The organism is Enterococcus sp. 125944 (assembly GCF_051909435.1).
In the GTDB taxonomy this organism is placed as follows: domain Bacteria; phylum Bacillota; class Bacilli; order Lactobacillales; family Enterococcaceae; genus Enterococcus_D; species Enterococcus_D gallinarum.
Map to the genome: position 1 here is coordinate 115343 of NZ_JBQASY010000005.1, position 93635 is coordinate 208977.

106 protein-coding genes and 2 pseudogenes (1 of these 108 cut by a window edge) are annotated in these 93635 nt (G+C 41.3%); 23 read left to right on the top strand and 85 right to left on the bottom strand.

What is annotated here, in order from left to right; translation table 11 throughout:
• Positions 1-209: the final stretch of a YfhO family protein gene (locus tag ACTFWY_RS06345; RefSeq protein WP_003128044.1), read on the top strand. It extends 2422 nt beyond the left edge of the window; only the last 209 of its 2631 coding nucleotides appear in the window; its start codon lies off the left edge, out of view; it ends in the stop codon at positions 207-209.
• Between the two features lie 116 nt (positions 210-325).
• On the opposite strand, the gene truA is transcribed toward ACTFWY_RS06345, so the two are convergent.
• The 35 genes from truA to thiD form a co-directional block, all read right to left on the bottom strand.
• Entirely contained in the window at positions 326-1069 is a 744-nt protein-coding gene (gene truA / locus ACTFWY_RS06350; RefSeq protein WP_003128043.1) for a tRNA pseudouridine(38-40) synthase TruA, read from the bottom strand.
• A gap of 67 nt (positions 1070-1136) precedes the next feature.
• Positions 1137-1934, bottom strand: coding sequence for an energy-coupling factor transporter transmembrane component T family protein (locus tag ACTFWY_RS06355; protein ID WP_003128042.1), 798 nt, complete (start codon positions 1932-1934; stop codon positions 1137-1139).
• Complete coding sequence (locus ACTFWY_RS06360; protein ID WP_005470033.1) at positions 1924-2790, bottom strand: energy-coupling factor ABC transporter ATP-binding protein; 867 nt, start codon at positions 2788-2790, stop codon at positions 1924-1926. The genes ACTFWY_RS06355 and ACTFWY_RS06360 overlap by 11 nt, the downstream gene beginning before the upstream one ends.
• A complete protein-coding gene (locus ACTFWY_RS06365; RefSeq protein WP_003128039.1) occupies positions 2766-3602 on the bottom strand; it encodes an energy-coupling factor ABC transporter ATP-binding protein in 837 nt (278 codons plus the stop codon). The genes ACTFWY_RS06360 and ACTFWY_RS06365 overlap by 25 nt, the downstream gene beginning before the upstream one ends.
• A 271-nt stretch (positions 3603-3873) precedes the next feature.
• Positions 3874-4254 (bottom strand): 50S ribosomal protein L17, encoded by a 381-nt coding sequence (rplQ, locus tag ACTFWY_RS06370; RefSeq protein WP_003128038.1) that lies wholly within the window; start codon positions 4252-4254, stop codon positions 3874-3876.
• Between the two features lie 71 nt (positions 4255-4325).
• Complete coding sequence (locus ACTFWY_RS06375; RefSeq protein ID WP_003128037.1) at positions 4326-5264, bottom strand: DNA-directed RNA polymerase subunit alpha; 939 nt, start codon at positions 5262-5264, stop codon at positions 4326-4328.
• A 79-nt stretch (positions 5265-5343) separates the two neighbouring features.
• Positions 5344-5733, bottom strand: a complete 390-nt coding sequence (gene rpsK, locus ACTFWY_RS06380) for a 30S ribosomal protein S11 (protein WP_003128036.1) — start codon at positions 5731-5733, stop codon at positions 5344-5346.
• A gap of 27 nt (positions 5734-5760) precedes the next feature.
• Complete coding sequence (gene rpsM / locus ACTFWY_RS06385; RefSeq protein ID WP_003128035.1) at positions 5761-6126, bottom strand: 30S ribosomal protein S13; 366 nt, start codon at positions 6124-6126, stop codon at positions 5761-5763.
• A 17-nt stretch (positions 6127-6143) separates the two neighbouring features.
• Complete coding sequence (gene rpmJ, locus ACTFWY_RS06390) at positions 6144-6260, bottom strand: 50S ribosomal protein L36 (protein ID WP_002288710.1); 117 nt, start codon at positions 6258-6260, stop codon at positions 6144-6146.
• Between the two features lie 32 nt (positions 6261-6292).
• Entirely contained in the window at positions 6293-6511 is a 219-nt protein-coding gene (infA, locus tag ACTFWY_RS06395) for a translation initiation factor IF-1 (protein WP_002288695.1), read from the bottom strand.
• Positions 6512-6699: 188 nt separating this feature from the next.
• The gene (locus ACTFWY_RS06400; RefSeq protein ID WP_003128018.1) at positions 6700-7344 is read right to left on the bottom strand and encodes an adenylate kinase; all 645 of its coding nucleotides are present in this window, start codon (positions 7342-7344) and stop codon (positions 6700-6702) included.
• Between the two features lie 60 nt (positions 7345-7404).
• Positions 7405-8700 carry a preprotein translocase subunit SecY gene (gene secY / locus ACTFWY_RS06405; RefSeq protein WP_003128017.1) on the bottom strand — a complete coding sequence of 432 codons (1296 nt, stop codon included), beginning with the start codon at positions 8698-8700 and terminating at the stop codon, positions 7405-7407.
• Entirely contained in the window at positions 8700-9140 is a 441-nt protein-coding gene (rplO, locus tag ACTFWY_RS06410) for a 50S ribosomal protein L15 (RefSeq protein WP_003128016.1), read from the bottom strand. Before rplO ends, secY begins: the two co-directional genes overlap by 1 nt.
• 40 nt (positions 9141-9180) lie before the next feature.
• Complete coding sequence (gene rpmD / locus ACTFWY_RS06415; protein ID WP_003128015.1) at positions 9181-9360, bottom strand: 50S ribosomal protein L30; 180 nt, start codon at positions 9358-9360, stop codon at positions 9181-9183.
• Positions 9361-9373: 13 nt separating this feature from the next.
• Positions 9374-9874, bottom strand: coding sequence for a 30S ribosomal protein S5 (gene rpsE, locus ACTFWY_RS06420; RefSeq protein ID WP_003128014.1), 501 nt, complete (start codon positions 9872-9874; stop codon positions 9374-9376).
• 20 nt (positions 9875-9894) lie between these two features.
• Complete coding sequence (gene rplR, locus ACTFWY_RS06425) at positions 9895-10251, bottom strand: 50S ribosomal protein L18 (RefSeq protein WP_003128013.1); 357 nt, start codon at positions 10249-10251, stop codon at positions 9895-9897.
• 55 nt (positions 10252-10306) lie between these two features.
• Positions 10307-10843 carry a 50S ribosomal protein L6 gene (rplF, locus tag ACTFWY_RS06430; RefSeq protein WP_003128012.1) on the bottom strand — a complete coding sequence of 179 codons (537 nt, stop codon included), beginning with the start codon at positions 10841-10843 and terminating at the stop codon, positions 10307-10309.
• A 31-nt stretch (positions 10844-10874) separates the two neighbouring features.
• Complete coding sequence (gene rpsH / locus ACTFWY_RS06435) at positions 10875-11273, bottom strand: 30S ribosomal protein S8 (protein WP_003128011.1); 399 nt, start codon at positions 11271-11273, stop codon at positions 10875-10877.
• A gap of 32 nt (positions 11274-11305) precedes the next feature.
• Positions 11306-11491 (bottom strand): type Z 30S ribosomal protein S14, encoded by a 186-nt coding sequence (locus tag ACTFWY_RS06440; RefSeq protein WP_003128010.1) that lies wholly within the window; start codon positions 11489-11491, stop codon positions 11306-11308.
• 18 nt (positions 11492-11509) lie between these two features.
• Positions 11510-12049: a 50S ribosomal protein L5 gene (gene rplE / locus ACTFWY_RS06445; RefSeq protein ID WP_003128008.1), complete on the bottom strand. Its 540-nt coding sequence runs from the start codon at positions 12047-12049 to the stop codon at positions 11510-11512.
• A 27-nt stretch (positions 12050-12076) separates the two neighbouring features.
• Positions 12077-12388 (bottom strand): 50S ribosomal protein L24, encoded by a 312-nt coding sequence (gene rplX, locus ACTFWY_RS06450; RefSeq protein ID WP_003128007.1) that lies wholly within the window; start codon positions 12386-12388, stop codon positions 12077-12079.
• A 35-nt stretch (positions 12389-12423) separates the two neighbouring features.
• The gene (gene rplN, locus ACTFWY_RS06455) at positions 12424-12792 is read right to left on the bottom strand and encodes a 50S ribosomal protein L14 (RefSeq protein ID WP_003128006.1); all 369 of its coding nucleotides are present in this window, start codon (positions 12790-12792) and stop codon (positions 12424-12426) included.
• 60 nt (positions 12793-12852) lie between these two features.
• Positions 12853-13119 (bottom strand): 30S ribosomal protein S17, encoded by a 267-nt coding sequence (rpsQ, locus tag ACTFWY_RS06460; RefSeq protein ID WP_003128005.1) that lies wholly within the window; start codon positions 13117-13119, stop codon positions 12853-12855.
• Positions 13120-13143: 24 nt separating this feature from the next.
• A complete protein-coding gene (gene rpmC, locus ACTFWY_RS06465) occupies positions 13144-13332 on the bottom strand; it encodes a 50S ribosomal protein L29 (RefSeq protein WP_002288664.1) in 189 nt (62 codons plus the stop codon).
• On the bottom strand, positions 13322-13756 hold the full coding sequence (rplP, locus tag ACTFWY_RS06470; protein ID WP_003127975.1) for a 50S ribosomal protein L16: 435 nt from the start codon (positions 13754-13756) through the stop codon (positions 13322-13324). The genes rpmC and rplP overlap by 11 nt, the downstream gene beginning before the upstream one ends.
• Positions 13757-13758: 2 nt before the next feature.
• A complete protein-coding gene (rpsC, locus tag ACTFWY_RS06475) occupies positions 13759-14415 on the bottom strand; it encodes a 30S ribosomal protein S3 (RefSeq protein ID WP_003127974.1) in 657 nt (218 codons plus the stop codon).
• Positions 14416-14428: 13 nt separating this feature from the next.
• Positions 14429-14776, bottom strand: a complete 348-nt coding sequence (gene rplV, locus ACTFWY_RS06480) for a 50S ribosomal protein L22 (protein WP_003127973.1) — start codon at positions 14774-14776, stop codon at positions 14429-14431.
• Positions 14777-14799: 23 nt separating this feature from the next.
• Positions 14800-15078 (bottom strand): 30S ribosomal protein S19, encoded by a 279-nt coding sequence (gene rpsS / locus ACTFWY_RS06485; protein ID WP_003127971.1) that lies wholly within the window; start codon positions 15076-15078, stop codon positions 14800-14802.
• A gap of 42 nt (positions 15079-15120) precedes the next feature.
• Entirely contained in the window at positions 15121-15954 is an 834-nt protein-coding gene (rplB, locus tag ACTFWY_RS06490) for a 50S ribosomal protein L2 (protein ID WP_003127970.1), read from the bottom strand.
• 39 nt (positions 15955-15993) lie between these two features.
• The gene (locus ACTFWY_RS06495) at positions 15994-16287 is read right to left on the bottom strand and encodes a 50S ribosomal protein L23 (RefSeq protein ID WP_003127969.1); all 294 of its coding nucleotides are present in this window, start codon (positions 16285-16287) and stop codon (positions 15994-15996) included.
• On the bottom strand, positions 16287-16910 hold the full coding sequence (rplD, locus tag ACTFWY_RS06500) for a 50S ribosomal protein L4 (protein WP_003127968.1): 624 nt from the start codon (positions 16908-16910) through the stop codon (positions 16287-16289). Before rplD ends, ACTFWY_RS06495 begins: the two co-directional genes overlap by 1 nt.
• Positions 16911-16939: 29 nt before the next feature.
• Positions 16940-17569: a 50S ribosomal protein L3 gene (gene rplC / locus ACTFWY_RS06505; protein WP_003127967.1), complete on the bottom strand. Its 630-nt coding sequence runs from the start codon at positions 17567-17569 to the stop codon at positions 16940-16942.
• Between the two features lie 22 nt (positions 17570-17591).
• Positions 17592-17900, bottom strand: a complete 309-nt coding sequence (gene rpsJ / locus ACTFWY_RS06510) for a 30S ribosomal protein S10 (RefSeq protein WP_003127966.1) — start codon at positions 17898-17900, stop codon at positions 17592-17594.
• 402 nt (positions 17901-18302) lie between these two features.
• Positions 18303-18848 (bottom strand): ECF transporter S component, encoded by a 546-nt coding sequence (locus ACTFWY_RS06515; RefSeq protein ID WP_003127965.1) that lies wholly within the window; start codon positions 18846-18848, stop codon positions 18303-18305.
• The gene (thiD, locus tag ACTFWY_RS06520; protein ID WP_439926648.1) at positions 18841-19665 is read right to left on the bottom strand and encodes a bifunctional hydroxymethylpyrimidine kinase/phosphomethylpyrimidine kinase; all 825 of its coding nucleotides are present in this window, start codon (positions 19663-19665) and stop codon (positions 18841-18843) included. The genes ACTFWY_RS06515 and thiD overlap by 8 nt, the downstream gene beginning before the upstream one ends.
• Positions 19666-19765: 100 nt before the next feature.
• Here thiD and ACTFWY_RS06525 point away from each other — a divergent pair, with 100 nt between their 5' ends.
• Together ACTFWY_RS06525 and ACTFWY_RS06530 are read left to right on the top strand one after the other, a co-directional pair.
• A complete protein-coding gene (locus tag ACTFWY_RS06525) occupies positions 19766-21202 on the top strand; it encodes an aminotransferase-like domain-containing protein (RefSeq protein WP_096710879.1) in 1437 nt (478 codons plus the stop codon).
• Positions 21195-21920, top strand: coding sequence for a nitroreductase family protein (locus ACTFWY_RS06530; RefSeq protein WP_005470027.1), 726 nt, complete (start codon positions 21195-21197; stop codon positions 21918-21920). The genes ACTFWY_RS06525 and ACTFWY_RS06530 overlap by 8 nt, the downstream gene beginning before the upstream one ends.
• Positions 21921-21983: 63 nt before the next feature.
• On the opposite strand, the gene tuf is transcribed toward ACTFWY_RS06530, so the two are convergent.
• The 4 genes from tuf to rpsL all read right to left on the bottom strand — a co-directional run bounded on the left by tuf (position 21984) and on the right by rpsL (position 26436).
• Positions 21984-23171 carry an elongation factor Tu gene (tuf, locus tag ACTFWY_RS06535; RefSeq protein WP_003127959.1) on the bottom strand — a complete coding sequence of 396 codons (1188 nt, stop codon included), beginning with the start codon at positions 23169-23171 and terminating at the stop codon, positions 21984-21986.
• A gap of 149 nt (positions 23172-23320) precedes the next feature.
• Positions 23321-25405, bottom strand: a complete 2085-nt coding sequence (fusA, locus tag ACTFWY_RS06540) for an elongation factor G (RefSeq protein ID WP_003127958.1) — start codon at positions 25403-25405, stop codon at positions 23321-23323.
• Between the two features lie 81 nt (positions 25406-25486).
• Positions 25487-25957: a 30S ribosomal protein S7 gene (gene rpsG, locus ACTFWY_RS06545; protein WP_003127957.1), complete on the bottom strand. Its 471-nt coding sequence runs from the start codon at positions 25955-25957 to the stop codon at positions 25487-25489.
• Between the two features lie 65 nt (positions 25958-26022).
• Positions 26023-26436 carry a 30S ribosomal protein S12 gene (gene rpsL / locus ACTFWY_RS06550; RefSeq protein WP_003127956.1) on the bottom strand — a complete coding sequence of 138 codons (414 nt, stop codon included), beginning with the start codon at positions 26434-26436 and terminating at the stop codon, positions 26023-26025.
• Positions 26437-26764: 328 nt separating this feature from the next.
• Here rpsL and rpiA point away from each other — a divergent pair, with 328 nt between their 5' ends.
• From rpiA to ACTFWY_RS06570, 4 genes are all read left to right on the top strand, one after another.
• Positions 26765-27439 (top strand): ribose-5-phosphate isomerase RpiA, encoded by a 675-nt coding sequence (gene rpiA, locus ACTFWY_RS06555; RefSeq protein ID WP_021150630.1) that lies wholly within the window; start codon positions 26765-26767, stop codon positions 27437-27439.
• 159 nt (positions 27440-27598) lie between these two features.
• On the top strand, positions 27599-28183 hold the full coding sequence (locus tag ACTFWY_RS06560) for a recombinase family protein (protein WP_003127951.1): 585 nt from the start codon (positions 27599-27601) through the stop codon (positions 28181-28183).
• A gap of 232 nt (positions 28184-28415) precedes the next feature.
• Positions 28416-29102 carry a 2,3-diphosphoglycerate-dependent phosphoglycerate mutase gene (gene gpmA / locus ACTFWY_RS06565; protein ID WP_003127950.1) on the top strand — a complete coding sequence of 229 codons (687 nt, stop codon included), beginning with the start codon at positions 28416-28418 and terminating at the stop codon, positions 29100-29102.
• Positions 29103-29236: 134 nt separating this feature from the next.
• Positions 29237-29881 carry an SGNH/GDSL hydrolase family protein gene (locus ACTFWY_RS06570; protein ID WP_096710878.1) on the top strand — a complete coding sequence of 215 codons (645 nt, stop codon included), beginning with the start codon at positions 29237-29239 and terminating at the stop codon, positions 29879-29881.
• An 87-nt stretch (positions 29882-29968) separates the two neighbouring features.
• Here ACTFWY_RS06570 and ACTFWY_RS06575 read toward each other — a convergent pair whose 3' ends face one another.
• The 13 genes from ACTFWY_RS06575 to ACTFWY_RS06635 form a co-directional block, all read right to left on the bottom strand.
• The gene (locus ACTFWY_RS06575) at positions 29969-31156 is read right to left on the bottom strand and encodes an iron-containing alcohol dehydrogenase (RefSeq protein ID WP_003127948.1); all 1188 of its coding nucleotides are present in this window, start codon (positions 31154-31156) and stop codon (positions 29969-29971) included.
• Positions 31157-31345: 189 nt separating this feature from the next.
• On the bottom strand, positions 31346-32050 hold the full coding sequence (gene deoD, locus ACTFWY_RS06580; protein ID WP_003127946.1) for a purine-nucleoside phosphorylase: 705 nt from the start codon (positions 32048-32050) through the stop codon (positions 31346-31348).
• A gap of 55 nt (positions 32051-32105) precedes the next feature.
• Positions 32106-32924 (bottom strand): purine-nucleoside phosphorylase, encoded by an 819-nt coding sequence (locus ACTFWY_RS06585; protein ID WP_003127945.1) that lies wholly within the window; start codon positions 32922-32924, stop codon positions 32106-32108.
• A 10-nt stretch (positions 32925-32934) separates the two neighbouring features.
• The gene (gene deoB, locus ACTFWY_RS06590) at positions 32935-34101 is read right to left on the bottom strand and encodes a phosphopentomutase (RefSeq protein WP_005470022.1); all 1167 of its coding nucleotides are present in this window, start codon (positions 34099-34101) and stop codon (positions 32935-32937) included.
• 171 nt (positions 34102-34272) lie between these two features.
• On the bottom strand, positions 34273-35226 hold the full coding sequence (locus ACTFWY_RS06595; protein WP_003127943.1) for an ABC transporter permease: 954 nt from the start codon (positions 35224-35226) through the stop codon (positions 34273-34275).
• Positions 35226-36377: an ABC transporter permease gene (locus ACTFWY_RS06600; RefSeq protein ID WP_156247658.1), complete on the bottom strand. Its 1152-nt coding sequence runs from the start codon at positions 36375-36377 to the stop codon at positions 35226-35228. The genes ACTFWY_RS06595 and ACTFWY_RS06600 overlap by 1 nt, the downstream gene beginning before the upstream one ends.
• Positions 36370-37911 carry an ABC transporter ATP-binding protein gene (locus ACTFWY_RS06605; protein ID WP_369915288.1) on the bottom strand — a complete coding sequence of 514 codons (1542 nt, stop codon included), beginning with the start codon at positions 37909-37911 and terminating at the stop codon, positions 36370-36372. The genes ACTFWY_RS06600 and ACTFWY_RS06605 overlap by 8 nt, the downstream gene beginning before the upstream one ends.
• A 268-nt stretch (positions 37912-38179) precedes the next feature.
• The gene (locus ACTFWY_RS06610) at positions 38180-39301 is read right to left on the bottom strand and encodes a BMP family lipoprotein (protein ID WP_003127940.1); all 1122 of its coding nucleotides are present in this window, start codon (positions 39299-39301) and stop codon (positions 38180-38182) included.
• 66 nt (positions 39302-39367) lie between these two features.
• A complete protein-coding gene (locus ACTFWY_RS06615) occupies positions 39368-39766 on the bottom strand; it encodes a cytidine deaminase (RefSeq protein ID WP_003127939.1) in 399 nt (132 codons plus the stop codon).
• Positions 39767-39787: 21 nt separating this feature from the next.
• Positions 39788-40450: a deoxyribose-phosphate aldolase gene (gene deoC / locus ACTFWY_RS06620; RefSeq protein WP_005470021.1), complete on the bottom strand. Its 663-nt coding sequence runs from the start codon at positions 40448-40450 to the stop codon at positions 39788-39790.
• Positions 40451-40462: 12 nt separating this feature from the next.
• Entirely contained in the window at positions 40463-41764 is a 1302-nt protein-coding gene (locus ACTFWY_RS06625) for a pyrimidine-nucleoside phosphorylase (RefSeq protein WP_439926666.1), read from the bottom strand.
• Positions 41765-41887: 123 nt separating this feature from the next.
• Entirely contained in the window at positions 41888-42907 is a 1020-nt protein-coding gene (locus ACTFWY_RS06630; RefSeq protein WP_003127935.1) for a LacI family DNA-binding transcriptional regulator, read from the bottom strand.
• 244 nt (positions 42908-43151) lie between these two features.
• Positions 43152-43754, bottom strand: coding sequence for a class I SAM-dependent methyltransferase (locus ACTFWY_RS06635; RefSeq protein ID WP_096710875.1), 603 nt, complete (start codon positions 43752-43754; stop codon positions 43152-43154).
• A gap of 316 nt (positions 43755-44070) precedes the next feature.
• Here ACTFWY_RS06635 and coaA point away from each other — a divergent pair, with 316 nt between their 5' ends.
• Together coaA and guaA are read left to right on the top strand one after the other, a co-directional pair.
• Complete coding sequence (coaA, locus tag ACTFWY_RS06640) at positions 44071-44994, top strand: type I pantothenate kinase (protein WP_003127932.1); 924 nt, start codon at positions 44071-44073, stop codon at positions 44992-44994.
• An 81-nt stretch (positions 44995-45075) separates the two neighbouring features.
• Positions 45076-46641, top strand: a complete 1566-nt coding sequence (guaA, locus tag ACTFWY_RS06645) for a glutamine-hydrolyzing GMP synthase (RefSeq protein ID WP_096710874.1) — start codon at positions 45076-45078, stop codon at positions 46639-46641.
• A 419-nt stretch (positions 46642-47060) separates the two neighbouring features.
• Here the strand turns inward: guaA and ACTFWY_RS06650 are convergent, their stop codons facing one another.
• The 7 genes from ACTFWY_RS06650 to ACTFWY_RS06680 form a co-directional block, all read right to left on the bottom strand.
• Positions 47061-47930 (bottom strand): ROK family protein, encoded by an 870-nt coding sequence (locus tag ACTFWY_RS06650; protein WP_010729372.1) that lies wholly within the window; start codon positions 47928-47930, stop codon positions 47061-47063.
• A gap of 51 nt (positions 47931-47981) precedes the next feature.
• Positions 47982-48974 carry a LacI family DNA-binding transcriptional regulator gene (locus ACTFWY_RS06655; RefSeq protein ID WP_010729373.1) on the bottom strand — a complete coding sequence of 331 codons (993 nt, stop codon included), beginning with the start codon at positions 48972-48974 and terminating at the stop codon, positions 47982-47984.
• A gap of 176 nt (positions 48975-49150) precedes the next feature.
• On the bottom strand, positions 49151-50635 hold the full coding sequence (locus ACTFWY_RS06660) for a glycoside hydrolase family 32 protein (protein ID WP_010729374.1): 1485 nt from the start codon (positions 50633-50635) through the stop codon (positions 49151-49153).
• On the bottom strand, positions 50636-52243 hold the full coding sequence (locus tag ACTFWY_RS06665) for an ABC transporter substrate-binding protein (protein WP_010729375.1): 1608 nt from the start codon (positions 52241-52243) through the stop codon (positions 50636-50638). It abuts the gene before it with no gap.
• 48 nt (positions 52244-52291) lie between these two features.
• The gene (locus tag ACTFWY_RS06670) at positions 52292-53176 is read right to left on the bottom strand and encodes a carbohydrate ABC transporter permease (protein ID WP_005230433.1); all 885 of its coding nucleotides are present in this window, start codon (positions 53174-53176) and stop codon (positions 52292-52294) included.
• 15 nt (positions 53177-53191) lie between these two features.
• Positions 53192-54184 (bottom strand): ABC transporter permease, encoded by a 993-nt coding sequence (locus ACTFWY_RS06675; RefSeq protein WP_005233042.1) that lies wholly within the window; start codon positions 54182-54184, stop codon positions 53192-53194.
• A gap of 623 nt (positions 54185-54807) precedes the next feature.
• Positions 54808-55671 carry a helix-turn-helix domain-containing protein gene (locus ACTFWY_RS06680; RefSeq protein ID WP_010729376.1) on the bottom strand — a complete coding sequence of 288 codons (864 nt, stop codon included), beginning with the start codon at positions 55669-55671 and terminating at the stop codon, positions 54808-54810.
• 177 nt (positions 55672-55848) lie between these two features.
• On the opposite strand from ACTFWY_RS06680, the gene ACTFWY_RS06685 reads away from it, so the two are divergent.
• The 4 genes from ACTFWY_RS06685 (at position 55849) to ACTFWY_RS06700 (ending at position 58698) form a co-directional block, all read left to right on the top strand.
• On the top strand, positions 55849-56199 hold the full coding sequence (locus ACTFWY_RS06685) for a hypothetical protein (RefSeq protein WP_010729377.1): 351 nt from the start codon (positions 55849-55851) through the stop codon (positions 56197-56199).
• A gap of 204 nt (positions 56200-56403) precedes the next feature.
• A complete protein-coding gene (locus ACTFWY_RS06690; RefSeq protein WP_010729378.1) occupies positions 56404-57252 on the top strand; it encodes a rolling circle replication-associated protein in 849 nt (282 codons plus the stop codon).
• A 46-nt stretch (positions 57253-57298) separates the two neighbouring features.
• A complete protein-coding gene (locus ACTFWY_RS06695) occupies positions 57299-57493 on the top strand; it encodes a DUF3173 domain-containing protein (protein WP_002351139.1) in 195 nt (64 codons plus the stop codon).
• 2 nt (positions 57494-57495) lie between these two features.
• On the top strand, positions 57496-58698 hold the full coding sequence (locus ACTFWY_RS06700; protein ID WP_010729379.1) for a tyrosine-type recombinase/integrase: 1203 nt from the start codon (positions 57496-57498) through the stop codon (positions 58696-58698).
• 347 nt (positions 58699-59045) lie between these two features.
• On the opposite strand, the pseudogene ACTFWY_RS06705 reads toward ACTFWY_RS06700, so the two are convergent.
• From ACTFWY_RS06705 to ACTFWY_RS06715, 3 genes and pseudogenes are all read right to left on the bottom strand, one after another.
• Positions 59046-59837: pseudogene (locus ACTFWY_RS06705) on the bottom strand (DUF2264 domain-containing protein); the annotation flags it as partial.
• Between the two features lie 448 nt (positions 59838-60285).
• On the bottom strand, positions 60286-61488 hold the full coding sequence (locus ACTFWY_RS06710) for an acyltransferase family protein (protein WP_021150649.1): 1203 nt from the start codon (positions 61486-61488) through the stop codon (positions 60286-60288).
• Between the two features lie 180 nt (positions 61489-61668).
• Positions 61669-62151 carry a hypothetical protein gene (locus ACTFWY_RS06715; RefSeq protein WP_003127927.1) on the bottom strand — a complete coding sequence of 161 codons (483 nt, stop codon included), beginning with the start codon at positions 62149-62151 and terminating at the stop codon, positions 61669-61671.
• 495 nt (positions 62152-62646) lie between these two features.
• On the opposite strand from ACTFWY_RS06715, the gene ACTFWY_RS06720 reads away from it, so the two are divergent.
• Entirely contained in the window at positions 62647-63297 is a 651-nt protein-coding gene (locus tag ACTFWY_RS06720) for an SDR family oxidoreductase (RefSeq protein WP_003127925.1), read from the top strand.
• Between the two features lie 129 nt (positions 63298-63426).
• Here ACTFWY_RS06720 and ACTFWY_RS06725 read toward each other — a convergent pair.
• The 10 genes and pseudogenes from ACTFWY_RS06725 to alsS form a co-directional block, all read right to left on the bottom strand.
• Positions 63427-64265 (bottom strand): annotated as a pseudogene (locus ACTFWY_RS06725) (Cof-type HAD-IIB family hydrolase).
• Between the two features lie 434 nt (positions 64266-64699).
• Complete coding sequence (locus tag ACTFWY_RS06730; protein WP_231455760.1) at positions 64700-65005, bottom strand: GNAT family N-acetyltransferase; 306 nt, start codon at positions 65003-65005, stop codon at positions 64700-64702.
• Between the two features lie 333 nt (positions 65006-65338).
• Positions 65339-65938 (bottom strand): alpha/beta hydrolase, encoded by a 600-nt coding sequence (locus ACTFWY_RS06735; protein WP_041120036.1) that lies wholly within the window; start codon positions 65936-65938, stop codon positions 65339-65341.
• Entirely contained in the window at positions 65935-66579 is a 645-nt protein-coding gene (locus ACTFWY_RS06740; RefSeq protein WP_003127920.1) for a flavin reductase family protein, read from the bottom strand. Before ACTFWY_RS06740 ends, ACTFWY_RS06735 begins: the two co-directional genes overlap by 4 nt.
• A gap of 52 nt (positions 66580-66631) precedes the next feature.
• Positions 66632-67522 carry a ring-cleaving dioxygenase gene (locus ACTFWY_RS06745; protein ID WP_021150654.1) on the bottom strand — a complete coding sequence of 297 codons (891 nt, stop codon included), beginning with the start codon at positions 67520-67522 and terminating at the stop codon, positions 66632-66634.
• 13 nt (positions 67523-67535) lie between these two features.
• A complete protein-coding gene (locus tag ACTFWY_RS06750) occupies positions 67536-68504 on the bottom strand; it encodes a ring-cleaving dioxygenase (protein ID WP_096710872.1) in 969 nt (322 codons plus the stop codon).
• Positions 68505-68514: 10 nt separating this feature from the next.
• Positions 68515-68943 (bottom strand): MarR family winged helix-turn-helix transcriptional regulator, encoded by a 429-nt coding sequence (locus ACTFWY_RS06755; RefSeq protein ID WP_005469975.1) that lies wholly within the window; start codon positions 68941-68943, stop codon positions 68515-68517.
• A 255-nt stretch (positions 68944-69198) separates the two neighbouring features.
• A complete protein-coding gene (locus ACTFWY_RS06760; RefSeq protein WP_003127916.1) occupies positions 69199-69924 on the bottom strand; it encodes a glucosamine-6-phosphate deaminase in 726 nt (241 codons plus the stop codon).
• A 395-nt stretch (positions 69925-70319) separates the two neighbouring features.
• Positions 70320-71036 carry an acetolactate decarboxylase gene (gene budA / locus ACTFWY_RS06765; RefSeq protein ID WP_041120038.1) on the bottom strand — a complete coding sequence of 239 codons (717 nt, stop codon included), beginning with the start codon at positions 71034-71036 and terminating at the stop codon, positions 70320-70322.
• 34 nt (positions 71037-71070) lie between these two features.
• The gene (alsS, locus tag ACTFWY_RS06770; RefSeq protein WP_005469970.1) at positions 71071-72723 is read right to left on the bottom strand and encodes an acetolactate synthase AlsS; all 1653 of its coding nucleotides are present in this window, start codon (positions 72721-72723) and stop codon (positions 71071-71073) included.
• Positions 72724-72999: 276 nt separating this feature from the next.
• On the opposite strand from alsS, the gene ACTFWY_RS06775 reads away from it, so the two are divergent.
• Complete coding sequence (locus ACTFWY_RS06775; protein WP_005469968.1) at positions 73000-74145, top strand: hypothetical protein; 1146 nt, start codon at positions 73000-73002, stop codon at positions 74143-74145.
• Between the two features lie 247 nt (positions 74146-74392).
• Here the strand turns inward: ACTFWY_RS06775 and ACTFWY_RS06780 are convergent, their stop codons facing one another.
• The 8 genes from ACTFWY_RS06780 to ACTFWY_RS06815 form a co-directional block, all read right to left on the bottom strand.
• Complete coding sequence (locus tag ACTFWY_RS06780; protein ID WP_096710871.1) at positions 74393-74851, bottom strand: GNAT family N-acetyltransferase; 459 nt, start codon at positions 74849-74851, stop codon at positions 74393-74395.
• Between the two features lie 156 nt (positions 74852-75007).
• Positions 75008-75523, bottom strand: a complete 516-nt coding sequence (locus ACTFWY_RS06785) for a YjbQ family protein (RefSeq protein ID WP_005469964.1) — start codon at positions 75521-75523, stop codon at positions 75008-75010.
• Complete coding sequence (locus ACTFWY_RS06790) at positions 75520-76221, bottom strand: triose-phosphate isomerase (RefSeq protein WP_003127909.1); 702 nt, start codon at positions 76219-76221, stop codon at positions 75520-75522. Before ACTFWY_RS06790 ends, ACTFWY_RS06785 begins: the two co-directional genes overlap by 4 nt.
• 10 nt (positions 76222-76231) lie before the next feature.
• The gene (locus tag ACTFWY_RS06795) at positions 76232-77065 is read right to left on the bottom strand and encodes a class II fructose-bisphosphate aldolase (RefSeq protein ID WP_003127908.1); all 834 of its coding nucleotides are present in this window, start codon (positions 77063-77065) and stop codon (positions 76232-76234) included.
• A 14-nt stretch (positions 77066-77079) separates the two neighbouring features.
• On the bottom strand, positions 77080-77364 hold the full coding sequence (locus ACTFWY_RS06800; RefSeq protein WP_029486244.1) for a PTS sugar transporter subunit IIB: 285 nt from the start codon (positions 77362-77364) through the stop codon (positions 77080-77082).
• 11 nt (positions 77365-77375) lie between these two features.
• Positions 77376-78713 (bottom strand): PTS galactitol transporter subunit IIC, encoded by a 1338-nt coding sequence (locus ACTFWY_RS06805; protein WP_003127905.1) that lies wholly within the window; start codon positions 78711-78713, stop codon positions 77376-77378.
• 12 nt (positions 78714-78725) lie between these two features.
• Entirely contained in the window at positions 78726-79181 is a 456-nt protein-coding gene (locus ACTFWY_RS06810; protein WP_003127904.1) for a PTS sugar transporter subunit IIA, read from the bottom strand.
• Entirely contained in the window at positions 79171-81126 is a 1956-nt protein-coding gene (locus ACTFWY_RS06815) for a BglG family transcription antiterminator (RefSeq protein ID WP_096710870.1), read from the bottom strand. The genes ACTFWY_RS06810 and ACTFWY_RS06815 overlap by 11 nt, the downstream gene beginning before the upstream one ends.
• Positions 81127-81322: 196 nt before the next feature.
• Here ACTFWY_RS06815 and arr point away from each other — a divergent pair, with 196 nt between their 5' ends.
• The 5 genes from arr (at position 81323) to ACTFWY_RS06840 (ending at position 86620) form a co-directional block, all read left to right on the top strand.
• Positions 81323-81742, top strand: a complete 420-nt coding sequence (arr, locus tag ACTFWY_RS06820; RefSeq protein ID WP_003127902.1) for an NAD(+)--rifampin ADP-ribosyltransferase — start codon at positions 81323-81325, stop codon at positions 81740-81742.
• A gap of 121 nt (positions 81743-81863) precedes the next feature.
• Positions 81864-82790 (top strand): ROK family protein, encoded by a 927-nt coding sequence (locus tag ACTFWY_RS06825; RefSeq protein ID WP_003127901.1) that lies wholly within the window; start codon positions 81864-81866, stop codon positions 82788-82790.
• 48 nt (positions 82791-82838) lie between these two features.
• Positions 82839-83597 (top strand): MurR/RpiR family transcriptional regulator, encoded by a 759-nt coding sequence (locus ACTFWY_RS06830; RefSeq protein ID WP_003127900.1) that lies wholly within the window; start codon positions 82839-82841, stop codon positions 83595-83597.
• Between the two features lie 251 nt (positions 83598-83848).
• The gene (locus ACTFWY_RS06835; RefSeq protein WP_003127899.1) at positions 83849-85159 is read left to right on the top strand and encodes a PTS sugar transporter subunit IIC; all 1311 of its coding nucleotides are present in this window, start codon (positions 83849-83851) and stop codon (positions 85157-85159) included.
• 21 nt (positions 85160-85180) lie between these two features.
• Positions 85181-86620 (top strand): 6-phospho-beta-glucosidase, encoded by a 1440-nt coding sequence (locus tag ACTFWY_RS06840; protein ID WP_003127898.1) that lies wholly within the window; start codon positions 85181-85183, stop codon positions 86618-86620.
• An 81-nt stretch (positions 86621-86701) separates the two neighbouring features.
• Here ACTFWY_RS06840 and ACTFWY_RS06845 read toward each other — a convergent pair whose 3' ends face one another.
• Complete coding sequence (locus ACTFWY_RS06845) at positions 86702-87157, bottom strand: hypothetical protein (protein WP_021150666.1); 456 nt, start codon at positions 87155-87157, stop codon at positions 86702-86704.
• A gap of 201 nt (positions 87158-87358) precedes the next feature.
• On the opposite strand from ACTFWY_RS06845, the gene ACTFWY_RS06850 reads away from it, so the two are divergent.
• Positions 87359-87982 carry a helix-turn-helix domain-containing protein gene (locus ACTFWY_RS06850; protein ID WP_003127896.1) on the top strand — a complete coding sequence of 208 codons (624 nt, stop codon included), beginning with the start codon at positions 87359-87361 and terminating at the stop codon, positions 87980-87982.
• A gap of 201 nt (positions 87983-88183) precedes the next feature.
• Here the strand turns inward: ACTFWY_RS06850 and ACTFWY_RS06855 are convergent, their stop codons facing one another.
• Positions 88184-89200, bottom strand: a complete 1017-nt coding sequence (locus tag ACTFWY_RS06855) for a YeiH family protein (RefSeq protein ID WP_005469953.1) — start codon at positions 89198-89200, stop codon at positions 88184-88186.
• 91 nt (positions 89201-89291) lie between these two features.
• Between ACTFWY_RS06855 and ACTFWY_RS06860 the strand changes: the two genes are divergently transcribed.
• Complete coding sequence (locus ACTFWY_RS06860) at positions 89292-90119, top strand: LysR family transcriptional regulator (RefSeq protein WP_003127893.1); 828 nt, start codon at positions 89292-89294, stop codon at positions 90117-90119.
• Between the two features lie 178 nt (positions 90120-90297).
• Entirely contained in the window at positions 90298-92088 is a 1791-nt protein-coding gene (gene uvrC, locus ACTFWY_RS06865) for an excinuclease ABC subunit UvrC (protein WP_003127892.1), read from the top strand.
• Between the two features lie 170 nt (positions 92089-92258).
• On the opposite strand, the gene ACTFWY_RS06870 is transcribed toward uvrC, so the two are convergent.
• From ACTFWY_RS06870 to ACTFWY_RS06880, 3 genes are all read right to left on the bottom strand, one after another.
• Positions 92259-93035: a DeoR/GlpR family DNA-binding transcription regulator gene (locus ACTFWY_RS06870; RefSeq protein ID WP_021150671.1), complete on the bottom strand. Its 777-nt coding sequence runs from the start codon at positions 93033-93035 to the stop codon at positions 92259-92261.
• 62 nt (positions 93036-93097) lie between these two features.
• Positions 93098-93322 (bottom strand): hypothetical protein, encoded by a 225-nt coding sequence (locus ACTFWY_RS06875; protein ID WP_231455762.1) that lies wholly within the window; start codon positions 93320-93322, stop codon positions 93098-93100.
• Positions 93323-93328: 6 nt separating this feature from the next.
• Positions 93329-93508: a hypothetical protein gene (locus ACTFWY_RS06880; RefSeq protein WP_257007634.1), complete on the bottom strand. Its 180-nt coding sequence runs from the start codon at positions 93506-93508 to the stop codon at positions 93329-93331.
• Between the last annotated feature and the right edge of the window lie 127 nt (positions 93509-93635).

Consider the following 93635-nt stretch of genomic DNA (forward strand, 5'->3'; position numbering starts at 1 on the left):
CTATTGACGCTTTCCAAGATGCGTTTATCAGTGTGAAGATCCCAAGCGGTACCCACCATCTTGAACTGACTTATTTACCGCAAGGTTTTGTGATCGGAGTCATTTTATTCTTTAGCTGCCTACTGCTCTTTATTTTGTTCCGCTATTTCTATCAAAGAAAAGTAGCAGCTGAGATAGAACACACACCCACAGACAAGCCAGGCAGATGAGAGCAATCGATACCTTCTTTATCTGCCACAATAGCAGTCAGCTGCGAAAAGAAGCGCCCCCCAACGGATCGATACGAATCGAACCTTAGGAGGCGCTTCTTTCTTTTAGTTCTCTTTTATTCATAGGCTACGCGAACCAAATACAACCCTTCCGGATGAGCAGTAGGTCCAGCGGCATTGCGGTCTTTTTGGGCAATAATGGCGGGAATGCTATCTGCTGGTAAGCGTCCATTACCGATCTTCAACAGGGTTCCGACCATGATGCGGATCATTTTATATAAGAAGCCATCGCCTCGAAAGGTAAAGAGTAGTTCGTCTCCGGCCTCATTCACTTCCATACTAGCTTGGTGAATCGTCCGGACTTTATCTTCTACGGAGCTGCCAGTGGCACAAAAACTGGTAAAATCATGCGTACCTAATAAATCGGGTAAAGCTTGCTGGATTTTCATTAGGTCCAACGGATACGGGTAATAGCTTGCGTAATATCTACGAAAAGGGCTTCGTGGTTTGCCGATATCTACGCGAAATTGATAGGTCTTCTCCCGCACAAGATAGCGGGCGTGAAAGTGTTCATCGACGATTTCCACCTGTTTCACAGCAATATCTTCCGGTGTTTGTGTATCAAGTCCAAAGCGCATTTTTTCTAATGGACGTTCGTCAAAGTCAAAATGAATCACTTGACCTAAAGCATGGACACCCGCATCGGTCCGTCCTGAACCGTGGATTTGGACTGCTTGTCCATTGTTCATGCGAGTCAATGTTTTTTCGATTTCTTCTTGTACTGTGCGTCCATTGGGTTGGCGCTGAAATCCTTGGAAATTGGTGCCATCGTAAGCAATCGTTGCTTTATAACGTACCATCTTCTCACCTGCTTTCATTTTCTCAAAAAAATCTGAGGAGCCGATTGCACTCCCCAGACATTTACTTTTATCCTCTTAATAATACTAAACCTACTGTAAAGAGCACAAAGACCAACACTACGAGTGTGTCGCGGTTGTGCCAGTGAAGAATCCGATACTTGGTCCGCCCTTCACCGCCTTGATAGCCTCTAGCCTCCATGGCTGTAGCTAGGTCCTCTGCCCGGTTAAAACTGCTGACAAACAAAGGGATCAGCAATGGGACGATAGCTTTCATCTTTTGCAACAACCCGCCTTCTCCGAAATCGACTCCGCGGGCACGCTGGGCATTCATAATTTTCTCAGTCTCATCCATTAATGTCGGCACAAAGCGAAGTGCGATCGACAGCATCAAAGAAATTTCATGCACGGGAAATCGGATGGCTTTTAATGGGCGTAATATATATTCGATTGCATCTGACAACTCCAAAGGTGGTGTCGTCAACGTCAGCAATGTCGACATAAAAATAATCAAAACAAAACGGCAAAAAATGAACGCACCATTCTGCAAACCAAATTCGGTAATATTGAAGATCCACCAGGACCAATAGACTTCTCCACCCGTCGTAAAGAGAATCTGCAATGCTACAGTGAATAAAATCAGCCAGATCAACGGGCGAACACCACGAACGAAAAAACCCAAATCAATTTTGGAAAGAAAAATGCTAAATAGCGTAAAAACAGCTGCCAAAAGATAGCTCTGCCAATTGTTTGCCAAAAAAATGATTCCAATAAAATAAAAACTGGCAAGTAATTTCACCCGTGGATCGAGTTTATGGATAAAGGAATCTCCTGGAATAAAGCGGCCAAAGATTAGTTTATTCATCATTTGCGGTCGCCTCCTTTGCTACCAGTTGATCCGCAAGTTCTTCTGCTGTCAATGGCAAGTGTTCGAAATGCAACCCTTTCGCTTGCAACAACGCTGCAAAAGCAGTTGCTGTTGGTACGCCTAATTGTTTTTCTTGTAGCCATTCGATATCTTGAAAAACATTCTTCGGTGCACCCTCTTTAACGATTCTTCCTTTTTCTAATACATAGACATAATCTGCAAAATTAGCCACATCATCCATCAAATGGGTCACTAAGATGATGGTCATATTTTTCTCTTGATGGAGTCGCTGGAACATCTCCATCATTTCTTTGCGTCCTTGTGGATCTAAACCCGCTGTCGGCTCATCTAATACCAATACTTCCGGTTCCATTGCTAAGACCCCGGCAATGGCTACTCGGCGCATCTGTCCTCCTGAGAGATCAAATGGGGAACGTTCAAGAAAGCTTTCATCTAAACCAACGAGTTTAATGTACTCTTTCGCTAATTCAGCTGCCGCTTCTTCACTCACACCAAAATTTTGGGGACCAAAAGCGATATCTCGAGCCACAGTTTCTTCAAACAATTGCGATTCAGGAAATTGAAAGACGATTCCTACTTTTTTACGCAATGGTTTTAAATTCTTATTATCAGTTTCAGGAGTGATCACGCGATCACCAATCGTCACTTTGCCCGCTGTTGGCTTTAATAATGCATTCAAGTGTTGTAGTAATGTTGATTTGCCACTACCAGTGTGACCCACCAATGCTGTATACGAGCCTTCTTTGATTTCGAGATCAATATCGAATAACACGCGTTGCTCAAATGGGGAATGCGGTTGATAAGTAAATGCTACTTTTTCAAAACGGATGTCCATAGCCAATCCACCATTCCTTCCTCTGTCAAGTACGCTGCAGGCACAGAGATGCCGCGCTGCTTCAAAGCTGCCTTCAATTTTTCTGGAAAAGGCAAATCTAGACCCAATTCGATCAATTCTGGGCCAGCCGAAAAGATTTCTGCCGGCGTCCCTTCACGAACCAGTTCTCCTTGGCGCATGACCATGACCCGATTGGCATTGGCTGCCTCATCAATATCATGGGTGATTGACAGAACAGTTAAATTATTTTCTTCCTTGATTTTCTTGATCGTTGAAATAACTTCTTCTCTTCCTTCAGGATCAAGCATACTAGTTGCCTCATCTAAAATGATGATATCGGGACGTAATGCCACAACACCAGCGATGGCTACTCGCTGTTTTTGTCCCCCAGAAAGTCTGGCTGGTTCTCGTGTTGCAAATTCTTCCATCCGGACTTGTTCTAGAGCATTTTTGACTCTGATCACCATTTCGTCACGAGGAATCCCTTGGTTCTCTAGACCAAATGCCACATCATCTTCTACAGTTGAACCGACAAATTGATTGTCGGGATTTTGAAAAACCATTCCGACCATTTTACGGATATTCCAAATATTTTCTTCATTAAGCAGCATGTCTCCCACTGCAACGCTTCCTTCTTGCGGTAAAATCAAACCGTTGATCGTTTTGGCCAAGGTCGATTTTCCTGAACCGTTATGACCGATAAGCGCAACCCATTCTCCTTGCTCAATGGACAAAGAGACATTCTTCAACGCCGGACGATCTTCTTCGGTATAACGAACGGTGATAGCATTCAATTCAATGATCGGCTTCATGATATACTCCTTCATTCCAGTTAATTCTTACTTACACTACCAAAAAAGTAAGTTATTTTCAATCATTCCGATGAGATTTCCAAACAGAACTTTGTTTTCACTTGCCATGACCTGTCAAGACAGATCATCGAAAGTAAAAAAAAAGCACTTTATGATGAGTGCGTACACCTCGAAATACATCGAGGTGTAGGCGCTGAGCTAGACTCGGAAAGTTTCTTCCAACATCATAACACTCTTAATAAACATCTATAAAGTGATGATAAGTGTGATTTTAAACAAGTTCTAGGATAACCATTGGTGCAGCATCTCCGCGTCTTGGTTCTGTTTTCAAGATGCGAGTGTAGCCACCTTGGCGATCTGTGTAACGAGGAGCGATGTCATTGAATAATTTTTGCAAAGCTGATTCAATAACTACTTCTTCGTTTTCTTCACGAACGCTAGCAACTTCATTACGAACAAATGCGGCAGCTTGGCGACGTGCATGCAAATCACCACGTTTACCTAAAGTGATCATTTTTTCTGCAGTTGAACGAACTTCTTTCGCACGAGCTTCAGTCGTAACGATGCGTTCGTTAATGAATAAATCAGTTGTTAAATCACGCAACATCGCTTTACGTTGGCTAGATGTGCGTCCTAGTTTACGATAACTCACGTGGTTTCCCTCCTTCACTTTCGTATGTCGTCTCGATCAGACGAGCCGAAACTAACGTAATCGAAGACGTATTAATCGTCTTTACGTAGTCCTAAACCAAGATCGTGTAATTTCACTTTGACCTCTTCAAGAGATTTACGGCCTAAGTTCCGTACTTTAATCATTTCTGGTTCAGATTTATTAGTCAATTCTTGTACAGTATTGATTCCTGCACGTTTTAGACAGTTGTATGAACGAACAGACAAGTCTAATTCTTCAATCGTCATTTCCAACATTTTTTCTTTTTGTGTTTCTTCTTTTTCCACCATGATCTCAGCGTTTTTCGCTTCGTCCGTTAGGTTTACAAAGATGTCTAAATGTTCGGTCATGATTTTTGCAGCTAAACTCATTGCTTCCAATGGTTCAATTGAGCCATCAGTCCATATTTCCATCGTTAATTTGTCAAAATCATCACGACGACCAACACGAGTATTTTCTACTTGGTAGTTCACACGACGTACTGGTGTATAGATTGAATCGACTGGAAGAACACCGATTGGCATGTCTTCTTTTTTATTTTCATCTGCTTGAACGTAGCCGCGTCCAGGTTTCACAGTTAAGCGAGCATGGAATGAAGCTCCTTCAGAAACGTTGCAGATATACATATCTTTGTTAAGGATTTCTACATCACTGTCTACGATGATATCGCCAGCAGTTACTGTAGCAGGTCCTGTAATATCGATTTCCAGGGTTTTTTCTTCATCCCCGTACATTTTTAATGCAAGACCTTTGATATTCAAGATGATTTGAGCAACGTCTTCCCGAACGCCCTTAACAGTTGAGAATTCGTGTAAAACTCCATCGATTTGAATATTGGTGATTGCTGCACCAGGTAAAGAAGATAATAAAATACGACGTAAGGAATTTCCTAAAGTAGTTCCGTATCCTCTTTCAAGAGGCTCAACGATGAACTTGCCATAATCTTTTTCTTCATCAATCTTTGCGATTCTTGGTTTTTCGAATTCAATCATTCTTATCTTTTACCCCTTTCAAAACGAAAAGTGTCTTGTTCAATGACGTAATTGTTACACTCAAAATGAGCAGCACTCATTAAACACGACGGCGTTTTGGAGGGCGGCATCCATTATGAGGGACTGGAGTCACGTCACGGATTGCAGTCACTTCCAAACCTGCTGCTTGTAATGAACGAATTGCTGCTTCACGTCCAGAACCAGGTCCTTTAACTGTTACTTCTACAGTTCTTAATCCGTGTTCCATTGCTGCTTTGGTAGCTGTTTCTGCTGCCATTTGAGCGGCAAAAGGAGTAGATTTTTTGCTTCCTTTGAAACCTAATGAACCAGCTGATGACCATGCTAATGCATTCCCATGAGTATCAGTGATCATAATGATTGTATTATTGAATGTTGAGTGAATATGTGCAATACCCGCTTCAATATTCTTTTTCACACGGCGTTTACGACTCACTTTTTTTGCTGCCATGAAGTTTTAACCTCCTTCACTTAGGAATTATTTTTTCTTGCCTGCGACTGTTTTAGACGGGCCTTTACGAGTACGTGCATTGTTTTTCGTGTTTTGTCCACGAACTGGCAATCCACGGCGATGACGGATACCACGGTATGAACCGATTTCCATCAAACGTTTGATGTTCAAGTTCACTTCACGACGAAGGTCACCTTCAACTTTTAATTTATCAACTTCAGCACGGATAGCATCTGTTTGTTCATTCGTTAGATCACGAACACGAACTTCTTCAGAAACGCCAGCGTTTGCTAAAATTTGTTTTGCAGTCGTGTTACCAATACCATAGATATAAGTAAGTGAAACGACCACACGTTTATCACGAGGAATATCTACTCCTGCAATACGAGCCATATTTGTTACACCTCCGATTATCCTTGACGTTGTTTATGTTTTGGATTTGCTGGGCAAATCACCATAACGCGTCCTTTACGACGAATTACTTTACAATGTTCGCACATTGGTTTTACTGATGGTCTTACTTTCATGATAATACCTCCTGTGGTTTTACGGAGTACAATTATTTAAAGCGATAAGTAATGCGGCCACGGTTCAGGTCATACGGTGATAATTCAACCGTCACTTTGTCTCCAGGTAATATACGAATGTAGTGCATCCGGATCTTACCAGAAACGGTCGCTAGAACTTGGTGTCCGTTTTCCAATTCGACTTTAAACATTGCATTCGGCAAAGTTTCGACGACTGTACCTTCGACTTCAATCATATCTTCTTTTGCCACGCACAGTACCTCCTTGTACTTGTGATTTTCACACGATAAAATGGCGGAAACGGGGTTCCCACCTGATATTCTCAAACTATGCTTCTACTTAATAACAGTAGAAGTCGGACTGACATATTTTATCATACTCTGTCAAAGGTTTCAAGAGAAAGTTTTGTAGCTGCAAGTCGGTGACGGGCAATCTATGATTAGTCAATGATGTTTTTAACATCTTTAAATACAGCATCGATGTCGCGATCACCATCAATCGACTGCAATAAACCTTTTTCTTTGTAATAAGCTAAGATTGGTTCACTGCTTTTGATATTGACAGCTAGACGATTTTTGACCGTCTCAGGCTTATCATCTTCACGTTGGTAGAAGTCATGACTTCCACAACGATCACATGTTCCTTCCACTTTTGGCGGATTGAACAATTTATGATAAGTTGCCCCACAATTGCGGCACATGAAGCGGCCGGCTAAACGTTCTACGAGAACTTCTTCAGGAACATGAATATCAATGACAGCATCTAGTTTTTTGTTTAGGTCTTTCAACATTTCGTCCAATGCTTCAGCTTGTTCCAAAGTCCGCGGAAAGCCATCCAATAAGAAGCCTTTCTCTGTGTCTGGTTCAGCTAAACGCTCTTTGACGATACCGTTGGTGACCTCATCTGGAACCAAAGCGCCTTGATCCATGTAAGATTTTGCTTTCAGGCCTAATTCTGTTTCGTTCGCCATTGCAGCCCGAAACATATCGCCTGTTGAAATATGAGGAAGACCGTATTCAGCAACGATACGTTCTGCCTGAGTACCTTTACCGGCACCAGGTAGTCCCATTAAAATGAGGTTCATTCTAATTCCTCCTGTAAGTTTTTGAATAGTGTTGAGGAAGACCTCAACACTTCAATAACTTTAATTGATAAAACCAGTATATTTCCGTTTCAGCATAAGTCCTTCTAGCTGCTTCGCAGTATCCAGAGCTACCCCGATAACGATCAATAAACTTGTTCCACCTAAACCGATTGATTGCGGCAAGTTCCAAACCATCTGAGCGATGATCGGCAACAGCGCAACTAGTCCTAAGAAGACCGATCCTACTGTACTTAATCGCATAAGCAGACGTGAGACGTATTCTTCTGTTCCTTTACCAGGGCGCACACTTGGAATGTAGCTTCCTTGTTTTTGTAGGTTTTCCGCTAATTTCTCAGGGTTAACTTGTACAAATGCATAGAAGAACGTAAACGCCACGATCAAAACAGTATAGATGATCGCACCAGGTACGGTGTTATAACTAAAAATCGTTTGTACTACTTCATACCAAGTTTCGCCTTTGTACGAACTACCTAATGCTTGAATGATCGCATTTGGTGTTGTAATAAACGAACTAGCAAAGATAACTGGGATTACACCGGCAGCGTTGACCTTCAATGGAAGATAACTACTTGTTGGCGCACCAGCTACTCGCTTCGTATATTGGATTGGAATCTTTCGTTCTGCTTGTTGTACATACGTCACAAATGTGATGATGACCAAAACAGCAACGACAAGCAAGACCATAAACAATGCATTCATCCAAATATCTGATGGATCCACGTTGATGAAATAATCTTCTACCAATTCCTTGATACTAGCGGGTAAGCGTGAAATGATCCCTGCAAAGATAATCATTGACACACCATTTCCAATTCCGCGTTCTGTGATTTGTTCTCCTAACCAAGTAACGAGCATCGTACCTGCTGTTAAGATCAAACCAATCACCACAAACGTCGAGATATTTGGATTGTTGACAAAGCCAAGTTGTGTATAATAGTTGAACCCTGCAGTTAACGTCATCGACTGAACAAAGGCCAAAACCAATGTTAGGTAACGAGTTGCTTGATTCAATTTCTTACGACCAACTTCCCCTTGCTTCGACCACTCAACAAATCTTGGCACAATATCCATCTGCAACAACTGAATAACGATTGACGCAGTAATATATGGTGACACACCCATTGAGAAAATCGAGAATTGCTGCATCGCGCCACCGCTGACCAAGTTCAACATGTTCAGAAACGGTAGATCAGCAATTTCCCGCAAACGGCTTGCGTCTACGCCTGGCACAGTAATATGTGTACCCAGACGAAAGACAAACAAGATAAGTACGGTGAAGAAAATTCTCGATCTAATATCTTTTACTTTAAAGGCGTCCTTTAGTAGTTTGAACATTAGATCACCTCGATTGATCCACCAGCAGCAACGATTGCTTCTTCAGCTGCTTTTGAGAATTTTGCTGCTTTCACAGTCAATTTCTTCGTTAGTTCTCCATTTGCTAATACTTTGATTCCAGCTTTTTCATCTTTGACGATTCCAGCTTCATGCAAAGCAACAGGTGTTACTTCTGCACCGTCTTCAAAGCGGTTTAATACATCAAGATTGATAACTGCATATTCTTTGCGGTTGACATTTGTAAATCCGCGTTTTGGCAAACGACGGAACAATGGTGTTTGTCCCCCTTCAAAGCCTAAACGTACTCCGCCACCTGAACGAGCTTTTTGACCTTTTTGTCCGCGTCCAGCTGTTTTACCGTTACCAGATGAAGTTCCGCGACCAACACGGTTACGTACTTGGCGTGATCCTTCTGATGGTTTTAATTCATGAAGTTTCATAGGTTTGGCACCTCCTTAATCAAACTAGATCTGCTGATCCTTAGACTTCTTCAACGTCCACTAAGTGAGAAACAGTGTTGACCATGCCTTTGATTGCATCATTAGCAGGTTTTACTACTGTTGAATTCAACTTTGTAAGACCTAACGCTTTTACAGTATCGCGTTGGTTTTGGGGACGTCCAATAATACTGCGTTTTAAAGTGATTTTCAATTCAGCCATTATAGTGTCCTCCTTAACCGATTAATTCTTCTACTGATTTGCCGCGAAGTGCTGCCACTTCTTCAGCGCGTTTCAATTGTTTCAACCCTTCAACTGTTGCGCGAACAACGTTGATTGGTGTGTTAGAACCTAAAGATTTAGATGTGATATCCGCTACCCCAGCTAATTCCAATACGGCACGAACGGGTCCACCAGCAGCTACCCCAGAACCTTCTACAGCAGGTTTCATAAGGATGCGTCCGCCGCCGAATACACCGATAACTTCGTGAGGGATTGTAGAACCAACCATTGGTACTTCTACCAAGTTTTTCTTCGCGTCTTCGATTGCTTTACGGATTGCTTCTGGTACTTCTTGTGCTTTACCAGTACCGAAACCTACGTGTCCGTTTTTATCACCGACAACAACTAATGCAGCAAAACGTAGACGACGTCCACCTTTAACAACTTTAGTTACACGGTTAATCGCAACAACGCGGTCTTCTAATTCCAAATGTTTTGGATCAATATAAACCATGAATGGTGTTCCTCCTTCTCTTAAAATTCCAGTCCATTTTCGCGAGCTGCTTCAGCTAAAGCTGCTACACGGCCATGGTAAAGGTATCCACCACGGTCAAAGACTACTACTTTAATACCTTTTGCTGCTGCACGTTCTGCAACTAATTTGCCGACAGCTTGTGCTTGTTCAGTTTTGTTTCCACCTGAAATTTCTTTATCTAAGGCAGAGGCACTTGCTAGCGTCACACCCGCTACGTCATCAATGATTTGAGCGTAGATGTTTTTGTTCGAACGGAACACGTTTAAGCGTGGGCACTCAGCAGTACCAGAGATTTTGTTACGTACACGACGATGTCTTTTCTGACGTGTTTTATTTTTATCTGGTTTTGTAATCACAATTGTCACCTCTTTTTATTTGCTAGCCTAAGCCGCTATTCGTAAATGCTTACGACTATTTACCAGTTTTACCTTCTTTACGACGCACAAATTCGCCAACATAACGAATTCCTTTGCCTTTATAAGGTTCTGGAGGACGAACGCCACGAATATTGGCAGCTAATTCGCCAACAACTTCTTTATCTGATCCTTTGATGATCACAGAAGTGTTTGAAGGAACTTCAATTTCGATTCCAGCTGGCGCTTCGATTTCAACCGGATGAGAGTAACCAACGTTCAATACAAGTTTTTTACCTTGCAATTGAGCACGGTACCCAACCCCGATCAATTCTAACGCTTTTTGGAAACCTTCAGAAACACCAACAACCATGTTGTTGAAGTTTGCACGGGTAGTTCCGTGGATAGTTTTCATTTCTTTACTATCGTTTGGACGAGTGAATGTTACTTCGTTTCCTTCGATATTCATTTTGATATCAGAAGAAAAAGTACGTTTCAATTCACCTTTAGGTCCTTTAACTGTAATGTCGTTTCCATCTTGTTTGATTTCAACACCTGCAGGAAGAACGACGATCTTATTACCGATACGACTCACTTAGAGGCACCTCCTTGTGGATTATTTTAAATTACCATACATAAGCGACTACTTCGCCGCCAACATTTTTTGCTCTTGCTTCTTTGTCAGTGATAACACCTTCAGAAGTTGAGATGATCGCGATTCCTAAACCGTTCAATACTTTTGGCACTTCGTCAGCTTTGACATAAGCACGCAAACCTGGTTTAGAGATACGTTTCAAGTTTGTGATAACACGTTCACCGTTTTTGCCGTATTTCAAGAATACGCGGATCACGCCTTGTTTGTCATCTTCGATATATTCAACATCGCGAACGAAACCTTCACGTTTCAAGATTTCAGCGATATCACGTTTGATTTTTGAAGCAGGTACTTCTAAGCTTTCGTGTTTTACCATATTGGCATTACGTACACGCGTTAGAAAATCTGCGATTGGATCTGTCATGACCATGGGATAATTTACCTCCTTTATGCGAGTATAGTTTACCAGCTAGCTTTCTTCACGCCGGGAATTTGTCCTTTATAGGCAAGTTCGCGGAAGCAAATACGGCAAAGATGAAATTTACGATAAACTGAATGTGGACGTCCGCAACGTTCGCAACGAGTATACTCTTGTGTTGAGAATTTAGCAGGGCGTTTGTTTTTAGCAATCATTGATTTTTTAGCCACGTAGTTCGCCTCCTTTTTTTATTTTTGGAATGGCATGCCTAATTGTGACAACAATTCACGAGATTCTTCATCTGTGTTGGCTGTTGTTACAATAACGATATCCATACCACGTACTTTATCGATCAAATCATAATCTACTTCAGGGAAGATCAATTGTTCTTTGATTCCTAATGTGTAGTTTCCGCGTCCGTCGAACGCTTTTTTGCTGACACCGTGGAAGTCACGGACACGTGGCAATGAAACTGTTACTAACTTGTCTAAGAATTCATACATTCTTTCGCCGCGTAGAGTAACTTTCGCACCGATTGGCATTCCTTCACGTAAACGGAATCCAGCAATAGATTTTTTCGCTTTTGTGATCAATGGTTTTTGACCTGAGATCAATTGTAATTCTTCAACAGCTTTATCTAAGTTTTTTGCATTCGATACAGCATCACCAACACCCATGTTGATAACGATTTTATCAACTTTTGGTGCTTGCATAACTGAGCTGTAGTTAAATTTGTCCATTAATGATGGGACAACTTCTTTTGAATATTTTTCTTTAAGGCGGTTCATCTGTTAGCCCCTCCTTCCTTTATTTGATTATTTATCAAGAACTTCTCCGGTTTTTTTAGAAACGCGGACTTTTTTGCCGTCAACTTCTTTATAGCCTACACGTGTTGCTTCACCGTTCGAAGGATCAACCACCATCACATTAGAAACATGAATTGGTGCTTCCATCTCGACGATTCCGCCTTGAGGAGCTGTTTGAGAAGGTTTTTGGTGTTTTTTAACGACGTTCACACCTTCAACAACGACTTTGTCTTTCTTAGGAAACGCTGCAAGTACAACGCCTTCTTTGTTTTTGTCTTTACCAGTGATAACTTTAACTTTATCGCCTTTTTTAACAAACATGTTTGTTTCGCACCTCCTTTAGATAAGAATCACTATTACAATACTTCTGGTGCTAGGGAAACGATCTTCATAAAGTTGCCTTCACGCAATTCGCGAGCAACTGGTCCAAAGATACGAGTTCCACGTGGGCTCTTATCGTCACGGATAATAACCGCAGCATTTTCATCAAATTTAATGTAAGAACCGTCTGTACGACGTGCTCCTGATTTTGTACGAACGATAACGGCTTTAACGACGTCACCTTTTTTGACAACCCCACCTGGCGTTGCTTGTTTGACCGTAGCAACGATCACGTCACCAATATTCGCAGTTTTACGACCAGATCCGCCAAGGACTTTGATCGTTAGAATTTCACGGGCACCTGAGTTGTCCGCCACTCTTAATCGGCTTTCTGCTTGGATCACGATGTGTATCCTCCTTTCAGATTTTGCAATTCACAATCTATATAGGAAAATCTCGTGTGATTAGATAATCACTGCCTTTTCAACAATCTCTACTAGACGGAAACGTTTCGTAGCTGATAATGGACGAGTTTCCATAATTTTCACGATATCGCCAACTTTTGCTTCGTTGTTTTCATCGTGTGCTTTGTATTTCTTAGAATAGTTCAGACGTTTGCCGTAGATAGGGTGGTTTTTCTTAGTTTCAACGACAACAGTGATTGTTTTATCCATCTTGTCGGATACCACGCGACCTTGGTAAACTTTGCGTTGATTTCTTTCTTCAGTCATACGCTAAATGGCCTCCTTCCACTATTACTTTGCTTGTTCACGCAATACTGTTTTGATGCGTGCAATCGATTTACGTACTTCTTTGATACGTGCAGTGTTTTCTAATTGTCCTGTAGCTAATTGGAATCTAAGATTAAACAATTCTTCTTTCAATTGTTTTTCTTGATCTAGCATTTCGGCAGTGGTTAATTCTCTGATTTCTTTAACCTTCATTCGATTCACCACCCATTTCCTCACGTTTTACGATCTTTGTTTTCACTGGCAATTTGTGAGAAGCAAGACGTAACGCTTCACGCGCAACTTCTTCGGGAACGCCGGCAATTTCAAACATGATTTTACCACGTTTTACTGGTGATACCCATCCTTCAGGAGCCCCTTTACCAGAACCCATACGTACCCCAATTGCTTTGGCCGTATAAGATTTGTGAGGGAAAATTTTGATCCATACTTTCCCGCCACGTTTCATATAACGAGTCATTGCAATACGGGCAGCTTCGATTTGGCGGTTTGTGATCCAGTGTGATTCAACAGCTTGCAAGCCGTATTCACCGAAAACTACTTCTTTTCCGCCTTTCGCTTCACCGCGCATTTTCCCGCGGAATTCACGACGGTGTTTTACACGTTTAGGTACTAACATGTTTATTTCCCTCCTTTCTCAGTGTTCTTTTTAGTTGGAAGAATTTCTCCACGATAAATCCACACTTTAACTCCTAGTTTTCCGTATGTTGTATCTGCTTCTTCCCATGCGTAATCAATATCCGCACGTAATGTATGAAGTGGAACTGTTCCTTCTGAATAGCCTTCTGAACGAGCGATATCTGCTCCGTTTAGACGACCAGATACTTGTGTTTTGATTCCTTTAGCGCCAGAACGCATTGTGCGTTGGATCGCTTGTTTTTGCGCACGACGGAAAGCAACACGGTTTTCTAATTGACGTGCGATTCCTTCGCCTACTAATTTAGCATCTAAATCTGGTTTTTTGATTTCAACGATGTTGATGTGAACTCGTTTGCCAGTTAATTTGTTTAATTCTTTTCTTAGGTTTTCGACTTCAGATCCGCCTTTACCGATAACCATACCTGGTTTAGCTGTGTGGATTGAAATATTTACGCGGTTTGCTGCGCGCTCGATTTCAATTGTTGACACAGCGGCATCAGCAAGTTTAGATGCGATAAATTTACGGATTTTCAAATCTTCATGTAGAAATTCAGCATACTCTTTTTCAGCATACCATTTTGCATCCCAGTCACGGATGATGCCTACACGCATTCCAATTGGATGTACTTTTTGACCCACTGATTGTCCCTCCTTATTTTTCTGATACGACTACAGTAATATGACTTGTACGTTTGTTGATTGGAGAAGCTGAACCTTTCGCACGTGGACGGAAACGTTTCATTGTTGGTCCTTCGTTGACGAATGCTTCAGAAACAATCAAGTTTTCAACATCTAAGTCAAAATTGTTTTCTGCATTAGCGATAGCTGACATCAAGACTTTCTCGATGATTCCAGCCGCTTTGTTTGGTGTGAACTTCAAGATCGCGATTGCTTCAGCAACGCTTTTCCCTCTGATCAAATCAATAACTAGACGTGATTTACGAGGAGAAACGCGGACTGTTTTAGCAGTTGCTTTCGCTGATGTGATTTGTTCTGCCATTTTTGGATATCCTCCCCTCAAAATTAGCGTCTTGTTTTCTTATCGTCGGCAGCGTGTCCGCGATAAGTTCTTGTTGGTGCAAATTCACCTAGTTTGTGTCCTACCATGTCTTCTTGGATGTAAACTGGTACATGTTTCCGTCCATCATACACAGCAATTGTAAATCCGATAAAACTTGGGAAGATTGTGGAACGACGTGACCAAGTTTTGATCACTTTTTTCTTTTCAGCGCCTTGTTGTGCTTCGACCTTCTTCATCAAATGGTCATCGACAAAAGGTCCTTTTTTCAAACTACGACCCATGGTGTACCTCCTCTCAAAATGTGCGACACATGGTCAAGTAAATTATTTAGTCTTGCGACGACGAACGATAAGTTTGTCTGATTTAGCTTTCTTGTTACGTGTTTTGTAACCAAGTGCTGGTTGTCCCCAAGGTGAAACTGGAGCTTTACGTCCGATTGGAGCTTTACCTTCACCACCACCGTGTGGGTGATCATTAGGGTTCATTACGCTACCACGTACAGTTGGGCGTTTGCGCATCCAACGAGAACGTCCGGCTTTACCGATGTTGATCAATTCATGTTGTTCGTTACCAACAGAGCCAATTGTTGCACGGCATGTTGCCAAGATCATACGTACTTCGCCTGAGTTCAAGCGGATCAATACATATTTTCCTTCTTTACCAAGTACTTGTGCACTTGTACCAGCTGAACGGATCAATTGTCCGCCTTTTCCTGGTTTCATTTCGATGTTGTGGATAACAGTACCAACTGGAATATTTTCTAGTGGTAATGCGTTCCCTACTTTAATATCTGCATCTGGTCCAGAAACGACAGTCATGCCAACTTCTAATCCTTTAGGTGCTAAGATATATGCTTTTACTCCATCCTCGTAATGTACTAACGCAATGTTAGCAGAACGGTTTGGATCATATTCAATCGTTTTAACAGTAGCAACGACATTGTCTTTGTTACGTTTGAAATCGATCAAACGGTATTGACGTTTGTGACCGCCACCTTGATGACGAACCGTGATACGTCCGTTGTTGTTACGACCAGCATTGTTTTTCAATGGCGCTAACAATGTTTTTTCTGGTGTTGAAGTTGTGATTTCAGCGAAATCAGAACTTGTCATATTACGACGGCCGTTTGTGGTAGGTTTGTACTTTTTAATCGCCACGTCTTTTTCCCTCCCATTTAGTATTTAAATATGGTCTGCTTATTCAGCAGCGTCAAAAATTTGGATTTCTTTTGAATCTTCAGTTAAAGTCACAACAGCTTTGCGACGTTTTTTTGTGTATCCTGCATATTTACCCATGCGTTTGAATTTAGGGCGTACGTTGATGATATTCACGTTAGCCACTTTCACTCCGTCAAAGGCAGCTTCTACAGCTTGTTTTACTAAAGTTTTGTTCGCTTTTGTGTCTACTTCGAAAGTATATTTCTTGTCATCCATGGCAAGCATAGATTTCTCAGTGATCACTGGGCGTTTGATGACGTCTAGTAAGTTCATTATGCAAGCACCTCCTCGATCTGAGTAAGAGCAGTTTGTGTTACCAACATTTTATCTGCTGAAACAACATCCAATACGCTCACGTTATCAGCAGTTACTACTGAAACAGATGGCAAGTTGCGTGCAGATAATGCAGCAAAGTCGTTTTCTGTTTCTAAAACTACCAATACTTTTGAGTCAATAGTCAAGTTAGCTAAAACTTGTTTGAATTCTTTTGTTTTTGGTGCATCAAAGCTTAACCCTTCTACTGCTACCAAGTTATTTGAAGCAACTTTTTCTGACAATACAGATTTCATTGCTAAGCGACGAACTTTTTTAGGAAGTTTGTAGCTGTATGAACGTGGTGTTGGTCCGAAGACTACGCCACCTCCACGCCATTGTGGTGAACGGATTGAACCTTGACGAGCACGACCAGTTCCTTTTTGGCGCCATGGTTTACGGCCACCGCCACGAACGGCACTGCGATTTTTTACAGCGTGTGTTCCTTGTCTTAATGAAGCACGTTGCATGATGATTGCATCGTAGACAACTGTTTCATTTGGTTCAATTCCGAAGATTTCTTCGTTCAATGTAATTTCGCCATTTTGGCTTCCATCTTGTTTGAATAATGCTACATTCGGCATTCCTTAGTTCCTCCTTTCTTCCTATCTACTTATTTAGCTTTCACAGCTGATTTGATTGTAATCAATGATTTTTTCGCGCCAGGTACATTACCTTTAATCAAGATAACGTTACGTTCTGCGTCTACACGCACGATTTCCAAGTTTTGGATCGTGATGCGGTTACCGCCCATACGTCCAGCAAGACGTTTGTTTTTGAATACACGGTTAGGTGCAACTGGACCCATTGATCCAGGACGACGGTGATAACGAGAACCGTGAGCCATTGGTCCGCGGCTTTGTCCGTGACGTTTGATAACGCCTTGGAATCCTTTACCTTTCGAAGTGCCGGTTACATCAATGATGTCTCCTGCTTCAAAAATATCAACTTTAATTTCTGAACCTACTTCTAAGCCCTCTAGCTCTACATTCTTGAATTCGCGAATGAAGCGCTTAGGAGCCGTGTTTGCTTTTGCAACATGACCTTTCGCAGGTTTGTTAGACAAAACTTCACGCATATCTTGGTAGCCGACTTGAATTGCTTCGTAGCCGTCATTTTCGATTGTTTTCACTTGTAGCACTACGTTTGGAGTAGCTTCTACTACAGTTACTGGAATCAATTCGCCAGATTCAGTGAAGATTTGAGTCATTCCCACTTTTTTCCCTAAGATTCCTTTGGTCATGATTACACCTCCATCTTAATTATTATAGTTTGATTTCAATATTTACACCGCTTGGCAAGTCTAGCTTCATTAAAGCATCAACTGTTTTTGGTGTTGGATTCACAATGTCGATTAGACGTTTGTGTGTACGCATTTCGAATTGTTCGCGTGAATCTTTGTATTTGTGTGTCGCACGGATGATCGTGTACAAGCTGCGTTCAGTTGGCAATGGAATTGGACCAGATACGCCAGCTCCAGTTCTTTTTGCAGTTTCTACGATTTTATCCGCTGATTGATCTAAAATACGATGTTCATACGCTTTTAAACGGATACGAATTTTTTGTTTTGCCATTGTTTTCCCTCCTTCGCCTATTTTGAAAAGTAGACATAGCTCCACGAAAATTTCCGTCACGCTCGTCCATGGCAAAGCGTCCGGGCGTGTCGCAACCTCTCGTTTCGTAGCCGGCAGTTTTTTCTTTGCTGCCAGTGTGACTTACGCATATACGTAAACAGCACCTTTATGATTATATTATGGATAAACGCTGATTGCAAGCTTTTTTTAATGAAAAGAAACGATTCTTTTGCGTTTTTTTCAGAAAACTTTCTTTTCTCTTGAAAACAACAAAAACCTTGCCTAATGACTTGCTCTAAGCAAAAGCTTTTCCAACAACCATAGCTACTAACGCAAAAGCGCTCCTTCCGGAATATTTCTCCAGAAAAAGCGCTTCAAACCACTAATCATCTCGATTTACTACTAGTTGATTAATCCTTTAGTCACACGTTGGATTGCTGCTCTTAACGGAAAATAAGCAATAGCGACAATCAAAATCGTGACCACTACATTGATGACTGTTGCCGGCAATTTGATGACCGCTGCCGACCAAGCTCCTGACCAGCTGCTGCCAAGATACCAAAGCATAACAGTATTTTTGATTTGCGTCATAGCAAGTTTCGCCAAGCCAGTAACAGACCCAATAACCACTAACTGCCATATTGCTTGCGGACGTTTTTTAAATAAGAGAAACGCACCATATGCAAAAGCCCCCACAATAAAACTTTCCAAAATAAAATAAGGGGCCTCTGTCGCATACCCATTCAGCAAATCAAAAATCGCAAAGCCCAGTCCCCCAGCAAGGGAGCCTTTCACATAACCTAATAATAAAACTGCTAATAAAAGAACGGCATTCCCCAAGTGCACAAAGGCGCCGGTGGGCAATGGGATCTTGATCATCGTACCAATGACTGTCAACGCTGTAAACAATGCCACAAAGACAATACTTCGAATTCTGTGATCATTCATGTGGTATCATCCTTTCTTCCGCATGATTATAAGCACCGTGCCAGACGTGACCGACATAAGGATTGATCAGAACCCCTTGTCGAATCGCCGCAACGACGAAGTCTTTGGCCAAGCGAATGCTTTCTAGTAACGGCAGCCCTTTTGCTAATCCAGCAGTAATGGCTGCAGAAAACGTACAGCCTGCACCATGGTTGAAATCAGTATCGATCCTCCGGCTTTCTAGAGTAGTAAAAGAGTGTCCATCATAAACTAAGTCAATTGCCTGCGCTCCTGGCAACCGATGACCTCCTTTGACGACGACACACTTCGCGCCTAAATGATAAATCCTTTTCGCAGCTTCTTTCATAGCAACAAGGTCTTTTAAGTCCCCCATCCCCGATAAAATTCCAGCTTCAATCAAGTTAGGTGTCACCACATCCGCCAAAGGCAGCAAGTATTCGATCAATGCATCCACACTCTTTGGCTGCAAAATATGTGCGGTCCCTTTACAAGCAATAACAGGATCGATCACCACCTGTTTCACTTGTTGTTGCTGGATCATCTTGGCAGCCTGCGCAATATTGGCTTCATTCCCCAACATCCCTGTCTTAACGGCATCCATTGGTTCCCCCGTGAAAGCCGAAATCAATTGTTTTTCGACCAAAGAAGTGTCTATAGCTGTCACTTCGTGGGTCCATCCCATTGACGGATCCATGGTGACGATCGAGGCAATCGAAGCAAAACCAAAAACACCATACTCTTGAAAGGTCTTTAAATCAGCTTCAATTCCTGCGCCGCCTGTTGAATCGGACCCGGCGATCGTTAATACTTTCTTCATTATTATCGACTCCTTTTATTCAGTATAACCAATGGTCCCCTTGACGAAAACAGCCAATTGGCTTATTTTTATACCATCCAATAAAAAAAGGAGGGCTCTAATGACCGATAGGCAAATCGATAAACAGAAGAAGCAACCACTCTATCAGCAAATCGTCACTTACTTTATCGAGGCCATCCAAAATGGCGATTACACACCTGGTGAACAGTTGCCCGCCGAACGAAAACTAGCCACTCAATTCGGGGTCAACCGTTCAACGATCGTCAAGGCACTGGATGAGCTTCGGAGTTTAGGATGGATCACGCGCAAACGAGGCAGCGGCACACAAGTCTCTGAAGGTCGATGGGGCAACCGTCAGACCCCTCTGTCTTATCTCCGCTCGTCTCTATCTAGTCCCTACTTACAGCAAGACCCCTTTGTTGAAGAGATTCAGCGATTGCGCACAAAAGACCAAATTCTCGACCTTTATACAGGTGATCTGCCACAAGAACTGCTTCCTGATTTCCAATTTCCTGCCTTTACTTGGGAGATGATCCGCAACGAAAGCCTGCAAAGCACCCCAGCCGGCTATCCACCATTGCAAGAAGTCTTGATGCGGCACTTGACGGAAGATTTCGGAATCCCCTTATCTGGACAAAAACTCGTGATCACTTCTGGCTCCACGCAAGGTATCACACTGCTTATGCAAGTTTTGTTGACTTCAGGTGATAGTATTCTTACGGAAGATCCTTCCTTTTTGTTTTCATTGCCCTTATTTACAACAATGAATGTCCGCGTTCTCGGAATCAAACAGGACGAAGAAGGGATGCGACCGAAAGACTTAGAACAAGCATTGAAAGAGCAGAAAATCAAATTTGTTTATTTAAATCCGACATTCCAAAATCCCACCGGTCGTACCATGAGCCTTGGCCGCCGCAAAGAAATTATCGCTATTTGCCAGAGGTATCAAGTACCGATCATAGAAGATGATATCTTTAGTGAGTTAGCCTTTACGCCGCAACCCGAAAAATTTAAGGCACTAGCACCAGATTCGGTCATTTATCTCGGATCTTTATCAAAACTCTTTGGGTCTTCTATCAAAATCGGCTGGTTATTAGCTCCTGAAGCATTGGCGGATCAATTTGCTCAAGCTAAAAAAAGGATGTCTATCGAGACAACGATTTTTCCTCAACTGTTAGCTAATCTTGCTCTCCGTTCCATGGAGTACCCTCAACAACAACAGGACTTGCTAAAAAAGATGGCTCAAAAGCAACATGCCTTGATTCAGCGACTGGACGCTTTTTCTGAGGATTGGGCATTCCAACAGACCACTGGGGGACTATACCTCTGGCTGCAATGGCAACACGCCCCACTGAAACGGAGAGACTGGACACTTTTCTTAAAAAATGATTGTCTAGTTGCCCCAGCCTTTCTCTTCAGCAATGATACAAACGGATTTCGTCTGAACTATACACGACTTTCGGAAAATCAACTAGACTTGTTTTGTCAGCAATTCAGAAAAATCACAACACAATTAAAGGAGCATCTGTATGAATGAGACAATTGATCTATTAACCAACCACCGCACTTATCGCCAATTCGATAGCAACTATCAATTATCAAAGGAGCAGTTAGAAGCAATTTTATCTGCTGCACGACAAGCACCTAGCTGGATGAACGGGCAAGCTTATTCCATTCTCGTGATCGATGATCGTTCACTTCGACAACAGCTGGTTACTTGGAATCCAGGTAATCCTCATATCGCTGAAAGTTCTATCTTTTTACTTTTCTTGGCTGATTTAAACCGCACCAAGAAAGTTGCTGAGAAAAAACAAACACCTTATCTGGTTGATGAAGGTCTACAACCATTGTTGATCGCAACAACCGATGCTAGTATCGCTTTACAGTCAGCTGCCATTGCTGCGGAATCTCTTGGTCTAGGAACAGTTATTTCCGGCAGTGTCCGCAAAGACAGCAAAGCGATCGCCGAATTGCTCGAACTGCCAGAATACGTTTACCCTGTGGCTGGATTAAGTATTGGCAAACCAATTGTAGATATGGCTCTCAAGCCTCGCTTGCCTCAAGAGGCGGTAATCCATTACAACAAATACCAGGATTATTCCTATCAAGCGATCGAAGACTATGACCAAATCATGACCGCCTTCGGTGAAGCGAGAGAAACAATGCCTTGGTCCGAAAAATTCGCCAATTTCTACGGCCGTGTCCCTGACCAAGGCTTTGATCAGTTTCTAAAAGATCAAAAATTGATCAAATAAAAATTTTCAAGCAAAAAAAAGCAGAAGCGCTAGCGCTTCTGCTTTTTGCATTTATCAAGTCAATTAAGCTTTGATTTCAGTTACAACGCCTGAACCAACAGTACGTCCGCCTTCACGAATTGAGAAACGAGTTCCGTCTTCGATAGCGATTGGGTGGATCAATTCAACGTCGATTGTTACGTTATCGCCAGGCATAACCATTTCAGTTCCTTCTGGTAATTCAACAACACCAGTTACGTCAGTTGTACGGAAGTAGAACTGAGGACGGTAGTTAGTGAAGAATGGAGTGTGACGTCCACCTTCTTCTTTTGTCAAAACATAAACTTCAGCTTTGAATTTTGTATGAGGTGTGATTGTACCAGCTTTAGCCAATACTTGTCCACGTTGGATGTCTTCACGAGCAACCCCACGTAGCAATGCACCAATGTTATCCCCTGCTTCAGCATAGTCTAACAATTTACGGAACATTTCAACACCTGTTACAGTTGTTTTAGCAGTTTCGTCAGCAATACCAACGATTTCTACTTCATCACCAACGCGAACTTGTCCACGTTCAACACGGCCTGTAGCAACAGTACCACGTCCAGTGATTGAGAATACGTCTTCGACTGGCATCATGAATGGTTTGTCAGTATCACGTTCTGGAGTTGGAACGTATTCGTCAACTGCAGCCATCAATTCCATGATTTTTTCTTCGTATGAAGGATCTCCTTCAAGAGCTTTCAAAGCAGAACCGGCGATTACAGGAACATCGTCGCCTGGGAAGTCATATTCAGACAATAGGTCACGAACTTCCATTTCAACTAATTCTAGCAATTCTTCGTCATCAACCATATCCATTTTGTTCAAGAAAACAACGATGTATGGTACGCCAACGTTACGTGATAACAAGATGTGTTCACGAGTTTGAGGCATAGGACCGTCAGCAGCAGATACTACTAAGATCGCACCGTCCATTTGCGCAGCACCAGTGATCATGTTTTTAACATAGTCCGCGTGTCCTGGGCAGTCTACGTGAGCGTAGTGGCGAGCTTCAGTTTCATACTCAACGTGAGCAGTTGAGATAGTGATTCCGCGTTCGCGTTCTTCTGGAGCACCATCGATTTGGTCGTAAGCAGAAGCTTGTGCCAAACCTTTTTTAGATAATACAGTTGTGATAGCAGCTGTAAGTGTAGTTTTACCATGGTCAACGTGTCCGATCGTACCAATGTTTACGTGGGGTTTAGAACGGTCAAATTTTTCTTTTGCCATTTTAAAATGTTCCTCCTAAAAATACAGTTTATTTTTTATATTTGATAGGTAGAGGGCGCGAAGCCCCCCATCCCTTATCATCGATAATATTGTACACGAAACTTCATAAAAAATATAGCTTTTTACTGAATTTCGCATTTGTGCATCAATTATTCAGCTTTGCCGCCGTTTTTCTTGATGATTTCTTCTTGAACAGACTTAGGTACATCTTCATAGTGATCAAATGTCATCATGAAAGTACCGCGTCCTTGAGTAGATGAACGAAGTGTTGTTGCATATCCGAACATTTCAGCCAATGGAACAATCGCGTTAACGATTTGTGAGTTACCATGCGCTTCCATACCTTCAACACGTCCACGACGAGCAGTTACGTGTCCCATAACATCACCTAAGTAATCTTCAGGAACAGTGATAACAACTTTCATCATTGGTTCAAGAATCACTGGATTAGCTTTCTTCGCTGCAGCACGTAAAGCCATTGAAGCTGCCACACGGAAGGCTGTTTCACTTGAATCGACATCATGGTATGAACCATCGTAAAGCTTGGCTTTGATGTCAACCAATGGATAACCAGCTAGAACACCGTTAGCCATTGAGTCTTCAAGTCCTTTTTCAACTGCTGGGATGTATTCACGTGGAACCACACCACCGACAATTGCGTTTTCGAATTCGAAGCCTTTACCTTCTTCGTTTGGTGTAAATTCGATCCATACGTGACCGTATTGACCTTTACCACCAGACTGACGTACAAATTTACCTTCGGCTTGCGTAGAAGCACGGAATGTTTCGCGGTAAGAAACTTGAGGCGCACCAACGTTTGCTTCAACTTTAAATTCGCGACGCATACGGTCAACAAGGACGTCCAAGTGAAGTTCACCCATCCCTGCGATAACAGTTTCGCCAGTTTCAGCGTTTGTTTCTACACGGAATGAAGGATCTTCTTCAGCAAGTTTTTGTAAAGCCACACCCATTTTATCTTGGTCAGCTTTTGATTTAGGTTCAACAGCTACTTCGATAACTGGTTCTGGGAATTCGATTGATTCAAGGATAACTGGTGATTTTTCGTCACACAATGTATCCCCTGTTGTTGTATCTTTCAAACCAACAGCTGCAGCGATATCGCCTGAATAAACTGTTTGGATTTCTGCACGAGTGTTCGCGTGCATTTGCAGGATACGACCGATACGTTCGCGTTTGTCTTTTGAAGCATTCAAGACATATGATCCAGAGTTCAAGACACCTGAATACACACGGAAGAATGTCAAACGACCTACGAATGGGTCAGTCATTACTTTAAATGCTAGTGAAGCAAAAGGCGCTTCATCGTCAGCAGGACGATCAGTTTCTTCGTCAGTTTTAGGATTGATCCCTTTGATTGCAGGAACATCAAGTGGTGAAGGAAGGTAGTCGATGACTGCATCCAACATCAATTGAACCCCTTTGTTTTTGAAGGCTGAACCACAAAGAACTGGGAAAAATTCAACAGTCAATGTCGCTTGACGGATACCAGCTTTCAATTCTTCTTCAGTGATTTCTTCACCTTCCAAGAATTTCATCATTAGCTCTTCGTCAGTATCTGCAACTGCTTCAACTAATTTTTCGCGCCATTCTTCAGCTAATTCTTTGTACTCTTCAGGAATTTCAGTTTCTTGAATCTCTGTTCCTAAATCGTTTGTATAGATCTCAGCTTTCATTTTTACTAGATCGATGATACCAGTAAAGTCATCTTCCGCACCAATTGGTAATTGGATTGGATGAGCATTTGCTTGCAAGCGATCATGTAAAGTAGATACAGAGTATAAGAAGTCTGCACCGATTTTATCCATTTTGTTACAGAATACGATACGTGGTACGCGGTAATCTGTCGCTTGACGCCAAACTGTTTCAGTTTGTGGTTCTACACCAGATTGTGAGTCCAATACTGTTACAGCACCGTCAAGAACCCGTAGTGAACGTTGTACTTCAATTGTGAAGTCCACGTGTCCAGGAGTGTCGATGATATTTACGCGGTTTTCTTTCCATTGCGCAGTTGTCGCAGCAGAAGTGATCGTGATCCCACGTTCTTGTTCTTGTTCCATCCAGTCCATTTGAGAAGCACCTTCATGTGTTTCCCCAATTTTATGGATTTTACCTGTGTAATAAAGGATACGTTCAGTTGTCGTTGTTTTACCAGCGTCAACGTGGGCCATGATCCCGATATTACGAGTTTTTTCTAGCGAAAATTCTCTTGCCATTCTAGGTTGTTCCCCTCTCATTCTTACTTAAACCTAAGCTAAGGTTGTCTCAGTACCTTCCAATAAAAAGCAGTGAGGATCTTACCAACGATAGTGAGCAAATGCGCGGTTGGCTTCCGCCATTTTGTGTGTGTCTTCGCGTTTCTTCACAGAAGCACCAGTGTTGTTTGCTGCATCCATGATTTCTTTCGCAAGACGTTCTTCCATTGTGTGTTCGCCACGCAAACGAGCGTAGTTTACCACCCAACGAAGACCTAGAGTTGTACGACGTTCTGGACGAACTTCAACTGGGACTTGGTAGTTAGAACCACCGACACGGCGAGCTTTAACTTCCAATACAGGCATAATGTTCTTCATTGCTTGTTCGAAAACTTCCAATGGATCATTTCCTGTAGATTCTTTGATAATGCCAAAAGCATTGTAGATAATATTTGCAGCAACACCGCGTTTACCATCAACCATTACACGGTTGATCAAACGAGTTACTAATTTTGAGTTATAAATAGGATCTGGTAAAACATCACGTTTTGCAACAGGACCTTTACGAGGCATCCGTAACTCCTCCTTCCGAAATATCAGTTCTGATTAAATAGTTTCATTTGTAGTTTGAATCAAAATTAAGCTTTAGGACGTTTTGTTCCATATTTAGAACGAGATTGTTTACGATCGTTAACACCGGCAGTATCCAATGCACCACGAACGATATGGTAACGTACCCCTGGTAAGTCTTTTACACGTCCACCGCGTAGCAATACCACACTGTGTTCTTGCAAGTTGTGACCGATACCTGGAATATAAGCTGTCACTTCAATCAAGTTTGACAAACGAACACGCGCATATTTACGTAAAGCTGAGTTCGGTTTTTTCGGTGTCATAGTTCCCACACGAGTAGCTACCCCACGCTTTTGAGGTGAGTTAACATTCGTTTGAGCTTTTTTGAAACTGTTGTATCCTTTGTTCAATGCTGGTGAATTTGATTTTTCAACCTTGGATTTACGAGGTTTACGTACTAATTGATTAATTGTAGGCATCCCTAGTTTTCCTCCTTCCTTGATTCGCTTTATAGTTCCACACATCCAGGTGGTTCTTTTTTTGCGATAAAAAATAATGCATTCTCTGCATTCTTATCAAATATGCTTTGATAAACAGTCAGCACGTCTCCAACGAGAGACCTGTAGATAAAGCACCTTTGATAGAATACCACGATAAAAAGACTCTGTCAACCATCTCTCCAATGATTTTTTATGAAAGGAGCAACTGCCAAAATTTTATAAAAAAACTCTCCCTTGCGCCTCCTTTTTACTTCTTCTTACTATATAATAAAGATGAAAATAGTATTTTATTAGAGGTGGGTCAATAATGAATCTAAAAGAGATGGTCGGTATTGAAGCGGCCAGCTATGTCACTGACGGTATGGTCGTCGGTTTAGGAACTGGTTCAACTGCGTATTACATGATCGAAGAATTGGGGCGCAGAGTGAAAGAAGAAAACTTGTCGATCGTTGGTGTACCAACATCCTGGGCATCAAAAAAACAAGCAGAATCGTTAGGGATCCCGGTCAAAACGATCGATGAAGTGGCAAGTGTCGATTTAACGATCGATGGTGCAGATGAGATTAGTGGAGACTATCATGGAATCAAAGGTGGCGGTGCCGCACTGCTTTTTGAAAAAATCGTCGCAACCTACTCTAAAAAAGTTCTTTGGATTGTTGATAAATCAAAGATCGTTGAAAAATTAGGCGCATTCCCATTACCTGTAGAAGTGATTCCCTATGGCAGTCAGCAATTGATGCGATTGTTTACAGAAAAAAACTATCACCCTGTCCTTCGCCTAGCCGAAGATGGCACGCCGCTAAAAACTGATTGCGGTCATTACATCATTGATCTTCATCTACAAACCATCAATGAACCAGTTGCATTGGCTCATGAACTAGATCAAACCGTCGGTGTTGTAGAGCACGGGCTCTTCTTGGATATGGTCCATACGATCATCATTGGACAAGATGATGGACCTGAGACCCGCAGCGTTCGCTGATGCCTCTAGCAACAAAAGGAGCAAGTGCTCCTTTTGTTCGAGGTTCTACGTATTTTTCTTCATTTTTCTAGAGTTAAATTCATTTTTGTGCAAGTTTTCTCTATCATTTATGCCTCATTTATGCTACATTCAAATAAAAAAGAATAGGAAGGAGCGGCTATGAAAGTCATCGGTTATGCTCGCACAACAATTATTGATAAAGAATCAAGTGAACAATTAAACAAACTAAAAGAATTTGGTTGTACAGAATTGTTCCACGAAACCTATGCCTACGAAGAAAACTGTGATAACCACTCATTAGAATCTGTGATTGCTCGTATGCAGTCTGGGGAAACGCTGGTTGTTTCTGAACTTCATCGTTTAGGTAAAACAACCCGGCAATTAACTGAATTGACAGATCTTCTAAGAAAAAGAAACCTTCACCTAGTTTCTCTAGCAGAAAACATCGATACGAGAGAACCCATGGGGGCGATTTATTTCAATTTAATGGAAGGTTTGGCAGCGATGGAACAAGCCTTAATCAAAGAACGGACATTAGTCGGATTGAACAATGCCCGAAAGAACGGCAAAATTGGCGGACGTCCAAAAATCGATCCAAAAACCATCAAAAAAATTCGCCAGCTTTATTACGATAAAAAAGAGACGATTCAATTCATCTCCACAAAATGCGGTGTTTCTGTCGGAACCTGCTATAAATACATAAAACTTTCAGAAGAAGAATTGGATAAAGTATACAGTCATTAATCACTTGTCTGAATCCGGTGCTTCATCTTTTTTTTCTGTGCACCGATCCTGTCAGGCAAAATGATTCAGAAATAAAAAAGAACGTCTTGAAGAAAGACGTTTTTTTCTGTTTCTTTTTTTAAGAAACAAGGTTTTACGCTAAATACGTAGAAATTCTTTGCGAAAAAGTGTACAATAAACAGGGAATTGAAAATTTCAGAAAAATATCTAATATCTAAAAGGAGAGTTTTACATGCCAAAATTAGTATTTTCTCGTCACGGACTAAGCGAATGGAATAAATTGAACCAATTTACTGGTTGGGCCGATGTAGATTTAGCGCCAGAAGGTGTCGAAGAAGCAATCGAGGGCGGACGTAAAATCAAAGAAGCCGGCATCGAATTCGATGTTGCCTACACATCTGTATTAACTCGTGCCATCAAAACTTGTAACTACATTTTAGAATATTCTGATCAACTATGGGTGCCAACAATCAAATCTTGGCGTTTGAACGAACGTCACTACGGTAAACTACAAGGATTGAACAAAAAAGAAACTGCTGAAAAATACGGAGACGAACAAGTTCACATCTGGCGTCGTTCCTACGATGTATTGCCTCCATTGATGGATGCATCTGATGAAGGTTCTGCAGCAAACGATCGTCGTTATGCAATGCTTGATCCTCGCGACGTACCTGGCGGCGAAAACTTGAAAGTAACGCTAGAACGTGCATTACCTTTCTGGCAAGATGAAATCGCACCTGCATTGAAAGACAACAAAACTGTTTTAGTTGCCGCTCACGGAAACTCTCTACGTGCGTTAGCAAAACACATCGAAGGTATCTCTGATGAAGACATCATGGATCTTGAAATTCCAACAGGTCAACCACTTGTTTATGAATTGAACGATGATCTAACAGTTGCGAAAAAATATTACTTATAATCATTAACAGCCAAGGCTGTGCTGCAAGTCAGAGCAAGAGTATTCTTCCTGACTGACGGCACAGTCTTTTTTTGATTGGTTTCCTGAGAAATATTCGTTATAATTGAAACCGCATACGAAAGGAGCATGGAATGATGACCACACTCTGTAAAAATGATACGCTACTATTTCTTGGAGATAGCATCACCGACTGCGGCCGTGATCGACTCGATGCTACGGATCTGGGAAAAGGATTTCCCGCCTTTGTGGCAGCCCATCTAGCTGCAGAATACCCAGATGCAAACTTGTCATTTGTTAACCGCGGCATTAGTGGGAATAAAATTCGCGATATCTTAAATCGCATCGAGGAAGACTGCATTGATTTAAAGCCAGATCTCCTGATTTTCTTGATCGGTATCAATGATACCTGGCACAATATTGGCACCTCCTCTTTCGGCACACCCGAAGCAACCGCGACATTTGCTAGTGATTATCGGCAATTTTTGCAGCAAGTGACCGAAAGTGGGATCAAGAAAATCCTGCTTTTAGAGCCATTTGTTCTTCCTTATCCAGCAGATCGCAAACAATGGCGGAAGGATTTGGATCCCAAGATCCATTCCATTCGTGAACTAGCTGCTGAATTTGGTTGTGACTACCTTCCTTTAGACGGCTTATTCGCTGAACGTACTGTCAAAAAACATTCATCTTATTATACTGGGGAAGATGGTGTCCACCCAACAATCGCCGGACATGGTGTGATCGCACAAGAGATCTTGCGCCGTATCCATTATTCAAGATAATTCTTTGATAGAAGTACACAGACAAATAATCGGTAGGATACCAATTACCCTACCGATTATTTGTCTATTCTGTCAGGGTTTCTTCATTTAGAGATACTCTGAAGGGGTCAAAGCCTCTTGATAAATGGCAATGACATCAGATTCTGTCAACGGTACGTAGGCATTTGTCGCAATTGAACTAAATGCTACTGCTTGCTTGGCCATTTCTTCAAAATGACGATCATCTTCGATTCCCACTTCTGGTAAAGTCATTGGGATCCCACAAGCAAGGAAGAAATCGTATAACTTTTGAATCCCCATCCGAGCTGCCATTTCTGGGACCGCTTCTTCTACTTGGAATACTTCACGGGCAAAGCGAGCCAACTTAGGTGCTGTTGTCTCATTCAACACATGAAGCATCCAGCGGGGCGTCAAGATGGCTAAGCCGATCCCATGAGTAATATCATAAAAAGCACTCAACTCATGTTCCATTGGATGGCACGACCACGCACCGGCTTTCCCACTACCTGTCAACCCATTTAACGCCAATGTACTTGCCCACATCAAGTTTGCCCGAGCATCATAGTCATCTGGGGTATCCAAAGCAATCGGCAAGTTTGTGATTACCGCTTTCAACAGCCCTTCTGCGATGCCGTCTTGTACATCCGTATTCTCTGTTGTACTAAAGTAGTTTTCGATCAGATGACTCATAATATCTGCAGAACCAGCCGCTGTTTGATAGCGATTGACGCTAAAGGTCCAGGTGGGATCTAAGAAAGAAACCTTCGGCAAGAAATTAGGACCGTGGACCCCTAATTTTTGTTTCGCTGTAAGGTTCGTGATAACTGCTCCCCGATTCATTTCACTACCAGTTGCAGCTAATGTCAAAACCGTAACTAATGGCAATGCTGGCCCTTGGTAGCTGCGTTTAGTCACTAAAGTCCAAGGATCTTCCTCACTGCAAGCAGCACCTGCGATCACTTTGCTGCAATCAATCACGGAGCCGCCTCCGACTGCAAGAATCACATCAATTTTTTCAGTGCGGCAGAGTTCTGCCCCTTTTGCTACTGTTTCAATCCGAGGGTTTGGTTCAACTCCTGCTAATTCTGTTACTTGATTGTCATTGTTTTGCAATTGCGCCATGACTTGATCATAAAGTCCGCTTTTTTTGATACTGCCGCCGCCATAGACCAATAGGACATTTTTTCCGAAAGTATTCAATACTTCCGGCAACTCATTTAACCGATCTTTCCCAAAACGTATATCCGTTGTCACCTGAAAAGTAAAATTATTCATGCTCCAACCTCCTTTTCTTTAATTAAACCATTTTCGTCCAAAAGTGCAACTATTCCAACTAGCTAGAAAGATTCAATCAATCATTTAACAAAAAATCACTTTCTGACTGGCTCCCATTGTCTAAGGAGTCAATCAGAAAGCGATACAGGAATAAAAAATTTTTTGTAGGCTGTAGGATAAGAAAAAGGATTAGGAGATAGCTGTTTCTAAGCCAACTTTGATCATATCATTGAATGTTGTTTGTCTCTCTTCCGCTGTTGTTTCTTCTCCAGTGATGATATGATCACTGACTGTGCAGATCGCTAAGGTCTGTACGTGGAATTTTGCTCCTAAATAGTAAAGCGCAGCGGCCTCCATCTCAACACCTAATACACCAAGATCAGCCAATTCCACTGTTTCTGCCATATCATCTTTATAGAAAGTATCTTCCGATAAAATGTTCCCAACGTGGGTGGTAAAGCCGGATGCAATCGCTGTATCATACGCTTTACGCAACAAGTCGAAATCTGCGATTGGCGGAAAATGAAAACTTTGAAAATTCTTTGCTACCATGGAAGAACTTGTCGCTGCAGCTTGGGCGATCACTAAGTCCCGAACATGAACATCTTTAGAAATCGCGCCACAAGTGCCGACACGAATCAATTTTTTTACGCCATAAGAATTGATCAATTCATGGGCATAAATGGTCGCAGAAGGCATCCCCATACCAGTTCCTTGTACTGATACTCGCTCACCTTTGTAGACACCGGTATAACCGAGCATCCCTCGGACATTGTTATAACAGATCGGGTCTTCTAAAAATGTTTCTGCAATGTATTTTGCGCGTAGAGGATCGCCAGGTAATAAAATCTTATCAGCAATCTCGCCAGCTTTTGCTTCAATATGAACGCTCATCTTTTCGCTCCTTTTCTACTTCTCTTTTATGCTCTTTTTTTAGGGTTTGCTTGTTTTACAGATTCGCTAAAGTTTCTTTGATCAGCGCTTTAAATTCGGCTTTGACCCGTTCTGTTGTCTCTACGACTTCTTCATGGTTCAGGCTTGCTTGCATACCAGCAGCTAGATTGGTGATACATGAAACGCCCAACACTTTCAAGCCACTATGAACAGCTACGATTACCTCAGGAACCGTCGACATACCCACAGCATCTGCACCGATCGTACGAGCAAATCGAATTTCAGCAGGTGTTTCATAAGTCGGCCCAGAAAAGCCCATGTAAACTCCTTCTTTTAAGTGGAGACCTTTTGTTTCTGCAATTTGTTTTGCTGTTTCCCGGTAGCTTGGATGATAAGCCTGGCTCATATCAGGGAATCGTGGTCCCATTTCTTCTTCGTTAGCCCCAATCAATGGATTGTCCCCCATGAAATTGATTTGATCCGTGATCAACATCAAATCACCAGGTTGGAAACTTTCATTCACTCCGCCGCATGCGTTCGTCACAACAAGTGAATGTGCTTCAAGGGCCGCCATTACTCGAACAGGGTAAGTAACTGTCTGCATGGAATGTCCTTCATAGTAATGGAAACGACCTTGCATCGCCAATACTTTTTTTCCAGATAATGTACCATAAACTAGTTGTCCGGCATGCCCGACGACTGTTGAAACTGGAAAATGAGGGATATCGTTATAAGGCAGCACAATTGGATTTTCAATCTCATCTGCTAATTCACCTAATCCTGAACCTAAGATCAAACCAAAATCAATAGATCCTACCCCTTTTTCCTTGATGAATGTCGTTGTTTCCTGCAATTTCTCATGTAATATTGTCATTTCTCCACCTCTAATTTAAATGATTTAAGAAGCTTTCCCCATTTTCTGTTGCCGGTACTGCAAAGTTTTCTGCAATTGTTGCTGAAATATCGGCATAATGGCCTTGGGGTAGTTGGCCTTGTCCTTTAAATTGTTTGCTGTAAACCAATAATGGTACATATTCTCTTGTATGATCAGTCCCAGTAAAGGTTGGATCATTTCCGTGATCGGCTGTGATCATTAATAAATCATCGTCAGCCATGGCATCCAGAATCTCTGGGATTCTTAAATCGAAATCTTCAATGGCATGAGCATAACCGACAACATCCCGGCGATGGCCGTAAAGCGCATCGAAATCAACTAAATTAGTAAAACTTAGGCCGGTAAAGTCTTGCTTCATCACATTCAATAGCTGATCCACACCATCCATATTGCTCTTTGTTCTTACTGAATCAGTGATTCCTTGACCATTGAAGATGTCATTGATCTTTCCGACAGCGATGACGTCTTTGCCAGCATCTTTCAACGAATCCAACACTGTGTGTCCAAAAGGATCCAGTGCATAGTCATGCCGGTTGCTTGTCCGGGTGAAGTTTCCTGGTTCACCAACATAAGGGCGAGCAATGATGCGGCCGATCATATATGGTTCATCTTTGGTAATATCACGCACATATTGGCAAATGCGGTACAATTCTTCCAACGGAATGATTTCTTCATGAGCTGCAATTTGCAAGACTGGATCGGCAGACGTATAAACGATCAAATCGCCTGTTTTCATTTGGTGTTCACCGTAATCATCAATGACTGCTGTACCGGAATAAGGTTTGTTGCAGACGATTTTACGTCCAGAAAATTCTTCGATTTGTTGCAGCAATTCTTGAGGAAATCCGTCAGGAAACACACGAAACGGTTTTTGAATATTCAAACCCATGATTTCCCAGTGTCCAGTCATGGTATCTTTTCCGACAGAGATTTCTTCTAGTTTCGTTGCATAGCCGTCATGGTCTGCTACATTTTTGACACCATCCAGCGGTCGGATCGTACCAAGACCTAACTGTTCCAAATGAGGAATCGTCAATCCAGCTTCTTTGGCGATATGTCCTAATGTATCAGAACCAACGTCACCAAATTTTTCTGCATCGGGCGCTTCACCGATACCTACAGAATCCATTACGATCAAATGTACACGTTTAAACATTCTTTTCCCTACTTTCTTTTATTGTTATTCTTTTCTTATCATACTAGAAATAAGAAAGATTTGCCTTTAAGGATGTTTGAGATATTGGGTTTCTTGCTGCTACACAAAAAAAAGGGCAGGGCACAGCAACACAAACATGTCCCATAGCCCCACCCTTTCATACAGAAAAAATTATTTAGATTTGATGTAGTTCTTACCGTTAGCTTTAGGTCCTGCCGCTTTCCCAAGGAACAGCACTAGAACAATAATTGTTAACGCATATGGTGCTGCTTGTAGATAAACCGCTGGAATGGAGGAAATGATTGGCAATTGTCCGCCAACGATACTGATGTTTTGCGCAAAGCCGAAGAAAATTGCAGCGCCCATCGCACCTAACGGATTCCATTTACCAAAGATCATTGCTGCCATTGAGATAAACCCTTGACCGGCAATCGTTGTTACAGCAAAACGTCCAGCGATTGATTGGGCAAATAACGCGCCACCCATTCCGCCTAGGAAACCGGAGATCAACACGCCAGAATAGCGCATCACATAGACATTGATTCCTAAGGTATCTGCTGCCTGAGGGTGTTCACCCACGGAACGTAGCCGTAAGCCAAATCGTGTTTTAAAGATGACAAACCAAGCAATCACAGAAATCAAGATCGCAAAGTAAGCAGGTAAAAACGTTTGGTTAAAGAAGACTGGACCAATCACAGGAATATCACGCAACACAGGAAAATTGAAATACCCTAATGTTTGTTGAATATTGTCTGTTTGCCCTTTGTTGTAGATGGCTTTAACTAAGAAGACAGCCAGCGCTGGCGCCATCAAATTCATTACGGTACCACTGATAATGTGATCTGCTCTAAAGTTGATGGTGGCTACAGCATGCAGCAGTGAGAAGGCCATTCCTACTAACCCGCCGACTAGCATTCCTAACCAAGGTGTCCATGCACCAAATTGTGACGCAAATTCAATATTGAAAACGATCGAACTGAAGGCACCCATCACCATGATTCCTTCAAGACCTACGTTAACGATCCCGCTTCGCTCTGAGAAAACGCCGCCCAGTGCAGTCAGGATCAATGGTGCAGCATAAATCAACGTTTGTGTGACGATCGAAGAAATTAAACTGATATTCATTAGATGGTTCCTCCTTCCTGATCTTGATTATTTGGCTTTGCTTCAATTTCTTGGACAACAGCGACTTCCTTTTTGCCATCAAAGATTTTAGCTAATACAAAACGAATCACGTAGCTGATCGCAACGAAGAAGATGATGATCGCAATGTCGACATCAACAAGTTCTGAAGGAATCCCTGCAAACTGCATTCCTTGTCCGCCCAGTTTAAGAACACTGAACAGCAATGCAGAAAGTAAAATCCCAATCGAAGACCCGCTGCCTAATAATGAGACTGCCATCCCATCAAAACCAATACTCAATGACGAACCTTGAACGAAGAAGTTTTCAAAAGTTCCCAAACCTTGAACGACGCCACCTAATCCAGCTAATGTTCCAGAGATGATCATTGAAATAATGATTGTCCGTTTGCTGCTCATCCCAGCATACTCAGATGCGGTTGGATTCAAACCAACTGCTCGAATCTCATAACCTAACGTTGTTTTCTTCATCATGAACCAAATCAACACGAGGAAGATCAGTGCCATGAAAATACCAATGTTTAACCGGGAATTGTTGGTCAAATTTGCTAAGAAAGGTGTTTGTAAAGAGGCATTGTCGCCTACCATTTTGGTCACACCTTTTGTTGTGATCATGGATTCATTCATGACGTTATTGACGATATGATTTCCTGTATACAATAAAATATAATTCATCATAATAGTTACGATAACTTCACTCGTACCAAAGAAGGCACGTAAGATACCTGGAATAGCTGCAGCAATTGCACCACAGGCTGCCCCTACAAGAATAGCGGTAGGCAACACGATGATTCGAGGAGCATCTGGCATAGACAATGCGACCCAGATACTTGCTACCCATCCTGCTAATGCTTGTCCAGAAAGACCGATATTAAAGAATCCTGCAGAATTCGCTACTGCGAATCCCAAAGCTGTAAAAATCAGTGGACCAGCTGTAACGAAAATCTCACCAATATTTCTAGCATTCAATCCGCCGCTTTGACCATTGATAAATACGGTACGGAACATTTGAAGATACCCATCGATTGGGCTGTAACCAAATGCCGCCATGATGATTCCACCAAGGATAAAACCAAGTAGAACAGCAATGATCGGCACAAGCAGGTTCCGAATTTTTTCTTTGCGGTTATTCAACAGAACCACCTACTTCCTCCATTTGTAGCTCGCGTCGGGCTTCTTCTAATGAATAACCCGCCATTAGTAATCCGAGTTCTTTTTCTGATGTCTCTTTCGGATCAACGACGCCAACAATCTCACCAGCATGGATAACGGCGATTCGGTCTGATACGTTCAAAATCTCATCTAATTCGAAGCTGACTAACAAGACAGCTTTGAATTTGTCCCGCTGTTCGATCAAACGTTTATGGATAAACTCAATTGCGCCTACGTCTAAGCCCCGTGTTGGGTTCGCTACGATCAAAAGATCCGGATCACGGCTGATTTCCCGTGCAATAATCGCCTTTTGCTGATTCCCGCCAGAGAGGGCACGAGCAGGAACAATCTCATTGACTGTACGGACATCAAACTCTTGGATCAATCCACGGGCAAATTCATTCATTTCCCCGTAGTCCAGCACGCCATAATTGCTCAGCGGTTTTTGATAATACGTTTGTAAAGCAATGTTTTCTGAAAGCATCATGTCTAGAACCAATCCATATTTATGACGGTCTTCCGGCACATGCCCGACACCTGCCTCCGTTACTTTACGAGGCTTGAAATTTGTAATGTCGTCACCATTCAATAAGACTTTGCCGCTTTCGGATTTTCTTAATCCTGTGATTGCCTGTAGCAATTCCGACTGTCCGTTGCCATCTATTCCGGCAATCCCCAGAACTTCCCCAGCCCGCACTTCCAAACTTAAGCCTTTAACAGCCTCTAGGCCGCGATTTTCTTTTACAACTAAGTTTTCGATAGACAGGACGACTTCTTTTGGTTCTGCAGGTTTTTTCGGTGTTTTGAAGGAAACAGAACGACCAACCATCATATCTGCCAATTGCTGTGACGTTACGTCTTTGACATTGACTGTACCTATTCCTTTGCCTCGGCGAATCACTGTACAACGGTCCGCTACTGCTTTGATTTCATCCAACTTATGAGTAATCAAAATGATGGATTTTCCTTCCCGAACAAGTCCTCTCATAATGACAATCAATTCTTCGATTTCTTGTGGTGTCAGTACTGCAGTTGGTTCATCAAAAATCAGTACATCTGCACCCCGGTATAATGTTTTTAGAATCTCCACACGCTGTTCCATCCCGACTGAGATGTCTCGCACATAAGCATCTGGGTCAACCGATAAGCCATATTGCTCAGAAACCCGTTTGATTTCTTTGCGGGCTTTTTTACGGTCCAACACACCCAATTTATTTGGTTCGCTTCCTAAAATGATATTTTCCGTGACAGTAAACGCGTCAACCAGCATAAAATGCTGATGGACCATACCAATGCCAAGTTTATTAGCTGCTGTAGGGCTAGTAATATTCACTTTCTCCCCATTCATCAAGATATCGCCTGATGTCGGTTCTAACAAACCTGACAGCATATTCATCAAGGTCGACTTGCCAGCTCCGTTTTCCCCAAGCAATGCGTGGATTTCTCCCGGCCTTACTTGTAAGTTGACATCGTCATTGGCTTTGAAGGTTCCAAACTCTTTGGTGATATGGCGCATTTCTACAACATATTTTTCTTCAGCCAAGTTTCTCACATCCTTACTTTCTAATTCGCTCTCACACTCAGTGACACAACAATTTTTAATACAAATAAATGCTATTGCTTAGGATGGTTATTATCCTCATGAAAACTCAACAGCTTTCATCAAGACATTAACCACTAAAGATGTATTAGCAAGACGAGCATCTGAACGATAGCGAATCGCTCAACTCTACTATCGTTCAGAATTTCTTGTCTTTTTTTTTTCATTGTTTAAAAAAACTTGCTTATTTTTCTGGTTTTTCTGGCACTTCAACTTTGCCATCGATCACATCTTGTTTTGCTGTTTCGATCGCTGCTTTTGCATCATCTGATAAGAAACCTTCAGTGATATCTACACCGCCGTCTTTCAAACCATAAACGATGTGTTCGCCGCCAGGGAAGTTATCTTCTAATGCACGTGTTGAAATATCTTGTACGGCTGCGCCTACACCTTTAAGTGTTGAAGCCAATGTGAAGTTGTCTTCTTTGCCGTCTTTTGTTTTGTATGCACCTTCGTCTTGTTGGTCGCTATCTACACCGATAACCCAAACTTTTTTGTCTGCAAGGTCAGCTTCGTTCAATTGTTCATTGATTGCTTTTGCTTCTTGGAAGACACCAGCACCAGTACCACCTGAAGCATGGAAGATTACGTCAACGCCGCCTTGGTACATTGAAGCTGCTAGGGCTTTCCCTTTTGCAGGGTCACCAAATGATGCTGCATATTGAGAATCAATTTTAATCTCTTTGCCTAATGCTTTAGAAGCATCTTCGACACCTTTGATAAAACCAGCTTCAAAACGGTCGATTACGACACCTTCTTCACCGCCGATAAAGCCAACTTTGTTTGTTTTTGTTGTATAAGCTGCTGCAAAACCAGCTAAGTAAGCTGCTTCGTTGTCTTTGAAGGTTGCAGAAACAACATTGTCTTTGCCTTCGATGACATCATCGATAATCCCAAATTGAGTATCAGGGTTTTGTGCTGCAGCTGCTTCAATTGAATCTTTCAATAGGTAACCGACACCAAAAATCGTTTTGAATCCGTTTTGGACAGCACCATTTACGTTTGTTGTATATTCTGAAGCTTCATTTGATTGAACGTAGTCATATCCACCAACACCGCGAGCGATGTTATGTTCTTTCCCCCAAGCTTCCAAACCTTCCCAAGCAGATTGGTTGAATGAACGGTCATCTACACCACCGATATCGGTAACGATTGCTACACTGTGTGCTGCATCTGTTTTGCCGTCTGCAGAACCGCCGCCTGTTGAATCAGTCGAACCTGACTTTCCTCCATTGCCACATGCACCAAGTAGTGTCAACCCAGCCACTGCAACAATTCCTAAACTAAATAATTTTGCTTTTTTCATTGCTGTAAAGCCCCCTATAAAATAGTTTTTATTTTTCAACAGCCGCTTCGACTGAATGAACATGGTTTATAGATCTTTGTTCGTAAAATAATATGGCAGCAACCCTTCGACAGTTGTCTCTTTGATTATACCATCGTCTCCCACAAGAGTGACTGGCATATCCGGCTGACAGAACTCAACCATTACTTGGCGGCAGGCGCCACAAGGTGAGATAGGCTCTGGCGTATGACCAGCAACAACTAAGTGTTGAAAGTCTTTTTCGCCTTCTGAAATTGCTTTGAAAAATGCGGTGCGTTCCGCGCAATTCGTTAAGCCAAACGAAGCATTTTCGATATTGATGCCTTGATAGATGGTTCCTTTTTTGGTGACCAAGCAGGCCCCAACTGGAAATTTAGAATAAGGAACGTAAGCTTTGTCTAATGCGGCAACTGCCGTTTCGATCCACTCTTTTTTCGCTTTTGTCATGATGAACCTCACTTTATTGAATTAGTAGCCAGCCCCCGTTGACCCTGTAACGATTGCTACACTTGCACTGGTTCCTAAACGATTTGCTCCTGCTTCGACCATTGCTGCTGCTTCTGCTTCGTTATGGATGCCGCCAGATGCTTTCACACCCATTTCAGGGCCCACTGTTTCACGCATCAGTTTGACATCAGCAACAACCGCTCCGCCAGTAGAGAATCCTGTCGATGTTTTGACAAAATCAGCTCCTGCTGCTTTCGCTAATTCACAGGCCTTTACGATTTCTTCATTGTCTAAAAGTGCTGTTTCAATAATGACTTTCACTAATGCTTTGTCTTTAGCTGCTGCAACAACCGCTTCGATATCCGCTTGAACTTTTTTGAACTGTTTTGATTTCAAGGCACCAATATTAATGACCATATCCACTTCATCGGCACCATTCTTGATGGCATCTGCCGTTTCATAAGCTTTGACTTCTGATGTATTGGCACCTAAAGGAAAGCCGATCACGGTACAAACAGCCGTCGGTTCACCTTTTAATTCTTCTGCTGCCAAAGCTACCCAAGTAGGATTGATACAGACAGAATAAAAGTGATAGGTTTTTGCCTCTTCAATGATGCGCAAGACATCTTCTTTTGTTGCATCTGCCTTTAAAATAGTGTGGTCGATCATGCGATTTAATTCCATTCCACTCGCTCCTTATTCTGTAATGATTTCATGGATCAACGGTGGCTCACCGCCGCTTTCTCCGATTTCAATATTTTGATAGATCATTTCGATGACATCATCGATGGCTTCTGTGTTGCTGTAGATCGTTAACAGTGCTTCACCTTGCTCAACAGACTCTCCCACTTTTTTATGCAGTTTGATTCCTACTGCGTGATCGATGTCTTCTTCTTTGGTTTTGCGGCCGGCACCTAACATCATAGCTGCGATGCCTAGTTCATTGGCAACGATCTTAGTTACGACGCCAGAAGTTTTTGCTGGTAATGCTCTTTGATAATTGGCAGTCAAGATTTGGCTTGGATCATCGATCACTGAATCATCGCCACCTTGATTACGGATCATTTCACGAAATTTAGCCAACGCTTTACCAGAGTGCAGTGCCTCTTCCAATAATGCGCGTGCTTCTTCCAACGATGCGGCTTTTTGGGCTAAAACAACCATTTGGCTGCCTAATGCATAGCACATTTCTTCTAAATCAGCTGGACCGTTTCCTTGCAATGTTTCAATAGCTTCCACTACTTCCAAACTATTTCCAATGGCTTCGCCTAACGGCTGTGACATATCTGAGATCACTGCCATTGTCTGACGGTTCGCTAATTTGCCAATCCGAACCATCGTTTGTGCTAAGCGTTTGGCATCCTCAATTTTCTTCATGAAAGCACCGTCACCAGTCGTCACATCTAACACGATGGCATCCGCACCTGCTGCGATTTTCTTACTCATGATCGAGCTAGCGATCAATGGAATCGAGCTTACGGTTGCTGTGACATCCCGCAACGCATATAATTTTTTGTCTGCAGGGGCCAAATCCCCCGACTGACCGATAACCGCTACTTTGCTTTCGTTTACGAGGCGAATAAACTCTTCTTCTGCAATCTCAATCTGAAACCCGGGAATTGATTCTAATTTATCCAGCGTACCGCCTGTGTAACCAAGTCCACGACCAGACATCTTGGCAACTGGCACACCAACACTTGCTACTAGTGGTGCTAGAATCAACGTGGTAGTATCACCGACACCCCCTGTTGAATGTTTATCTACTTTGATGCCTTCGATTGAAGAAAGATCAATGACTTCACCAGAATTTGCCATAGCTAAAGTTAGGTTTGTGATTTCTTCATCGGACATATCCACATAAAAAATAGCCATCAACAAAGCACTCATCTGATAATCTGGAATACTTCCTTCAGTATACGCAGTTACAATGTAGTCTATCTCTTCCTTTGTCAATGACTTACCGTCACGCTTCTTTTCAATTAAATCCACCATTCGCATCAAAATGACCCTCGCTTCCTCTGACATTATACAATATTTTTCTTGTAGGTAAACCACTTTAGTAAAACGGTTTACTATATAAAACAAAACTATGAAAACACTTACAATTGGAAATATACCGCACTATTTCGCAATTGTCAATGCCTTCACGCTCTCACGAAGAATTAATTTTGTATCAAAAATCTTATTTGGAATTCTTCGAGAAGGAAACTCGATGGCGTCTACCAAAAATTTCGCTGCCGTAAAGCCAATCTCAAAGGTTGGCTGCATCACCGTGGTCAATGGTGGTGTGATGTATTCCGTTAGCTTCAATGCGTCAAAACCAATCACAGAAATATCCTCGGGCACTTTTTTCCCTGCTTCATAGATTGCTTGATAACAGCCGATCGCCATAGCATCATTCCCACAAAAAATAGCCGTAAGCTCGCGGTATTTCAATAATTTCTTGCAGGCATCGTATCCGCCGGTCACTGTTAACTCAGCCGACTCCACGTAACGCCCTTTAAACGGGATCTGATGATCTTTCAACGCATGACGATAACCATTGAAACGTTCTTCCAATTGATAATAACCAGTACTTTCTTTTAGCATACCGATGTTTTGATGGCCATTATTGATCAGATAGCTGACTGCTTGATAAGCGCCTTCGTATTCTTTCACAATCAAACGGCCATTGTCTCTTTGATTGATTCCCCGATCGACGAGAATAATTGGTCGGTCATCAAAAAAACCGCTCTTCAATGAATACTCGTCAGGCAGCTGATGCGGTGTTGCCAAAAGAATACCATCCACTGATCGATGAGACAGCTCTCTCAAATATTGTATTTCTTTTTCTTGGCTATGTCGGGAGTTACACAATACCAGCATATACCCCAATGGATTGAAATAGCTTTCTGCTCCTTCAATGATTTTAGAAAAGAAAAAATCCGTAACGTCAGGAACAATCATACCGATCGTTTTTGAGTGGCGATTGATTAGATTCGAAGCAAAAAAATCTGGCTTATAATGGTGCTTATTAACGATATCCAGTACCCGTTTGCGGGTTTCTTCACTGAAACGGCTACCTTTATTGTTCAGAATTTGCGAAACAGTAGTTACAGATACCCCTGCCATTTCAGCAATCTGCTTGATTGTCAGTTTCATTTACTTCTCACCTCTTTCTTGCCTAAAGTGTAGCAAATTTTTTCTAAAAAAAATAGCACCCCTTGCTTTCTTCCAAAATTTTCTTTTTACAAGGGTTAAAAAACAGCTCCATTCCTTAAAAAAATCGACAAAAGAAAGCAAAAAATAAAAGACCAGCGATTCTAGGCAGCTCCTAGCAAATGATCGTGGTCTTTAAAAAACAGGTAAACCTATTGTAAACGTGAAAAACGTCTGCTTTGCGCGCTTATTCTTTGTAGCTTTGAATAATATAATACCCTTTGTCTTTTTTGATGATTTCGGCATTACCAAAGGTTTGTTGCATTTTCTTTTGGGCACTGGGGGCACCTTGTTTCTTTTGAATCACGATCGTTAATGTGCCACCAGACTTCAATAACGGAAAAGCGCCAGTCAAGATTTCATGTACGACATCTTTGCCCGCTCGGATCGGCGGATTGCTGAGAATTGCTGCATAGGTGGATTGGTTTAAGGTTTCGTAGATATTCGAAGCATGAATATCGACATTTTCGATGCCATTACGTTGCGCATTCCCTTTGGCAAGATCGACAGCGCGCTGATTGATATCGATCATTTCCACTTGACGTCCCGAGGCATGAGCCAATGACAAGCCAATCGGTCCATAGCCACAACCAACATCCAAAATCACACCTTCCGGCAAATCCGACCATTCAAACGCATCAATCAATACACGAGAGCCATAATCGACGGTCTCCCGCGAAAAGACACCACTGTCTGTCACAAACTGAAATTTCTTCCCTTTCAACTCAAAAGACCACTGCTCAAAATCATGTGCGGTATCCGGATTTTCTGTATAATAGTGATTTCCCATCTTTGTTCACCCTTTTTTCTTTTAACTAGCGATAGTTCTCGCTTTATCTGTTTGACAATCAAAAGCATTTCATTTGCTGACTCTTTTCCATGATACCGAAATTCCTGCAGAAGTAAACTCCCGATAATCGTTTCCTCAATGAATCTTAGATAATTTTCGTTTCTTTGCCAACGATTTTTCCTGGTTTTTTTATAAGTTCCTGCCATTTCTATGGTAAAATATTTCCGAGCAGCAACCAGATACAGAAAATCAGCCTTTTCTGAAGGCCAAGTACCGGTCTGCAAAGATAGACAGGTTCTATATGAAGGAGTCGAACATGCAAGAAACCATGAATTTTTATCAAATTCCTCGGGAGCAATGGCAAGGCTTTTACACCAATGGCATGATGCCTTTCACTCAAGAAGAATTAGACAATATCAAAAGTTTGAATGACCGCATCTCGGTCCAAGATGTCGAAGATGTTTACGTGCCACTGTGCCATCTGATCCACCTTTATATGAAAGAATTTGAATCTCTCACGTTAAGTAAAGGACTTTTCTTGCATCGTTATGTCAAAATGCCGCCATTCATTATTGGCATTGCCGGCAGTGTCGCTGTTGGTAAAAGCACAACGGCGCGTTTGGTTCAAAACCTGTTGAGCCGGCTTTTCCCTCGGCGCACCGTGCAACTGATTACTACTGATGGCTTTTTGTACCCAAACGAGGTTCTAGAAGCACGAGGGATCTTGGATCGAAAAGGATTCCCTGAAAGTTATGACATGGAAGCATTGATCAATTTTTTGAACGCGGTGAAGTCTGGAGAATCTGAAATCAAGATCCCCGTTTACTCTCATGAAGTTTATAATATTATTCCTGATACGTTTGAAATCATCAATCAGCCAGATATTTTGATCGTTGAAGGAATCAATACATTACAGCTGCCCGCGAACCAGCAGATTTATGTCAGTGATTTCTTCGACTTTTCGATTTTCGTGGATGCGCAGCCCGATCTGATCGAAAAGTGGTATTTAGAGCGTTTTGAATCTCTTTTGGATACGGCTTTTCAAAAACCAAACAATTATTACTATCAGTATGCGATTGGCGACCGCGGTGAAGCAATCAAAATGGCAAAAGAAGTATGGAAAAATGTGAATTTAAAGAATTTACACGAGTATATCTTGCCTACACGCAGCAGAGCCGATATAATTCTCCATAAAACAAAGCACCATTCAATCGATGAAGTATTCTTGCGAAAATATTGACTGCTTCATTATTCACCCTTATGCTGTTGAAAAGGAATCTTCCTTTTTTCAATAAAACTAAAAGAATAGAGGTAATTTATTGTGACAAACGTTGACAACATGCCAAACGTTGAAAAAATTATCGTACTCGATTACGGTAGTCAGTACAATCAACTGATCACCCGACGTATTCGTGAGTTCGGTGTTTTCTCAGAGTTATTGAGCCACCGCATTACTGCTGAAGAAGTAAAGGCGATGAATCCTAAAGGGATCATCCTTTCTGGCGGTCCAAACAGTGTGTATGATGAGAAGGCATTTGGTATTGATGAAAAGATTTTTGATTTGGGGATCCCCGTGTTAGGAATCTGTTACGGTATGCAGTTGATTACTTATAAATTAGGCGGAAAAGTTGAACCAGCCAAAAACCGCGAATACGGTAAAGCAGAATTGGAAGTCACTTCTGCCGATGCTGCTCTTTTCCAAAATACACCTGTGAAACAAACAGTTTGGATGAGTCATGGCGATTTAGTTACCCAAGCGCCAGCAGGTTTTGACGTCGTTGCCACCAGCAAAGACTGTCCAATTGCTTCTATCCAACATGCAGAGCGCAAAATGTATGGTATCCAATTCCATGCCGAAGTCCGTCATTCCGAATATGGCAATGATTTGTTGCGTCACTTTGCAATCGATGTTTGCCAATGTACAGGCGACTGGACAATGGACAACTTCATTGATATGGAGATCGCTAAGATCCGCGAACAAGTGGGTGATAAGAAAGTCTTATTAGGTCTATCCGGCGGTGTTGATTCTTCTGTCGTTGGTGTTCTCTTACAAAAAGCGATTGGTGAACAATTAACGTGTATCTTTGTTGATCATGGTCTATTGCGTAAAGGAGAAGCCGAACAAGTCATGGAAAGTCTTGGCGGAAAATTCGGCTTGAATATTATCAAAGTTGATGCCAAAGAGCGTTTCCTATCCAAATTGGCTGGTGTTTCTGATCCAGAAGAAAAACGCAAGATCATTGGGAATGAATTCGTTTATGTCTTTGATGACGAAGCAACCAAGCTGGCCGGTGAAGAAGGCGTGTCTTTCCTTGCACAAGGGACCCTTTATACCGATGTGATCGAATCAGGAACAGAAACAGCACAAACGATCAAATCTCACCACAACGTAGGCGGTCTGCCTGAAGATATGCAATTCAAATTGATCGAACCATTGAACACATTGTTCAAAGACGAAGTTCGTGAATTAGGAACCCAATTAGGCATGCCCGACAGCATCGTATGGCGTCAACCATTCCCAGGACCAGGTCTAGGTATCCGTGTTCTTGGCGAATTGACTGAAGAAAAATTAGAGATCGTCCGTGATTCAGATGCCATCTTGCGAGAAGAAATCGCCAATGCTGGATTGGATCGCGACATTTGGCAATACTTCACTGTCCTACCAGGTATCCGCTCTGTAGGTGTAATGGGTGATGGCCGTACGTACGATTACACTGTTGGCATCCGTGCAGTCACTTCCATCGATGGCATGACCGCTGACTTTGCCCGCATCCCATGGGAAGTCTTACAAAAAATCAGCGTCCGTATCGTGAACGAAGTCGCACACGTCAATCGAATCGTGTATGATATTACGAGTAAGCCACCTGCAACTGTGGAGTGGGAATAAAGAGCCAACATAATATGGATGAGGAATACCTATAAATCAACATTATTCAATTACTAAAGTTCCTGATTTTCGTAAAAAATAAGATGGTTTCCTACCATTTTCCCTACCAAAGCCCTTGTTAGATTAACTACTAACAAGGGCTTTGCTTTTATTCACTACCTTTATTTTCCTATTGAATTAGCTTTTTATCTAATCAGATTTTTAGTACTATAAATATATATATCAGATTTTTCGATTTAAAAGATCTGGTAAAAAGAACTTTCTTGTACTCAATATCATTTCGTAATTATATTAATTTGAAACAGAATAAAAGTCTCTACTCAGATTCTCAAGAAAGAAGAATGAATTGAGACTATTTAAGTTTCAGAATACCCTTTTAAACTTCCGGTATGTTATGAATAGTTCTAATAAATACTATTCTAATGATTGAGTTTCTTTATTGCTAAAGCTAGGCAGCCAATCAAGCCCGCATTGTCAGCAAGCCTTGGAGTTAGTAGATATTCTTCGAGAGTAGGCGTATCCACGTAGGAACCCATTTTTTCTTTAAACGATTGGCGAATCAACTCGAGTAGTTGCGGCTGTTTCATTACACCCCCGCCTAAAATTATTACTTCCGGTGCATATAGTAACGTTGTGTTATACACACACTGAGCAAGATAATCTGCCTCAATCGTCCAATAAGGATGATCAAATGAGATAGTCTGGGCTTTTCTTCCAAAGCGTTTTTCAATCGCAGGTCCTGATGCTAACCCTTCCAAACAATCATGATGAAAAGGACAGATTCCTTCAAATTGATCTTCATTATGACGTTGTAAGAGCATATGTCCCATTTCAGGATGACTAAAACCTGCGACTATTTTCCCATCCACTACAGCACCACCACCAACACCTGTACCAACGGTGTAATACAGAACACTATTTTTACCTTTTCCATACCCTGCCATATATTCTCCATAACAAGCAGCATTTACATCGGTAGTCCAATAGATGGGAACCGACAAGGCGTTTTCCAAAGCTCCTACAAAATGATAATTTTGCCAAGCTAACTTCGGTGTGTTGGTGATATATCCGTAAGTTCTTGATTCGATTTGAATATCAATAGGCCCAAATGCTCCTACACCAATTGATGCGATATTTCCTTTGTACTTATCAAAGAAATCAAACACTTGCTCCATCGTTTCTTCTGGTGTTGTGGTAGGAAAACTTTTCCGTTCTATCACTTGTAATTGTTCATTACCAATCCCACAGACAAACTTTGTTCCACCGGCTTCTATTCCACCATATAACATTTTATCTACACCTTTCATTCACTCATTTTCAAAAAAAGAAACGTATTTGCACTAAGCAAAATCGTTTCTCACTAAAGGTTTCGTTGTGTCACCTTCGCCAAATTCAATCGGCAATACGGTACGTTTTTCTACTGTCTCTCCATTAATGACAGCAATTAATTTTGCCACTGCCACTTCCGCCATTTGCTTTGTAGGTTGGGCAATCGTTGAGACTAGATAAGGATCTCCTTCTGTCATCTTTTGACCATCAAATCCGATAACTTGGACATCCTCTGGTACGTTTTTCCCTATTTTTTCAAGCATATCAATGACAGCTAATGCCATTGGATCGTTGATCGTAAAAATCCCATCGATATCGGGATTCTCTAACAAAAAATTTGTTACACGTTCTGAGAGATGGTCTAAAGGTTCTAACATATCTAACGCTTTATAGGAAATCCCCAGTTGACGGCACTCGATTTCAAAATATTTTCGACGACTCTTCGTTTCATTCGGTGTTTCTTGGTACCCACCGATATATGCTACATTCTGACATCCTCGGCGATAAAGTTCATTTGCAGCCAAACGTCCACCGGCCGCATTGTCAGCGGTCACATAAATCACCTCTTCAGTGAAATAACGGTCAATACTAACAAAAGGCAGATTACTCGAAATGTATTCATCGATATCTGAATAAGTAATTCCAATGATGCCGTCTACTTTATTTTGGCTGACCATCTGGATATATTCTTGTTCTTTTTCACTATTACCACTGGAGTTACACAAATAAAGCTTGTAGTTTTGTCTTTCTAATGCTGTTTCTACATGGTAGGCAAATTCGCCAAAAAATGGATGCCATACCGTGGGTAGAATCAAAGCAACCGTGTTCGTATGCTTCATCTTTAACCCCCGGGCATAAAAATCTGGTTGATAGTTTAACTCTGTCATTGCTGCTTCAACTTTTTCTCTAGTAGAAGCTTTAACAGAACCGTTATTCAATACCCGGGAAACAGTTCCTACTCCAACACCTGCTAATTTTGCGACATCTTTCATTGTTGCTTTCATAGTTGATCCCTCACATTTCTGCACAAGTTTAGTATAATGAATTTTGTCATAAATTACTAATTTTTTCAAAATACTAATAGCAAATCCATGGGAAATCTAGCTATCTGTTCTTTTCTAAAAACATTATCCTTCAAAACCTATTAAATAATTGATTCATCGCCTAAGCAATCAAACATTTATTTCACACTCGCTGTTTCAAAAGCTTGAATACGACTTTCTCCGATCGAATGAAACAAGATATCTCGAGCTTTTTCCAGCTCATAGAAAGTAGCCGTCATAACTTCTAACCCATTAATAAAGACTTCAATTGATGAGGTATCTCTAAAAATCTCAAGAACGAGCTGATTATCAATCAAAGGTACTTCAACTTTTCGTACATTCAGAGGGTCTTCTTCCGCCCCTGTAAGCTCTCTTCCTAGTTTCTGACGATCCAATTCAAAAACCTGTGTAGCAGTGTCATAGGCTAGTTTGAGACAATCCGTCTTAGACCGCAGTAATTCAATTGTAAAAACTTCAGCTTTCTCCAAATCTGCGACTAGATGTAAATATGAAGAATCAGACAGCGCGTTTCGAAATACGACTGATGTGTCAGTCACTGCAATATTTTCACTGCCTTGTTGATAAACTAAATGACTATATACAGTTGAGATGGGTTTTTGTACCAATCGATTTTTTTTCACTCTTAACTCTCGGGGCAAACTCATAGAGCCTGCCCAAAGATGGCCTAACTCATGTGTAGGCAATGTACGATCCCACATCTGCATCCAAGCAATCATCACCCGTCCACCATTAGGATCTCTTGTTGTTTGTGGTGCATAAAAATCCATTCCAAAATCCATTTCATGGAAATTATCAACTATCATCTGACCTGTTTCCCAGTTTACCTCACCAATACAAGCCATGGTAGAACTGATATTATGATATTCCAGTCCGTTCTTCTTGATTTGTATCGGAGACATGATTAAGACATCTCGTCCGTCTAAATGGAATAAATCAGGACATTCCCACATTATTCCTTGCTCTGAAGTCCCTTCTAGCAGCACAGAGTAAAAGTGCCAAGTATACAAATCTGACGATTGAAACATCACTATTCTACCAGTAGACTGTGTAGATTTAGTAGCTACTACCATATAGTAACCATCGTTGTGAACAATTACTTTAGGATCACGAAATTCTTGTATTAGCCCATTTTCACCTAGCTGTTTTTCTGCTACCACAGGATTACCACTGTATTTGCTAAAATGAATACCATCTTCAGAGACCGCCAAACATTGATGCTGATGGCTAATACCATCAATTTCTTGACAGCCTGTATAAAATAAATATAGTTTTCCGTCTCTTTCAATTGCACTTCCTGAGAAACACCCGCCGCTGTCATAAGGTTGATCTGGGGCTAACGCTACTGGTAGATCTTCCCAATGGACCAAATCACTACTGCGCGCATGCCCCCAATGCATGGGCCCCCATCGACTATCGTAAGGATAGTATTGATAGAAGAGATGGTAATGCCCTTTGTAATATATAAACCCATTGGGGTCATTTATCCACCCGATGGGTGCGGAAAAATGATAGTTTTGTCGATACTGAGGGTTAACTTTTCCTCGCATCATTTCAATAAATCGATTTGCTTTATCCAAAATCGCCGTTTCTTCTACTAACACTTATTGTGCTCCCTTCAAAAAATTATCATAGCCAGTTTGTTTTATTTGAATCCATTCTTCCAAACCTACACGTTCCAATTCAGCAAGGTATTCTTCCCATTCTTCATCGATTTTACCGCCGGTGATCCACTCTGCTCTTTTGCGATAGATGTAATCCCACATATCCGTTTCGATTTTTGCTAATCGATCTGTTTCTTCTTTTTCTAAAAAGACACGTGGATAGATATTGTCTTCTGTAATATATGGCAAATACGTGTCATGCATCAAATCTAAACGCCACTTCGCATCATCTGGCATAGTAGTGACTGTGCCGTAATAAGAATCAAGAACTGCTAATGGTCCTCCAGCTTCGGTTTTTTGTCTTAGTTCCCCCGGTGCTGTCCCCTCTAAAGGCAAATGTTTTAACATACCATCCTTTAATTCAAAAATATTCGCCTGTGCTTCATCACCGTAGGTTCCCCAGTTATTTTGGACAGACTGTAACGGTTCATACATTTTATCTATCCACCTAGCTGTAAGTTCCAAGTTTTTATTCGCACTAGTAATTACGAAACGATCTCTTGAGAAACCCATGCCATTCGTACGAGTAACATGTTTCGTTCCATCTGGTCCCGCTAAGACTGGCAAGACGTCATAACTATCATCTGCACCCGTGATATTTGCTTTATCCCAAGTAAAGTACACGCCATACTTATGTTCTTTCCCTTTGGCAACATACGTATTCCAATCTTGTTCGAAAGCCTCTTTATCAATAAGACCTTTATTATTCATTTCATTGAAATATTTGATGGCTTCTTTATACCCTTCTTTGTTAGCAGTAAATTGTACCTGACCATCGTTATCAACGACTAAGTGGTCATCATTATCACCTAGACCGAATGCCCCCATTAAAAATTTTAAGTCTTCGTTTCCTCCATTGTTAATAAAGCTAAAAGGAATTTCATCTGCTTCACCATTACCATTTGGATCTTGCGTCTTGAAAGCCTCCAACACAGTCATCAACTGATCAGTGGTTTGCGGCATTTCAAGACCCAAATTATCCAACCACTCCTTGTTGATCCAAGCCATCCCATTTACTGTATGAATCGACTCTTTTCCTTCGCCTAATTCTTCAATCCAAGGCATAGAGTAAATGTGACCATCAGGTGCAGTAGACATTTGTCGGTATTCGGGGTTTTCATCAAAAATTTTCTTCAGATTTGGCATATAATCTTCGATCAAATCTTCAATCGGTACAATAACGCCACTTTCCGCCCAGTTTAATAAATCATAGTCACCTGCAGCGGCGTTGAAGATGGCATCTGGTAAATCACCACTAGCGATATCCAAATTTCTTTTTTCGGCAAAATCACTACTGTAGTTTGTCCAATCAATATGGAGATTGGTCTCTTCTTCTAATCGTTGGAAAATCAATTTGTCATTAGGATCATTGGGAGCCAAAGGGGCACTTTGAGACATCATTTTTAAAGATACTTTTTCTTTCAATGGAAAAGAGACATTTTCTAGTTCATAATCAGGGCTTGATTTACTCTTTTCTTTTGAGCCTCCACAAGCCCCCAAAATTAGTACGGAAGTAAAAACGATTGGCAGCATCCATTTTGCTTTCATCTTAAAATCTCCTTTATAATTTTTATTCATACAAATAGTGAACAATACTTACCCTTTAACAGAACCAACTAAAACACCTTTATCAAAATATTTTTGGAAGAAAGGATACATTATGATTAATGGCAGACTAGAAATGACGATCGTTGCGTATTTGATCAACTCAGCAATTTGTTTCATTTCTGCCATGGCAGTATTGGCTCCCACCATGTCTTGTGAAGGTTGGTTTTGGATCAAAATATTTCTTAATACGAGTTGCAACGGCTGTAAGTCGGGATCTTTGATGTAAATCATGGCATCAAAGTATGAGTTCCATTGCCCAACAAAGGCATATAAAAACAATACGAACATAATTGGTTTCGCTAATGGAAGCATGACTTTGAACAGTATTTGCAAGTCATTGGCGCCATCGATAGTAGCAGCTTCAGAAAGTTCTTTTGGCAAAGCACTAAAATAGGTACGGGCTAAGATAATATTCCACACATTTATAGCACCTGGTACGATAATCGCCCATACACTATCTAACATGCCCAAGTTCTTTACCAATAAATAGGTAGGTATCAAGCCACCACCCACGAACATTGTAATGACAAAAAAAGTCATAATAATCTTTTTCCCCGCCAAGTTAGGTCGAGACAAAGGATACGCAGTGATCATCGTAATAAATACAGTCAATAAGCTGAAGCTAAAAGAGTAAAACAACGAATTTACAAAACCGCGTAAAATGGAATCATCTGCAAATACCCGTTGATATCCCTGTATTGTCCAATCTTTCGGATTGAAGCTTATACCTTTATTGATCAAAGTAGCTGGGTCCATAAAAGAAGCTACCAGTACATAAATCAGCGGAACAATGGTGATGACGACTAAAAAAGTTACAATCACTCGATTCAACCATAAGATTTGACGGTCGATTTTTGATAAAGCACTATTCATAATTTTCTCCTTTCATTACAAGCCTTGACCATCGTTTAGCCGCTTGGTTATATTGTTGACAATCAGTAATAAAACGACATTAATAATCATATTGAACAGACCAACAGCAGCAGAGTAGGCATAATCACCTGATTGCAAGCCGACTTTGTATACATAAGTGGAAATGATTTCTGAGGCAGGGATGTTCATTGAAGTTTGCATCAAGTAGGCTTTTTCATATCCTACATTCATAATACCGCCGGCGGCCAAGATGAAGCTGATCACCATCACAGGCCTCAATGCAGGCAAATCGATATGCCAAATCTTTTGTAAAATATTTGCCCCATCGATATTTGCTGCCTCATATAAATCGGTACTGACTCCCGCCAGCGTTGCGGTGTAAAGAATGGATGACCAGCCGATTCCTTGCCAAATTCCCGATAAAATATAAATCGTTCTGAAATAAGCTGGATTAGACATGAACATAATTGGTTGCCCCGTAACCTTTTCTACTAACCCATTAATAGGTCCATTTGCGGATAGGAACAAAAACAGCATCCCCACAATAATAACTACTGAGATAAAATTCGGCGCATATAGAATCAACTGGATTTTCTGTTTTATTTTTTTATTGATAATTTGATTCAAGCTCAGTGCTAAAATAATTGGTGGAAAAAAACCTAACAATAAACCATAAATACTAATTTTTAATGTGTTGCTCAGCAAAAGCGTAAAATTTGGTGAACTGATAAATTCCCTAAAGTGATCTAGTCCTACCCAAGGACTTTCCAAAATTCCTAGCATAGGATTATAGTCTTTAAATGCAATCACAGCACCGTACATTGGCACATACTTAAAGATAAACGTCATGATGATACCTGGTAAGAGCAACAAGTACATCCACTTATCACGCCGCAACTGTTTCTTTAATTTTTCCCACTTCGAAATATTTTTTTTATCCCGTTGTACCGCCCTTATCTCACCACCTGGTCCCAATGTCTTTTCCAATTCAATCTCCTCCCAATACATTTTAGAAACGTTTCCATTTTCGTTTAAAAAAATAAAAATTTAACGAAGATGCATTTTGGAAACGTTACCACTATTTTCGTTTATAGATTACCATATCCATTTTTTTAAGTCAATATTTTTTTTACTTTGTGCCAGAATTTTGTATCTAAGTATTCTGATAATAATATTTTAAACAACAGATTATTTTTAAGCACCCTTTTCTGCGGCCTCATTGATAGCTGGAATATATACAGATTCTAGTCGATAGATAAAAACAGATTAAGTACGAGGTTTCCAATGAATTATAAAATCCAATAAAACTCAGTAAAATGTGATTTAAAAGTATGTTCAAGACCACTCACCAGTAAGTTTAATCTATTTAGCAAAAGAAGCTATGTCTACACTCTTTAAAATCAATATGTTTTCTCATTTTTAAAGTTTCAAAAAAACTCTATAACTAAGAAAAATCACAAAAAAGAGTACATTTTCTAGTGAAACTGCACCCTTTTTTGCTTTGTTTACGTACAAAAAATCTCTTGAGTACTTAACTTCTACAGTATAATCAACAACCCCTTTATAGATTACTGATGTTATGCTGAAAAAAATTTTTTCACCAACTTGTAATCTAAGCCACTTTTCTTATTTTACTTCTCAAACCAATCATAAAATTCATCTGGTGTTTTCTCCCGATAGAGTTTGATTAACGCTGGTCGCATCGATTGAAATATTTCGACTAATTCTTCCCCACCAAATCGAGTGGAAAAATGCTTATCAGTAAATATCATTGATAAAGAAGAAAGAAACAGCTCCGTATCTTCATCTGTACCAAGAATATTGATCAACTTTCCAATCAAATAGGAATCATTAAATGTCAGGTCTTGTTTCACATCAAAGGTTTTTATTGATTCTTTCACCATTTTCGCAATGCGATCTTTCTCTCCATACTTGATCTCACCACTCATCTCGATATAGTCAATGATCCCAGATGAAAGAATCGTGACAGCTTCTTCTTTTGCTTTTGATGATAGTTTGTTTAGCGTTTTGGATTCTTCAAGTACCTCTTTCGTAATCTGTACGACATAGTCCTTCATGATTTCACTCGAATATTCTACAAAACATTCTTGGATAAATTCCTCCAAAGGATAGCCTAGCTCATTCTCCCAAGCAGGATTTTTGAACTCGCCCGTATAAAATTCTTGCTTTATTTTCTCAATGATTTCAGGATAATCGTCCACTATTTTTTTCTGACCAATGAGAAACAAATACTCTCGGATATATTCTTCCACATGCCCAAAATAAAACCAGCCGACAGGTTTTCCGCTGATACTAGATAATTGGTTGATCACACTCTTAGGAGCCAACGCATAGCCTTGAACGTAGGAACTGATCGTCGGCTTTTTTAAACCTAATCGATTCCCTAATTCTGTAAAAGAGAGAGACATTCCGTCTTTTATTTCTTTGATTCGTTGGCCCACCTTCACTTTATTAGGTTGTACTAAACCAAACATATTCAAATTCCTCCTTATCATTTTTTTCATTATAACACTCGTATAAAAAATCGTATATATTTTTTTAGAAAATCTCTTGACTACGTATAAGTTCTCGTATATAATACAAGTCGTAGATGGCCATCTATATTTTTTAATCAAATCGTATAAACTTTCGTATAAAAAAGGAGAATTGTGATGCCAATAAAAATTACCGATCTCAGTTTACCAAAAGAAACACTCGAAAAAGAATACCAAGTCGTCAATGTCACTCGCTGGCAAAAGGAGGGCGAAATTCTAGGTTGGAGCTACGAATGTATCCTACCAAAACTTCGCTACGAAAAAATCAGTGTCAAAGTCAAATCTGAACATCCTGTGATCACGCCGGAAGAACTTACCCAACAAGGTTTAGCCATAATTACATTTACCAATTTGGTGATTGTACCTTGGGGACGCTCGAATGGACAATTTGTCAGTTATGGGTTATCGGCAACCGCTGATACGGCAACTTTGATTCCCAGAAAACAAGGTACCACTACACAAAACTAACTATACTATGGAGTGTTGGGTGGTTAGGACGAAACGGCGGGGCAGCGCCCACAGAGCCGTTTCTGTCCGTTAAGACCGCCCAACACCCCATAGGCTAGAAGGGCTGCTACGCAGGCCTTCCCCCTTAACTTGATTTATAGATCAACATCAGGAGAAAATGACTGGTTCTTTGACAATCGAATACGCAACAAGGAGTGATGATTTTTGCAAGCTTATAATCAGAAAATCATTGAAACTCCCACGTATATTGAAATTTATGATTATGAAGCAATCATTACTCCCAAACGTAAAACGATCGAAAACGAAGTAAATCTGGAACGAAAACAAAAATTAGCTTGGATTTATGAAAATGATATTACTCTTGAAAAAAGAAAAAACTATGATGAATTATCCGCTCAAGGACAATATGACAGTTTAAAACGCAAACAGAAACATTATCAAAGTATGCGATTTGAGATTGCCCGCCTTGTAGACACGAATTTTGACAATCAAACGAAATTTTTAACTCTCACTTTCAAAGAAAACATTCAAGACATTGAGTATGCAAATAATGAATTTAAAAAATTTATCAAACGACTGAATTATGACCTCTATAAAACTAAAAAAGCAAATTTAAAGTATCTCGCCACGTGGGAAAAGCAGCAACGCGGTGCAATCCACTACCATATTATCTTGTTTGATTTCCCCTTTATCTCATTTAACCGGTTAACTACGATTTGGGGTCAGGGTTTCGTTAAGATCAACAAGATCGATGTAGACAGTATCGAAAATCGCGGGCGCTATATCAGCAAATATTTCGATAAAGAGCTGGAATTGAAAGAGCATAAGAAAAAAGCTTTTTTCAAGTCCCGGAATCTCAAACTACCAACTGTCACCAAAAAGATGGTAAAGAAACCCTATGATTCCACGAATCAAGATATACTATATACAAGCGAATATATAGTTAGACGTCCATTTTTTTACAATGCTTTAGCTTTAAATGAGTTGGGAAGTCCTGAACAAGTGATGGATTTTCAAGAAAGTACCGTTCATTATACAAAAATAAAGAAATAACACTATTACCCAATGATAGTGTTTTCTTTGAAAGTGAGTTTATACAATGAAAAATACAATTTGTCGAAAAGATTTAGAGGCTCTAGGATTTAAAACACATCAAGCTACCACAATAATCCGACAAGCAAAAACAAGAATGGTAAATCAGGGATATCCATATTATAATAATAAAAGAGTTGGGGTAGTACCCCGACAAGTAATTGAAGAAATTATAGGTGTTCCTCTTTCACAGGAGGAATAACTATGAAAACAAAATACCCTTGTGTGTATCAAGATAAAAATGGTCGCTTTTCTTATCTAGTTGAGTTAGGAACAGATCAAGTGACTGGAAAGAGGATCCAGAAGAAAGGAACAAAAGATTCTCTAGGAAAACGATTCTCATCAGCTCGTGAAGCACACAAAGAAGTCATGCGTATAAAAAATGAATACATGGTTGTAAATGGATTTGCGAATTATGATTTAACTTACAAAGAATTTATGGAGCAGTCTTACGTTCCACACTACAAAGCTAGCGTACAAAAAAGTACTTGGAGTTCTCGTGAGTGTGGATTGATTCAGATTACTGAATTTTTCGGTGATAAGAAGCTTCGTGAAATCAATGTGCGAGATTGTGAAAATTATCGAATTTGGTTATTGAACGATAGCGGATACTCACAAGCATACAGTTCACTTATGTACGGTATGTTTCGTAAATCATTAGACTATGCGGTCACCCTGCAATTTCTGAATGAGAATATTTCCAAAAGAACAAAAGCAATTCCAAAAGGAAAATCAATCGTTCCTTACTGGACAAAAGAAGAATTTGAAGAAGTTTTGGCAAAAATTTATAAAGATGATTTCTACGAACATATGTGTTTTTTAATGATCTGGCTATATTACATGACTGGTGTTCGTGTAAGCGAAGGATTAGCACTTAATTGGAATGACGTGGACTTCAAACGTAAAAAGTTGAGGGTTCATCACACCTTGGAAATGACAAATCAAAAAGATTTTATTCGGAAACCTTACACAAAAACTGAAAGCGGCTTGCGGATCATTTCTCTGGACGATGATACAATTGAAGTGCTAAAAAAGTGGAAAGTTATTCAAAAAAATCATGGTGTAGAACAATTTATTCTTAGCTACACTGACCTCCCACTCTATCGTTCAACTGTTCAACGAATTATTCAGCGTTATGCCAAACTAGCTAAGGTACCCCTAATACAAGGAAAAGGATTACGTCATTCTCATGTTAGCTACCTAATCAATGAGTTTAACGCAGACATTCTGGTCGTGTCGCAACGGTTAGGCCATTCTAGCCCTGAAATCACTTTAAAGCACTACGCTCATCTATGGAGCCGTAATGATGAAGGAATTGCAGAACAAATGACAGGAAACATTAAATTTACCTGTGCAACAAAATCTAAAGTTGCAAACTTTAATGGAAATCAAGCAGTAAAAATCTAACCCTACCATTTCCCTACCAAAATGAGGAATAGGCTGAAAAAGCACTGATATAATAGCTTCTTTACGAGGCTACTCATATTGAGTGGGAATAATAAAAGAAACCGTGAATCCTTTGATACTAAAGGGATTCACGGTTCTTTTTTGCTTTTGAAGTTCTTTTACTGAAGAAAAGATACTATAGAGAAACAGTTATCATATCATCGTCTGAGATTAGTCGTATTACTTTACATGTTCAACTTCTGCTTTTTAAATAAAAATTAATTTTGTATACTATTCTTAATAAAATGAAAGAAAATCAAAAGAGCTAATATGTTTTTTAGCAATTTTCAGAAGAAAGGAGGGTTCTTTTGAGCAAAACGATAAATCTGACTCCGCCCATAAGGCAAAGCTTCACCATCTTCATCAAAGTAGTAAATAAAATCTTGCGCAAATAAAGTAGCCCGCTCAATAAATCGCTCTGACCATTCTGGATCTTCTTCTTTCATAAAAGTAGCATAGATCAAACCGTAATAATGAAAGGCAAAAGCAACATAATAATCGCGTTGCGTTACTTTTCCATCTACGTACCATCCATCACCAATATACATCGAATCGATCAACGCTAATTCTTGTGTAAGTTCGTTTTTTGCCAATGGATCCCCACACTGATACAATGCCACCCGGATCAACACTTTAAAGAATGTCCAATTGTTTTTGGGAATCTTACAGGTTAATGCGTGTGACAACCACTTTTTCAGTGCTTGTTGATTCCTTTCAGGCAATTGCTCCCAAACATATTCTTTATGTAGTAAAAGTGTTAATGCCAATGCCGCTGCTTCAACAATATATTGGTCATAGTCCGTGATCTCTCCCCAATAATTTTCGCTGCCAGGGTCGGTTCCTGTCATTAATTTAGCAACATAGGCATCTCGCAACGGATCATCTTGGCATGCTGTCCAATAAGGTGCGATCCCCCATAGCGGACGTACAAGCGCTTCCATCTCTGCACGCTTCTGATCATATACAGCACCGCTGCTACCTAAATTCAATCCTGGACGATCAGTGGACAAAATAGCTGCCCGCAACGGTTGCATGATTTGTTCAAGTGCCGCTTGGTAATCCTGACGAGTCAAAAAAGGATTCTCTTGTAACGACGTCATTGTCAGCCCTCCTCTATCGATTTACAAAATAGAATAGCAAGCAAACCGGGCTTTTTCAACCGTTCTCATTCTATGAAGCAGTGATAAAAATGAGAGATTTTTCTCTCGTATTTCTCACTTAACCTATTAACAAAAGAATGACCCGTGATTCTATCTCAAAAGAGGAGTCGCAGTCCGAAAAAGTTAACCTGTCAAATATGAAAAGTCTATGATAGATTCCCAGATTTCTCGAATTTTTTTTCATAATTTTTTTCTAAAAAAAAGACCGACACATGTTTTGGCGCTTGAATAAAAAGTTGGCTTTCAAAAAGCTGCAGACAACTTACTCTCGGGCGTGAGACTAAGTAATACCCCATCAAGCTGTATCTGCTAAATAGCTCATAAAGTTTCTCCTGTCGGCTCTTTCTCTCAATAAGGAATGATCCGAGGAGCAGACAAGACAACACCCTTAGTTCTTGACTGCAGGAAGAACCATTCGCCAATTCATAAAAAAGAAGAGTGAAAAGAAACTAGAAATGACCCATATACAGGGAACGAATTCAAACTTAATCACAGCGCTGCTCACTTTGAACTGATACAAGGATCCAGCTAAAATAAGGGTTAGTCCGATACTGGCAAACAGAGTTTTTAACAACAAAGCAGGTCTTAACGGTTTGCTGCGAATGTGGATAATGACCTTAGCAAATACATGGGTTAGGAATAGAATGGTTAGGAAGCTCAATATTCCGGAAGAGAGCATGCTTAGCTTCAATGCTTTACCAGTCTCTTCCACCAGAACAATGCAAATAGGATGGATAAAATAATAATATTGTGACAGTTCTCGTAATTTTTTTAAGCAGGAGTTCTGCGTTGGATTTTTTGAGAGCAGCCAAAGAAATAAGAAAAAACTCAACGGCACAAGCATCAAGATAAAATTCATGTCCAATCTGTGAATGTGAGAAAGGAACAGACCTTCCAACACGAACAAACTTCCAAATAACAAAAGAAAACTAGAACTATGTTTTCCCATTCGGGATAGCTTTTCCTGATGATCATAGATGAAAAAGCCAATAAGCGTGAAAATCATGCCAAAGAACAGACCATTTCTAGTCGTAAATGTTAGCCTAATAACCAGATCAAAAAAATCTTTAAACCAACCAGATGGTAGAAGACCATAGTAGGTCTCCAAACTTCCAAATAAATAAAGAACTAGTGAAATGACAAACACTTTTTGATACGAAAAACGTTTCAACAAATTTACTATAAAAATGACCGAAAGGATAAATGCAGGGATGTACCATAAATGATAATAGGTGCCGATATGGACAAATCCAACAAACAAAGCCGCAGGAAGTAGTTCTATTGGCACTTCTTGATTTTGATGAATCCAGTCTAGCCCCATCGGAAGGAAAAGAATGCTCCATACGACGTAAGAGTTGATTAAATGCAGGAAATATTCTTTTAAATATTCCGGTCTCATCTGCATCCCCTTACGGATGAAAAATGAACTGCTAACAAAAAAGAAAGGCACCGCAATACGACAAATAATATTTTTGATAAAAAAATTGGTCTCCGCTTGAGGAATAAGGGTATCACAATGAATCATAATAACCATGATAGCCCCTGCATATTTCATTCTATCCAATGCTGGATAACTCACTCTTTTTCCCATCCTATCCTCCATAAACTGGTAGCCACTTATTTTTTCAGCCTAAATATATCACAGCAGAGAAAAAATATTGTCCACCATAAGTCTGAACTTCTACACTGGAAGATAAGCAAAGAAAAGACGTTAAAACACATTACATCCTTCAAAAAAAGAATGCAGCAGGTTTTAACGCCTTTCAACAGTTTACAGCCATTCTTGCTTTACAACAAAAAATGAGCCGCGAATCTCGCCAGCAAGTTTCGAACGCTGACGAGCGAATTTAAATTTCCCTTCTAGCTCAGCAGGAACCGGCATCCCTTCCGACAGTTTGATACCAACTGCACGTTTCGGAGGCTTTCCTTCACTGGTTCCATGTTTTTCATAGAGTAAATTAAGGACCATGCCACTCTCATAATAGAATTCAGGCCAAAAAAGATCGTCATCTTCGTAAAGTGCTACTTCAAGAATGGGTGATTCAAAAACTAGATCCCGTTCTTCTTTTAAGATCTGCTTGATCAGTGCCACCAAATCAGGCTTTTCAGCAGCTGGATAGGTGGTATACACATATTTGTATTTGTTCCAAAAGTAACGCGCTTCATTTGCCCGCAGACCGGCTAATTTTTCTGCAACAGGAGAGCTCTCTAATCCATCCGTCACTACATTTTTAAAATCCACTTCGTAAGCCATTTCTTTTCTCCTTACGTTTATTTGATCAATCACCAATACTAGCTAAATAATGATTATTTGATGGCTTGATTATAACACTAAAGAGGAATGACAGGTCACTAGCTAGCTTAAGGAAATGGTTTAGCCAGTACTAGTTGGTACAGGCAACTGGATAGTCAGTCATTATTGTTTTGGAGGACAAAGAACTAGTTGTCATTGTTTGTCGAATAGTAGGAGGGATGCTATGCTTAATCTAGAAAGATTTTTGATCAATCATCTATCGATATAAGTTTAGCTAAAAAAATTCCCTTCAATCTCTGAAGAGAAAACCAATAACAAAGGGCTATGACCTAAGTAAACATCCAACGAAATGATCTGAGTTGGAGGAGCGGTCGAATACTTTTCATAAAGCTGTGATCAGAATCTATGAGATCACAGAAGCCTGTCTCTTAGTATTCAGATCTTCCGTTTATTAAAATACTTACAGTCATCCCTTTTCTGAAAAGGAGAATCTCTATGAAAGTCTTATTTATTGGTGCATATGGCAAAGTCGGTCAGCATTTCGCCGAGCAACTGAAGAATCATCCACAGATCAAGGAAAAAGCCTTGATCCGAAATCCTGAACAAGTTCCTTTCTTTGAAGAGAAAGGGATCGAGACGGTACTACTGGATTTGGCTTCCAGCTCGATTGAAACGATCGCAGAAGCAGCAAACGAAGTTGACGCTATTGTTTTCAGTGCTGGTGCCGGCGGCAAAGGACTAGAAAAAACGATAGCAGTCGATCTAGATGGTGCCGTCAAAGCCATGGAAGCGGCAAAGAAAGCGGGCGTCAAACGTTTCGTCATGGTCAGCACTTTCAGAAATGATCGGGAAGAACTGTTGAAACAAAATAGTTTGCAGCCTTACACGATCGCCAAATATTATGCGGATGAATGGTTGAGAAGCCGCACCAACTTGGACTGGACCATCGTCCATCCCGGCGGTTTGACAGACGATCCGGGAACAGGCAACGTCAAAGCAGGCAAACGCAATGAGTTCGGCTCGATTCCGCGGGCAGATGTTGCTGCCACATTGATCGCTGTTTTGGAAAATGAAAACAGTATTGGCAAAGAATTTGAAGTCATCAGCGGAGAAACACCAATTGCTGAGGCCATTCACGAATTATAAAACCATCTGATGAAATAGTCCCCTTTCGTTAACAAGCAGTCCCTGCCACTATGTTGTCTCTCAAGCGACAACATAGTGGCAGGGACTTTTAGGGCGAAATGCAGGCTGTGCCTTCTCCAAACAGCATGCTTATCTTGTACCTTTAATCATTGCTAACGCTTGCGAAACACCATCTTCGTCATTTGAAACGGTCACATGATCTGCTAATTCTTTGATTGCTGGATGACCGTTTGCCATGGCAAAACTTATATCCGCGTTCTTAAACATTTCTAAGTCATTTAAACTATCTCCAATAGCGAATTTTGTTGGCTGGTCTAATTCATAAATGCGGCTAAGATGATCAAAAACAAAGCCCTTGGATACGGAGCGAGGAACGATTTCAAGATTGACGGCCGCTGATTCAGTAACAGAGACATTTGGTATATTTTCTATCTGCGGAAATAGCTCTTTTTTTATCTCACGATTAGGGACGAAAACAAACAGTTTATAAACATTAATATTTTTTTGATTGATGATTTCTTCAATCGCATCGTAAGCTGTCGACTGAATGGTATTTTCATAATCAAGTTCATAATTCAGTTCTTCTACAGGAAATTCTTGACCAATCGCATAGAAAATGTTTTTCATCTCTTCTTGATAGTTTTGCGATTCATAGCTGCCTTGATTGGTATATATTTTTGTTGGAAACGCTGAAACGATCTGGCTCACTTCTTTTACAGCTTGGGGATCAAATGGAAAATCAAAAATCAGCTTGTCTTGATCGTACCCAATGGCACCATTCAATCCGACCGCCGGGATCGCTAAATCAGCTTCTTTGAGGATCGCCTGAATATCTCCTACTTCTCGACCCGAACAAATAAAGGGAATCAATCACTGGAAAGCGACTTTAAAGAAGCGGCATTTTTATGACTGATCTTTTGCTCCGAGTTTAGTAGTGTTCCATCCAAATCAATTCCTATTAAATTCATGATATACGCTCCTATATTGTTTTTCTTTATTATACGTTTTAACTTAGGAGTTGACCAATACCTTTCGCACATAGGTTGTTATCTCTACAACAGCGAATTTATTCATATGCCTTGACTTCGCTCAAACAAATGTCCTAATAGTTAGAGCATTGCTCTAACTAGCCAGTTCAAAAAAAGAGGAGAATGAACTAAAACGATGGATATCATCAAGATATTGATTATGAAAGACTCTTGTAACCGATGACTTTAATCAGTATCCTGCTGGAAATCTATTTTTGCGCTATCTGCGATTTTTATCCAGATAGACCTCTTTAATAAGCAATATGATTTAGTGCCTTAATTACTTTTATTCAGGCCATTGTCAGCATCTGCTAATTCATATACCATCACGACTGTCGAACAACGCTCACCGACTTGATTCACCCAATGATCTTTCAAAAAACCGCTTTCCCATAGCCTTGCCTTTGCCTTGACAGTTCACCAATCTTTATATCAAACGTTGCTCCTTTAGCTTCGATAGGCTTGTAGGCAAATTCTCCAATGAGGTGGCCTTTTTCGTCTATAATCAATAAAAACTCACCAGAAACCTCCTCGTAGTAATGAAGCGATTGCTGTACTTCCTCAATGCTCACTGCTAACCCTTGAGGGAAACCGACCGCTGCCATCACCTTTCCGTCTTGCCACCATTTCTGGATCAGTGGGCTATCATCTATTGTTGCTTTTCTTAATGAAATTGCCAATTCTTTTCTCCTTTATTTTTATCAGTTGTCTCTCTCACGAGGGCACATCCAAGAAGAACCTCGTTCGATTATTTCAGATACTTTTGCAGAGCATTCTCACTTCTTCTATGACCTCAATAGAAAGTCTATTTAATAAATTGGTTTGCCTATTAATCAATAGTATGGCATAAAAATAAGCAGCAGTAAACGCTACCTGAATTTCTAAACTTTTTCTATAAAAAAACAGCAGCCACTGGATCTTGTCTGCCCCTTTGGTTGCTGTTTTTTTAAATTGTTGTCTTCAGTTGTGTTTTTTTACAGTATATATAGTGTTAAACCCTGTTTCACAACCAGTTAATCTGCCTTTTCTAACCACTTTCGTGATTTTTCAACCTCTTGATAGGTCAATTGATGACTTGGGGTCCAAACATATTCTATTTGTGCACCTCGAGACTCAAAAATCGCTTGCACATACTTGCTGTCTTCCACAGAAACGATAGGGTCCTTCAGACCAAAACTCATAAATACGTTTGTTTGTGCCAGTAGGTGATTGGGTAATTTCGATACTGGATACATTGGATGGTACAAAATCGCTTTTTGAAAAAGAGCACTGAATTCCAGCAATAGATTGAGCGCAATATTGGCTCCATTAGAGTAACCAACCAAGACAACTTGTTCGATTGAGAAACCTTTTTCTTTAGCGACTTCTTGAATGAATGCTGCCAGTTCTTGCCCCCGGAACATTAAATCTTCTTCATCATAGATGCCTTCTGCTAATCGTTTGAAATAGCGGGGCATGCCATTCTCTAAAACATTGCCTCGAATACCTAGCAATGATGCTTGGGGATCTAGGTCGTGACCTAGATCAAGCAAAGAGCGTTCATCGCCGCCGGTTCCATGTAACAAGACAAGTACGGGAGCAGCTGGTTTTCCTTGGTGAAAGATAAAGTTCATTTGTCCTCCTTCTCGTTTGGTCGTGCCAAATCGAAGATCTCGCCGATCTCAGCATACGAATTTCCCGCAAGTCGGCTAACTGCCGCCAATTTTTTGGGATTGATTTTTCCTTCTTCATAGACCTGTTCATTTATTTGATACCCAGTGATTTTAAGTAAGAGCAGATCCACTTTTATCTCTTCTTTGTTTTTTTCCTTGGTTTCTTCCTCGTTAATCGGTACATGTTGGTAAAGGGTGGTTTCAAAGCGAATTTTCGCCTCTTGCAATCCGGGTACGCCAACCGTTTGAGAAGGGACTGGCGTAAAATTTGCGACGGTCAATTCACTTTGTTCTGCAGGTAACAGTGCCGCTGCCTGATTGGCTGCTTCCACATTGCTGCGATCCAAGATATGGATCACTGCTTCCTTGGTCGTGAGTAAGTTACGAGCCGTATCTTTCATCGTGCCCTTTTTTCGCTGAACAGCGATCGAAACGATGGCGGGTTCTGAACTGACGATCGAAAAGAAACTGAAGGGGGCAATGTTTACGGTCCCTTCTGCCGATCGTGTCGTTACGATGGCAACCGGCCGCGGAATGATCGAGCCGATCAATAATTTATAATTTTCTCTTTGCGTCAGATTTTGGGGATCCAAATAAATCATGCAACACCGCTTTCTCTTTTTTGTGTATGATTGATGACTTCCTACTTGTAAATTAAACAGTCAATTTGGGTAAATGAGCTGTGATTTCTCCGCGGCGCTCTTCAAAGTGAGGGGGCAATTTGAGTGCTGTCCCCAGGGTTTCCAATGGTTCATCGATGAGAAATCCCGGAGATTCCGTTGCAATCTCAAAAAGGATCGTACCAGGCTCTTTAAAATAGACGGCTTTGAAGTAGTTACGATCTTTGATTTCTGTAACACCATACCCTTTTGTATAAAGGTCATCTTGCCAGTTGATTTGGCTTTCCTCATTCGGTACCGACCAGGCAATATGATGGACGGTACCGACACCCCAACGACCAGGTCTCAGTGGCTCTGTTGGTAGGAGAATCTCGTGTTTCACTGGTCCGGCAGTCACCAATCGTCGGTTTGATTCTGTCTCCGCTACAACTTGCAGCCCTAGATCATGGGTCAACGTCTTGAATGTTTCCTCTGGCTTAGCGGAAAGTAAGACCGCTCCATGGAACCCAAGAATCGCGTTTGTTTCCGCTGCTTCCCCTTCCACTAGCGCTAAAGACAGTTCATGAGGATCTTGAAGTTCCAATGTTGGTTGCCCAAATAGATGGCTCTCATGAACAGTGACTTGATGATGGGCCAATTGTTGTTTCCAATAGTCGCTGCTGCCTTTAGGAATGCGAAAGGTAATCGTGCCCACCTGTCCGCTACCGACACGACCAGGATGCGCGTTGGCCCATGGGAAAAAGGTAATGATCGTGCCATTTTCAATGGACAGATTGCTGTAGTAGAGATGATACGTATAAGGATCATCAAAGTTGACGGTTTGTTTGACTAAACGCAAGCCTAATACTTCGCGGTAGAAGTCTACATTTTCTTGCGGGTCACCGACGATTGCGGATATATGGTGGATTTGTTGAATGGGTTGCATCATTTTTACCTCCTTAGTTATGGCTGCGAGTGGTATCAAACGGCTTGATCGCTTTTTCGATCATTGCACGTTGGTCTTCCAAAAACGGAGCCAGTGATAATTTTTCGCCCAATGTTTCGTAAGGCTCGTCACCCATGAAGCCAGGTTCATCTGTCGCTAATTCAAAAAGAATATGTCCTACACGTACATACAGCGATTCAAAATAGTAGCGGTCCACATAGCCGGAATTCGCGAGACCCAAATTTTCAAAAACTTCTTGCCATACGGCTAAAGATTGGCGATCGGCTAAACGAAAGGCGACGTGATGCACTTCCCCGTCTCCTTGTTGTGCTTGTGGGCTTGTGGTATCTTCGACTAAGACGATTTCTGCCCCATTGCCCCCCTCGCCAACTTCTAATAGCGTGCGATTTCCTTCTTGATCGATGGCTTTGAATCCAAAGACATTTTCCAGTAATCCCTTGAAATCGGCAAAATAAGAAACGGAGATTTCGACTGGGCCTAAACCATAAATAGCGAATTCTTCTGGAACTGGCCCTTGTTTCCATGGAATACCTGCTTTGACGCCTTGATTGTGTTCATCAGAAATCAATTGGTAAGATTGCTGATCAAAATCCCAGAAGCGCAACACTTTTTTGCCAAATTCTGTTGTGATCGCTTCATGTTTCACATCAAATGTCTCAAAACGCTTTTTATAATAGTCTAATGCAGCATCGGATGGTACGCGAAAGCCTGTACGGGTAATTGAATTTGTTCCTTTACTGCCACGATCGGTATTGTGAAAATCAAAGAATGTCATCGTGGTTCCTGGGGAACCTAGATCATCCGCAAAATATGTGTGGTAGGTATAAATATCATCTTGATTGACGGTTTTCTTCACTAAACGCATCCCCAAAATCTCTGTAAAGAAGTGATAGTTTCTTTCGACATCACTGGTCATGGCTGTTACATGGTGTACCCCTAGTAATTGGTCTTGTTTTCTCATTTTTTCTTCCTCATTTCTCGTTATAAGTTATTTTTCGTAATAATGTTTTTAATGTTTGCAACTCGTCAATACTAAGCGAGGCAAAAATTGCCGCAATTTTTGTGGCATGAGTTGGAAAGATCTGATCCATCAATTCCGCCCCTTTATCTGTCAGACTGACATAGGTGATTCGCTGATCCGTTTGACTTGTTTCTCGACGAACGCAGCCTTTTTTTACGAGTTGATCGATGACGTACGTCGTGCTGCTGCTGGCAATCAAGATTTTTTCTTTGATGGCTTGGGTGGTGTGTGTACCTTTATGATAAAGCAGTTCCAGAACGGAAAACTCTGTCAGATTCAAGCCATAACAGCGGACATCTTGTTTAGCCACCTGCTCTAAGTGACTGCTGCTGCGTAATAAACCAATATAGACCTTCAATGCTTCCTCTTGATGATCCATTTCCTCACCTCGCTCGATTTATTTCGAATTCGAGATAATAATAACTTACTTTTTGTAAGTCGTAAAACAATATGCTTTCCTTCTGAAACAAGCTTTGTCAACGTACAACAAAAACCCCCTTACCATTAGAATCCTTTTAAGCAAAAAGGATCTAATGGTAAGAGGGGGATTGACTTCTATTTGTAGCAGGTGTTTATTGTCCAATCTACTAGGAACTACTTCATTAAGATATAGAGAAAAATCAAATTCCGCTGGTTAGTATGAAAGCAGCGAGGCAGCCTCTTTATCAACGATCAATGTCATATCTGGATGGGTCGTCAATAGCGTTGCCGGAACGTCCTCCATTACTGTTCCATCTACTAATTGTTTGACGATGCCTGCTTTTTTCTTGCCATTGGCGATCATTACCAATTTCTTCACCTGCATGATGCTTTTTGGTCCCATTGTTACATAGAAATCAGGTTGTTTTTCTTTGTCTCCACCAACCTCACTTAACAAAACGTCAGCCATCTCGGGTGTCGCATTCGCATTCACGCGACTCGTTAAATCTCCAAATTTTGTCGTGTTCGGTAAATTCCCACAGAAATGGCCATCTGATCCAACCCCCAGCAACACCATATCCAATCCACCATCGGCTTTGATTCGTTCATCTTGTGTTTCATAATTCGTCCAGTCCAAGACATGGATTCTTTCACGATCGATTTCCGCTGGTCCAAAAAACAGGTTGTGCAAGTTCGTCATCGTGACACCATAGCGGTCTTCTTCCCCTTTGAATGGAATCTCATCAAAGTTATAAAAGTGAACGTGCTCAAAATATTTTTTATTTTTTACTAGTGGTACCAGCATTTCATACACCCCTTTTGGTGTTGATCCAGCGGTGATTGAAATATTCTTTCGATGCTGGCTGTGCATTACGCCTAAAAGGTGCTGTACGGCTACTTGGCTCATCTCTTGATAATCTTCCGTGATGATAACTTTCATGTGTCTTCCCTCTTTCTCATTCGTTTCGTGGACAGCGGCCCTTAATGGAATTACCTTCTCAAAAAAAGCCCTTTCACTTTCTATTGTATAGGAAAAACAGGCCAAATTGTTCGACTTATCTGAAATTTATTTTTGCATTCTATGGCGCACATCTTTTTGATCCATCCGAGAACTACAATTCTTCCCCTTGGGCGAATGTACAGCTGCAGGAAATCTATTCAATACTAAAAAAGCATCTGATACAGAGTGAAGTCGGAAATCAGCAATGAAATCTGCACTTTTCTCCTATTTACTTCCTAACCTTCTAATCTGTATTTCAGATACTTTTTTTCAGAAAATAATCCATCAGTGAAGAATCAAATGCAACGCAAAATCTACCTAACTATAGTAAAAAATCATTCCGCTTCTTCGATATCCCGGGCAATTTTTTCCACGTCGATTTCCCGCTGCAAGAACTCAGCATTCTCAATGGGAAAATGTTGACGAAACTCGGCTACTTCCATTACTTCTGCTTCACCACTGATTAAGCTAAAATCCAGTACATGACCAGCAAACTGATGATCGTCACTAATAAAGTGCAGATGGAAGCCTGCTGCTGCAGCACCATGGAAAAGTTTCGGGGTAAAGAAGCCTACGATAGTTCCTGCTATTTCTGTCGCCGTAAATTCAGGTTGATTTTGAATGATTTCAACGAATTTTGGATAGGGCTTTTCTTGTTTAGGCGCTACCCGCACGTGCATCGTATCAAACATTCCATGAAGCTTGATGGCCGCAAACAAATTGGGACTGATGGTCGCTAATAGTCTTCCCTTGACTTCTTCATCTGTAGCTTCTGTGTCAAAAGCAAGTTCATCCGTGGCTTCAAAATCAACGACAGCTGCATACGGCGTCGTCTCGGTCCCTGTCAGCTGCTTCACCTGTCCTGTTTCGTCAACATGATAAATCACACCCTCCAAGAAAATAATCTCACCATTTGAACCAGCTAATGTACCGATTCCTGTATCACCATAGGCTAACATCTTGCCGATTTGTTCGGTACCATCCATCAAATCTTCCATCAACCCGCCTAAAGTTCCGTGTTGATATAAATAACTTTTGCTTTTCACGTTCATCATGAAGCTCCTTCTATAAGTAAAATAAATACTCTTAGTAAAATTGATCCGGCAAAATCGTCTTGCCTAATTCGGCATTATCGGAATAATCGACCGGGATATCAATGACGACTGGTCCATCAGTTGCAAACCCTTCTTCGATCGCGGCTGTCAATTCTTGTTTTGTTGTGGCACGTAATCCCTTTGCCCCAAAGGCTTCCGCGTATTTGACAAAGTCTACAGGACCAAATTGAACACCTGAAGCACGATCATATTTCATTTCTTCCTGAAATTTCACCATATTGTAGGTGCCATCATTCCAGATAAGATGAATGATGTTCTGTTTTAAGCGAACAGCCGTTTCTAATTCTTGTGAAGAGAATAAGAAACCACCATCACCAGATACGGAAATAATTTGCGTATTCGGCCGCACTAATGCTGCCGCAATTCCCCATGGCAATGCCACACCTAATGTCTGCATCCCATTACTAAACAATAGATGGCGAGGTTCATAACTGCGGAAATGACGCGCCATCCAAATGTAGTGACTGCCGACATCAACAGTCACGGTCATCTCATCCGTCACTTTTTGCTGCAATGTATCAATGATCTCCAATGGATGCAATGTTTGTTCTGTTCCACGGGCCTCTATTTGCTTTTCGGTTAATTTTTCTTGCAACGTAGCTAAATAGTTCTGTGCATCTGCTGATAACGTATATTGATCGATGGCTTGTGTCACTTGCTCAATGATTTTGGCAATGCTGCCTAACAGCTCTACTTCAGGCTGCATGTATGGATCGATTTCCATCGGTACTTCATCAATCACAATAATCCGTGCGTCTTTCTCTGCATTCCAATTGCGCGCTTCATATTCAATCGGATCATACCCCACAGCGATCACTAAATCACTTCGTTTTAGCAGCATGTCTCCTGGCTGATTACGGAACAAGCCCACACGGCCAAAGAAATGGTCTTCCAAAGCACGAGAAATGATTCCTGCTCCTTGAAAAGTTTCCACGACTGGTAATCCCGTTTTCGCTATCAAATGACGAATGGCTTCCGTCTCGCTTTCAGCAGAAGCCCGCATGCCTAGTAATAAAACCGGTAGTTTTGCTTCCTTGATGCGTTCAACGAGATCCTCGATATCCTCTGGATTCGCTTGTCCTAATTTTGGCGCTGATAATGGCTTGATGGCACTTCCTTCGACTTGGCCATCCGTTACATCTTGTGGTATCGACAGAAAACTGGCACCTTTTTTTGCGGTTTTAGCGATTCGAAATGCATTTGCGATATTTTCAGATAATGTTTCGGGATCTTGGATCTCCGTGCTGTATTTGGTTATTGGACTAAAGAGAGCAGCGTTATTCATACTTTGATGGGTCAGTTTCGATAAATCAGAACGTTTCACTTGCCCAGCCAATGCCAGAACTGGATCTCCTTCAGCTGTCGCTGTCACTAATCCCGTTGCTAAATTACTGGCACCTGGACCACTGGTAGCAATGACTACTCCTGGCTCTCCAGTCAAACGGCCAATGGCTTGTGCCATAAATGCAGCATTCTGTTCATGCCGGGCTAAGATCAATTGTGGTCCATGGTCTTCTAATGTATCGAAGACACCATCGATTTTTGCTCCTGGAATCCCAAAAATATAGGGGACGTGATGATTTTCTAAACTTTCAACAATAATTTCTGAACCTTTTTTACTCACTGTACTACCTCTTTTCAAAATCTGTATTAATCTCACGACTAATAATAGCACTTTTCTTTTATTTATCAAGAATAATACACTTTTTTAATCTGTATTAAAAAAATAGCAATTAAAAGGAACCGTTTTCTAGCGCTCCCTAAAAAGGATTCTATAAATAAGAACGATTCGTAAAAACAAATTGTTATTATCTAGTTTTATTTTCTTATTTTTTTCATGTTTTTAATATAAATCATGTTATAATAAAGACATCAAAAAGTGAAAGGAACTAGAAAAGTTATGGGTATGTGGATTAGTTTGGTCAGTTTCTTAGCAGTAATTGTAAGCGGTATTTTGTTGATTATCGCTGCCATCAAGAAGCGACCGAAAAAAAGATTGGGATTTATTTTATGCGGAAGCGTTATTCTATTTTTTGTTGGTGCAATTTTATCTCCGAGCAATTTGACACTATCTGTTATTTCACCTGAAATACAAACGGATGAAACAGGAAAAGCGACTATCGAAGGGGAAGCCACGGCCGATGCTGTCCTAACGATCAATGGAGAAACGGTCAAAAACAGCAAAGGTTCTTTTAGCTACACAGTTCACCTGAATGATGCCACTGAGCAACAAGTTGTGGTAAAAGCTGCCTTAAATGATCAGAAAAAAGAACAGGAAGTCTTGATCAAACCTTCCAAAGAATTTGTGGCTTATTTAGAAGCAGAAAAAGCGGAGAAAGAACTGATTAAACGGGTCGAAACTGCACTAGCGTTGGCAGAATCTAAACCAACACAAAAAAATTATGATGAAGCAGCAACATTGGTTCATTCTCTCAGCAAAACATATGACGATTATGATCAACGTTTGGCCGTCCTCCAAGATCATCTGCAGATCGCCAGCGCGTTAGAAAAAGCGGAACAAAGTCTAAGCAGAACAGACCTTGAGGCAGCTGCCAAGCTTGTTGCAGCAACAAGTTTGACGAAAACTGAATTTGAAGATCGACTGGCTTCTTTACAAACAAAAGTTGAAGAGAAAGAAACACAAGCGAAATTGCAAGCACAAGCGACCAAAGCTGTTGAAAAAGCCGAAGCAGAGCCGACTGAAGCAAACTTAGCTAGTGCAACTTCTGCGATTGCCAAGCTTCCCTCAGCAGATGATGGATTGACGCAGCGAGCTGAAGCTGTTCGCCAATCGATTCGTGAAGAACAAGAACGGCAGCTTGCTAAAGCCGAACAAGAACGGCAAGCAGCCGCCGCTGCGGAACAGCAGGCAAACCAAGCCAGCCAGTCAAATCAAACCACAAGCAATCAAGCAGAAGAATATGTCATGATCACCCGTACAGGGAAGAAGTATCACACCCATAAATGCGGCAATGGTACTTATTTCCCAGCTACGTTGTCCGAAGCTTTAAGCAAAGGATTGACCCCCTGCGAGAAGTGTTACTGATTTTTTTGAATATGGAACAGAATCTAGACAGCGTTCTTCCTTTCTAATCAAAGGAAAGAACGCTGTTTTTGGCGAACAAATATGCGGGTCATACCATTCTTCCTAAAATATCTAGCAGGACCGAGATACGTCGAAGCTTGTTTGGTCGTAGAAAAAAACGTCAAGGCTAGTATGCTCCTAGCATTGACGTTCATCGTATTTTCTGTAGATTATACCTGTTAGATAGAAATAACACGCTGGTTGCTTGTCAAAAGGACTTAGAAAGATAAAGCACAAGATCGTCATTATTGTAACAAGCAGCACCCATTGCCAAGACTTGATTCTCAAACCAGACCCCTGATCCGTCAGGTAAGTAGCCATTTTTTAAATACAGTCGCTGTGCAGTGCCATAACCAGAATGAAGCCCCACACCAATGGTGATCACAGACGAAAATGTTTTGGCTTGTTCTTCTGCAGCTTGGAGCAGCTTAGCGCCGATTCCTTGCCGCTGAAAGTTTTGAAAGACATTTAGATCGGTGATCTCCGGATAGCCATTCTTTTTAAAAGGACCGGCTTTTGCGTGGGGAATCAATGTCGCATAGCCTGCAATCTGTCCCGAGTCTTCCGCGACAAAGACCTGTCGCAGTCCGCGGCTCTGTTCTTGAAGATATCTCTCTAATGTAGCTTGACGACTAGGCCATTGTTGTGCAAGAAACGCTTGATCAATTGATCAACAATCACTAGCTGTCATTGGGCGAATAATCAAATTGATCCCTCCATAAATTTCATTGTCTCATTGATTATAACGCATTTCGGCTCAAGCGTTCAACTTTTCCCATGTCCTTGCAGAATACTGCTGCCCCAGTTGCCACTAGCAGTTGCTTTATTCACCCATCAACATAAGATGGCAGGTCCGATTCCTAACTCGGTTTTGGTCAAAATCCACGAAATAAATATACCCTACAGAACCAATTTCAAGCTTTCCTTCATGTAAAATAAAACTTTCACTCGCCCCGAAAAACGAAGAACGGATATGGGCATCGCCATTTAAAATCGTTGCTGGATCTGTCGGATAGTTAGGATCATCTAGGCTCATCAGAAATTCCAAATGTTTCGGTCCAGGGTAACGATAATTTGTATTTTCCGAGAGTTCTCTAGGCACTAGTTTATCCAAAATGCGATTCAGATCAACTTGTAAAAATTCATCCCCATTAAAATCCGTATCATGCATGAATTCCTCGAAAATGACGGAACAAGTTGTGTGTGGGGATTGGACTAAACAGATGCCGTTTTTGATTTGGCTTCTCTCTACAAAGTCCTTCACTTTTTGCGTAATATTATGATAAGATACCCGATTGCCATTTGATGTCAATGTTAGCTGTTCTTTCGCGAATTTCATCTTTTAATCCCCTCATCTCTTAGCTCAGCAACTTTTTTGATCATTTCTGTCAAAACGTTCTGCGGATCTGGCGCGCAGACGATACCACTGGTGCCACCCGTTCCGTCGGCTCCTGATTGCAGTGCTTTTGCCACATCGTCTGCGGTCGAAATACCAGCCGCTTGTAAAATCTTGATTTCTTTGTTGATGGCACGGATGGCTTGATTGGTTTCTTCCATATAAGAAACGTCGCTCGTTTGACCGGTACCAATCAATTCAGTTGGTTCACAAACCATAATGTCAGGCTGCAGAGCTGCCACTGCTTTAGCTTCTTGCAGTGAATTCGCGCAAGCAATCGTGATGAGCCCCAACTCATCTGCCCGATTAATCGCTTTTGCGAGTTCATCTAATGTCATTGGGTGTTCTGCATGATTGAGAAATGTCGCTGCTACGCCGACATTTGCTACTGATTCAGGTAAGACGTAGCCCATTCCCCGTCCAACAGTCATGCCATCGATGTGTTGAACCGTAATGAACAAATGATTCGTAGCTTGTTTGATCGTTGCGGCATCTGCGTGCTGCACCGTGAACAAGATATCAACGTCATATTTTTCCGCTAATTGATCGGCGGCTTTTGCCAGTGCCAGGGATTCTTTTCCGTATAAATAGGCTTTGGGATTGACTACAAAAAAGGGTGCTCGTAACTGCTTTTTCCTCATGCTTATCCTCCTAACAAGTTTTTGTATGAAAAACGTGATAGTAATGTGCTAGCGTATCTGCCATTCCTTGATTCGCTGCTTTCTTTAGTTCAAAGTAGTCAGCAGGCTGCTGTTCTTGAATCTTGGTCATTGCGGCTGTAACGAAATCTGTAAAGATGTTGATTTTTCGGATCCCGCCTTGTGCACATTTTTCAAGATTTTCATCACCAGAAGAAGAACCGCCATGTAAGACTAACGGAATAGTAATGGCTTGATGGATCTCACTTAGTACATCAAAGTTGATTTTAGGCGTTCCTCGGTAATGCCCATGGGCTGTGCCGATCGAAACGGCTAACGAATCAACATTCGTTTGTTCAGCAAATCTTACTGCTTCATGGAAGTCGGTATAAATCGAATCAGAAAGCCCCGTTGCTTCCAAACTGCCGCCAGAGCCGACATGCCCAATTTCTGCCTCTACGACCACCCCATATTGATGGGCATAATCGGCGATCGCTTTGGAGCGGCGGATATTTTCTTCAAGCGGGTCTTCTGACGCATCGATCATGACAGAAGTGAAGCCTAAACGAATCGCTTCCTTGATGACTTCCTCATCTTGACCATGATCCAAATGCAACGCTACGGGGAAGGCGCTTTTTTCAGCCAAATACTTCCCAATCAGGGCTGCTTCTTCCAAACTCAGCATATCCATATGTGATTGGGCAAAAGCCAAGATCAATGGACACCCTAGCCTAGCAGCCGTTTCAACATAGGTGCGGGCACTGTCTAGATCAAAAAAGTTGGCTGCGGGAATGGCATAGTTGAATTCCTCTGCATGGTCAAACATTTCTTTTGTGGTAACAAGCATTTTGCAAGACTCCTTTATTCTCTGATTTTCTTTTCGATTTCTGCATACATTTCTTCGATACCGATCCCTGTCAATAAAGGCAATCCCATGATGACTTTGTCTTTGATGGAATCAGGGACTACCGTGGTACTCACAACAATGTCGTAATCGTCGATCTTGTTCATTTCATCCGCGACTTTGGATTGATACAATTTGACTTCATTCGTCAGTTCTTTTTCTTTTAGCCATTCTTTGACTTTATTGGTTACGATCGTTGATGTCGCTACTCCGGTTCCACACATGATCAATAATTTTTTCATTGTTCTTCCTCCTACATGACGCTTTGTTTTTTAGGTAACACCTTGTTAACATAGATCAAACCGATGACAACAATCGCACCGATGATCGCTAATCCGCCCCAGCTCAATACTTTTGTCAAACCGACATAAAGCCAGGTAGTCCATAGTCCGCCTTCAGCTAGAGCTGTGATCGTTGAATTTCCTTGTAAGTCAAAATTGGCAGACTTAGCAGCTGTTGTTACTAATGGTGCGACCCAAGAAGTGATATACAAAATACTGGTCATATAAATTGTCCCTGCGATAACCGTCCGGATAATATTTCCGCCAAATACTGCTGCCATCAAACAGACAAGAAACGGAATCGTTGCTAAATCTCCAAAAGGCAATGTCGTATTTCCTGGCAAAACAACCGCTAAAAGTATCGTAATTGGTACGAGTAATAATGACGAAGATAATACTGCTGGATGTCCGACAGAAAGCGCCGCATCCATCCCAATGTAAAGCTCTCTTCCAGGGAAACGTTTCTTCACAAAGTCATTGGCAGACTCAGATATAGGTGTAAGCCCTTCCATTAATAGAGCAACCATTTTTGGCATAATGACCATCACTGCGCCGGTTTTAACTGCTAATTGGCCAGTGCCTGCCACATCATAGCCAGCGAGAATTCCGATGATCAAACCAATCAGAAAGCCCATAACTGTCGAGTCCCCAAAGACACCAAAACGTTTTTGAATCGATTCCGGGTCAGCTTTCCAGTCTCGCAATCCCGGAATACGATCGAATAACCAGTTCATCGGTAAAGCGAAAACAAATCCTGGAGCAGCGGTCCCGTGTGGGAAAGTGATATTCGGGAAACCATAGAATTTATTAATGATCGGTCCTAAAATATCTCCCATCAAAAGAATCATCATTAGATAGATGACGGTTGCAGCGATCCCCATGGCAAAGTTGCCAGTCAAAGCATAGACCAACGAAGAAATGAACGCCGCATGCCAAATATTCCAGATATCGACATTCAATGTTTTCGTCAGGCCAAAAATAATCAAAACAACATTTAACACAACACCGATCGGAATTGCCAGACTTCCTAGAATCGTCCCATAGGAAATCGCAGCTGCTGCCGGCCAGCCAACATCAATCGTCGTCAGATTCAAGCCAAATCGCTCAACCATCTGTTGCGCTGCTGGTCCTAAGCTATTGCTTAACAGGTCGATCACTAGATTCAAGCCCACAAAACCGACACCAACTGTTAAAGCAGATGTGAAAGCCTTGCCTGGTTTCGTTCCCAGAATAAGACCAAAAATAAATATCAAAATCGGGAGTACAACGATTGACCCTAAATCAACAAACCACTGTAACGCATTTAACATGATATTCCCTCCTTATTCCAATCCATACTGTTGCAAAATCATCCGATATTCCTCAACATCATGGATGTCTCTTAACTTTTCCAACACACCATTTTTTTGAAACATTTCGATCAAGTTTTGCAGCATTTGTAATTGTTCGTGCGGCTCCTTTAATGCCAACATAAAGATTAATGAAACTGAAATTTCTTTGTCCCTTGTTCCCATTTCAATGAATGGCAATGGATCTGTCAATGAAAGAAAGCCAACTTGCGATCTCTTGACATACTGACTATCTGTATGAGGAATCGCCACGCCAATCCCATTGATCATCAGACCGGTTGGAAAAACCGCCTCTCTTTTAATCACGTTGTCAAGATACGCCTCTGTCACACATTCATTCTTTAAAAATTCCTCTGTAAGTAGCCGAAATGCTGCTTCTTTAGATTCTACTTCTTTGTTTAATAAAGCAATTTGCTGGTCAAAAAACATTCGGGGTCCCTCCTTTTACAAGTTTACGATAAAGTTCTTCTCGATTTTTACTGCTAACCACCCATCGTATTTCTTCAGGAGAGTTGAATAAATCGTAAATAGATGCAATCAATTCTTTTGCTTCTGACATATTTTTTTCAGCGATTGCCAAGAGAACGACTAATTGAACTTCCGTATCTCCCCATTTTATGGCTTTAGGTAGTGTAACAAATGCTAGTTTTGTTGTTTTGACAGTCTGCGGATCGGCATGCGGAATCGCTACGCCTGTCTTTAATCCGGTACTGCCTAATTCTTCTCGTGCATAAAGTGACTGCTTAAAATCGTTGGTGACTAAATGATGGCTCAAATAACTCTCTGCAAGAAAATCTAAGACGTCTTTTTTGGTGTTAAACGGTTGGTTAATGTACAAAAATGCCGGATCTAGATATTTCTGCAATAGCTCTGATGATTGGTATTTGGATGAATGCAGTTTCTTTTCATTTTCATTCAGGTTTGAAAGATTTGCCGAAATCATGGCAATTTCTTCAGTTGTCGGTAATGGTGAAACATAGAGAACAGGGGGTGACACTTCCTCCAACGGAACAGTTGAAATGATCAAATCCACTAATTCTAGTGATGTACTGGCTAATTTCTCTGCACTGATGATCTCTAAAACTGTCGTAGCAGAAATCGTTTGTTTGATCCGGTTAAAGATCAGCTCAGAAGTGGCTAATCCAGAGCTGCAAACGATCAGCACATGCTTTGTGACTTTGATTTTTTCAAAAGCGAGTTGAAAATGAATCGTTAGAAATGACACTTCATCTTCTGTCAAGAAGAGTGCAAAGTTTTTTTCTAGTCCGCCAATCGCATATTTCGTTAATGTAAACATGGTCGAGTATTGCTTCTTGATCAATCGCAACAAAGGATTTTTGACTAACATGCCATTTTTCAGACGATGGATCATAGGGACAATATGCGAAAGCAGTGCTTGCAACAATAAGTTATCTTGTGTCAAATCAGTATCTAGCAAACGGGACATCTTCTCGATCATTTCTTCCGTTGTTTCGATCACGTTGGCTTCTCTTTTTTCCGTAATCTGCATATACGGCTCAATTCCATGAGCTAAAAGCAATGAACAAATGTATTGGATATCTGTCTCTGCTAGGGAAACAGCTAGTTCACTTTCAATCCGTTCTGCAAAGGAAACAGCAACCATATACAGTTTCATCTGTTTTAATTTCTCAAATCCCAAATTCTCTTGCTGTTCCAAATGTCTTCCTAGACAAATCCGTGAAAGAAAAATTTCCAACGATACCGTCAAGGATTCCACAAAATAACTATTGAGTTGGCGACCAAGTGTTAAGGATATTTCTGAAATCAGTGCTGTAGTCAAGGTAACGATCTTCGGATCAAACAATGTCTGAATGGCAGAGTGATCCAATCTTGCAGAATCTGTATGTTTTTCAAGAAAAGATTTGAAAGTTGCTTGTTGAACAGATTCTTCCTCCTCTAGCTTCAACCCTTTTGCAGACATTGACGCACGAACTTTTTTCTTCTGACAAAAAGCGAATAATTCATCTACATCTTTTTTGATCGACTGATAACTAACGTAGAAATATTCTGCAAATTCTTGGTAATGCATTGGCTTTTTCGAGAAGAAATAATTTGCAAAGATAAACAATTTACGATATTCAGGAGAATATTCGTCAACGATTTTACCTTCAGTAACGATGAGTTTGTAGCCTTTTTCCCTTGCAGTGGGATTCCCTTCAAGCTTGACCCCTCTTCTAGGCAAACGAGCAATGGTCAACCCGTAAGGCTTGATTTTTTCTTCCAGACTCGCCAAATCTGTATAGACTGTTTTTAAAGAAACATAGAGCTGTTCTTGAAAAAAAGCGGCTGGTCTGAACTCTTTTTGTGTCAGCAGCAATTGCAACAACACTTTCTCTCTTTTACTCAAATCCATTTGACCACCTCCAGGAAGCGCTTCCTTAACTATATATTAGGGAATCAGCGCATAATAGTAAATAATATCTGATTACCACATTAATCTGGTAATTGTATCACATAGTGACCATTCCACCACTAGACAAACAGCTTTTCAATCTGGAGGGATTCTTGTATGCTAAGTAAAACAATGAATGATAGAAAGGATGAACCAAATGGAGCACACAAACGATTCATTAGACCGAGGACCTTTTTTCCACGGAACAAAAGCATCATTACAATTAGGCGAATTACTGGAACCAAAAAAAGAATCCAACTTTGAAGCCGGTCGGATCTCAAACTACATTTACTTCACCGCAACATTGGATGCAGCCAAATGGGGAGCCGAATTAGCCAAAGGAACTGGGCAAGAAAGAATTTATTTGGTTGAACCGACTGGGCCTTTTGAAAATGACCCGAACTTGACCGATAAGCGATTCCCTGGTAATCCGACCCGTTCCTACCGTTCTGCCTCTCCGCTGAAAGTCGTCGCAGAATTAGGGGCATGGGAACGGCATTCGGAAGAAGTGATTCAACAGATGTTATCCCACCTGCAGCAACTAACAGAAGATGGAAAAGCCGAAATCATTGATTGACAGTTTTCTTAGCACGCAAACGCCACCCTTGTTTCTGGCCGTCGAAAAGAAAAATATTCCAACAAGTGCCATGCTACAATGCAGAAAAGACACTGATTAAAAGAAGAAAGTAGGAATAACGATGTATGTAGGATTTGATATTGGCGGCACAACGATCAAATACGGGGTTCTTGATGAAACAGGAGCAATTCTGGAAAAAAATATGCTTCCGACAAACTACGATCCCCAGTCTTTCTATCAAAATTTAATCACAATTATTAATGAAGCTAAAAGTCGCTATCCGATCGCCGGGATTGGGATCAGTGCGCCGGGCATCGTGCAAAAAGACGGTTTGATGCTGACAGCTGGCGCCATCAAACCATTGTACGGCGAGAATTTCAAAACCACATTAGAAGAATGCTGTGGTTTACCAGTTTCTGTCGAGAATGATGCCAATGCAGCCGCCATCGCAGAGAAATGGATCGGCAATGCCCAATCCTTCTCCAATTACCTTTGCCTCGTCTTAGGAACTGGTGTAGGCGGAGGGATCGTAATCAATGATCAAGTGTATCGCGGTGCCCACGGCATGGCAGGAGAATTTGGCTGGATGGTGATCGACGCCTTGCCTTCTACAGGTAATAGTGAGGAAGTTTCGATCAATCGTAAAGCTGCTGTCGTTGATGGGCTCGTTCGGATCTACAATCAAAAAGGCGGTCAGCTGGCAGGATTTCAAGCGACGACAGATGCTCGAGAAATTTTTCAGCGCGCACAGATGGGAGAAACATTAGCAGAAACAGTGACCCAACAGTTCCTGACAGATTTGTCCGTCGGGTTGATCAATTTGATCAGCTGTTTCGATCCAGAAGCCATTTTGATTGGCGGTGGTATCAGTGCCAACCCATATTTCTTTGAACGACTGCAACAGACATTAACAACTGTCGAAACACAACACGCTGCCATCAACTATTTGCGGGGAAAAACGATTGCTCCTGTGCTGCCTGCCAAATTGCAAAATGACGCCGGATTAATTGGTGCAGTTTATCAGATTCATCAGCAACTCACTCGCTAAATCATGGTATACTCGTCATATACTCTTATGGGATAGCGAGGAACATTTATGGCCGTTTTTCAGCATTTGAACTTAAACAAATTGTCTTCAGTCGAACAAGAGATCTATCGCTTTATTGTCAATAATTTAGAAAAAGTCCCTTATATGCGAGTACGGGATATTGCAGATGATGCCCATGTTTCTTCCACTTCTGTCTTTCGTTTTGTTCAAAAAGTGGGATTCGATTCCTTTCCTGAATTTCGCTTTTATATCAAGACCCATTTAGAAAAAGTCCATTATGAAGAACATCAAAAACAGTTATCCCTTGAAGAACGCATCCGTGGATTGAACATGACGATTTTCCATCCCGATGTCGAATACCAAATCAAGAAGATGGCGCAAACACTGCGAGATGCGGACTGTATTTTATTTATGGGGATGGGGGCGTCTGGAGCAATTGCACAGTATGTCGCCCGCAAGCTCGCAAATATCGGCTACTTCTGCATCAGCATCGATGAATTGACTTACCCGATCCGCAGCTTCTTACGAGCCGATCAAAAAAACGTTCTGGTTTTCTTGAGTGTTTCTGGTGAAACAAAAGAATTGATCGAAGTCATTACTGGATTAGCTAATAAAGCGATTGCCCAAAAATATTGTATTACGAGAAATAAAGAGAGTTCTCTTGCCCATTTATGTGACTACTCGATCGAATACGCAGTCAAAGAAGAGCGCAAAGACATCTTCCTCGATCTGACTAGCCAGCTTCCAGCCATCGCCATCGTGGAAACACTGATTGGTTATTTACAAGATGAACCTACCCCTCAATGATGAACGAGCACAGAAAGTACCAGACAACGAAGAACGCCCTAGCCAGAACACTCGCTTTACAGCAGCAGTTTTCTGACTAGTGGCTGCAATCAAGCGTTTGTCTTGCTGCTTTCTGTTTTTTGTAACCACTTGTTCCGACTGTGGAATAAATTTCTTCCTCACAGAATTTGATTCTAAAAACGAATGCGCTTACTTTTTCAGGCAACCTTTCGCTATAATAAGTCCATCAAATAGAGAAAGGTGTTACTGTTATGCAAAAATTTAATGATCTACTAGACCGGTCCTTGGTACCAATTGCCACCAGATTGAATAACCAGCGACACGTCGCAGCGATTCGTGATGCATTTATGTTGATTTTCCCGTTGACGATTTCTTCTTCATTAGTTATTTTGGTCAACAATATCTTATTTTCCAACGATAGTTTTATCGTGCAATTATTTCAACTCTCAAAAATCTTTCCCAATTTAGAAAGTGCCCAGCAAGTACTGGCATCTGTTGCTAACGGAACCATCAATATCATGAGCGTATTCATTGCTTATCTGGTTGCCCAACTGCTAGCAAAACACTTTGATGCAGATGCGACACTAGTTGGTTTGACAAGTGTAGCTGCGTTTATGATTTTATATCCGACTTCTTTCTCAGTTGACGGTGTCAATGCCATCTCCACCCAATATTTAGGCGCACAAGGCTTATTCGTCGCCATGATCGTTGCTTGTCTGGTAGGAGAATTCTTGCCGAAACTATTCAAAGTCAAACGATTACAGATCAAAATGCCCGATATGGTACCGCCGGCAGTTTCCCGTTCGTTTTCTGGAATGATTCCTATCGTGATCATTGTAGCAGTTACCGCATTGATCAATTTCCTAGTACTGATGATTGCGCCAGAGGGCATCAATGAATTGATCTACAAAGGGATCCAAAGTCCGTTGCGTGATTTAGGAGGAAATGTCGTTGGTGTCTTGATTTTAGCTTTCTTACAAACACTGCTCTTCTCCATCGGGATTCACGGACCAAATACATTGAATGCCGTTCGTTCAGCAATTTTTACAGAACAGGATTTAGCCAACTTGGATTTCATCAATCAAGGCGGTTCCTTGTGGGATGTACCTTACAAAGAAACGTGGGGCGTTTTGAACGACATGTTTGCTAATATGGGCGGAACGGGAATGACGTTAGGGCTGATCATTGCCATTTTCATCGCCTCGAAGCGACCAGAACAACGGGAGATCGCTAAGATGTCACTTGTTCCAGGAATCTTTCAGATCAACGAACCGATTATCTTCGGGTTACCGATCGTCTTGAATCCGATTATGATCATTCCCTTTATATTGACTCCAATGGTCAATATTCTAGTTGGTTATTTTGTAACAGTCATTTGGCCGATCATGCCGACACCAGCAATCGGTGTGCCTTGGACCACACCGGGAATCATCAACTTATTCCTAGGAACTGGCGGAAATGCAGTAGCTGCAATCGTTGGTGTGGTCTGTCTGGCGATTTCCGTATTGATCTACTTGCCATTCGTGATTGCTTCAAACCGTTCACAAAAAATCGAAGCGTAACTTTTTTAGGAGGAAAGAATTATGAGCAGCAAAATGCCAAAAGATTTTCTATGGGGTGGCGCAATTGCTGCCCATCAAGCAGAAGGGGCTTGGAATGTCGCAGGACGCGGCATGAGTATTGCTGATGTGATGACTGCTGGAGGAAACGGGATTCCTCGTGAAATCACGAGAGGCATCAAAGAAGATGTGTATTATCCTAATCACGAAGCGATCGACTTTTATCACCGCTACAAAGAAGATATTCAATTATTCAAAGCGTTAGGCTTAAAGTGTCTGCGTACATCGATCTCCTGGAGCCGTATTTTTCCAACCGGCCAAGAGGACGAGCCCAATGAAGCAGGCCTGCAATATTATGATGACCTTTTTGACGAACTATTAAACAATGGGATCGAACCAATCATTACACTGTCTCATTTTGAAATGCCTTATGCGATTTATGAAACCTACGGTGGCTTTGTCAATAAAGCCGTGATTCCCCTCTTCGTTAAATTCGCAACCTGCGTTTTTGAACGCTACAAAGATAAAGTCACCTACTGGATGACATTCAATGAAATCAATAATCAAGCAGACGGACAGGAACCATTACATGTCTGGACAAACTCCGCCATGATCATCGAAGAAGAAAGCAAGAAAGAAGAACTGGTCTTTCAAGCGGGTGTCAACGAACTGATCGCTAGTGCGGCGGCAGTCATTGAGGGGAAAAAAATCAATCCAGACTTTCAAATCGGCTGTATGATGGCTTATGTCCCAATCTATCCTTATTCCTGTGCACCAGAAGATTTGATGGCTTCGGTCAAAGCCAATGAACGTCGTTACTTCTATAGTGACATCCACGTCAGAGGAAAGATTCCGACCTATGCACAAACTTACTGGCAGCAAAAAGGGATCAAAATCCAAATCAGTGAGGAAGAGAAGGCTTTACTAAAGGCAGGGACTGTTGATTATATTGGTTTCAGCTATTATATGTCAGGAACGATCACGACATTGGAAACTGTCGAAGGCCAACCGACCGACGATATCCCTCACGCAAAAATCGTCCGTAATCCCTATATCACCGCGACGGATTGGGGATGGCCAATTGATCCCGTAGGACTTCGCTATGTTTTAAACACGATCTATCAACGTTATGACTTGCCGCTCTTTATCGTAGAGAATGGCTTTGGTGCCTATGATCAATTAACAGAAGAAAACACGATCCATGATCCCTACCGTATCTCTTATTTACGTCAGCACATCGAACAACTGGAGAAAGCAGTAATAGAAGATGGTGTACCCGTCTTAGGTTATACTCCTTGGGGAATCATCGATATCGTCAGTTTCGGCAGCGGAGAAATGGAGAAACGCTACGGCATGATCTATGTTGATAAAGACAATGCTGGCAACGGAAGTCTGCAACGCTTGAAAAAAGATTCCTTTGCTTGGTATCAACGGGTCATCGCTACGAACGGTGAAGAACTTTAACAGAAGTCTTGCTACTATCCCAAAAGTAAAAGCGACTACCTAAAAGACTGTTCTTTCAGGTGGTCGCTTTATTAAGGTTTCTTATTTGATTTCCTCTATACTAGAAGTGATTACCCAGTCATCCATGTTCTTCCCTCGTTGATACGTAAAAGGTTCAATCGCTTCCAGTTCAGCAATTCGATAAATGGCCAAAAATTTCTTTCCTGCCCAACGCTCCATTTGTTTTTTGGATAAATTTAATTCTGATTGGTGCTGCTCAACAAATTGTTGTGATTCTTCAGGTGTCATTTTCTCCGTTTCAATCACGTTCTCAATCATGCCACGATGAGTAACTAAAAGATCGCCACCTGTTTCCACGAAGTAGACACGGTCGCCAACTTTTGCGCGTCCACCTAACGGAGATTTGCGCCCTGCTGCCCCACGGATGATGGCGTTCTTTTCTCCCGCCAACAATTTCTGCAGCTCTTTGCCTTCTTTGTTTAGATAGACTAGATGCTCCGCTACTCCTTCTTTGCCTTCAACCCAAGAACTCACCATTTCCTTTTCTCCTTTTTTCGATTATCATAGCAGAAGAAAGCGGTTTAGACTACAAATTTTTCATGTCATTTTAATCAGCTAGTTCCCCTTACAAATGACGAAAAATGCGAATATATCAGCAATTCAACGAATCGTTGCGTTCTTTATTTCCTGATTCAACGATTCATTTCTTGCACCTATCAATCAAAGGAGGCTACTCTGATGGTAGAGATTGGAGAAAATATCAAAAAGTTGCGCAAAGCAAAAAGGATGACCCAAAAAGAGGTGGCTAATCAATTGAATGTCACGCCGCAAACGATTTCTAAATGGGAGCGAAATATCAGTTATCCGGATTTGGATATGTTAGTCAAGCTAAGTCAGTTGTTCCATATTTCAACCGATGCTCTTTTAGGCAATACAAAACCAACTTTTTTTGCTTCCTTATTCTCAAAAAAGAAAAGAGGGAAAACGATGGAAAAAGTACCAGCAACTCCGTCCACTATCCAAACAGACAAGCTGTCCTCATCTGAGAAACAGATCATGATTTTTAGTGTCAGCAGCTGGATAACCGAGGGAGAACTGCAAACACAACGTCTGCAGTTAAAATTACAGAAATATTTTACTGTTCAAAGGCAGCCGATTGCGGTAGAGATGTACAGCTTGTCAAAAGTCGCAGAAAAAGCGCCAGCTGCTGATTTGATCCTCCTGACTCCTGAAGCTCAATTTGCATTAAAAGAACTACAAGAAGCCGTACCACACACCCCGATTCTTTTGCTTAGTAGCCAAGAGTACGGTCTACTACCGATTGAACAAATCGCTGAAAAAAGTTTGCAAGCCATGCTTTAGAGCGTTCAACAAAAATAGAGCGTGGAACAAAAGTAAAAAACACTTTTGTTCCACGCTCTAAACACGTCTAAACGGTGAGAGGCGAAGCAACTCCTTCGGAAATAAGTCGAAATACCCCCAAATTTGAAAAGTAATTTCCGTGTATTCCTCCTTATTTCTCGGAGTTTAATACTTCTGTCCCAGCCTCTTTCTTATCCTGTATTAGATTTTCAGCAACCAGATCAAGCTGAGCGCTGCAATTGTTTGAACCAAACCGACTGAAAGTCCATAGAAAAGGAACTTAGGTCCTTCTTTCATGAATTTACGGAAGTCTAAGCGCAAGCCGATTGCTGCAAGGGCGATGGTCTCAAACCAGGTACTGATGAAATGTGCAGCATCATTCAACCAACTTGGCAATGCAACGAAGCTGTTCAAGATACAAATCAGCAAAAAACCTAAAACATACCAAGGAATACGCAACGATCGTTTTTGTTTTACGACGGATGCGGATTGATTTTGTTGCGACACCATTCGTTCGAAAATCAAAACCACCACGACCAATAAAATGATCCGAGCGATCTTAAACAGCATGGCATATTTGACAATCTCTGCATCAAGTAAGCTGGCACCCGCTACGACTTGCCCTACGGATTGTAGCGTTCCTCCCAACAGTGCGCTTTTTTGTAAAACATCCGAACCAAACAACGCCAGACCAAGAAACGGCAAAGTCAACATCATCACTGTTCCTAACAAATTGACGAGTGTGATGATCTGCCCTTTTTCTTCATCATCGGCTTGGATGGCTGGTGCAATCGCGCCAATCGCAGAAGAACCGCAGACCGCATTGCCTCCTGCCATCATCAAACTCATTTTTTGATTGAATCCCAACTTCTTGCCAATCAAGTAAGCCGCAGTAATAACGATCGTCATCATCAATACGATGAAAACAAAACCACGAATCCCCATCTCACTGATCGTTTGAAAGGTAACAGTAAATCCTAGCAATACAACCGAATATTCTAAAAGCCGACTTTCTGCAAATTTCGTTCCTTGCGCATACTGTTTTTGATTGAAGAACGTATTGCCTAGAACGATCCCTAATAAAATCGCCAAAGTCGCTCCTCCTAATTGCGGCAGCCAAAGAGCCAAGACTTTCGCTACAGCCGCTACAATAAATGATAACAACAAGCCAGGTAAAAATGGCTGCAGATTGACGGGTTTGATTTTTTCAACATTCATTCTTGTCCATCCTTTCATACTGCCTTATATTATACACAGCATTTTTCATCTATAACATTTATTGATATAATAGTTTTAATAGGATTTTATAATGGAAGTGATTACACTGCTGGAAAAACTAGAAACGTTCAAAATCGTTTACGAAACACAGAATTTCTCGAAAGCCGCTGAGTTGCTGTTCGTGTCTCAACCTACCGTCTCCGCCCATATCAAACAATTAGAAGAAGAATTGAATACCCAACTTTTCATTCGAAATGGCCGCATGAACATTTCAGCAACCCCACAAGCTCACCTGCTTTATCAAAGAGGGCTGAATTTATTGGACGATTGGCAGCATCTCTATCAAGAGATCCAACAAGGTACGCAACAGTTGGTTCCATGCCGGATAGGTGTTTCCCATACTTTTGCGATCTATTTGCTGCCGGATTTGCTGATGCGCTTATACACTCGCTTTCCCCACATCCAATTTCAAGTAGAGATGATGAACTCTGCCGCTGTCCTGCATGCGGTAGAGCAACACGAGCTTGACCTAGGGATCATTGAAAAGCCCTTATCCGCTGCTACCGTGGAGCGATACCCATTGATGAGTGACCAGCTAGTATTGGCTGGCGATCCGGCAGTCGGACCGTGGCTTGTGCGAGAACAAAGTTCTGGGGTTTATTATTATATGAAACGCTATCTAGAAGAGCAAAATATCCAGACGCCTATTTTACAAATCGCCAATAATGAGATGATCGTTGCATTGTTGAAAAAAGGCTTCGGCTGTTCAATCATTTCTGCACGAGCTGCTGGAGATGTCCCCCATGAAGATTTAGGCGAGCGTTATCGCCGCCAATTTTATTTGGTCAAACGGACCCGCGATTCCTATAAAGAATTTGCTGCTTGTGCTTCTTTTATCCGACAATGGCAGGAGGAATAATCGGTGTCTCTTGATGCCATCAGGCAACTTCTTAATCTTTTCTTACGATTGAACTGATTTTTTTGGTAAAAAAACTCATTCATTGTTTCTTAATTATTTTGTGATAGAATAATAGGGGCTCTGACGTTCCCCTATAAAGTAAAACAGATGTGAACGACCACCTAGAAAGGACCCTGAAATGAAGGAACAGATCAAAAACAAATTAGCTCTCTTACCCGATCAACCTGGTTGTTACTTGATGAAAGACAAAAATGGTACGATCATCTATGTAGGTAAGGCGAAGATTTTAAAAAATCGTGTACGTTCCTATTTTACAGGAAGTCATGACACGAAAACGGAACGCTTAGTTCAGGAGATCGCCGACTTTGAATATGTCGTCACTGAATCCAATACTGAAGCGCTTTTGTTAGAAATCAATCTCATTCAAAAAAACAAACCAAAATACAATATTATGTTGAAGGACGACAAGTCCTATCCATTTATCAAAGTTACGAATGAACGCTATCCTAAATTGATCATCACCCGCAAAGTGTTGAAAGATGGTGCGCTTTACTTCGGTCCTTATCCGGATGCCCGAGCAGCGAATGAAACAAAACGGATCTTGGACCGCTTGTTTCCATTACGCAAATGTGGTGCATCGCAAAAACGCCCTTGTCTCTACTATCATTTGGGACAGTGCGTCTGTCCTTACGTTCATCACATGGATCCCAAGGAATACCGAAAAATCGTTGATCAAGTCAAACACTTTTTCCACGGTGGCCATGTTGAGATCCAAAAAGAACTAAAGGAAAAAATGGGCGAAGCGATTGAATCCCTTGAATTTGAACGTGCTGCGGAACTGCGCGATCAAATCCAAGCCATCGATACCGTTATGACGCGTCAAAAGATGACTTTGACCGATCTGCTTGATCGCGACGTCTTCGGTTACAGTGTGGACAAAGGCTGGATGTGTGTCCAAGTGTTCTTTATCCGCCAAGGAAAATTGATTGAGCGGGAAGTCTCCTTGTTTCCTTTTTACAACGAAGCGGAAGAAGACTTTTTGACATTCATCGGTCAATTCTACCAAAAGAACGAGCACTTCATCCCAAAAGAAATTTTTGTCCCCCAAACGATTGAACGGGAACCTCTAGAAGTGCTGCTAAAAACGAAAGTCTTGCAGCCACAACGAGGTGACAAGAAAAAATTGGTCGACTTAGCCAATAAAAACGCGCAAATCGCATTGGATCAGAAGTTTGCTCTCATCGAGCGGACAGAAGAACGAACCATCGGGGCGGTGGAAAAATTAGGTGAAGCCATGGGCATTTCGGCCCCTTATCGCATCGAGGCGTTTGACAACTCTCACATTATGGGAACCGATCCAGTTTCTGCAATGGTCGTCTTTGTGGACGGCAAGCCTTCAAAAGATGATTACCGAAAATACAAAATCAAAACCGCACAAGGCGGTGATGATTATGGCTCGATGCAGGAAGTGATCTACCGGCGCTACTCGCGAGTTTTGAAAGAGAAATTGCCATTTCCTGACTTGATCGTCATCGATGGTGGCAAAGGTCAAGTAGGCGCCGCACAAGATGTCTTGCATAACCAGTTAGGATTAGATATTCCAGTAGCTGGTCTTGTCAAAAACAATAAACATAAAACCAGCGAGTTACTGTTTGGCGATGATCTGCAGCCGATTCAGCTCGAACGAAATTCAGTCGAATTCTTTTTGCTGCAAAGAATCCAAGATGAAGTTCATCGGTTTGCCATTACTTTCCACAGACAATTGCGCAGCAAGAACAGTTTCTCTTCAAGATTGGATGAAATTCCTGGTTTAGGACCAAAACGTAAGCAACAGCTGATGAAAACCTTCAAATCGCTTAAAAACATTCAAGCAGCTTCCGTGGCAGAGATCCAGCAAGCGGGCATTCCGCAAGCCGTTGCCGAAACAATTTTAGAAAAATTATCCGATCAAAAGAAAACCACGTCCTAGAAACACTCGGACGTGGTTTTTGCTGGAATGAATCATCGAATTGTTTGGAAAGGCCACTAAGACATAAACGTGCTCTCAAGGGAATAGCGGAATGTTTCGTTCCCTTTCAGGCCTGTCTCTTAGATGGCTCTTTCACAAAATTCGTTACCCAGATATCTAGATATGTTTTCCTAAGCAATCAACAAGTTGACACGCAAGCCATCCAGTTCAGCTTTCTGCTCTTGTGTGATATGAGAATCTGTAATCAAATAATCACATTCATCTGGTGCAGCAAATTGCTTGAAACTCCGCTGATTGATCTTGCTGGATTCACATAGAACAATTTTGATCCGACTAATATTGATCAGGCTTTTCTTCATTTCAGCCGTTTCGTAATTAGGAGTTGAATGCCCATAATTCTTGTCAAAAGAAGTGGTGCCTAGAATCACTTTATCCACGGAAAAACCCGCTAATCCCAATGCCACAGAACTGCCTGAAACATAGGGATAGCCATTTCGAATGGTACCGCCAATGACTTGCACTTGATAATTGGTTTTCTCACTTATCAATAAGGCAATCTCCAAATCATAGGTCAAAATCGTCAAATGCTTCAGTGGACTGTTGATCAATTTTTCTGCAAACGCACGGCAAGATGTTCCTGTATCAATCGCCAAAATATCATTTTCTTCGATCAATCGGACCGCACGTTCAGCGATGCGGTATTTTTCATTGGTAAAGGCCCGATTTTTGGGGATCGTCTCAACACTTCGTTGAAATTCACGTTTAATCACGCCACCGTGGGTTCGAGTGACTAACCCCTCATTCTCAAGTTCTCGTAAATCATTGCGGATCGTTGAACCCGTCACATTGAAAAGTTCCGCCAACTCAGCAACTTGCATCCGGTTTTTCTCATTGACTATTTTAACGATTGATTGTTTTCTTTCCTCTGCGTACAATTGATCATCCATCTTCTATCACCTTTTTGTGTTTTGTTTCATTATAAAAGAAACTGAAAATGGAAGCAATCAAACTAAAATGATTCGTCAAAGACAATGACATTTTTCAAACCTACTGCATTGACAGCATTTTCAAGCGCCTGAGGAAACTCATTGATTGTGTAACATTTTGTAATCAATTTTTTCAACGGAATTCTGCCACTAGCAACTAGCTGTGCGGATGTTCGATAGCCTGCCAAGCTGGCACGAGTACAACCAAAAACGCGTAATTGTTTGTAATGAAGAATGTTCGTGTTCAATTTGACTTACTCTTTCTCCTTTGGCAAGCCGCCAAAGAAGAGACAGCGACCGTTTGTCGCCATATAACTGAAACTTGCTTCTTGTGCCTGTGGTGCCGGCGCGGCAATAATACACAGGTCTACCCCTTGACCATTGGTTTCAGCAAAAACTTTTTCCTGCAATCCATCAGAGGTCAATGGAACCAAGTCGGGAATTATTTCCGGTTCTGTTGCAAAGTTTTAAATAAAGAATAAAATCCCTTACGGTATCTATGATTTAAGCTGGGATTCCCAATAATACCTTGATTTCAGTACAGACCGAAAACCCGAAGAG

Coding starts and splice junctions, on each gene's coding strand:
- truA (WP_003128043.1), bottom strand. CDS start 1,069: ATGGTACGTTATAAAGCAACGATTGCTTACGATGGCACCAATTTCCAA.
- ACTFWY_RS06355 (WP_003128042.1), bottom strand. CDS start 1,934: ATGATGAATAAACTAATCTTTGGCCGCTTTATTCCAGGAGATTCCTTT.
- ACTFWY_RS06360 (WP_005470033.1), bottom strand. CDS start 2,790: ATGGACATCCGTTTTGAAAAAGTAGCATTTACTTATCAACCGCATTCC.
- ACTFWY_RS06365 (WP_003128039.1), bottom strand. CDS start 3,602: ATGAAGCCGATCATTGAATTGAATGCTATCACCGTTCGTTATACCGAA.
- ACTFWY_RS06375 (WP_003128037.1), bottom strand. CDS start 5,264: ATGATTGAATTCGAAAAACCAAGAATCGCAAAGATTGATGAAGAAAAA.
- rpsK (WP_003128036.1), bottom strand. CDS start 5,733: ATGGCAGCAAAAAAAGTGAGTCGTAAACGCCGTGTGAAAAAGAATATT.
- rpsM (WP_003128035.1), bottom strand. CDS start 6,126: ATGGCTCGTATTGCAGGAGTAGATATTCCTCGTGATAAACGTGTGGTC.
- rpmJ (WP_002288710.1), bottom strand. CDS start 6,260: ATGAAAGTAAGACCATCAGTAAAACCAATGTGCGAACATTGTAAAGTA.
- ACTFWY_RS06400 (WP_003128018.1), bottom strand. CDS start 7,344: ATGAACCTCATTTTAATGGGACTACCTGGTGCCGGTAAAGGTACTCAG.
- secY (WP_003128017.1), bottom strand. CDS start 8,700: ATGTTCAAACTACTAAAGGACGCCTTTAAAGTAAAAGATATTAGATCG.
- rplO (WP_003128016.1), bottom strand. CDS start 9,140: ATGAAACTTCATGAATTAAAACCATCAGAAGGATCACGCCAAGTACGT.
- rpmD (WP_003128015.1), bottom strand. CDS start 9,360: ATGGCTGAATTGAAAATCACTTTAAAACGCAGTATTATTGGACGTCCC.
- rpsE (WP_003128014.1), bottom strand. CDS start 9,874: ATGGTTTATATTGATCCAAAACATTTGGAATTAGAAGACCGCGTTGTT.
- rpsH (WP_003128011.1), bottom strand. CDS start 11,273: ATGGTCATGACAGATCCAATCGCAGATTTTCTAACGCGTGTACGTAAT.
- rplE (WP_003128008.1), bottom strand. CDS start 12,049: ATGAACCGCCTTAAAGAAAAATATTCAAAAGAAGTTGTCCCATCATTA.
- rplX (WP_003128007.1), bottom strand. CDS start 12,388: ATGTTTGTTAAAAAAGGCGATAAAGTTAAAGTTATCACTGGTAAAGAC.
- rpsQ (WP_003128005.1), bottom strand. CDS start 13,119: ATGACTGAAGAAAGAAATCAACGCAAAGTTTACCAAGGTCGCGTGGTA.
- rpmC (WP_002288664.1), bottom strand. CDS start 13,332: ATGAAGGTTAAAGAAATCAGAGAATTAACCACTGCCGAAATGCTAGAT.
- rplP (WP_003127975.1), bottom strand. CDS start 13,756: ATGTTAGTACCTAAACGTGTAAAACACCGTCGTGAATTCCGCGGGAAA.
- rplV (WP_003127973.1), bottom strand. CDS start 14,776: ATGGCAGAACAAATCACATCAGCGAAAGCAACTGCTAAAACAGTCCGC.
- rpsS (WP_003127971.1), bottom strand. CDS start 15,078: ATGGGTCGTAGTTTGAAAAAAGGACCTTTTGTCGATGACCATTTGATG.
- ACTFWY_RS06495 (WP_003127969.1), bottom strand. CDS start 16,287: ATGAACTTACTAGACGTCATCAAACGCCCAGTGATCACTGAGAAATCT.
- rplD (WP_003127968.1), bottom strand. CDS start 16,910: ATGCCGAATGTAGCATTATTCAAACAAGATGGAAGCCAAAATGGCGAA.
- rplC (WP_003127967.1), bottom strand. CDS start 17,569: ATGACCAAAGGAATCTTAGGGAAAAAAGTGGGAATGACTCAAATCTTC.
- rpsJ (WP_003127966.1), bottom strand. CDS start 17,900: ATGGCAAAACAAAAAATTCGTATCCGTTTAAAAGCGTATGAACATCGT.
- ACTFWY_RS06515 (WP_003127965.1), bottom strand. CDS start 18,848: ATGAATGATCACAGAATTCGAAGTATTGTCTTTGTGGCATTGTTTACA.
- thiD (WP_439926648.1), bottom strand. CDS start 19,665: ATGAAGAAAGTATTAACGATCGCCGGGTCCGATTCAACAGGCGGCGCA.
- ACTFWY_RS06525 (WP_096710879.1), top strand. CDS start 19,766: ATGACCGATAGGCAAATCGATAAACAGAAGAAGCAACCACTCTATCAG.
- ACTFWY_RS06530 (WP_005470027.1), top strand. CDS start 21,195: ATGAATGAGACAATTGATCTATTAACCAACCACCGCACTTATCGCCAA.
- tuf (WP_003127959.1), bottom strand. CDS start 23,171: ATGGCAAAAGAAAAATTTGACCGTTCTAAACCCCACGTAAACATTGGT.
- fusA (WP_003127958.1), bottom strand. CDS start 25,405: ATGGCAAGAGAATTTTCGCTAGAAAAAACTCGTAATATCGGGATCATG.
- rpsG (WP_003127957.1), bottom strand. CDS start 25,957: ATGCCTCGTAAAGGTCCTGTTGCAAAACGTGATGTTTTACCAGATCCT.
- rpsL (WP_003127956.1), bottom strand. CDS start 26,436: ATGCCTACAATTAATCAATTAGTACGTAAACCTCGTAAATCCAAGGTT.
- rpiA (WP_021150630.1), top strand. CDS start 26,765: ATGAATCTAAAAGAGATGGTCGGTATTGAAGCGGCCAGCTATGTCACT.
- ACTFWY_RS06560 (WP_003127951.1), top strand. CDS start 27,599: ATGAAAGTCATCGGTTATGCTCGCACAACAATTATTGATAAAGAATCA.
- gpmA (WP_003127950.1), top strand. CDS start 28,416: ATGCCAAAATTAGTATTTTCTCGTCACGGACTAAGCGAATGGAATAAA.
- ACTFWY_RS06570 (WP_096710878.1), top strand. CDS start 29,237: ATGACCACACTCTGTAAAAATGATACGCTACTATTTCTTGGAGATAGC.
- ACTFWY_RS06575 (WP_003127948.1), bottom strand. CDS start 31,156: ATGAATAATTTTACTTTTCAGGTGACAACGGATATACGTTTTGGGAAA.
- deoD (WP_003127946.1), bottom strand. CDS start 32,050: ATGAGCGTTCATATTGAAGCAAAAGCTGGCGAGATTGCTGATAAGATT.
- ACTFWY_RS06585 (WP_003127945.1), bottom strand. CDS start 32,924: ATGACAATATTACATGAGAAATTGCAGGAAACAACGACATTCATCAAG.
- deoB (WP_005470022.1), bottom strand. CDS start 34,101: ATGTTTAAACGTGTACATTTGATCGTAATGGATTCTGTAGGTATCGGT.
- ACTFWY_RS06595 (WP_003127943.1), bottom strand. CDS start 35,226: ATGAATATCAGTTTAATTTCTTCGATCGTCACACAAACGTTGATTTAT.
- ACTFWY_RS06605 (WP_369915288.1), bottom strand. CDS start 37,911: ATGCGCCATATCACCAAAGAGTTTGGAACCTTCAAAGCCAATGACGAT.
- ACTFWY_RS06610 (WP_003127940.1), bottom strand. CDS start 39,301: ATGAAAAAAGCAAAATTATTTAGTTTAGGAATTGTTGCAGTGGCTGGG.
- ACTFWY_RS06615 (WP_003127939.1), bottom strand. CDS start 39,766: ATGACAAAAGCGAAAAAAGAGTGGATCGAAACGGCAGTTGCCGCATTA.
- deoC (WP_005470021.1), bottom strand. CDS start 40,450: ATGGAATTAAATCGCATGATCGACCACACTATTTTAAAGGCAGATGCA.
- ACTFWY_RS06625 (WP_439926666.1), bottom strand. CDS start 41,764: ATGCGAATGGTGGATTTAATTGAAAAGAAGCGTGACGGTAAGTCATTG.
- ACTFWY_RS06630 (WP_003127935.1), bottom strand. CDS start 42,907: ATGAAACTGACAATCAAGCAGATTGCTGAAATGGCAGGGGTATCTGTA.
- ACTFWY_RS06635 (WP_096710875.1), bottom strand. CDS start 43,754: ATGGGAAATCACTATTATACAGAAAATCCGGATACCGCACATGATTTT.
- coaA (WP_003127932.1), top strand. CDS start 44,071: ATGCAAGAAACCATGAATTTTTATCAAATTCCTCGGGAGCAATGGCAA.
- ACTFWY_RS06650 (WP_010729372.1), bottom strand. CDS start 47,930: ATGTTATATGGTGGAATAGAAGCCGGTGGAACAAAGTTTGTCTGTGGG.
- ACTFWY_RS06655 (WP_010729373.1), bottom strand. CDS start 48,974: ATGAAAGCAACAATGAAAGATGTCGCAAAATTAGCAGGTGTTGGAGTA.
- ACTFWY_RS06665 (WP_010729375.1), bottom strand. CDS start 52,243: ATGAAAGCAAAATGGATGCTGCCAATCGTTTTTACTTCCGTACTAATT.
- ACTFWY_RS06670 (WP_005230433.1), bottom strand. CDS start 53,176: ATGAATAGTGCTTTATCAAAAATCGACCGTCAAATCTTATGGTTGAAT.
- ACTFWY_RS06675 (WP_005233042.1), bottom strand. CDS start 54,184: ATGTATTGGGAGGAGATTGAATTGGAAAAGACATTGGGACCAGGTGGT.
- ACTFWY_RS06680 (WP_010729376.1), bottom strand. CDS start 55,671: ATGTTTGGTTTAGTACAACCTAATAAAGTGAAGGTGGGCCAACGAATC.
- ACTFWY_RS06685 (WP_010729377.1), top strand. CDS start 55,849: ATGCCAATAAAAATTACCGATCTCAGTTTACCAAAAGAAACACTCGAA.
- ACTFWY_RS06695 (WP_002351139.1), top strand. CDS start 57,299: ATGAAAAATACAATTTGTCGAAAAGATTTAGAGGCTCTAGGATTTAAA.
- ACTFWY_RS06700 (WP_010729379.1), top strand. CDS start 57,496: ATGAAAACAAAATACCCTTGTGTGTATCAAGATAAAAATGGTCGCTTT.
- ACTFWY_RS06710 (WP_021150649.1), bottom strand. CDS start 61,488: ATGGGAAAAAGAGTGAGTTATCCAGCATTGGATAGAATGAAATATGCA.
- ACTFWY_RS06715 (WP_003127927.1), bottom strand. CDS start 62,151: ATGGCTTACGAAGTGGATTTTAAAAATGTAGTGACGGATGGATTAGAG.
- ACTFWY_RS06720 (WP_003127925.1), top strand. CDS start 62,647: ATGAAAGTCTTATTTATTGGTGCATATGGCAAAGTCGGTCAGCATTTC.
- ACTFWY_RS06735 (WP_041120036.1), bottom strand. CDS start 65,938: ATGAACTTTATCTTTCACCAAGGAAAACCAGCTGCTCCCGTACTTGTC.
- ACTFWY_RS06740 (WP_003127920.1), bottom strand. CDS start 66,579: ATGATTTATTTGGATCCCCAAAATCTGACGCAAAGAGAAAATTATAAA.
- ACTFWY_RS06745 (WP_021150654.1), bottom strand. CDS start 67,522: ATGCAACCCATTCAACAAATCCACCATATATCCGCAATCGTCGGTGAC.
- ACTFWY_RS06750 (WP_096710872.1), bottom strand. CDS start 68,504: ATGAGAAAACAAGACCAATTACTAGGGGTACACCATGTAACAGCCATG.
- ACTFWY_RS06755 (WP_005469975.1), bottom strand. CDS start 68,943: ATGGATCATCAAGAGGAAGCATTGAAGGTCTATATTGGTTTATTACGC.
- ACTFWY_RS06760 (WP_003127916.1), bottom strand. CDS start 69,924: ATGAAAGTTATCATCACGGAAGATTATCAAGAGATGAGCCAAGTAGCC.
- budA (WP_041120038.1), bottom strand. CDS start 71,036: ATGAACGTGAAAAGCAAAAGTTATTTATATCAACACGGAACTTTAGGC.
- ACTFWY_RS06775 (WP_005469968.1), top strand. CDS start 73,000: ATGGGTATGTGGATTAGTTTGGTCAGTTTCTTAGCAGTAATTGTAAGC.
- ACTFWY_RS06785 (WP_005469964.1), bottom strand. CDS start 75,523: ATGAAATTCGCGAAAGAACAGCTAACATTGACATCAAATGGCAATCGG.
- ACTFWY_RS06790 (WP_003127909.1), bottom strand. CDS start 76,221: ATGAGGAAAAAGCAGTTACGAGCACCCTTTTTTGTAGTCAATCCCAAA.
- ACTFWY_RS06795 (WP_003127908.1), bottom strand. CDS start 77,065: ATGCTTGTTACCACAAAAGAAATGTTTGACCATGCAGAGGAATTCAAC.
- ACTFWY_RS06800 (WP_029486244.1), bottom strand. CDS start 77,364: ATGAAAAAATTATTGATCATGTGTGGAACCGGAGTAGCGACATCAACG.
- ACTFWY_RS06805 (WP_003127905.1), bottom strand. CDS start 78,713: ATGTTAAATGCGTTACAGTGGTTTGTTGATTTAGGGTCAATCGTTGTA.
- ACTFWY_RS06810 (WP_003127904.1), bottom strand. CDS start 79,181: ATGTTTTTTGACCAGCAAATTGCTTTATTAAACAAAGAAGTAGAATCT.
- ACTFWY_RS06815 (WP_096710870.1), bottom strand. CDS start 81,126: ATGGATTTGAGTAAAAGAGAGAAAGTGTTGTTGCAATTGCTGCTGACA.
- arr (WP_003127902.1), top strand. CDS start 81,323: ATGGAGCACACAAACGATTCATTAGACCGAGGACCTTTTTTCCACGGA.
- ACTFWY_RS06825 (WP_003127901.1), top strand. CDS start 81,864: ATGTATGTAGGATTTGATATTGGCGGCACAACGATCAAATACGGGGTT.
- ACTFWY_RS06830 (WP_003127900.1), top strand. CDS start 82,839: ATGGCCGTTTTTCAGCATTTGAACTTAAACAAATTGTCTTCAGTCGAA.
- ACTFWY_RS06835 (WP_003127899.1), top strand. CDS start 83,849: ATGCAAAAATTTAATGATCTACTAGACCGGTCCTTGGTACCAATTGCC.
- ACTFWY_RS06840 (WP_003127898.1), top strand. CDS start 85,181: ATGAGCAGCAAAATGCCAAAAGATTTTCTATGGGGTGGCGCAATTGCT.
- ACTFWY_RS06845 (WP_021150666.1), bottom strand. CDS start 87,157: ATGGTGAGTTCTTGGGTTGAAGGCAAAGAAGGAGTAGCGGAGCATCTA.
- ACTFWY_RS06850 (WP_003127896.1), top strand. CDS start 87,359: ATGGTAGAGATTGGAGAAAATATCAAAAAGTTGCGCAAAGCAAAAAGG.
- ACTFWY_RS06855 (WP_005469953.1), bottom strand. CDS start 89,200: ATGAATGTTGAAAAAATCAAACCCGTCAATCTGCAGCCATTTTTACCT.
- ACTFWY_RS06860 (WP_003127893.1), top strand. CDS start 89,292: ATGGAAGTGATTACACTGCTGGAAAAACTAGAAACGTTCAAAATCGTT.
- uvrC (WP_003127892.1), top strand. CDS start 90,298: ATGAAGGAACAGATCAAAAACAAATTAGCTCTCTTACCCGATCAACCT.
- ACTFWY_RS06870 (WP_021150671.1), bottom strand. CDS start 93,035: ATGGATGATCAATTGTACGCAGAGGAAAGAAAACAATCAATCGTTAAA.